The 115343-nt window shown below is 41.3% G+C and carries 103 protein-coding genes, 3 tRNA genes and 1 pseudogene (1 of these 107 only partly in view); 73 read left to right on the forward strand and 34 right to left on the reverse strand.

Translation table 11 applies throughout. The annotated features are described in order from the left end of the window. On the reverse strand, positions 1-121 hold the 5' portion of the coding sequence (locus tag R2S08_RS09835; RefSeq protein WP_316835013.1) for a hypothetical protein. The gene continues 218 nt to the left of window position 1, outside the view; 121 of the gene's 339 nt are visible here — the first part of the coding sequence; its start codon is at positions 119-121; its stop codon lies off the left edge, out of view. Positions 122-890: 769 nt separating this feature from the next. On the opposite strand from R2S08_RS09835, the gene R2S08_RS09840 reads away from it, so the two are divergent. Next, positions 891-1940: a histidine kinase gene (locus tag R2S08_RS09840; protein ID WP_316835014.1), complete on the forward strand. Its 1050-nt coding sequence runs from the start codon at positions 891-893 to the stop codon at positions 1938-1940. Beyond that, the gene (locus tag R2S08_RS09845) at positions 1937-2641 is read left to right on the forward strand and encodes a LytTR family DNA-binding domain-containing protein (protein ID WP_316835015.1); all 705 of its coding nucleotides are present in this window, start codon (positions 1937-1939) and stop codon (positions 2639-2641) included. Before R2S08_RS09840 ends, R2S08_RS09845 begins: the two co-directional genes overlap by 4 nt. A gap of 9 nt (positions 2642-2650) precedes the next feature. On the opposite strand, the gene R2S08_RS09850 is transcribed toward R2S08_RS09845, so the two are convergent. Beyond that, entirely contained in the window at positions 2651-5467 is a 2817-nt protein-coding gene (locus R2S08_RS09850) for a lantibiotic dehydratase (RefSeq protein WP_316835016.1), read from the reverse strand. Between the two features lie 431 nt (positions 5468-5898). Here R2S08_RS09850 and R2S08_RS09855 point away from each other — a divergent pair, with 431 nt between their 5' ends. Then, positions 5899-6726, forward strand: a complete 828-nt coding sequence (locus R2S08_RS09855) for an RteC domain-containing protein (protein ID WP_316835017.1) — start codon at positions 5899-5901, stop codon at positions 6724-6726. 26 nt (positions 6727-6752) lie between these two features. Here the strand turns inward: R2S08_RS09855 and R2S08_RS09860 are convergent, their stop codons facing one another. Then, on the reverse strand, positions 6753-8294 hold the full coding sequence (locus R2S08_RS09860; RefSeq protein WP_316835018.1) for a hypothetical protein: 1542 nt from the start codon (positions 8292-8294) through the stop codon (positions 6753-6755). Positions 8295-8489: 195 nt separating this feature from the next. Here R2S08_RS09860 and R2S08_RS09865 point away from each other — a divergent pair, with 195 nt between their 5' ends. Next, positions 8490-10775 carry a gliding motility-associated C-terminal domain-containing protein gene (locus tag R2S08_RS09865; protein WP_316835019.1) on the forward strand — a complete coding sequence of 762 codons (2286 nt, stop codon included), beginning with the start codon at positions 8490-8492 and terminating at the stop codon, positions 10773-10775. Positions 10776-10846: 71 nt separating this feature from the next. Here R2S08_RS09865 and R2S08_RS09870 read toward each other — a convergent pair whose 3' ends face one another. Then, entirely contained in the window at positions 10847-12304 is a 1458-nt protein-coding gene (locus R2S08_RS09870) for a hypothetical protein (RefSeq protein ID WP_316835020.1), read from the reverse strand. 276 nt (positions 12305-12580) lie between these two features. On the opposite strand from R2S08_RS09870, the gene R2S08_RS09875 reads away from it, so the two are divergent. After that, complete coding sequence (locus R2S08_RS09875) at positions 12581-14152, forward strand: hypothetical protein (RefSeq protein ID WP_316835021.1); 1572 nt, start codon at positions 12581-12583, stop codon at positions 14150-14152. A gap of 1 nt (position 14153) precedes the next feature. On the opposite strand, the pseudogene R2S08_RS28885 reads toward R2S08_RS09875, so the two are convergent. The 3 genes and pseudogenes from R2S08_RS28885 to R2S08_RS09885 form a co-directional block, all read right to left on the reverse strand. After that, positions 14154-14636, reverse strand: a pseudogene (locus tag R2S08_RS28885) (SMEK domain-containing protein); the annotation flags it as partial. A 61-nt stretch (positions 14637-14697) separates the two neighbouring features. Then, entirely contained in the window at positions 14698-17034 is a 2337-nt protein-coding gene (locus R2S08_RS09880) for a P-loop NTPase fold protein (protein ID WP_316835022.1), read from the reverse strand. Positions 17035-17371: 337 nt separating this feature from the next. Then, positions 17372-18181 (reverse strand): XRE family transcriptional regulator, encoded by an 810-nt coding sequence (locus R2S08_RS09885; protein ID WP_316835023.1) that lies wholly within the window; start codon positions 18179-18181, stop codon positions 17372-17374. A gap of 73 nt (positions 18182-18254) precedes the next feature. Here R2S08_RS09885 and R2S08_RS09890 point away from each other — a divergent pair, with 73 nt between their 5' ends. From R2S08_RS09890 to R2S08_RS09900, 3 genes are read left to right on the forward strand one after another with little or no spacing between them, the layout of a single operon-like run. Continuing rightward, positions 18255-18989, forward strand: coding sequence for an Error-prone repair protein ImuA (locus tag R2S08_RS09890; protein ID WP_316835024.1), 735 nt, complete (start codon positions 18255-18257; stop codon positions 18987-18989). A 1-nt stretch (position 18990) separates the two neighbouring features. Then, complete coding sequence (locus R2S08_RS09895) at positions 18991-20490, forward strand: DNA polymerase Y family protein (protein WP_316835025.1); 1500 nt, start codon at positions 18991-18993, stop codon at positions 20488-20490. 16 nt (positions 20491-20506) lie between these two features. Next, complete coding sequence (locus R2S08_RS09900) at positions 20507-23737, forward strand: error-prone DNA polymerase (RefSeq protein ID WP_316835026.1); 3231 nt, start codon at positions 20507-20509, stop codon at positions 23735-23737. Positions 23738-23763: 26 nt separating this feature from the next. Here R2S08_RS09900 and R2S08_RS09905 read toward each other — a convergent pair whose 3' ends face one another. From R2S08_RS09905 to R2S08_RS09915, 3 genes are all read right to left on the reverse strand, one after another. Further along, positions 23764-25920, reverse strand: coding sequence for an ATP-binding protein (locus R2S08_RS09905; RefSeq protein ID WP_316835027.1), 2157 nt, complete (start codon positions 25918-25920; stop codon positions 23764-23766). Next, positions 25920-27386 (reverse strand): SIR2 family protein, encoded by a 1467-nt coding sequence (locus R2S08_RS09910; RefSeq protein ID WP_316835028.1) that lies wholly within the window; start codon positions 27384-27386, stop codon positions 25920-25922. The genes R2S08_RS09905 and R2S08_RS09910 overlap by 1 nt, the downstream gene beginning before the upstream one ends. 222 nt (positions 27387-27608) lie before the next feature. Next, on the reverse strand, positions 27609-28823 hold the full coding sequence (locus R2S08_RS09915; RefSeq protein ID WP_316835029.1) for a hypothetical protein: 1215 nt from the start codon (positions 28821-28823) through the stop codon (positions 27609-27611). 935 nt (positions 28824-29758) lie between these two features. Between R2S08_RS09915 and R2S08_RS09920 the strand changes: the two genes are divergently transcribed. The 23 genes from R2S08_RS09920 (at position 29759) to R2S08_RS10030 (ending at position 43617) form a co-directional block, all read left to right on the forward strand. Continuing rightward, on the forward strand, positions 29759-30100 hold the full coding sequence (locus R2S08_RS09920) for a hypothetical protein (RefSeq protein WP_316835030.1): 342 nt from the start codon (positions 29759-29761) through the stop codon (positions 30098-30100). A gap of 6 nt (positions 30101-30106) precedes the next feature. Further along, a complete protein-coding gene (locus R2S08_RS09925) occupies positions 30107-30502 on the forward strand; it encodes a DUF6915 family protein (protein WP_410479522.1) in 396 nt (131 codons plus the stop codon). Positions 30503-30505: 3 nt separating this feature from the next. Beyond that, a complete protein-coding gene (locus tag R2S08_RS09930; RefSeq protein ID WP_316835032.1) occupies positions 30506-31165 on the forward strand; it encodes a hypothetical protein in 660 nt (219 codons plus the stop codon). 75 nt (positions 31166-31240) lie between these two features. After that, a complete protein-coding gene (locus R2S08_RS09935) occupies positions 31241-31969 on the forward strand; it encodes a hypothetical protein (RefSeq protein ID WP_316835033.1) in 729 nt (242 codons plus the stop codon). 12 nt (positions 31970-31981) lie between these two features. Next, positions 31982-32233: a hypothetical protein gene (locus R2S08_RS09940; protein WP_316835034.1), complete on the forward strand. Its 252-nt coding sequence runs from the start codon at positions 31982-31984 to the stop codon at positions 32231-32233. Positions 32234-32303: 70 nt separating this feature from the next. After that, complete coding sequence (locus tag R2S08_RS09945; protein ID WP_316835035.1) at positions 32304-33152, forward strand: hypothetical protein; 849 nt, start codon at positions 32304-32306, stop codon at positions 33150-33152. Between the two features lie 205 nt (positions 33153-33357). After that, complete coding sequence (locus R2S08_RS09950) at positions 33358-34470, forward strand: hypothetical protein (RefSeq protein ID WP_316835036.1); 1113 nt, start codon at positions 33358-33360, stop codon at positions 34468-34470. A gap of 403 nt (positions 34471-34873) precedes the next feature. Continuing rightward, positions 34874-35272 (forward strand): single-stranded DNA-binding protein, encoded by a 399-nt coding sequence (locus R2S08_RS09955; RefSeq protein ID WP_316835037.1) that lies wholly within the window; start codon positions 34874-34876, stop codon positions 35270-35272. Positions 35273-35321: 49 nt separating this feature from the next. Further along, the gene (locus R2S08_RS09960; protein WP_316835038.1) at positions 35322-36386 is read left to right on the forward strand and encodes a DUF932 domain-containing protein; all 1065 of its coding nucleotides are present in this window, start codon (positions 35322-35324) and stop codon (positions 36384-36386) included. Between the two features lie 52 nt (positions 36387-36438). Then, positions 36439-37068 (forward strand): hypothetical protein, encoded by a 630-nt coding sequence (locus R2S08_RS09965; protein WP_316835039.1) that lies wholly within the window; start codon positions 36439-36441, stop codon positions 37066-37068. A 90-nt stretch (positions 37069-37158) separates the two neighbouring features. Further along, a complete protein-coding gene (locus R2S08_RS09970; protein ID WP_316835040.1) occupies positions 37159-37410 on the forward strand; it encodes a hypothetical protein in 252 nt (83 codons plus the stop codon). 10 nt (positions 37411-37420) lie between these two features. Then, a complete protein-coding gene (locus R2S08_RS09975) occupies positions 37421-37831 on the forward strand; it encodes a hypothetical protein (protein WP_316835041.1) in 411 nt (136 codons plus the stop codon). Further along, a complete protein-coding gene (locus R2S08_RS09980; protein WP_316835042.1) occupies positions 37818-38039 on the forward strand; it encodes a hypothetical protein in 222 nt (73 codons plus the stop codon). The genes R2S08_RS09975 and R2S08_RS09980 overlap by 14 nt, the downstream gene beginning before the upstream one ends. A 10-nt stretch (positions 38040-38049) precedes the next feature. Beyond that, a complete protein-coding gene (locus R2S08_RS09985) occupies positions 38050-38259 on the forward strand; it encodes a hypothetical protein (protein ID WP_316835043.1) in 210 nt (69 codons plus the stop codon). Positions 38260-38261: 2 nt separating this feature from the next. Next, positions 38262-38726 (forward strand): hypothetical protein, encoded by a 465-nt coding sequence (locus tag R2S08_RS09990; RefSeq protein ID WP_316835044.1) that lies wholly within the window; start codon positions 38262-38264, stop codon positions 38724-38726. A gap of 42 nt (positions 38727-38768) precedes the next feature. Continuing rightward, on the forward strand, positions 38769-39440 hold the full coding sequence (locus R2S08_RS09995) for a hypothetical protein (RefSeq protein ID WP_316835045.1): 672 nt from the start codon (positions 38769-38771) through the stop codon (positions 39438-39440). A 3-nt stretch (positions 39441-39443) separates the two neighbouring features. Continuing rightward, positions 39444-39689 (forward strand): hypothetical protein, encoded by a 246-nt coding sequence (locus R2S08_RS10000; RefSeq protein ID WP_316835046.1) that lies wholly within the window; start codon positions 39444-39446, stop codon positions 39687-39689. Between the two features lie 22 nt (positions 39690-39711). Continuing rightward, positions 39712-40167: a hypothetical protein gene (locus R2S08_RS10005; protein WP_316835047.1), complete on the forward strand. Its 456-nt coding sequence runs from the start codon at positions 39712-39714 to the stop codon at positions 40165-40167. 35 nt (positions 40168-40202) lie between these two features. Then, a complete protein-coding gene (locus R2S08_RS10010) occupies positions 40203-40721 on the forward strand; it encodes a prtrc system protein e (RefSeq protein ID WP_316835048.1) in 519 nt (172 codons plus the stop codon). A gap of 19 nt (positions 40722-40740) precedes the next feature. After that, positions 40741-40959, forward strand: a complete 219-nt coding sequence (locus tag R2S08_RS10015; RefSeq protein ID WP_316835049.1) for a PRTRC system protein C — start codon at positions 40741-40743, stop codon at positions 40957-40959. Positions 40960-41015: 56 nt separating this feature from the next. Continuing rightward, on the forward strand, positions 41016-42101 hold the full coding sequence (locus R2S08_RS10020) for a hypothetical protein (RefSeq protein ID WP_316835050.1): 1086 nt from the start codon (positions 41016-41018) through the stop codon (positions 42099-42101). After that, on the forward strand, positions 42098-42817 hold the full coding sequence (locus R2S08_RS10025; RefSeq protein WP_316835051.1) for a PRTRC system protein B: 720 nt from the start codon (positions 42098-42100) through the stop codon (positions 42815-42817). The genes R2S08_RS10020 and R2S08_RS10025 overlap by 4 nt, the downstream gene beginning before the upstream one ends. Beyond that, entirely contained in the window at positions 42814-43617 is an 804-nt protein-coding gene (locus R2S08_RS10030) for a PRTRC system ThiF family protein (protein WP_316835052.1), read from the forward strand. Before R2S08_RS10025 ends, R2S08_RS10030 begins: the two co-directional genes overlap by 4 nt. 146 nt (positions 43618-43763) lie before the next feature. On the opposite strand, the gene R2S08_RS10035 is transcribed toward R2S08_RS10030, so the two are convergent. Beyond that, entirely contained in the window at positions 43764-44330 is a 567-nt protein-coding gene (locus R2S08_RS10035) for a GNAT family N-acetyltransferase (protein ID WP_316835053.1), read from the reverse strand. A 153-nt stretch (positions 44331-44483) separates the two neighbouring features. Here R2S08_RS10035 and R2S08_RS10040 point away from each other — a divergent pair, with 153 nt between their 5' ends. Then, complete coding sequence (locus R2S08_RS10040) at positions 44484-44675, forward strand: hypothetical protein (protein WP_316835054.1); 192 nt, start codon at positions 44484-44486, stop codon at positions 44673-44675. A 119-nt stretch (positions 44676-44794) separates the two neighbouring features. Here the strand turns inward: R2S08_RS10040 and R2S08_RS10045 are convergent, their stop codons facing one another. Continuing rightward, a complete protein-coding gene (locus R2S08_RS10045) occupies positions 44795-45079 on the reverse strand; it encodes a hypothetical protein (RefSeq protein ID WP_316835055.1) in 285 nt (94 codons plus the stop codon). Between the two features lie 155 nt (positions 45080-45234). Here R2S08_RS10045 and R2S08_RS10050 point away from each other — a divergent pair, with 155 nt between their 5' ends. From R2S08_RS10050 to mobC, 4 genes are all read left to right on the forward strand, one after another. After that, positions 45235-46143 carry a CHC2 zinc finger domain-containing protein gene (locus R2S08_RS10050; RefSeq protein WP_316835056.1) on the forward strand — a complete coding sequence of 303 codons (909 nt, stop codon included), beginning with the start codon at positions 45235-45237 and terminating at the stop codon, positions 46141-46143. 189 nt (positions 46144-46332) lie between these two features. Next, the gene (locus tag R2S08_RS10055) at positions 46333-46722 is read left to right on the forward strand and encodes a plasmid mobilization protein (RefSeq protein WP_316835057.1); all 390 of its coding nucleotides are present in this window, start codon (positions 46333-46335) and stop codon (positions 46720-46722) included. Further along, complete coding sequence (locus R2S08_RS10060; RefSeq protein ID WP_316835058.1) at positions 46707-48020, forward strand: relaxase/mobilization nuclease domain-containing protein; 1314 nt, start codon at positions 46707-46709, stop codon at positions 48018-48020. Before R2S08_RS10055 ends, R2S08_RS10060 begins: the two co-directional genes overlap by 16 nt. An 18-nt stretch (positions 48021-48038) precedes the next feature. Continuing rightward, a complete protein-coding gene (gene mobC / locus R2S08_RS10065) occupies positions 48039-50021 on the forward strand; it encodes a conjugal transfer protein MobC (protein WP_316835059.1) in 1983 nt (660 codons plus the stop codon). A gap of 258 nt (positions 50022-50279) precedes the next feature. Here mobC and R2S08_RS10070 read toward each other — a convergent pair whose 3' ends face one another. The 4 genes from R2S08_RS10070 to R2S08_RS10085 all read right to left on the reverse strand — a co-directional run bounded on the left by R2S08_RS10070 (position 50280) and on the right by R2S08_RS10085 (position 52718). Then, on the reverse strand, positions 50280-50459 hold the full coding sequence (locus R2S08_RS10070) for a helix-turn-helix transcriptional regulator (RefSeq protein ID WP_316835323.1): 180 nt from the start codon (positions 50457-50459) through the stop codon (positions 50280-50282). Positions 50460-50746: 287 nt separating this feature from the next. Beyond that, positions 50747-51442: a LytTR family DNA-binding domain-containing protein gene (locus tag R2S08_RS10075; RefSeq protein ID WP_316835060.1), complete on the reverse strand. Its 696-nt coding sequence runs from the start codon at positions 51440-51442 to the stop codon at positions 50747-50749. Next, positions 51414-52475, reverse strand: a complete 1062-nt coding sequence (locus R2S08_RS10080) for a sensor histidine kinase (RefSeq protein WP_316835061.1) — start codon at positions 52473-52475, stop codon at positions 51414-51416. The genes R2S08_RS10075 and R2S08_RS10080 overlap by 29 nt, the downstream gene beginning before the upstream one ends. 90 nt (positions 52476-52565) lie before the next feature. Beyond that, positions 52566-52718 (reverse strand): hypothetical protein, encoded by a 153-nt coding sequence (locus tag R2S08_RS10085; protein ID WP_316835062.1) that lies wholly within the window; start codon positions 52716-52718, stop codon positions 52566-52568. A gap of 735 nt (positions 52719-53453) precedes the next feature. On the opposite strand from R2S08_RS10085, the gene R2S08_RS10090 reads away from it, so the two are divergent. From R2S08_RS10090 to R2S08_RS10165, 16 genes are all read left to right on the forward strand, one after another. Next, entirely contained in the window at positions 53454-54998 is a 1545-nt protein-coding gene (locus R2S08_RS10090) for a hypothetical protein (RefSeq protein WP_316835063.1), read from the forward strand. A 37-nt stretch (positions 54999-55035) separates the two neighbouring features. Then, positions 55036-58614, forward strand: a complete 3579-nt coding sequence (locus tag R2S08_RS10095; protein WP_316835064.1) for a hypothetical protein — start codon at positions 55036-55038, stop codon at positions 58612-58614. A 7-nt stretch (positions 58615-58621) separates the two neighbouring features. Then, on the forward strand, positions 58622-62986 hold the full coding sequence (locus tag R2S08_RS10100; RefSeq protein WP_316835065.1) for a DUF6443 domain-containing protein: 4365 nt from the start codon (positions 58622-58624) through the stop codon (positions 62984-62986). A 97-nt stretch (positions 62987-63083) separates the two neighbouring features. Beyond that, positions 63084-63635 carry a hypothetical protein gene (locus R2S08_RS10105; RefSeq protein ID WP_316835066.1) on the forward strand — a complete coding sequence of 184 codons (552 nt, stop codon included), beginning with the start codon at positions 63084-63086 and terminating at the stop codon, positions 63633-63635. A gap of 57 nt (positions 63636-63692) precedes the next feature. After that, complete coding sequence (locus R2S08_RS10110; RefSeq protein ID WP_316835067.1) at positions 63693-64334, forward strand: hypothetical protein; 642 nt, start codon at positions 63693-63695, stop codon at positions 64332-64334. A 128-nt stretch (positions 64335-64462) separates the two neighbouring features. Next, positions 64463-65866: a T9SS type A sorting domain-containing protein gene (locus R2S08_RS10115; protein ID WP_316835068.1), complete on the forward strand. Its 1404-nt coding sequence runs from the start codon at positions 64463-64465 to the stop codon at positions 65864-65866. Between the two features lie 41 nt (positions 65867-65907). Continuing rightward, complete coding sequence (locus R2S08_RS10120) at positions 65908-66360, forward strand: DUF4265 domain-containing protein (RefSeq protein ID WP_316835069.1); 453 nt, start codon at positions 65908-65910, stop codon at positions 66358-66360. Between the two features lie 205 nt (positions 66361-66565). Further along, positions 66566-67315, forward strand: a complete 750-nt coding sequence (locus tag R2S08_RS10125; protein WP_316835070.1) for a hypothetical protein — start codon at positions 66566-66568, stop codon at positions 67313-67315. 212 nt (positions 67316-67527) lie between these two features. Then, complete coding sequence (locus R2S08_RS10130; protein ID WP_316835071.1) at positions 67528-68298, forward strand: DUF2625 family protein; 771 nt, start codon at positions 67528-67530, stop codon at positions 68296-68298. Between the two features lie 70 nt (positions 68299-68368). Beyond that, positions 68369-68824: an Imm26 family immunity protein gene (locus R2S08_RS10135; protein ID WP_316835072.1), complete on the forward strand. Its 456-nt coding sequence runs from the start codon at positions 68369-68371 to the stop codon at positions 68822-68824. Positions 68825-68892: 68 nt separating this feature from the next. Further along, positions 68893-69510 (forward strand): hypothetical protein, encoded by a 618-nt coding sequence (locus tag R2S08_RS10140; protein WP_316835073.1) that lies wholly within the window; start codon positions 68893-68895, stop codon positions 69508-69510. 10 nt (positions 69511-69520) lie between these two features. Then, positions 69521-69874: an Imm51 family immunity protein gene (locus tag R2S08_RS10145; RefSeq protein ID WP_316835074.1), complete on the forward strand. Its 354-nt coding sequence runs from the start codon at positions 69521-69523 to the stop codon at positions 69872-69874. Positions 69875-70058: 184 nt separating this feature from the next. After that, positions 70059-70613, forward strand: coding sequence for a hypothetical protein (locus R2S08_RS10150; protein ID WP_316835075.1), 555 nt, complete (start codon positions 70059-70061; stop codon positions 70611-70613). Between the two features lie 105 nt (positions 70614-70718). After that, a complete protein-coding gene (locus tag R2S08_RS10155; RefSeq protein WP_316835076.1) occupies positions 70719-71162 on the forward strand; it encodes a hypothetical protein in 444 nt (147 codons plus the stop codon). A 65-nt stretch (positions 71163-71227) separates the two neighbouring features. Further along, positions 71228-71773, forward strand: a complete 546-nt coding sequence (locus R2S08_RS10160; RefSeq protein ID WP_316835077.1) for a DUF4240 domain-containing protein — start codon at positions 71228-71230, stop codon at positions 71771-71773. A gap of 174 nt (positions 71774-71947) precedes the next feature. Continuing rightward, positions 71948-72337, forward strand: a complete 390-nt coding sequence (locus R2S08_RS10165) for a DUF4240 domain-containing protein (protein ID WP_316835078.1) — start codon at positions 71948-71950, stop codon at positions 72335-72337. Between the two features lie 24 nt (positions 72338-72361). Here the strand turns inward: R2S08_RS10165 and R2S08_RS10170 are convergent, their stop codons facing one another. From R2S08_RS10170 to R2S08_RS10195, 6 genes are all read right to left on the reverse strand, one after another. Beyond that, positions 72362-73084 carry a YARHG domain-containing protein gene (locus R2S08_RS10170; protein ID WP_316835079.1) on the reverse strand — a complete coding sequence of 241 codons (723 nt, stop codon included), beginning with the start codon at positions 73082-73084 and terminating at the stop codon, positions 72362-72364. Between the two features lie 325 nt (positions 73085-73409). Then, positions 73410-74645 carry a hypothetical protein gene (locus R2S08_RS10175; protein ID WP_316835080.1) on the reverse strand — a complete coding sequence of 412 codons (1236 nt, stop codon included), beginning with the start codon at positions 74643-74645 and terminating at the stop codon, positions 73410-73412. Between the two features lie 44 nt (positions 74646-74689). Next, complete coding sequence (locus R2S08_RS10180; RefSeq protein ID WP_316835081.1) at positions 74690-75124, reverse strand: hypothetical protein; 435 nt, start codon at positions 75122-75124, stop codon at positions 74690-74692. Between the two features lie 4 nt (positions 75125-75128). After that, positions 75129-75872, reverse strand: a complete 744-nt coding sequence (locus R2S08_RS10185) for a PoNe immunity protein domain-containing protein (RefSeq protein WP_316835082.1) — start codon at positions 75870-75872, stop codon at positions 75129-75131. Between the two features lie 485 nt (positions 75873-76357). After that, positions 76358-77053 carry a response regulator transcription factor gene (locus tag R2S08_RS10190; protein ID WP_316835083.1) on the reverse strand — a complete coding sequence of 232 codons (696 nt, stop codon included), beginning with the start codon at positions 77051-77053 and terminating at the stop codon, positions 76358-76360. Next, positions 77046-78419, reverse strand: a complete 1374-nt coding sequence (locus tag R2S08_RS10195) for a HAMP domain-containing sensor histidine kinase (RefSeq protein ID WP_316835084.1) — start codon at positions 78417-78419, stop codon at positions 77046-77048. The genes R2S08_RS10190 and R2S08_RS10195 overlap by 8 nt, the downstream gene beginning before the upstream one ends. A gap of 164 nt (positions 78420-78583) precedes the next feature. On the opposite strand from R2S08_RS10195, the gene R2S08_RS10200 reads away from it, so the two are divergent. The 4 genes from R2S08_RS10200 (at position 78584) to R2S08_RS10215 (ending at position 81052) form a co-directional block, all read left to right on the forward strand. Next, entirely contained in the window at positions 78584-79276 is a 693-nt protein-coding gene (locus R2S08_RS10200; RefSeq protein ID WP_316835085.1) for a TlpA disulfide reductase family protein, read from the forward strand. Between the two features lie 218 nt (positions 79277-79494). Next, positions 79495-79567, forward strand: a tRNA-Gly gene (locus R2S08_RS10205). A 49-nt stretch (positions 79568-79616) separates the two neighbouring features. Continuing rightward, a tRNA-Leu gene (locus R2S08_RS10210) sits at positions 79617-79701 on the forward strand. Between the two features lie 253 nt (positions 79702-79954). Then, entirely contained in the window at positions 79955-81052 is a 1098-nt protein-coding gene (locus R2S08_RS10215; RefSeq protein WP_316835086.1) for an exo-alpha-sialidase, read from the forward strand. A 71-nt stretch (positions 81053-81123) separates the two neighbouring features. On the opposite strand, the gene R2S08_RS10220 is transcribed toward R2S08_RS10215, so the two are convergent. After that, positions 81124-81495, reverse strand: a complete 372-nt coding sequence (locus R2S08_RS10220) for a DoxX family protein (RefSeq protein WP_133780425.1) — start codon at positions 81493-81495, stop codon at positions 81124-81126. Positions 81496-81704: 209 nt separating this feature from the next. Here R2S08_RS10220 and R2S08_RS10225 point away from each other — a divergent pair, with 209 nt between their 5' ends. The 3 genes from R2S08_RS10225 to R2S08_RS10235 all read left to right on the forward strand — a co-directional run bounded on the left by R2S08_RS10225 (position 81705) and on the right by R2S08_RS10235 (position 85332). Continuing rightward, positions 81705-83687, forward strand: a complete 1983-nt coding sequence (locus tag R2S08_RS10225) for a KUP/HAK/KT family potassium transporter (protein WP_316835087.1) — start codon at positions 81705-81707, stop codon at positions 83685-83687. Between the two features lie 20 nt (positions 83688-83707). After that, entirely contained in the window at positions 83708-84325 is a 618-nt protein-coding gene (locus tag R2S08_RS10230) for a Crp/Fnr family transcriptional regulator (protein WP_316835088.1), read from the forward strand. A gap of 77 nt (positions 84326-84402) precedes the next feature. Beyond that, positions 84403-85332, forward strand: coding sequence for an NAD-dependent epimerase/dehydratase family protein (locus R2S08_RS10235; RefSeq protein WP_316835089.1), 930 nt, complete (start codon positions 84403-84405; stop codon positions 85330-85332). A gap of 49 nt (positions 85333-85381) precedes the next feature. On the opposite strand, the gene R2S08_RS10240 is transcribed toward R2S08_RS10235, so the two are convergent. Together R2S08_RS10240 and R2S08_RS10245 are read right to left on the reverse strand one after the other, a co-directional pair. Continuing rightward, on the reverse strand, positions 85382-86383 hold the full coding sequence (locus R2S08_RS10240; protein WP_316835090.1) for an aldo/keto reductase: 1002 nt from the start codon (positions 86381-86383) through the stop codon (positions 85382-85384). 87 nt (positions 86384-86470) lie between these two features. Continuing rightward, the gene (locus R2S08_RS10245; RefSeq protein WP_316835091.1) at positions 86471-87379 is read right to left on the reverse strand and encodes a helix-turn-helix domain-containing protein; all 909 of its coding nucleotides are present in this window, start codon (positions 87377-87379) and stop codon (positions 86471-86473) included. A gap of 152 nt (positions 87380-87531) precedes the next feature. Here R2S08_RS10245 and sufB point away from each other — a divergent pair, with 152 nt between their 5' ends. From sufB to pncB, 8 genes are read left to right on the forward strand one after another with little or no spacing between them, the layout of a single operon-like run. Continuing rightward, positions 87532-88977: a Fe-S cluster assembly protein SufB gene (gene sufB, locus R2S08_RS10250; protein ID WP_316835092.1), complete on the forward strand. Its 1446-nt coding sequence runs from the start codon at positions 87532-87534 to the stop codon at positions 88975-88977. A gap of 33 nt (positions 88978-89010) precedes the next feature. Beyond that, positions 89011-89775, forward strand: a complete 765-nt coding sequence (sufC, locus tag R2S08_RS10255; RefSeq protein ID WP_316835093.1) for a Fe-S cluster assembly ATPase SufC — start codon at positions 89011-89013, stop codon at positions 89773-89775. Positions 89776-89801: 26 nt separating this feature from the next. Further along, complete coding sequence (sufD, locus tag R2S08_RS10260) at positions 89802-91112, forward strand: Fe-S cluster assembly protein SufD (protein WP_316835094.1); 1311 nt, start codon at positions 89802-89804, stop codon at positions 91110-91112. Continuing rightward, on the forward strand, positions 91112-92356 hold the full coding sequence (locus R2S08_RS10265) for a cysteine desulfurase (RefSeq protein WP_316835095.1): 1245 nt from the start codon (positions 91112-91114) through the stop codon (positions 92354-92356). The genes sufD and R2S08_RS10265 overlap by 1 nt, the downstream gene beginning before the upstream one ends. Next, on the forward strand, positions 92356-92802 hold the full coding sequence (locus R2S08_RS10270) for a SufE family protein (protein ID WP_316835096.1): 447 nt from the start codon (positions 92356-92358) through the stop codon (positions 92800-92802). Before R2S08_RS10265 ends, R2S08_RS10270 begins: the two co-directional genes overlap by 1 nt. A gap of 3 nt (positions 92803-92805) precedes the next feature. After that, entirely contained in the window at positions 92806-93120 is a 315-nt protein-coding gene (locus tag R2S08_RS10275; protein ID WP_133780436.1) for an iron-sulfur cluster assembly protein, read from the forward strand. Between the two features lie 17 nt (positions 93121-93137). Beyond that, positions 93138-93602 (forward strand): Rrf2 family transcriptional regulator, encoded by a 465-nt coding sequence (locus R2S08_RS10280; RefSeq protein WP_316835097.1) that lies wholly within the window; start codon positions 93138-93140, stop codon positions 93600-93602. Between the two features lie 8 nt (positions 93603-93610). Then, positions 93611-94798, forward strand: coding sequence for a nicotinate phosphoribosyltransferase (pncB, locus tag R2S08_RS10285; protein ID WP_316835098.1), 1188 nt, complete (start codon positions 93611-93613; stop codon positions 94796-94798). 77 nt (positions 94799-94875) lie between these two features. Here the strand turns inward: pncB and R2S08_RS10290 are convergent, their stop codons facing one another. From R2S08_RS10290 to R2S08_RS10310, 5 genes are all read right to left on the reverse strand, one after another. After that, positions 94876-96426 carry a glycoside hydrolase family 28 protein gene (locus R2S08_RS10290; RefSeq protein WP_316835099.1) on the reverse strand — a complete coding sequence of 517 codons (1551 nt, stop codon included), beginning with the start codon at positions 96424-96426 and terminating at the stop codon, positions 94876-94878. 46 nt (positions 96427-96472) lie between these two features. Continuing rightward, positions 96473-96919 carry a cytochrome c gene (locus R2S08_RS10295; protein WP_316835100.1) on the reverse strand — a complete coding sequence of 149 codons (447 nt, stop codon included), beginning with the start codon at positions 96917-96919 and terminating at the stop codon, positions 96473-96475. Positions 96920-96928: 9 nt separating this feature from the next. Continuing rightward, entirely contained in the window at positions 96929-98209 is a 1281-nt protein-coding gene (locus R2S08_RS10300) for a PQQ-dependent sugar dehydrogenase (protein WP_316835101.1), read from the reverse strand. A 125-nt stretch (positions 98210-98334) separates the two neighbouring features. After that, a complete protein-coding gene (locus R2S08_RS10305) occupies positions 98335-99357 on the reverse strand; it encodes a WD40/YVTN/BNR-like repeat-containing protein (protein WP_316835102.1) in 1023 nt (340 codons plus the stop codon). Next, the gene (locus R2S08_RS10310; protein WP_316835103.1) at positions 99358-99789 is read right to left on the reverse strand and encodes a DUF2147 domain-containing protein; all 432 of its coding nucleotides are present in this window, start codon (positions 99787-99789) and stop codon (positions 99358-99360) included. A gap of 114 nt (positions 99790-99903) precedes the next feature. Here R2S08_RS10310 and R2S08_RS10315 point away from each other — a divergent pair, with 114 nt between their 5' ends. The 4 genes from R2S08_RS10315 to R2S08_RS10330 all read left to right on the forward strand — a co-directional run bounded on the left by R2S08_RS10315 (position 99904) and on the right by R2S08_RS10330 (position 105067). Then, complete coding sequence (locus tag R2S08_RS10315) at positions 99904-100482, forward strand: NAD(P)H-dependent oxidoreductase (RefSeq protein ID WP_316835104.1); 579 nt, start codon at positions 99904-99906, stop codon at positions 100480-100482. A 295-nt stretch (positions 100483-100777) separates the two neighbouring features. Next, positions 100778-102067: an NUMOD1 domain-containing DNA-binding protein gene (locus tag R2S08_RS10320; protein WP_316835105.1), complete on the forward strand. Its 1290-nt coding sequence runs from the start codon at positions 100778-100780 to the stop codon at positions 102065-102067. A gap of 98 nt (positions 102068-102165) precedes the next feature. Beyond that, positions 102166-102238 (forward strand) — tRNA-Thr (locus R2S08_RS10325). A 774-nt stretch (positions 102239-103012) separates the two neighbouring features. Next, entirely contained in the window at positions 103013-105067 is a 2055-nt protein-coding gene (locus R2S08_RS10330) for a beta-L-arabinofuranosidase domain-containing protein (RefSeq protein WP_316835106.1), read from the forward strand. Between the two features lie 50 nt (positions 105068-105117). Here R2S08_RS10330 and R2S08_RS10335 read toward each other — a convergent pair whose 3' ends face one another. From R2S08_RS10335 to R2S08_RS10345, 3 genes are read right to left on the reverse strand one after another with little or no spacing between them, the layout of a single operon-like run. Beyond that, positions 105118-106287 carry an aldose epimerase family protein gene (locus R2S08_RS10335; RefSeq protein WP_316835107.1) on the reverse strand — a complete coding sequence of 390 codons (1170 nt, stop codon included), beginning with the start codon at positions 106285-106287 and terminating at the stop codon, positions 105118-105120. A 22-nt stretch (positions 106288-106309) separates the two neighbouring features. Then, positions 106310-108757 carry a glutaminase family protein gene (locus R2S08_RS10340; RefSeq protein WP_316835108.1) on the reverse strand — a complete coding sequence of 816 codons (2448 nt, stop codon included), beginning with the start codon at positions 108755-108757 and terminating at the stop codon, positions 106310-106312. 42 nt (positions 108758-108799) lie between these two features. After that, positions 108800-110638 carry a glycoside hydrolase family 2 protein gene (locus tag R2S08_RS10345; protein ID WP_316835109.1) on the reverse strand — a complete coding sequence of 613 codons (1839 nt, stop codon included), beginning with the start codon at positions 110636-110638 and terminating at the stop codon, positions 108800-108802. Positions 110639-110946: 308 nt separating this feature from the next. On the opposite strand from R2S08_RS10345, the gene R2S08_RS10350 reads away from it, so the two are divergent. Beyond that, positions 110947-114123: a two-component regulator propeller domain-containing protein gene (locus tag R2S08_RS10350; RefSeq protein ID WP_316835110.1), complete on the forward strand. Its 3177-nt coding sequence runs from the start codon at positions 110947-110949 to the stop codon at positions 114121-114123. Next, the gene (locus R2S08_RS10355; protein WP_316835111.1) at positions 114108-114923 is read left to right on the forward strand and encodes a response regulator; all 816 of its coding nucleotides are present in this window, start codon (positions 114108-114110) and stop codon (positions 114921-114923) included. The genes R2S08_RS10350 and R2S08_RS10355 overlap by 16 nt, the downstream gene beginning before the upstream one ends. Positions 114924-115029: 106 nt before the next feature. On the opposite strand, the gene R2S08_RS10360 is transcribed toward R2S08_RS10355, so the two are convergent. Beyond that, positions 115030-115212: a hypothetical protein gene (locus R2S08_RS10360; RefSeq protein ID WP_316835112.1), complete on the reverse strand. Its 183-nt coding sequence runs from the start codon at positions 115210-115212 to the stop codon at positions 115030-115032. Positions 115213-115343: the final 131 nt, after the last annotated feature.

The raw sequence follows: 115343 nt of genomic DNA on the forward strand, positions 1-115343 counted from the left end.
CCTCTTTGGTTTCAGATTTTGTAGCTGTAGAAGGAGTTGACTCTTTGGTTTCTTTGGGATTATTGGCAAAAGAAATGGCTGCAGCCAGCATGAGGGCGGAAGAAAAAATAATCTTTTTCATAATTAATTTTGTTTTGAAAATATAGCAGGTGTTTGGAAATAAGGTGAATCCATAGCGTACCCTCCCGGTACCGGTATTTTCAGACAAGATGCAAGCTAAATCCACGTTGCGCCGTCCCAGCGCTGGTATGAACAGTGTAGATCATTTATTCATTCAACCAAACTTTAAAGGTTATATAAGGGCTATTTATAGTGCTATTGCAAATATTATGTTAGCAAAAAAGAAATATCCGTGGACAGTTTATGTATATTTAAGTGACTCAGGCGTATACTACAAACGTAGTGCGCAATCGAACTCCTACACTAAAGAATTGCTATCACTTGGCAGCCGTAGTCCTCCCCTTCGTTGCCTGCAGGATCAAGGCTACCAGGTCAAGGTTGAATTTTATTATTTTGAGAACAATCAATTAGGAAGCGCGGACACATCTTGATAACTTGATGAAGATTGAAATCAAGTTCTTCTTAGAACCGGTGCGGATATCCCGCACCGAGTCTGATTAGCAGCAAGTACTGGCTTTGGATGCCCACGTTGCAACTGTTTCGGTTGATGGTCTTCCATTATTTTCAGCGCTTTTTTTGAAAACATACAAGCTTCGGGAAACTGTTACCCTGTTCGTTTTTTTTTGCTTTACCATGTAGTTTTTTATCTAAAACCTTCTGCTGAATTGCTTCGGTGACATAAAGGTACCACCGACATACACCCATAAACAAATTTAGTTCGTGTACTACCACTTTTTTGGCGTAAGCTCTAATTATACAGTCGTAAACTTATGAATGATATAAACCCACTACAACCTAAAGAATATAAATGGCATATCATCGGCCTGCATTTCCTGGCAATAACCTGGATAATTGGCATCCAGGCGCTAATGATTTTAAGTATTCAGTCGACGGTTTCATGGAAAGGCTGCCTGATCTTTACTGTACAGGCAGTCATTTATTTGGCCTCTTATTATTGGGTTTTCCCTAAGTTATTTGGCAGAAAGACAATTGGGGTGTTTTTTCTAAGGCTTTCTATTATCGTATCAATATACCTTCTGGTAAGAGGGTTTGTAATTTATCGAGGGAAGAATATAATCGAGTTCTTTTATTTCATTCTGTCGCTCAATCAGTTTATTTTTTCGTTCTTACATTTAACCCTTATCATCGGCCTGAATTTTTTTATTGGTTTTTACAGGCGCAGTGTACAGCTAAACCAGAAATACATCAAAGCACTTCGAGGTATTCTTGAAGCAGAAATGGAGAAAGCCAGGATAGAAAGCATGGTCACGCAAATGAGGCTGAGTCCGCACCTGATGTTCAATACTCTTAATTTTATCAAGCAGAAAGCCGATGAAATCATTCCTGAGATAGGTAAGGCTGTAGATTTGTTTTCCGGAATTGTTCACCATTCGATGATTGATATCCTGAATGAGAAAACTGTACTGCTCTCTAAAGAAATTGCCAAAGTAAAAGACCAGATCGAACTTCATAAACAGCTTGCCGATGGTCTTGTCCACATTGACTTTGAAGAAGAGTACATAGAGCCAATGGAAGATGCGATGATACCTCCGTCAACTTTGCTCACGTTTATAGAAAATGTATTCCGATATGGCCTTGTCAAAGATCCAGACTATCCACCATCCATCAGGGTTGCGATTATAGGGAGGCAGTTTACATTCACTACTTGGAACTACAAAAGAAACGATCCTCATCATGGTAGCGGGATGGGTATAAAAAGCGTTGCCACAACGTTGGGCTATTATTATCCCGGATTGCATACCCTTAGCATCGAAAATCTGGAAGAAACATTCCGCTTAACACTAACCATCCAATTATGATAAGAGTTTTAGTAGTAGATGACGAGAAGCATGGGATAGATGCTGTTGTAAAAATGGTGAAAAGAATACCTGACCTTAAACTGGTCGGTAAGGAAACTGATCCGATTGCAGCACTCAATAAAATTGTATCGGGAGCTTTACAAGTGGATATCGTCTTCCTTGATATCGGCATGGAAGAAATGTCAGGTGAAGAGTTTTGTAAACGCCAGGGAAACCGGGCAGTCGTAATTTTTGTAACGGGTCATACGGATTATGCATTGACCGCTTTCAGATTAGGGGCAGTTGACTATCTAACCAAGCCCATACAGGTTGGCGACTTTATTGATGCTGTAAATAAAGCAAAAGAAAAGCTTATCGCCCGCGAAAAAATGTCTGTATTTGGTCATCAGCAAAGATGTACTTTCATAAAGCTTAGCCCGAAAAATATCTTAGGTGTTGAGTTAAATGAACTTATCTATGTTAAGTCAGATGATAAATATATTTATTTGCAAATAGGTAAAGCCAAACCACTAATGATAAAAAAAGCCATTAGTTATATGGAGGCAATTCTGCCACCGGATATGTTTCTCAGGATACATCAATCCTGTCTGGTCAATATGACTTATGTTAAAGACATAGTCGCTAACAGACTTATATTGAAAGACGGCCAGGTCCTTGAAATCGGCTCTACTTATATCAATGATGTTTACTCCAGGTTTTGATTGTCAATATCACACTGCGTTAGCAAACTGTTTTGGCGAGTACTTTTTCCGTTTTCTGATACCATTATAAAAGTCATAGATCACCAATTCATGCAATCTTTGATTTGTTACAAACAACCTGTTGATATGCATATGCATTAAGTCGGCAAATAGCTTTGGACGGAAAGGTTCCGGAGATTGTTCCAGAACGCGTATCATCGAATGCTTTAAATTGTGGAATAGTTTTAAAGCGCCTTTAGCGATAGCAGGCATTTTCTGTTTTTCAAATTCCTTAAACATTTTATTGATTCTTTTAAGCCCTTCCTTGTCCAGATGGTATTCGGCTTTTAAACTGTCTGCTATCATCGATAAAATAGATTCAAACTCGTTTCCTTCAAGGACTTTGCTTTCATAAACCTGATCAAGTATATCAATACACAAGCGGTACTTGGCGAAATCGGGAAGCATGGCGCCGAGCATGCTGAACACGAACCTGCTGTCCTGATGAAAATGTGCTTCTACCAGCTCCATCATTATTGCAGAATAGCGATGTACTTCCTTCTTATAGGTGCATAACTTGATGTCAGCTACCGTTCCAATATCAATATCTTCCTTTAATAATTCCGTAAGGCCGCCGATAATGGAATATCCCTGATCGGTGTTTTTTAATTTAAGCCGGAGCCTGATATGGTCGCCGTTCTCATTGTACCGGATAAAGAACCAGGAAAGGATTAACTGTTTTTGCGCCTGCAAAAATGGTTTAATCCTGCGCAGTAACAAATCATCCAAACAAAAAGGATTACCATAAATTTCAAAATAGAGCCATTCCCTCCCCGGGCCAATCCAGTTTTTTTTTGCCAGTGTAGGAGATTGTTTTGAAGGAAATTTCAAGCCATCCCATACCTTCTTTGTGTGGGTAAGGGTCACTACCACTTGTGGCAGGAATTGTTGCCCATTAATATTTGTGAAAACAGGACTGTGTGGCAGGTAAGCTTCTTCAACATAGACTTGATCGTCATGCTCCCAAAAAGACAAGATCATTGCCAGATCATTTTTGTTGTTAATATCCAATAAAAGCGTTTGGTCGCCTAGCCCCATTCTCACGTGTGTGCAAGGCAATTTTAACCGGAGATGCTCAGATAGAATACTGCTCTTTTGCTCCCATGATACGATGTCCTTCAAGAGTGACCGATCCAAAAGCCAGGCAGCCGGTGCGACAATAATGTTCCGAAACTGGATCCTGGGATAATAAGGAAGGCCAGGGATCAGGACGGATGGCCTCAAGGTGAGGTTGGGTTGCAAGCCTTGCGACTGTATATCCATTAGCAAGCGAAAAAGCGGAAGGTCTGCACGTTTATAATTATAAGCTGAGGCAAAACGCGGAACCAATCGCTTATCCAATGATAAGGACCTTAAAATAACTTCGCCTCTGTGAACACTGATCAGGATGTCATTTACACAAAGCGGGGATTCTGATGTATCAAAATTGAGGATGTTTAACTGAAGTCCATAAGTGGCGGGTCGCCTGTTGATATTGTCAACCCCGTCTTCTTTGGTGTATCCGATATCGAATAAAAGAACATCAGGGTTACTTGTTTCTTCTACTGCAGCGATCTCTTTGCAATAGTCATGAATCTCTGGGATTGCCAAAGCAAAACGCCCTGACAAGGCCGTTGCACTGCTACCCCCCAGCGCATCGATGTAAATATGTTCGTCAACTAAAGTACACAGCGCGTAAAGGCTATTGGGTATCTGATGGCCTTCCTCGTCAAAATCGATTAAATCATTCAAGTCTATCACCTGTGCATTTAAACCACTCTTGTATATAGCCTGGTATAGTTTTTTACGTAGTTTGTCAGAACTTGAAAGACCTGTTTGTTTATTTATGTTTTCTAACAGATCAGTCACATTACTCCCGTCTAAATGGGTTTCCAAACCGCCATAACCAACTCCTGCTTCAGGATCGATGGCAATCATTAAGGGTATTTCCGCCTGATCAAATTTTTGGACAAACCGTTCCTTAAATTCTTTGAGATTGTCGCCCTCCGTTACTTCCAGTATTTTCTGCATCTGCAATACCAGTTCAGGCAGATGCTTAAACATCTTTTGATCAAGGTTCCCTGCTATTGCCCTGCGTTCTGTAATGATATATTTTTTATCCTGATCTTCCTGGCTATGACCGATTCTCGAGAAGTAATCCTTACCAATAATGTTAGGATGTAAGGATGTAAAAAGCAATTGAACATCCATGAGGTCTTGTAAATATTCCTCCAAAACCGCTTTATCCGCTGCAAGCTGTTCCTTGATCTGCGTGAAAGTTTTTGGAGTACTACATACTTCTAAGATGGACAAAATGGCCTCATCGTAATCCACTGCTGCAATTTGGTGATGGCTTCCCGACTTTTGAATATAACGGATTTCTTTTCCTATGCGGTAAAAGGTGGTATTTGTAAAAAAGGAACTTCCTGTCGCAATCAATTCTTTGACAGTAGAAGGCATAACAGGTTTGTCCCGCCAATCTGCAAAAGAATGAACTGTATGATGTGCCGCCAATGTTACCTCTCCTTTGTTCCATTTCGTGCTGGTCACGCCTATTGCGGAAAACAAACCATAGGGCGTGCTTCGGAAGGCAGCCCTGTTGTAGTATTTTCTCACTGTGAGTTGGATTTTAAAATTTGCTGAAAGCAATTCTTCATAGCTCATTTCCGCAATAATATTGTAAAACTCAGGAGATGAAACTTTGATGCATTCTTTTAGTTCATCCCAATTGTATTCTATCGGTTCGTTAAATGGAAATCTGGGTACCCGGAAAATTATGGTCGGGTATAATTCTGGTTTTGTCATCATTGATTTACTCCTATGGGCCTAACATCGGCAATAACAGTATACAAAGAAAATAAAGTTCGTAAGCTGCTACTTTTTTGGCGCGAACACTGCTTTTTTAGGCGTAAATATGAAAAGTCATATTGAATGGTATCCAAATTCTGGCACAGATTAAATATTATGTAGCATGAACTTCTAAATTCTGCACACGAATTTTTCTAATTATTTAACGTTTTCATTTAGTAATCCATCGAATCTAAACTTAGGGTTATTCAGACCTTAGATCCTTATGAAATTTATAAGTAAAAAGAATCAATAAAGTAGTTGACCTGACTTAATTTTTAACTGCATTACCAAAGTATCCGAATGGTACTCATTTGCCTGGCTCTGCTCAAAAAATAATTCAACGGGGTTCCAGGACTGTAATTCCAAACCAACCAACAAAACCTCAGCATATGAAGCACTACACAAATAACCTGATGACTGAAATGCACCAGGGAATTCAGATCGTTGAAAAAAACACTTTATGCCCTTTAAAAAGATCGGAGCAATCTTATGGCATAATTGAGGCATCCATCAAAAAGTTGAAAGAATTTATAACACAGTATCAGTTTAAAGACGACAGGGAAGAAATCGAATTTTTTAAGGAGATTCAACCTAAGTTCTTTAGGGAGCTGTTCTATTTTCAAGAGTTAATACATATTGAGGCAAATAGGCCCCATGGCACAAAAAAAAGTTATCGAAATTACTACAATCAACAACTAACAAGGCTCGAAGATGTTTTCAATAAAAATCGCCATTTATATAATTACTACCTCTGTGGTAAAAGTCACCATGACGAATACTATTTCCTTAGGAAAAGTAGGGGCCTGCCTTGGCAGTACGTCTGTTCTCTAAGTATAGACACCGGATTTTCCACAGTCTATAGCCTTAAACTGGCGAAGCTGCAAGCCTATGAGCAATTGGGCGACCATTTGCAGAAAGCATTGTCAAATGAAACGGTTCTTCCACTAGAGTTTAAAAAAATGATTGCTGATTTGGAATGGACGGACAAAAAGGTAGAACTGGCAGAACTGGTGTACTCTTTATTCAAAAAGGGCGCCTTTAATAATGGAAAGGCTACCCTCAAGCAAATATGCAATACCTTCGAGATGATGTGCAACGTAAGAATCGGCAATCTCTACCGGATATTACAGGACATGATTATTCGCAAAGAGCTTAGTCCGTATATGGATGATTTAAAACTCGCCTTCGTCACCTTTATCAAAGATGCTGTAAAATAAACCGCAACTGCCCTTCGGGGCAGTTCTCATTTAGTGCGAATCTTATATTGCTTGTACCATTTCGCAGCCAGTTCCTGAAATGGCCTTTCGCTGATCAGGCTTTCAATCCATATAAAATAGAGCGTATAATGCTCCTGGAAATTATCCAGGCCCTTTAAGCCGTTCAGGTATTGTTGCAGGATCAGTTTGATTTCTTCAAACACTTCCATCCTGATCTCTGATCTATCGAAGTGATGTTCCTTTTGCAATAAGGTAGCGATCTTTAATTCCGGCTCAAAAAGATGCTCATGATCTTTGATTCTTTTATAATAACGGTAAGCCGAAGAAGCCATCGCCGGTATAAGCACATAGGTTTTACTTTGCAGCAAGTTAAAAAGCCGGAAAAAATACAGATCGTCATAGATGTCCCTCCTTACAGATTTGGATTTCCTGCGGAACAACTGGTTCCATAGCTCATCTACCTTTTTAATATTGCCCACGCCTAAGTAGGCATTCATCAGATTTGCGTGGATAACCTGTCGGGATTCAAATGAAAGTTGCGTACCATATTGCGTTAGCTTCATTTCGGCATCCTTAATCGTCTGAAGTAACCTTGATCTGTTACCGGTATAATTGAAAATAATGATCTGATAGGACACCTGGTAATAGAAAAATTTAACCTTAAAAGAATTGGACTGGTTAAGCCCATGTTCTTCAGCATAAGCAGAAGCCATCTCCAATCCTTGAAGTGCATCTTCAAACTTCCCAAGGCATACACAGGAAGTGACATGTTCCAGTATACCATCAATATACTCACTGGGTAAAACCACTTGATTTTCCACAGCCAGGAGTTCTTTACTGTATAGGAACGCATTACTGTGATCAAAAATCATCCAGTAATAAAGGGCATGGATAAAGTGGAAATAATAAAGGGCCTTTTGCGAAAGGCATTCCGATTTCGCCGGCATGCCTTTCGCACGTATCGTTTCTTTGATCAAGTTTTTTTTCATCAGCCCCTTCACATAGCCATATTGCTTTTTAAGCTCTTTGGCCTGAATATAGATACTTTCAAGCTCCTTGATCTGTGTCAGTTTGGACAACACCAAATGCTCCTCCTTTTTCACTTCGGCATTACTTCGCCCGCCAGTGCTGGAAACTAGATTAAGTCTTCGCTCCCATTCCAGGATTTGCAGCACCAGTCCAAATTTCTCTTTTTCATCAGCCAGCTTCAGCGCTTTCCTTAATATGCCCATACTTTGATCCGGCAGGTTCAAATGACACAGGATTTCTATTTCAGAAATAGAATTCTGTATGATGATTTCCGGTGATTTTTTCTGGTGAAAATCCCTCAAACTTTTAAGGATATTAAGGAATAACTGCCGCTTGGCTGTCGTCTGAACGTTTCCCCTAAGCGTTAAATCCATTTCACGATACTGGGTTTGGCCTGACGCCATGTGATCATACAACTGAAGGTATTTGGGATATTCTCCTTCCGCTGAAAACGCCTTAGAAGAGGTCTTAAAATACCTCTTTTCCGCACCCGATAAAGAATCTATCAGCTTCTGAAGATCTTCAATGGTATAATACATATCGGTTCCAATTTAATCGAAGTTAGGGTAAAAATCGATGTCAAAAATCATTTTACGATACTAAGTTCGACTTAAATCAGGTTTTTGCAGGGGAATAGATTTGATTTTTATTTGTACTCACCAAGAAAGTGTTCTTTCTTATCGCTGCTTTGGAATTGCTTTACTGGTACTGCCAGGCGCTAAAAACCATAACCTATGAAATATCAATTACTAGCCCTCATCTGTCTTATTACTTGCCCATTTCATTTAAAAGCCCAGGGGGAAAACAATATGTGGACCTTCGGATTTGAGGATAATACGGTCATTAACTTTAATGGCTCGGCTCCCATAGTGAGTGTGCTGCCTTCAGTGGCGGGTGGCAATACGAGTCATTGGGCCGGTGCGGTATGTTATCCGAATGGGCAGCTTCGTTTCTTTGTACGACTGAAATACAATTTCGGTACAACACCGGAATATTACGTCTTTGACGCATTGGGAAATCCAATTGAAGGGAGTGACCTGAATACAGATGCCGGTATGTTGGACTTTTCTATGCCAGTTATTATACCCAGGCCCGGTAATGCCGATCAGTATTATATTTTTCACTGTAAGGACGATGGCCTCAATTACTCGCTTCTGGATATGAGCCTGAACGGTGGCTCTGGTGCTATGGTCAGCTCGGAAAGGAATGTTGCCTTAACGCCACCAGGATCAGTATTTACCCGTTTGATCACTGGCATTAAAAGTTGCGATGGCTCCTGGCTTGTTATTCGCTCTCAAACAACAAATGAATTTTATAGTTACCATATCAAGGCCTCGGGAATCGATACACAAAAGATAACTTCCATTGTGGGAAATTTTCCATTGTTAGACTATACTTTTGGCGGTTTTTTTAAAGCCTCACCTGATGGTTCGATGCTGGCGACAACGAATTGGGCGGGCGTGGAGTGGTACGATTTTGAGCAGTGTAGTGGGGTTGTGAAAAATGCCAGAGTATTAGATACCACTGGAAATCCTCCACTCTATCCTGGCGCAGCCTTCTTCCTACCAACCTTTGGACACTTTACCGGGGTATGCTTTTCTCCAGATAACAGTAAACTCTATGTAACGAAAAATCAGTTTATCAACTATGAGGTAGCTCCTGGTGAACTGTACCAGTTCGACCTAAGTCAACCTGGTTTAACAAACATCATCAATTCAAAGGCCTTGATTATGACGAATCTTCCTGCTTACGGTGCAGATATCTCAGGTTCCTGTTACCAAGTTACCCCAAATCCCTTAGGCGAAATTAAAGCCGGGCCGGACGGGCATCTATACATAGATAACGGTAGTTTCAATTGCCGTGATACAGCAAATGTACCTCCCGGTTTCAATCCCGCCCCTGGATTTCATGCTATTGATGCCCCTAACAATCCGGGGTTAAGTTGCTTGCCGGTATTTAATAGAATTGTAATTCCTAATGGACGGGAGTTCTACTCTTCAGGTTATGCCGTTTCGTATTTATCCAATCAGATAGTCATTGCTCATCCGAACATCGATACGATCCAGGGAACAACCTATTATCGGACAGCCTGTTTCACCGACAGCCTCTTATTGCTTGCTGACACAAGCGGTCATTGCCTGAAATGGGATAATTCCGGTACTGAAGGCAGAAGAATGGTATATACTCCCGGTCGGTATTACGTGCACTACTTTAAGAATTGTAAATACATAACAGATACATTTAAGGTAACTTTTGAAAAGGCACCAACATTAACCATAAACAGCCATAGCTGCCCTGAAAGACCTAGTGGAAATATACTTCTGAGTAATGGCTCGGATACGGGGACTTTTAGGGCCATTTGGAAAGACGGTGCCGGTAGTGTTATTAAAGATCATTTCAGTTCTGTAACGGATATGCTTAACGGCCTCCCGGCAGGTAATTATTCGGTGGAAATAAAAACCGCATCAGGATGCGATACTGTTCTACACACCCAACTGATCGAATACCCCTCAGTGCAACTAACGATATCCCCGAGAGACACCATAATTCGATATGGAGATAGCATTATACTGCATGCTTCAGGTGCTTTTCTGTACACATGGTCACCAACAAGCCCGCTGGATACCGCAACCAAGTCAAATCCCACAGCCAGGCCCTTGTATCCAACATTATTTACAGTTTTAGGGATAGACCAGAATGGGTGTACAGGTAATGGAATGATCAACATAGATATTGATTACAGCATGCCCGATATGGCACCAAATGCCTTCTCTCCCAACGGAGACGGTTTAAACGATATTTTTAGAATAGAAGGTATAAGGTTCCAGAAATTAAACCGCTTTTCTGTTTACAATCGTTATGGACAGCAGATATTTTCAACAATGGACCCGGCAAAGGGTTGGGACGGGAACCATAATGGGAAACCATGTGATCCGGGAATTTATTACTACTTAATCGAACTGGCTTACCCCAATAGTAAAACGAAAGTCCTTAAAGGTGATGTAACCCTGATTAGATAGTTAGTCCGCTTAATTGTGCGTTGCTTGGTTAAAAGGCGTCCGGTGTCTACCGGATGCCTTTTAGATTTTAATTATTGACAGTACACGGTATTTTGTGGACACCAGCCAGTCCATCCCTGGCTAAAATCGGTTGATCCGAATGCCCCTCTATAGTTTACTTGACTGAATGCACTACTGGTATCCCAGGAATAATTCGGCGCACTAAGAGATGTTGTACCTAAGATGAAATTCTGGCTAAATCCTGCTGCACAATAGTTACTGCAAAATGACCCATCATAACCTAACGTTGCAACGCTAAATTCGTTACCGGTTTCGCTACAGGAAGGTGTAGGTCCGGTGATCCAGTTGGCGATACTTGTTCCGCAACCGCCAGAAGCAGACCAGGACAGTGGCGAGGTAAAGGCATATGGCGTAGTAGTAGCATTATGGAGCGAATTATAAGAGAATTCCAAATTATTGGACGAAGTTTGTGCGACCGACGTAGGGCCTTCCAATATGATTCCTCTTCCGTTCCAGGATGAAATGACTGAGTTGTAAATCTTTGCCGCGCCATTATTGAAAAACCGCACAGCGTATTGGAAATTGGCGTTTACAGTCGTTGATCCGCAATATTTGGGTCCCATTACAGTCAGGTTGCTGATCACAGGCATGGTTAAAGGCGTATTGGTAGAAACCCCGGTAAGCTGATTAGTGATGTTTAACCCATAGGCAGCAGTTGGCGGCGCTGCAGCGGCATCCAGCCGCATTGCTCCGATGAACTGCATATTTCCCTGGTACCCGTAAGACAATTGGTAATCCATCCGCTGCGCATTATAACTGAGTATATTGGTCAGTTTTACTTTCCCGCCAAAAACGGCCAGTCCGTCGTTTAAAGGATTGGTAACCTGAATATGATCCACGGTTGTTCCGGTTCCTACAGAATTGAGCAATAACGCAGCCCTGGAAATATCATTGGTATTTGCAACTGCCCCCGCGTAATGGAGTTGTACATATTGAATGCTACCAGAATTATCCGTGTTATTCGTTCCCCCTCCCGCATAAGTAGCACATCCCAGGTCTACATTCAAGGAATTGGAATTATTGTTATTGGCTTGTCCAAAAACGCGAAGCCCACCCCAGTCGCCTGGCTGTCGGCTACCCGGAGCTTGGTCCGAAGTGAAAATGACAGGATTGCTTACTGTTCCTATTGCATTTAATTTCCCACCTCTTTCTACAATAAGAAAGCTTTTACCACCTGCTGTCGGCGCCTTCATTCCCTGAAGGACAGTGCCTGCCGGGATCGTCAGGGTAACACCAGACTTCACCGTAACGCAGCCATCCAGCTTATAAATAATAGTATTAGACAGTGTCCTGTTAGCCGTTATATTTCCGGAAAGAGTTTCATAGGTACAGGCCAGTAAGGCATTTGGCCCGGAAGAACGGCCACCAGGACCATTAAAAGAACCATTACTTTCATTAGCCTTTTTGCAGGCGTAAAAAGCAGCTCCAATCCATAGGATTGCGAGTGCTGCCAGGTATATTTTTTTCATGATGTTTGGATTTTCGTGGATTCATAATACTGTTTAAGTTTTGAGTTGGATAAAAGGTTGAAGAGCATCATTACTGCTTTTTATACATTAAGGAGGATGCCGAAGCAGGTCAACAGCAGGTAAATAAAGAAGAAGAATTTTTGTTCCGAGGCGTTTCATAGGTAGGGTAATTAGCAGAGAAAACTCTCTGTAAATGTGTACCCTAAAATTAGACAGCAGATGCCCTTGATATAGAACAAACCGCCTTGGAATAAACTGAATCCACTGAAATGATAAATGAATACACCTTTATTCAACATGAATCCCCATCTAGAAAAAACGAATGACAATGCCGAGTTAAAAGCTATAATATTCTATATTAGTACTCGAATTAACCTCAACCCCATACCTCTTATGCCTAATACCTTGCTAAATCAGTACTTCAAATTGCACCCAGTCGGACAAGGCTTTTTTTATACCTGTACTATTAAGTCACCAAATGCTGTGAAACCATTTAGGTTCGTTTTTGATTGTGGCAGTTTAAACAAGAAGAACGCTGAAGTTGAAGTTGATCAATATTTAAGACATAATTTTCCCAGCGTGGAAAAGACTTTGGATTTGCTCATCATCTCTCATTTTGACGAAGATCATATCAATTTTCTACCACGTCTCCTAAAGGAAGTTCAAGTAAAGAAGATCATAGCGCCTTTTATTTCCTTAGAAGAACGATTAGTGCTTGCATTAAGAGCGAAAGCATACCAAAAACGGGGCAAGGCCAACGAAATGGATGATCAGACCTTAACTGATATTTTAGATCCTAATAGTTTGCTTAGATATTTGGGGAACGAAGGAGAATTGATCCTTGTTGAGAGCGACCCTGATCCTACTCCTTTTGGTATAGAGGAAGAAACGGACTTTAAGCCGGGTAGAGACATAAATCAATCTGAAATTACTTTTGGTTTCCCTTTAAACCAGGTGATTTCTCAAAAAAAACATAAAGACGCAAGAGGTACAAAGGAACAAAAAAGAGTTAAGGACTCCCATAAAGGGTCGGTAGCCATTAATGATATTTCAATTATGGACTTCCTGTTTTATCGGAAGCAAATTGGTACTGCTGATACCGCGTTCTTCAAAAAAGTTTATGAACTATTTATACAGCATCACGCCATGGAATTTAAAGAACCTGAAAAGCCAACAATCGATGAAATCATTAGTGCGGTAAAAAAGGTCAGTTCAGCGAAAGAAGTAAAGGATCTTTTTAAGAAAGCAGCCAAGACAATAAAAGGGATTTCAATAAATGTATCTGATCTTACCGACATGAACACAACAGCACTTTGTCTCCTGCACCATAATCCCAAAGCACTATATAGGAATCTTCGTAATGCAGCCCGTCCTAAAAAAATACTTGCACACTTTCAATTTGCTGGGATTGCGAAAAATAATTCCGTTGGATCAAATGTAGAAGAAAATACGCTGAACAAGACCTGGCATGAAAATTTTGAAATAGAATCACCATACAATTCCTTACAAGTTCCTAATACATTGCTCACGTCTGATTCATTTCTATTGAAAGAAAAAGACGTAGATGCATTCAAAAAAAGGTATGAGTATTATTGGAACCAGTTCTGGTTGTTTCAAATACCGCATCATGGAGCAGAAAGAAATGCAGACCAAACACTTTTGAAACTCATTCCGGCTCACGCTTTTGGATTCATCAACTATGGCATACAAAAAACATGGGGTGGGATTTGGAGGCATCCATCTCCTAAACTACTTGAAAATCTCATGAGGACAGATATACAATTGGCATTTCTTAGAATTAACGAAAATGCCGGACTTGAATTTGATTATAGTATTTTTCAAGACTAGATCAGGCTCCAAGCGTTTTAATAGCTCTGACAGCACTCTCCCCTAAAACGGAGTCATTGGATAGTTTTCGTAAAAGAGGGAGATCAGAGAAATCCCTATATCTTTCCAATAACGCTAGGGAGTGTAATGCAATTTCATCCTCCTTTTTATTGCCAACGACGTTTTTTTTATAGCCAGGCTTTTGCAAAGATATTCTACATAACTGCGCTATTTCATTTGAAAAAACTTTAGACATGGTAACAGTTTTCACGTCGGCTATCTTGTTCCCGTAATTTGACTCCCTTAATGAACGTTCTGATTGCCAAACACAATCAATAACAAATTCCTGTCGCAACTTATTTAAATCTTTGAGCTGATAACCATATAGCAGATTAAGCAAATGCTGAGCTGTACCTTCAGATATTCTATTGATATCAAAGTAATCGACTGAATTTGATAGCTTTACTCTTGTAGTCCATGTGGTAATCAGGTATATGATCTCGTTTTTATATTGTTTCTCTTTTGGCTTATTATATCGTTTAAACGAAGTATTCTAAGCTATATAATTATGATTCATCTTCTGACTCGCCAGACCTTTTGGGCTTCAGTATAGTTTTGAAATCGTAGACTATATATTCATCAAAATCTTCTAACCTGCACCGGTCAAAAAAATCGAGATATTCTAAACGAACATCCTCAGCGATAAAGCTATTGGTTTCTGCGACTTTTCTTAAATCATCTTCATTTTCAAAGATCGCAAGTATTTCCGGATGGATGCACGCAATGCCCTTTTCCCTCATCTCGGTTTTGATACTATCCGACAAAAATTGGGTAGGGTCCTTTTCCTGAAGTGCTTTACGCAAATATTCTACTATGGAAAGCTCAAAGCGCCAATGCTTATAAATCTTTCCAGGTTCTGGTCCTGGTGTATTGTAATGCTCCCGAATACCCCACATCAACCATAATCCGTCCTTGGTAAATCCATACCTATCTATGTAATCGATGAGATAGCGCAATTGAAAAGAGACGAGTTCATCATTTTCTAACCCTATCTTTTGATTGCCCATTTTTACATCATAGATTAATTGGTTATGAAAGTTATATGGACTGGGTGCATTCTCAAATAATCCCTTTAAAAATTGCTGGTATGCGGTGGGGATATCTTTATAAAATTTCTTAGTTACCAAGCCTTCATAATCCCATATCATATCTATCAAAGACTGGTTATCGAAAGACCTATATCCTTTGTACTCAAGGTATTTAGGACCTAGGTAAAAAATACCGCTAATAATTAGCTCAAATTCATCCCTGGCAGTTGACTTCTCCTGAAATAATCTAGTCAATATCTGAACATGCAGCTTTTTCTCTAAACAGTTATCTATATATTCCTTTACTTTCTCTAATCCTGTTTTAATTGCTATCTGAAACTCCCTCTCAGATATTTCGTTGCCAAGCCTAAATCGGAAATACCTTTCAAAAAACAGGGGATTTATAATAGAGTTTTTTGTGTCATTCTCAGTGAAGCTACTGAAAAGGTTACTTAATAATCCGCCAATAAGAACTTTATCTTCATTAGAATAATCTCCATCCAGGAAATCCAAAGCTGCCGGCCTTTCCCTGTCACCGTCTTTTACCAGAAGAAGCTCAAACTTTTCCCTATGACTTGCTCTAACAGGGACTATTCTTATAAATTTCTCCGAATTATTGTATAACAGATCATAGACTATGGGAAATCTGAATTTAAGTAATTCCAGTACGAAGAGGTTTTCAAAAAGAACCTCTTCACCTAATAAACGATAAGGGATAACAAATGAGTTGATAAATTTTATTACATCCCTGGAATGACGAAAGACAGTTTTGTAACTTAGGTCGAACAAATTCTTGAATCCATATCGAATAACCCTTTTTTCGAGAGTGGTCAGGTCTGCTGGAATTAAGATTTTTTCCAGATACTTCCTTAAAAGATTAAGCAGATCATCTTCTTCGCGTTTAGGTAATGGGATTTCCAATTGCATTATTTTATCAAGATAACTTGTTGTTGCTTTGATATTTAAGCTTTTAATGGCCTCCTGGACGTACCCCTTTTCATAGGCTACAATAAAAACTACGTTCGAAAAACTTGCAGTATTTCTGATTAGCTTAAGTACTTCAATAATTTCAGTACTGTATAAGCGATCAAGGTCATCAATAGCAATTACAATTTTTTTTGATGATTTTTTTAATATCTCGTCGATCGTCTTGTGGTCGTCATTGTAACCATCGGTATAAAATAAATTACTTAGAAAACCGATTCTTTTGTAAATTTTCTCAGCCCAGGTATCCACCTCTCGAAGCTTGCGGGAATAACTAAGAATAAGATGAGAAAGCTTAGGGTCAGTTTTACTTAGATGGTTGGCCATAAGATCAAAAAAATCTTTTTGAATGTTTGGCGTATTTTCAGCACTCCAAGGATTGAAATCGATCATTTGCGCCGATCCTTCTAAATTGAGTTTAATAAGATTAATAAAGGAAGTTTTGCCACTTCCATATTCACCTAGAATACCAATCGCAAAAGATTTTCTATTTTTCGTTTCAGATATTAAAGATGCAATTTGCTTGGCAACCACATTTCGTTGAAAACTGTCTTCAATTATTTCTCCTATCGGCCTTTCTTCAACAAATCCAGCATTACTTTCTGGAATACTTTCTCTATCACCTTTTTTTAACGAGAATAATACCTTTATTCTGGGCAACACGATAGAGGCAACAATGAAATCCCATAGATAAACCTGATCATAAAACATTGCCGGAGTAAACCGCCAATAAGGATTGAACCGTTGAATCAGATAAAATAATAAGATTAGCTCAGCAAAGCCTACTCTATATTCAAGGTCGCTTACGATCCAAAACCAAGTGAAAATCATTATGCTGGAAATAATGATCAACGTGTTGGTAAGGACGTTGCTTTCAATTTTCGAGAATAAGTGTTCAACTAGCACATTATTCAATGTTACATTGAGTGATGCATTAAAAACGATTAGGGCGCTGCAGCCCAGAATTACGATTAATAGAATTCTGTAGGAAGCTTTATTGAACACTGAAATGAGATAAGAGGTTAAGTTAAATTATTGCAGTAGGATTATTGCCCTGATCTGGTTTTACAATTTTATAAAATTCTGGTCATAAATGATCTAATAATGTACCAAATTATTATAACATATCTTTTCTATTGTACACACTGAATGTTTGGTTGGCAACAGCCTAATTACTTTTTTCTTTAATAAAGGTAACATCACCTTGTATTTCCCTTAAAGCCTTTGCTATAGTTTGCAGGTCGGGTGATATGTCAGGTATAGTTTCAGAAACGAAACGCTGAAATTCCCAGAGTTCCAGGACGTCAGAGACTGACACGATATAAGGCTGATATTGGGTATTTAGAGATTCAAGGAGCAAACCATTATTCTGCAAGGTCACCTGCTTAAATACAAAGTCCTGTTCTGCTTTTAAAATAACAATACATACTGTTTGCGGCTTGATGCTGCCCCAGTCCTGGATATAGCGACAGATTACATCGCTACCTTCCGGTATGGGCAGCATAGAATCGCCAGTGGTCGGGAACATCCTGTAGGTCCATCCTATGGGCAGGTTTGGTAACGTGAATTTGGGTAAAGTGCCAACGTATTCAGGATCATTAAGCCCGGCCCTATAACCTGCCTTTGCCTTAATCGGTACATACTCCGCGTTCTCTTTGTTGTCCTTATCCACCGTTATCGCCAGTACCCGAAGGTTGCCTCCCATCATGTAGACATCGTTTCCGGCCTCCAGTTCCCGGAGTTTCAATTCGCCTAGCCTGGAAAGGTCTATTCTCAGTAAACTGTCAATGCTGATCTTAAAATATTCCGAAAGGTTAATAACATCTTCAAACGGGGGAGATTTTGTTTGCCCGTTTTCTATTGCGCTCAGTTTGGAGCGTTTGATTTCCAATGCAAAAGATAGCTCTTCCTGGCTCATTTTTTTGCGTTCTCGCAAAAATTTCAGGTTGCTTCCGAAAAATATTTTTGGAGTGTTCATTTCCTATTGCTATTATTGATGTCAACACTTTGACATTAATAGTGTCAAATGTAGGCATTTAATTTTAATTATCATGGAACGTGCAGCGACAAAAAGTGAGATCGTAGAAAAACTACAACAGCAGATCCTTTCCATGCAAGGCTTCCGGCAACCTACAGCACAACAGGTAAGTACCGGCCTTGGCCCTTTAGAGGCCGCTTTTCCCAACAAGGTATTTCCTACCGGTGTCATTCATGAATTTTTAAGTCCTATAGCTGAAGATGCAGCGGCCACCACCGGGTTTATGGCCGGACTCTTAAGCAGGCTGATGGCGCAGGGCGGCCCCTGCTTATGGATTGGCACCAAGCGGACGCTCTTCCCTCCTGCTTTAAAGCTATTTGGTGTCGATCCTGACCGGATCATTTTCATAGACCTGGTAAAAGAAAAGGATGTGTTATGGACCATCGAAGAAGCATTAAAATGTGATGCGCTCTCCGCAGTGGTAGGCGAAGTAAGCGAGATCAGCTTTATGGAATCCCGCCGCCTCCAGCTTGCCGTGGAACAAAGCCGGGTAACGGGAATGCTGCGCTGCTATCATCCGGATAAGATCGGTAATACGACCAGCGTTGCCCGTTGGAAGATAAGCTCGCTTACCAGTGCGCTCGAAGAGGATATGCCTGGTGTTGGGTACCCCCGCTGGAATGTGGAGCTTTTAAAGGTCCGCAATGGTAAACCCGGTACCTGGCAGTTTCAATGGGCGAATAATTACTTCCAGCATTTAAGCCAGCCTGCGCCGGTATCAAAAATAGTAATGCAACAAACCGGGTAGTATGGAAAAGCGATTTATCAGCATATGGTTCCGCCATTTAACGACCGACTGGCTTAGCCTCCTGAAACCGGAACTGCAGGACATCCCTTTTGTTTTGGCAGCCCCTGAGCGTGGCCGTAAGATCATCAAAGCGGCGAGTGCTTCTGCCCAGGCTTTAGGTATTGAACCGGGTACAGTGGTCGCCGATGCAAGGGCCATCCTTCCCTCCTTGCAGGTATTTGAAGATGAACCGGAAAGGGCGGGCAAGCTGTTGAATGCCCTAGCAGAATCGTGTATCCGGTACACGCCCATTGTAGCCATTGACCTGCCTGATGGGCTGATACTTGATATCAGCGGCTGCGCACATCTTTGGGGCGGGGAACGCGCTTACCTCAAAGAGATCATTACCAAATTTAAAAGCTCCGGTTACCAGGTACGTGCTGCAATAGCCGATACTGTTGGTACTGCCTGGGCCATTTCCCGCTATGGGCAGATCAAGGCCATTATCGAACAAGGGGCGCAAGCAGAGGCCCTCGCTCCCTTGCCCCCGGTTGCCTTGCGACTGGAACCGGCTATACTGGATAGGATGCACAAATTGGGACTTTACCAGATACGGAGTTTTATGACCATGCCCCGCAGCACCTTGCGCAGGCGCTTTGGTCAATTGCTATTAGACAGGCTGGCCCAGGCCTTGGGCGAAGTAAAGGAACCTATTGTTTCCATACAACCCGTAGAACCTTATCAGGAACGTTTGCCTTGCCTGGAGCCGATCCGCACTGCTACAGGCATTGAAATTGCCCTGAAAAGGCTCCTGGAAACCTTATGCCTGCGCTTGTTACAGGAAGGCAAAGGTCTTCGCAAGGCCATTCTAAAAGGCTACCGGATAGATGGCAAGATGCAACAGATAGAAATAGGCACTAATTATCCCGCACGAAGTGTAGCCCATTTGTTTAAGCTCTTTGAGTTAAAGATCAGTACCATAAAACCAGGGTTAGGCATTGAACTGTTCTTGTTGGAAGCGCCGGTTGTGGAAGCGCTCACCCAGGAGCAAGAAACCTTATGGAACATTACCCAGGGTTCGGAGTATAAAGTGGTCATGAATTTACTTGACCGCATCGGGGTACGGGTAGGCATGGATACCATTCATCGTTACCTGCCCGATGAACACCATTGGCCGGAGCGGTCCGTAAAACTGGCTGCGTCTTTGCAAGAAAAAAATCCCCTGGCCTGGCGAAGCGATCTGCCGCGCCCTATCAATCTTTTGCCGCGACCAGAACACATTGAGGTAACCGCTCCCATACCGGATTATCCGCCAATGCTCTTTCGCTACAAAGGGAAGATACATAAGATCAGTAAGGCAGACGGGCCGGAACGCATAGAGCAGGAATGGTGGCTCCAGCAGGGTGAGCACAGGGATTACTACACCGTCGAAGATGAAAGCGGGTCGCGTTACTGGTTGTTTCGCCTGGGGCATTATGGGGCCGATAACCCCGAATGGTTTTTACATGGATTTTTTGCCTGAATAAAAAGAAGGAAAGATGAGTTATACAGAGTTACAGGTAACGACCAATTTTACTTTTCTTCGGGGTGGTTCCCATCCCGAAGAAGTGGTGCAGCAAGCGGCTGCCCTGGGTTATACCGCAATTGCGGTTACCGATCATAATACAATGGCCGGCATTGTCAGAGCACATGTTGAGGCGAAGGCAAAAGGTATCCGGTTAATACCAGCCTGCCGTCTCAATTTACTTGATGGCCCAAGCCTCCTTGCTTACCCTACTGACAGGGATGCTTATGCCAGGCTATCGGGACTCCTTACAGAAGGCAATCTTCGTACGGAAAAAGGAGCATGCCATTTATACAAGGCAGATGTGTACCAGTATGCCGAAGGGATTAAGTTTATTGTTACTCCCCCCTATAACTTAAATGCCCGCTTTGATTTCGATGAGGATTTTAAAGCATCGCTTATAGAGTATAAGAAAGCGTTGGGTTCAGCGCTTTATATTGCTGCGATCCGCTCGTACCAGGCTGACGATATAAAACGCCTTTTTCGTATTAGCCAGCTATCGGAGCAAACAGGTATCCCAATGGTGGCGACAAACGATATCCATTATCATGACCGTGACCGTCGCGAGTTACAGGATATTGTAACCTGCACCCGTGAGAAATGTACGATCTATAATGCCGGTTTTAAGCTGTTCCAGAATGCGGAGCGGTATATGAAGCCGATCCCGGAAATGATCCGTTTGTTCCGGCAGTATCCGGATGCCATTGCACGGACACAAGAGATCGTGTCTGCCTGTACCTTTTCATTGGACAGCCTGAAATATATCGAACCGGAAGAGAAGATCATTGACGGGCTTACGCCGCAGCAACGTTTAGTTCAATTTACCTGGGAAGGCGCACATAAGCGATATGGTGCTGTCATTCCGGATAAGGTCAAAAAACAGCTTGCGTTTGAACTTGCTTTTCTGGAAAGGCGTAAGCTGGCCCCTTATTTCTTGCGGGTGTACAAATATACCCAGGAGGCACAGGCACGTAGGATTCTCTACCAGGGCCGTGGCTCTGCTGCCAATTCAACGGTCTGCTATTGTTTAGCCATTACGGCTGTAGACCCTATGAAATCCAGATTGCTCTTCTCCCGGTTCATGTCGGACGCCCGCGAGGAATGGCCGGATATCGACGTGGACTTCGAGCATGAACGCCGGGAAGAAATTATCCAGTACATCTATGAAGACTATGGACGGGAACACGCGGCGATTGTGGCAACGGTAACACAGCTACATTGGAAGGGCGCGGTGCGTGATGTGGGCAAGGCAATGGGCTTATCTGTTGATGCGGTTGACCGCTTGTCTAAATCAGGATATGAGCTTACACAAGAATGGCTGGAGGGAAAATCCGGTTCAAGTGAAGGCTTTGATCCTAATGACGGGCATCTGATAAAGGTATTGGAACTAACGCAGCAATATAAAGGGTTTCCCCGCCAATTAGGTCAGCATACCGGTGGCTTTGTGATCACTGATAACCTGCTTTCTGATATATGCCCGATACTCAACGCCCGAATGGAAAACCGGACACAGTTGGAATGGAACAAGGACGACCTGGAGGCATTGGGCATTCTGAAGGTAGACATATTGGCCCTCGGCATGCTCACCATGATCCGTAAAGCATTCGATCTGGCTAAAGATCATTATGGCCTTGACCTTACCCTTGCCAATATCCCGCAGGATGATCCGAAGGTTTATGAGATGATCAGCCATGCCGATACGATCGGTGTTTTCCAGATCGAAAGCCGGGCGCAGATGTCGATGCTCCCGCGTTTACGCCCCAAATGCTTTTATGACCTGGTGATCGAAGTGGCTATTGTGCGGCCTGGGCCGATCCAGGGCGATATGGTGCACCCTTACCTGCGCCGCAGGAACGGGGAAGAACCTGTAGTATTTCCCTCTAAAGAACTCGAAGAAATACTCGGCAGAACGTTAGGGGTACCGCTTTTTCAGGAGCAGGCTATGGAGATAGCTATTGTTGCAGCAGGCTTTACGCCTGCCGAAGCGGATCAATTGCGGCGTAGCATGGCATCCTTTAAAGCCAATGGTAAGCTGCACCTATATGAAAAGAAACTGGTAGATGGCATGGTGGCCCGTGGCTATGAGGAAGATTTTTCAAGACGGGTCTTTAAGCAGCTTCAGGGCTTTGAAGGCTATGGTTTCCCCGAAAGCCATTCCGCTTCCTTTGCCTTGTTGGTCTACATATCTTCCTGGCTGAAGTACTATTATCCGGAAATTTTTGCTACCGCATTACTTAATAGCATGCCGATGGGCTTCTACCAACCGGCCCAGATTGTTATTGATGCGAAGAAACATGGCGTGGAGGTGCTGCCGGTCGATATTAATTACTCCCACTGGGACAATATCCTTGAAGCGCGTACCGGCAAATATTACAAGGTAAGGCTTGGTTTTCGCCAGGTAAAAGGATTACGGGAGGATGATATGCAGGTATTGGTATCGGCAAGGCATAAAGCCTATACCAGTATTCACGTATTATTGGACGTTGGTGTCTCTATAGCCACATTGGAGCGGTTGGCTGATGCCGATGCCTTCCGGTCTATTGGCCTTGACCGCCGTCAAGCCTTATGGGAAGTTTCTGCGTTAAATGACCGTCCTGTTGGTTTGTTTGACGGGCAGCCATCGGAAAGTGATCACGAAAAGCCAGTGTCTTTACCTGTAATGACAGCTTCGGAACATGTGTTGCAGGATTATAGCACCACCTCACTTTCCTTGAAGGCGCATCCGGTCAGCTTTGTTCGAAAACAACTCTTTGCCGGAGGTATCCTGACCACCAAAGAGCTAGACCTTTGGCCAGACGGTACACCGGTACGGGTAGCCGGTCTTATCCTGGTAAGGCAAAGGCCAGGAACGGCGACCGGGGTTTGTTTTATCACCATTGAGGATGAAACAAGCATTGCCAACCTGGTTGTTTTCCCAAAGCTGTTTGATAAGTACCGCAAAGAGATTATACAATCCAAATTACTTATGGTAGAAGGCAAATTGCAACGAGAGGGTGAGGTAACCCATGTTATTGTAAGGCATGTTTACAATATGTCCGGGCTACTGCGGCAACTTAATGTGCCGGGGGGTGGTGATCCCGATGTGCTTACCCCTTCCAGGGCAGACGAGCATCCGGCAGAGGATTATAAAACCAAGGATAAACGGGTGCAGGTTACAAAAGCAATACAGGGCGAGATTTTTCCGGCAGCGAGGAATTTCAAGTGATTATATAATATCACCTTGTTATTGCCCTATTTTTCTAACTTATCACTAGATTCTGCTTTTTTTGACGGGTCATATTTTTCTCCCTTTTCCCACGCCTTTGCAATTGCTACATAATTTGGAAAATCCTTAGATAAATCAATTGTCCAGTTTTCAATGAATTTTGGATTATTGCTATTAGGCCTTGGATTAGCTGTATTCATTTTAGCCTGGACAGGTGTTCTTACGGCATCACCCATAATTACAACATGTTGCTGGGGTAAAATTGGTAATTGTTGAAGTATATCTTCATTAGCGGCAGAAACTAATTGCCTAACATATTTTTGGTCTTCGGGATTTTGAAGCCTATGAATAATAAAAGAGTTACATTGAGATAATACAGTCTTTGATAATTCGGAGGGTCGTTGACTTGAAACCAATAATGATATTCCATATTTTCGGCCTTCCCTTGCAATACGTTCAAAGACTTTTTTGGCTATTGATTCTCTATCGCCACGGTTTTTCTCAGGAATGTAATTTTGTGCCTCTTCAAGGGCAATAACCATTGGAAATTTACCCCGATCATTTTCAGGAAAACGTGATACAAATTCCAAAATCAGCCTTCCAATTAACCCTGTCACTGTTTCTAAAACTTCATACGGCAGTAGGGACATATCAATTATTGTGACCTGACTAGGCTTGCCTTCAACTAACTTTTCATAATCTGTTTTGGCTAATTGTGCATTATAAAAATCAGTAAACAAATCTGTATCTCCAGTTTGATATACTTTACAAAAGTCACCTAAAATAAAAGAAATAAATTTCGCTAAAGCATTTGTAATTTCTTCAGTTTGGTTAAGCAGCAAAGGTTGCGAAATTCTCTCATCACTTAGATAGGATTGCAATCTTAGCCTTAATGTTGAAACAAACTCCCTTAATCTGTTTCCAGAATTTTCTTGTTCACTAATCGCTTCATCAAAAAATCTTTCTACTAAATCATTAAAATTAAAATAAATTGGTAGATCAATATTTCTTTCTTCCGCTACTTCAATATTTCTAATTGAAATATTATAAAGCGATATCTCAACCTTAATACTTGCACTGCTATCAGTAAGGACTTGAGTACTAACATTCCCATTAACGTATTGACCAGGTTTGGTTAGATTGGCTTTCTGCGCAAAAATATTGTTCAAAGCTGTCAAAATTGGACTCTTATCAAAATCTGTTGCTAAAGCGGTCAATTCAGTTATAAAAGATTCTAGTTCGGAAAATATTGTATTCTTAATTTTGAAATTATTCTCCTCACACTCATTTATTATTGTTTCTAGTCTCGAAATATAAGCTTGAGGTATTAGCCTCTTGACTGTTGCAATAGTTTGGTTTTTTGCTAATCCTAATGCTCTTTTGAAAACAGGCGCCTGTGTACCTGATGTTGGTTCAAACAGAAAATCAAAATCTGAAAAATTCATAAACCAAAATGGCACTTTCATACCACTTTTGTCTATGTGAAATGGATTTACTAGTTCAAGGTTTTTATATGGGTTTTCTTTCGTGCCTTGAAAAGCTTGTTTATACTCCCCGTTTGTGTCAAATATTAAGATATGAGCATTTTGAAGTTTTTTCCCATTAAATTCGAAATCAAACAAGCTTTGAATAATCGAAGCAAATGTGCACGATTTACCAGAACCTGTATTTCCTAAAATTGCAGCATGTTTACCAAAAAGTCTATCGGGGTTAATTTTGATTTTATAATCAGAAAAAGCAGGTGAGGTACCAATGGGCAGGTAATAGTCTTCTTCAAAATTGATCTCTTCTTTTTCATTTTGATCAAAAATATTATTCAAATCCTGTCGAGTGACATACCATACCGGGTTATCTAGTATAGGGTAATTGTAAACACCTTGAACATATTTTCCACTATTTTCAATTGTTCCAATCATTGTAGCTACCAAATACCTCGCAGATTTAGTTAGGAAAATAGCTTCTTTGCTTTTTCCCAAATCTGTCTCATCGATAGCTCTTACACTTGTAACCATTCCCACTATCTTATCAGCCCCGATTGGTATGATAACGTAAGAATTAATTCTGGCTACTTCATAAATATCCTCAAAGCCACTTTTATACAAGCTTTTCAATTCATCATCTAGCCTTATTGATACGCGAAAGCTATCCACCAGAATAACCTTACCTATATTTCTTTCGCTCATTATTTTGCGGTATTTGACGATGGAAGATCAGTAGTTGTTATATCATTTTCATTTGCCTTAAACAAACTATTAAGTGTATCAGCAACTCTGTCGTTATTGTTATCATTATTGAAATTTGGCATCAGGGTATCAGCGAAAGTCAAAAAATCACCGAAAAAATTACCTTCTAAAATGATTACCCTTGGATCATTAAGATCCTTAATTTCTTTTATGTAACTATTTTTTGTACCTGCAAAATCTACAATAATTAGAGTAAAGGTCGGATTTGAGAGAGCCTGATAAATAATGTCATTAAAATGATCGTCTCCAAAAGAATAACCGATCGTAATTAGTACAGACTGAGATTGAGTTATGGTCGAAGCAAATTGTCGAAATAGTTCAGAATATGGTAAATCAAGCGTGTATGATTTCTTAACTGCAGATGGATAAATAATAATCTCCCCTTTCTTATCCAGTTTCTCAATTAATTCTAAGGGCTTTTCTTCGATCCCGTAAAGATTGTTAGCATCTCTTGCTGAAGAATTTACCCAAGACATTGATCCATGCAATTTGATATAACGTACAACTTTTTCTATTCTTTGAACTTTACCTGAGGTGGTTGACCCAGGATAAAAAATGTCATATTCAAATGTTTCAGGTTTAAAAAAACGTTTGTGAAAGCCAGCAAAACCGTCTATGTAATGAACACCGAGTTTATCAAAAGTATATTCAAATGCTAAATCATAGTTTGCTGTAAATATATTAGCGCGCCTCAGATTTAATGGCCTTTGTAAAAGTGCCTTGACAAATTTTTCATGGAAAATATATTTACTTTGGGTTGCTAAAAGCTCTCCTTGTTCCCGTTCCTTATCAAATTCACTTGCCTTCTTTCGGTCAATCACTGTTTGAGAAACATCCCTGTTTTCGAGATCACATACATTGAATAAACCCTCTTTAATGGCTGTAATTAATTCAGCAATTTTATCGGTTCTGGAAATACTCTTATCCTCAGTTAGGATGTAGTCTTTCGCTATTAAAAAATTAAGTATTGTTTCATATTCTGTTGCTATCTCCTTTGTATCGCCATCACGTATAACATCTTTATCAATAATAAACTTCCACCCTCGCTGATCAATAAATTCGTATTCCAAAATACTATCTGTCAAATTTGCCATGCCGTAAGTCAACCGTTCTGCTTGCAGAGATTTAACAGTAGAAATGAGTTCTTCAAAGATACCTTGTTCAGTTTGATTCTTTTCAGCTATATATTGTTCTACCTCATTCGGGAAATTTCTAACAGCTACTGCCCCAAGATGTATCGAAGTACCGGAACCAAACAAAAAACTCACGTTGTCCAGTTCAAGATAATTCTTCAACATAAGCTTTATTTTTTCAATAGCCCTGTCTTGGCTTTCGCTTATCCAATCAGGTAACTTATCAGTATTGCCAAAAAAAAGTTTGTTTTTTTCTGGATCGAAATGCGTCATGAAGTCTGGTTTTATTGGTTAGTTTGGTTTTTTAGTGCTAAAACACATCTATCAAATATACATAACTACTTCATTAATTACTTCTTTATACTTAAAGTATCTTTTCCTTTTGCCGCTCCCCTTTGGGTCGGGCTAATCGCTCCAATTCCTCACTATGCTGCGGAATTACCACTGTTATCCCTAACAGTCTCTCAAATGATGGCAAAGCGAATCCTTAAGATACTAATCCGCAACAGGCGTTGGATAGTAATAATCCCAATCATCAAAATCATTAATGTTAACTTTCAAATGAGACGGTTTAAATGCGTCTTCGAGAATACTGCTATATATAAATTTTGTGAAGGCCGGGTAGTTCTTTATTTTGTCCAGGTCGATCAAATGAATCGCCCCTTTAGTCGTTGAGGCAATAAATGGTAAAACAGCATTTAGCGAATCTAACTTTTCGTAATCAAGCGGTCCTGGCTCAACATTTCGAAGATTATAAAATCTAGTTTGGCCATCAATTTCAAACTCATACGAAATTAGACCTTCAGTTGGTATTAGCTCCATTCGAAAATTGATTTTATTATAGGCCGAATCTTCCTGAAACTGTTCGAAGAGATGCCAGAATTTTTCCCCATTATTCTGCAACATTTTTACCAACCGAGTACAATTACCCAAAAAAATAACCTCCCCCGATATTATTGAAAATCCAGGCCCCGAATTCCCATCACTGAATTGTGTGAATGAGTGACTAAAGTTTAGAAGGCATATAAACTTTCTGTATTGGACATCTGCAAAAGATTGATAAGCTGCGGTTTTTAAAATAAATACCATGAGAAGTTTTTGTGCTTCAAGATCAACTGGAGGAAGAAGTATTTCGCAGGATGGTATATTGCGGTACTCCTTCTTTTTACTTAGTACGGTTGCATTTTGAGCTAGTAGTAATTTCTCCAGATGTGCTAATCTATCTTTAATTTCACTGCTGATGTTATCATCAATCAGGTTGTTCTCCTTTAAGGCGGGAAAATATTTATTTCGTACAGATGGAAATTTTGATATTTCTTCCTGAATATCTGGCCAACTGAAAAATTTTATTTTACGCCCCTTAGAAAGACTGTATGAAATACAAGCATCCTGGATTTCAATGAACTTACTTGTTGTAGTAGCAAAGTACACGCAATTGATATCGTGAGGGAATTTTTCAATCAATTTGGTGGTAGAGGTTAGGTCGGAAGTCAATTCTCTAAGCAATATCTTTTTCGCGCGGTTAATGTCTTTCTTTTTTGCCTGTACGGCGATTTTAAGTTCTGGACTATAAATATCGACCCCAAATTGAGTGTGACCTCTAGAGCCGTACTCCTCAAAGGAGTTGGTTTTGTATATTGAATTAAAGAGATCTTTCAAAAAGGTTTGAAATTGATATTCATCTCCCAATGGTTCATATTGATACTTCATAACACAGATTTACACAAGCAATTTATACAATTTGATGATTTGCACACTATATATTACTACAATATGTATCCGAATGGAAAACGGGAAAGGTTTTCCGCGATAATCCTGAGCACGATTTAGTCTCTACTAATAAATTATTTTTCCGATATCACTGATGTCGGATTTTTTTTACCCAAAAATTTGGAAAGTAACGGTATAACTAACGATTATCTGGCAGGAAATAATAATAATCATAGCTTAAGATACCAATTTTATGGTCCTGGGTTCCAGAAAGCGATGAATAGCTATTGCTTATACTGAACCGAACAGGAAGCACTTCAGACCCACTTTAACATCATTCCCAACGCTTGGAACACACCACCAGCTTCCATTGACGTTACATACCTGCTTCGCTCCTTCAGTCCTCGTACAACCAGTTTTCACCACTATGAACTTCGGTTCTGTCCACAGTCCAGTTAGTTGTGTTCGTCCTGACCTGCCCTTTCAAACGCTCCGCAAACATACTATCGGGCAGGAAACTCCCGAAAGTCTGCGCCGCCTGAAATGGGCGTCTTGCCTACTGTTTTTTAAAAAAAATCTCCGGCCATCCCGATTCCGCCTAACGTAAAATATAGGCGGCGGACGGCCGTATTTTTTTTAAAAAAACTTTCTACTGTTCCCTGCCAGATCGTGTCACCGCTTTAGTTTGAAAGGACAGCCCAGGCCGCTTTCAAACCCCACAAGGACCGGGGGCCTAGTAGTCGAGTTCCCGCAGTGGCAAAAACCAGGCACATTGGCTACCTGAACAGCAAATAGCTCAGTAAGCGCCTGACATCGGAGACAGCGGGTTGGCCAGTTTATCCCAATCGTTCGCTACCTGAGTAAAAAAAGCGTCTGCCGGTATGCTTCCGGCACCGATGAGACCAGGCAGGTCGAAACGCTTAATTCTAGCAGATATGTTTAAAGTACGCATTCACCGAAAAACGCCTACAAAGAAAAATCCACAGATTCTTGTAGCTGTAATGTGTGGCAACGTGGAGGACCAGGGAACTTTCCAAAGGGTTTTCAAGTACCGGGGGATCGATCCATTTTTTATCGCCGAACGCAATATGACTGCATCCGAAAAACTTAGAACGGAGTTCAGTTGGCGATTACAGTGGTACTCCTATAAAAACTGGAAGGAACTGATCCTGGATGAATGGGAAGTTACAGAAGACCATGATTGGGTCAAAAAATTATTCGTGCTATCCGGGTTGAAAGGCGCTGCTCAGGATATTATTAATGACATTAAAAGCTAAAGCATTATGCATTATTATGACCATGCGCTTCTTAGTGCAAAAAAATTCGGTTGCGTTGTCGACGATACTTTACGGCTTCACAAACTAATGGACAGCTCAAAGTTTTTCTTTCCCGCAAGCCAGCACCGGATGTTTTCACACAATACCTGGTTTATCCAGGTCCTAACTGAATTGGTTGGCGACACAGTGATTAATTCCCAAAACGGGCAACTGCTTTCTACACGGGATATCCTCTACGAGCATTGCCGAGAAGATCATGACGGGAAAGTCCCATCCTTGCAGGACTGGTTACAATGCGTCCGGTTCGAGGTGCCCGAACAACACCGCAATTGGTTTAACAATCCCCGTGGTAGCGACAAACAACTTCTTAAACAGATTAAGTCTGACCTTTTAAATCTATAAACAATGGAAACAACTAAAATCCATGCAATACAAGCCTATTGCGATGAATTGACCCGCGATGGCCAAGAACTTTCTGTAACCTGGGAAGGTGGCAATGACTCCGGATGGCTAACACTAAAGCTTGACGGCATCGAAAAAGAAAATCTAACTGAAATTGAACATGATTTACTTCATTTTGTGGGAGAAGAATTGGGTTACGGCTCTTTCGCGGGAGATTTTTCGACAGATGGCGAAGCTGTATACAATAGAGATACTAAGTGTTTTATCGGCGAAGATACCTACTCAGAAAGCGAGCAGGGGTTACAGGAGTGTGCAATAGAATTAAGCCTTCCCGAACAGGTCTGGTTTGACACGCTTATGATCCAGGTGGAAGTACAAGACGGCTACGATGTTCCTGAAGCCAACCTAACATTACAAATTCTAAACGGCCCCTATCCTGAACATTTTGATAAGATAAAATCGAAAATCGAAAATTATCTTCAGGAGATGTTCGCCTTGGCTACAAATCATATTGAGGCGTTTGGCGGTTTATGGGAAACCTTTTTGATCAGTCGACAAGACTTTCAAACCCATGATGGGTCGCTTAAGGGTTACATCAACCAATTTAACTACAGTTATAACACAACAGACGTAAAGGATATATACATTCCATTTAGTGAATAGCCTCTCTCCCTCTGGTTCTTTCATTTCTTGTAAGAACTCTAATAACCCATCACTATTTATTAATACTTCTATTTTATGAACAAGACCAATCTGCATGACGCTACCTATTATGTTAGCGGCCTTCAGGGTTTTACCCTGTCTGAAGCCTTACGATTCTGGAAGGCAAAATTTGAAACCATCAAACATTTTAAACGGGATGTCATTACGCATCCATTACTAGAAGAACTGGGCACCTTTGTAGAGGAAATATGGGACAGTATTATCCCCATCTCCGTACGGGAAGCTTTAAAGGAAAAAAACACCGAAAAAAGAAGGACTATGTTTGATTGCATCGGCGTAGCCAAACTTTTTAGACAATTAAACCCTGAATTGTTGGACCAACAAGTCATTAATAAGAAAAGAACAAGGTGGGATCAAAACAACAAAGCATGGGATCATCAGTTTGAAGATGTATATGAGTTGTACCGGATTGATGGTCATAAACTATTCGAGCCTTTAAGCGATTGGCAACGACCAAACCCCGTATTTGCAGTAAGGTGCTGGTGCACGACAACGAACCGGGAATACTGGATTTATGTACCCGAAGAGATTGCAATCGGTATCCGAAGGTGGTCAAATGGAAATAGCAATCCCGATGCTATCAGAGCTATTGCATGGACGATCCGTATAGACATTTCCAATCCCAAGCGAATATTCAGGCAAGGTGACATCATCGTTGTGGAGGAATCAGAAGATTCCAGGCAGGTGACACCTTACCATCTTACCAAAGAACAATATCTCGATCTATTTTTTTCAGAAACCTAAAATCGGTTTATTATGTACAACAACAAATCAAAAAGGCTCGTCTTAGGAGAAGGCGAGACCATTGGGCACAAACATGTGTTGGAGAGTAGCCAAGAAATCAGCTACGAGAAGTCGGATGATAACATCCGGCTTTTTTTATCGGGTATGGGTATCCTTACCCATGATGAACACGACCGGATCGTACTCGAATCGGGGAAGTACCGGAGCTATAACCAGGTGGAGTTTAATCCTATGGATGGAACAGTAAACCGTGTATTCGATTAGCGAACGTTCTGCTCACAGTATCAGGGGAAGCAAAATGCTTCCCCTTTTTCATTTCTAATTCATAAAAATCATGAAAACAGTAAACAGCCTATCGGCAGGGAAAACCAGCAGTTATCTGGCCGCCCATTACCCAGCCGATCTTGAAGTTTTTGCGCTGGTTTGCATTGATTGCCACAATGCCGGAAGAAACATTGACCGCAAATTGATTCAGATGGCCAATGACAAACTGCAAAAGTATTGTAGCCACCATAAACCTTTTGTAGCGACCTCTGAAGACCCTATGATCCTGAAAACGATGTTTGACCTGGAGCAGTTTTTAGGCCGTGAAATTATCTGGTTGCGCGGGGTAAGCTGGGAGCAGATGCTCCGTGCAAAAAAAGCCATACCTAATATTGACAAACGTTTCTGCACCACGATTCTCAAAATAAGCCCCATTTTTGAATTTCTCTACTTCTATCATGAGCTACCTGTTCAGATGCGCATTGGTTACCGTTATGACGAGATGGAACGTGAAACACAATTCTCCGATACCATTCATTATCCTACGCGGTGTGATTACAGGCCTAAATCCAATACCTGGATTCACCGCTGGCAGGACATCCTGTGGAGGATAGGGGACTTTCCATTGATCCGCGATAAGGTGTTGCACCACCATGTTCAGCAGTACTGGCAGGACAAGTCCATCATATTTCCACAGGATTCCAATTGTCAGAACTGTTTTTGGAAAGCCCCACAACAACTCCGCAAGAATTATGAAACCAATCCCTCCATCATGATGTGGGCAGCAATTATGGAGGTACTTTATGATCATACCTTTAAAGAAGATTACTCCCTGCTTGAAATTCAGCGAATGGGCCTGCAATTGGATTTTTTCTTTGGTAGTGGAAGTGGTTGTCAGGCGGGTTTTTGTACCGACTAATTTTAACACTTAACTGGAATTTGGATGTAAATAGAATTGCTCACAAATTTCGGCCCTGGCCTTCGGAAGCGGCCAAAAAATTCCACCATAAACACCAAGCCCTCCCTTCATTGCCTTCATTTATTGCGTTGCTTTTTGGCCTTGCTTGTCCAGGACCGGAGGATGCTTCATCATTTCATTTTTCATCCTAACATTTTGAAGCATTATGAAAACCTTACAGACGAACTTATTTCGGAGCATCAAAGAACTTACCCATCAACCACTTATTGTTGCCTACGGATTGGGCGTTGACAGTACTGCAGTACTTGTGAAATTACATCAGCAGGGTATACGTCCAGATGCCATACTCTTTGCTGACACGGGAAATGAGAAAAAAGAAACTTATGCTTACCTGCCAGTAATCAATGCATGGTTGCAAGAAGTCGGTTTTCCACCTGTCACCGTTGTACGATATGAGCCAAAAGATTTCAAAAATTATCCACCGTATGCTACCCTTGGTGAAAACTGCCTCACTAACGGAACGCTTCCCTCTCTAGCTTTTGGCTTCAAGAGCTGTTCACTGAAATGGAAAGTAGCCCCTCAGAACGCCTGGACCAATAAATGGCTTATGGCAGTAGATTACTGGAAAGTAGGAGGAAAAGTACTGAAGATTATTGGCTACGACGCCAGCCCCAAAGATTTAAAGCGATATGCTCACGCAAAAGACCTTGAAGATCCGCTATATCAATACTGGTATCCCCTTATAGAATGGAACATGGATCGCCAGGCATGCAAGGCAGCCATCCAATCTGCGGGCCTTCCTGTACCACCCAAATCAGCCTGTGTCTTTTGCCCGGCAACGCAACCACATGAATTGCTCGAATTCCGTAAAGAGTACCTACGTCTTATCGTTATCATGGAAGCAAGAGCGAAGCCCCGCTTGCAGGGCTGTATGTCCGCCGAACAATTGCAAGCCGATTTCCAAAACCGGCACCGTCTCTGGCAACAGAAAATTGAATCCGTTACCGGACCTGTTTCCCAAAAGTTAATTGATCAGCAGCCACAGCTTAAATCCGTTGGTTCTGGCTGCGCAGGCCTATGGCGAAAAGCAACTGCTTCAAGGCCGGCTATGATGACGGATTACATTCGGACAAATGGATTACTTCCTTTAACTGAAATTGATAGCCTCCAGCAAAATGCTCCCATCGTGATCATGAAAAACCAAACTGCCTATGCCGCGGCAATGGATTTTGTCAATTGGCATGACTTCCTGGAAATGTTCTCTGACGAAGATGCCCTTGATGAGTTGGGCTGCTGCGCCAATTGCGCGAAAAAATAAGGTGCTACTTCCCGATAGCATTACTTCTAAAGACCCTCCCCTGGTCATAATCATGACTCCTCTAACCTTACTCAGCCTTTATGCTTTTCGTGTAATCCTTCTGGATTCAGTAAAGATGGGAAGACCTGCACCAATGACCCTTTTTCAAATAAAACGTCGAAAAGGCAGCTAAGGTAGTGGGCCCAAGCCATCCCACACACCTGCCAAAAAAATTTGGAATGAACGGTTTCCCCCCAGAGGGGCCCCCCATTAAATCCAATTTTTTTTGGCTTTCGCTTTTGTGCCCACTGGTTTCCTTGCTTTCTTTTTTTCCGTTTTTTCTTTTGAAAAAGGCTCTCCGGGGCAGGCGGCTGAAAAGAAAAAAAGCGAGTAGAAAAAAAATGTTCACAAAAAAACAAAAGTTATGGAAATCATCATTGGCAGAATTACAGCGGACGCCAAAGTAGCCACCGCACAAAACGAAAAACAAGTAGTAGAATTTTCTATTGCAATTGAAAACGGCTACAAGCCTAAAAACGGAGAGTATCAAAAAAAGCCAACCTTTTTTAGTTGCTCTTACTGGCTGAACGCAGGAGCAGCCAAAAGACTAAAAAAAGGTGTACTGGTTCAGTTGTACGGCCACATCGGAATGAACGTGTACAATAACGCTGAAAACAAGGCAGTAGGCATACTCACTTTTCATGTTACTGATTTTAGAACCCTGACAGCAGTACCAAAGGAAGAAAGCAACCCACAGAGCCAAATCATCCACCCGGCAACAGTAGCGGTGCAACAGTCACAAACAGAAGACCTCCCCTTTTAATCCTTTCACCAATCAATTCATTTTTCAACCCATTCAATTTTTAAATATCATGTCACATAATCTCAATTTAAACGAACAGACAGGAAACTGGAGCTTTTTTAGTGTTCAACAAAAAGCATGGACAGGCTTAGGCAAAATCATACAGGACTATCCCACAAGTGCAGAGGCCATCATACATGCCGGACTGAATTACCCGGTAGAAAAACGTAAACTTTTTACCCCAACAGCCGGAGCCGTCAGTATTGAAGGAGACATTATCTATAACCAGATCGAAGTTCCCAATTTTTTCGCCACCGTTAGAAATGACAACAATGCCGTATTAGGCGTAGTGGGTAAAGACTACCAGGTAATACAGAATTCAGAAGCCTTTAGCTTTTTCGATGCTATTGTAGGCGGCGGTGACGGTATCCTGTATGAAACCGCAGGGGCGTTAGGCATGGGAGAACGCATTTTTATTACAGCAAAATTACCCGACTATATCCGCGTCGGCAATGATGATGTTATAGAAAAGTACCTTTTTCTAACCACTTCACACGATGGTAGCGGAAGCATTACCGCAGCCTTTACACCCATCCGAATCGTTTGTCAAAATACCCTTAATGCAGCCCTTCGCAATAGTACAAATACTATCCGGATCAAGCATACCGCAAACGCCAAACAACGCCTGGTCGAAGCACACAAGGTGATGGGTATGAGCAATAAATTGACAGAACAGTTAGAGGGCATATTTAACCAGTGGGCAGCAGTACGTATTACAGACAAAGAAGTAAAGAAGCTGATCCAAATGGCAATGGCTCCTAACAAGGAAACTCTGAGCAACCTCATTTCCGGTAAAACTGATGAACTGTCCACGTTGTATAAAAATACAGTAGATGATGTCTTTACCTACGCTATGACCTCAGATACACAACAAATGACAACCACCAAAGGCACAGTGTTCGGAGCCTACAATGCTGTTACAGGTTACTTTCAGAATGTCCGCAATTACAAAGACGATGAAGCAAAAGTAAAATCCCTGCTCATGGGCGGTACGGCGCAATTACGCAACCAGTCCGCTTTTGACCTATGCAATGCATTTGCAAAAGACGGAGCAGATATTTTTCAATTCAATTAATTAAACCCTGTGCAGACGGGCAAGCCCGTCTGCACTCTTAAAAAAAAACGTCATGAAATACGAAAATCAATTAACCCCGCAAGGCAATGCCCTTATACTACACCAGATGTTTCCTTCTGAAATCCCAAAGTTGCTCGGATACATAGAAGACGTTTGTATCACCATTCAGGAAGATGCAGAACGAAATCGAAAAGTATGGAATAATGAACGCTTGACATTTGAACAGTGGCTAAAAGGTGTACAGCGCGTGCAATCAAAGATCACTTATTATAGAACAGCCCTATGCAAAAGCGCCCATTTCTTTTCAAGTTCCCTCTTTAACGATAATACTGCCATAGTTAGCCACTATTGCCTCAATCTGTATGTCACTACCATGATCCAACCGAACCCGCAGTTCACACAATTGGTTCAAATGCTGCACAATAAATGGATCGGGCAGATAGAGCAAGCACCCGAATACATTACCCACGCAGAAAACTATCCAGACCAATGGGTTTGTTTGTGTGGCAACCAGGCCGAAAGTGATGGATTTTATTCCTGCAATGAAAAGGGCGATCAGATAGAACCCATCGAGGGTGAATGGGATGAACTCTACATCTGTATGAGATGCGGAAGGATCATCGACCAAAGAAATTTACAGGTAACGGGGTACAACCCGCACCCAAAGCCTTTAGAAGACTGATAAACCGATCCAAACTACCGCATCAATTTCAATTTAAAAACCAAGCCTGAATGGGATCATTCCTTGCAGGCTACAAGAGAAAATAAAACCATGTATTACGAGATAAATATAGCCCTTAACGGGAGGCATTTTTTCGCCACCGCCCCACGCAGCATTACTTCTATTCCTGAATTAATGGCAGTCTTCACTGCACTCGATAAAAAATTTACGGAGCAGGAAGGTTACAGTATGATGGTTAGTTACTATCCTGGAATCGGTTATGGCTGCTGCGGGGATGAAATGAGAAAGGCTTGTCAGAGCAATGACCGCTACGAGGTAGCAAAATTATTCACAAAACAGTAAACGCATTTTTATGAAACCGCTACACGAATTAAGCAACACAGAAAAAGGCAAATTATTGGCTGACCTTTTCCCCGATGAACTGGAAGGTATGGTGGAGATGATTTCGGGCTTTAGCCACTATACTATAAATCACAAGCAGGAAATAACAACAAACTGGAGTAATGGATTCATAACACCGGACTTTTGGTGCGGGCTTGCTGCGGAAGTAGTACAGCTTATCAACAGACATCGGTACAGCATGATAAGAAGCAGCAAGGTGTTTAGCGACCAATTGTTTTATGGCAACACAGCAGTTTTCACCATCGACTGTATTAGAAAATGCGCACAATCAGAAGGTGCGCCCGAAAAATTCAAAATAGCCGTAGACCTGCTTTTTGATTCCCATCCACTCCCTAATAACAACAACAATGAACAAGAATAAAAATCATTTCACTTATGAAACGTCCGCAGGAAGCAAAAGCGGTTTTTTCGACATCTATCAGTCCCGCAACGGAAGCATTATGTTACAGCTAGGCTATGCATTTACAAGGCTTAGTTACAAGCAAATTGAAAGGCTGCGCCTGGATGTATATATCCTCAAAGACTTCGATCACGATGCTTATGTTCAATGCTATCAGAATGAGATTTAAAAATCAAGCTATGCAAAATACCGGCCATTGCAACCCGGCAGCGATCCAGGAAGAACTAAAAGTAGCTATTGAAGTGTTTAACGATTTTCTTTTCTACGGTCAGCAGGAAGATGAACCTTTTTTAAAACGCATCTACAAACAACGGTTTGCGGAATGGAAACAAATACACGGAAAACTATCGCAGCTACAATCAGAATTAAATAACCCTAAATCAACATAAAAATGGAAGATCAACAAATAGAAGAAATGGTGATTGTAAAACTGCCATTTGAAGGTTATGCACATACCTTTTGCATAGGACAAAAGGTCAACTATAGCACTCTTTCACTGGATGAATACCTGAAACTGGACAAAAGCCTTATCCTGGTTACCTGGGCGCAGTTTAATGAAATGCACCGATCATTTTATAAGACCCCGTTCTCTGAAATTTCAGAGCAAACTTGGCAAAGGGCATTAGAGGAATTACCCCCATTAAAATGGCATTGGGTGTCCACACGCTTTAATCTCTTTTATTGTTTGGAGGCTTTGAGTGGGACGTTTCACGCCCTTTATGTATTCGATAAGCAAACAGAAAAGTACTATACTGGAACAAAGAGCCTTTTCATGAAAAGCGAAGAAATCCTGCAGGAAATCAGCAAGGAGATTTTGAATGAAGACAAGCATACCAACAACCCTGAATCACAATAAAGTGAAAAGAATAAATCTTAGCAAAACCTTAAATAAAAAGCCATGAAAACCATAAAAATAAAACTGTACGAGTTCTCCGAACTGGATAAAGCAGCACAGCAGAAGGCATTAGAAGAATGGCGTTACATCAACGTAGACAGTGATAATTGGTTCGATTTCAGTTTAGAACATTTCCATACGCTATGTAAGGCCTTAGGTATCGCCACGGACAGTGATAAAATCTCCTTTAGCGGGTTTTATTCCCAGGGTGATGGCAGTTCCTTTGATTCCGAAATTGATCCGGTAGTACTGGCAAAATCCATTGCCCAAGGGACATGGGAGGAGGTTGCCTCTATAGGGAGGCTTAAATTATCCCCTTGTCCCTGCCGTCAGGCCGTTTTGAATTTAATAAAGGCGCAATTTATAGACTATACAGCAGTGACCAAACGCCCTTCAAACGGGAATTGGGTTAACCTGGAAGTAGATTTTTGGTATGACCATAATCAATGTTCAAATTATCAGCATATTGAAAATCAGTTGAACCTGCTAAAGCAATGGCTCACAACAGTAATTGCCGCACTCAATCAATACCTCTACCGATGCCTGGAGGATGAATACGAATACCTATGCAGCAACCAGGAGGTTCAGAACACCATTGAAGCCAATAATTATTTTTTCACCGGGGAAGGAAAGCCAGCCGACTATATACTTTCCCTTTCCATGCCAAACCCTTAAACCATGAAAACATTATTTGATTCCACAGACCCGCAGTTTTGGGGATATGTATTTTTTATCTCTGGTATTCTGATCCGCTTTATTATTGGCGCAAACAGGTACAGGCGCAGAGGTGCGGGAGGTCTGCAACATTTTAATCACCCCTATGCTGTTGCTTTACTCATCACATTCTTAGAATGGGTATTTAAATGGGCTGCATACGCCTTGATCCTGTTGGGCATTTTTATGCTCCTGAATGCAAAACCTTGACCTACCATTTAATAAAATTGTTATGGGACTTTATATGACCGTTGTTTTAAAAGAGCAACATAAAAACGATTTTTTTATTGACCTGCTCAATCAGGAGTTAACCGACAATTATGGTGCAAATACTTGTAGCAAATTCGCCTCATGGCAGGATTTAAAGGAAGATGTAGATTATATCAACTTCCACCCTGAAGGCTTAAAGCAGTTGACCGACTGCAAAAGGCCGCTTACGATGAAGCAGCTTCAGGAAAATTTCTATTGGTTCAGGGTGGGGGAATTTTCATTTAAACTTTCAGGCGATTGCACCTGCGATGATTCCAGGGACGCAGTAGCAGTTTGTAAATGGTTATCGCAAACCAAATGTAAGTACATAGACAAAAGGCAATCCAGTACTTACAGCAAAAAAATAGTATCGCAGTACTTCAATCCTCTATTTGAGGAAGAGGGATACGACCTGCAATTATTATGGAAACAGCGTTGAATAAAAAGCACAATTAAAAATTAAAACTAAAAGACATGGAAACCAGATTTTTTCAGCACCTTTTTGACCTACAGCCCACAGGGGAATGGATCATTGCCATAAAGCCTTCTTCAAACGGACGCATAGTTGTATCCGCATTGTATAAAGATGCAGCTTGCACCGACCCGGCAAGTCATAGGATACCACCCCTTCATTTTAATGAGGTTCCGGCAAAAATTGACGCCGCTTTTTTCAGCGACCTTAAATCGGCTGTTACCGATACCGTTCAACTTTTCAATAATATGGAGCATTACCGTAAACAATTAGAAGCGGCCAATAAAAATTCCCAAATGCAAAAGGAAAAAACGGTCAAAGCTGACAAGGAGAAAACAGAAAGTGAAAAGAAGTACGATGCCGGATTAAAAAAGGCTAAGGAATTAGAAGCAGAGGGCAAGTACCGGGATGCCTGGATGAAAGTACCTGAACCCGGTGATTATCCCGACCAGGCAGACTTCTTACGAAAAAGACGGGAAGAACTTTCAGCCCACTTTGCCCCTGACCTTTTTAATGCTTAATCCCTAAAACAAAAATATTATGCTACTGGCAACCACACTCCCAAGAGTATTTCTCTTTGAACATAAAGGGGAACAACTCAACTTGTCCGATCCTTCACCGGACTTCGATAAAGATAGCGTCCGGGATTTTTACGCCATGACCTATCCGATCCTTACCACTGCATTTGTTGAAGGGCCGGAAATAATGGATGATAGTATACAGTACAAATTTGTCAGCACAATCGGCACAAAAGGATAGAATATGAAAAAGAAGAAACTAACAGGAATAATTGTAAAACCCAAAAGTAAGGAACTATGCAAACTGTATCACAATTTGGCTCGTCTCGGCGGGGAACTGGACAAGTTGCCCGACGCAGCATGGGCAATAGAAAACAAAAACCGATCCTGTCCCCTAAGCCGCTTGCCAATGGTTTTTTAAAACACAGGTTTTTACCATTATTTGAACCTTGCAACGAATTGCCGAAGAAAAAAGATACGGAAAGGGATTTTTTTATATCCCTTTCCTATATCGCCGCAGCCTACGGCCTTAACCCGATGGACACTTCGGCCTATAGCTACCCGTACAATGTACAACTAGCCCGGTACGACCTGCAACAGCAACTCGGCAGTATAATGGATTGCCAGGTACAGATTATGAAGCAGGAGCAACAAACATTTATCGTATTGGAGTTAAACTACAATACCGCAAATGTACTCTATCATATTCCTATACTGCCCCTTTACAGATTGATCCAGGATAAGACCAACATAGCATTATCTCAAATGCTGCTGTCTGTATTTGCTTACTTATACCATGTTGCAGATATTCCGTACTACAGGTGTCCGACTTGTGATGTTTATTATCAATACGAAATGTTGGAGGAATATTTGGAACATTCATGGGAACAGGAAAGGGAACAAGACGAAGACTATGCAAGTAACCGTCAGGAACTGGACGCAACTATTTATGTGGGTGACCAGATGGAAAATATTTTGTCCGATCCCTCCCACCTGAATGATTTTGAGCGAAGGGTAACATCTTTCTGTCCTGCTAACCCAATGGAACGGAGATTTCACCGCCTAAGCATTAAGGTATGGCAGCTATACCGCGACTTCCCCGGTAAGACCGCTTTTGGTAACATTGAGCCAGATGAAAATTACGAAGAAACGGTAAGGGTCGATCAATATATTTCCTTTGTTTATGACACCAAAGGATGGACAAGCGCCATGTTGGTACAATCCATAAATGACTATTACGGTGAGTGCGGTACAACGAAAGAACCCAAACAAACGCTCTTTTTTGATAAACCGTACAATGCCCGTCCTATAGGACTGGATTTTGAAGGGAAGTTGTTCCCGTTACTATATGAATTAAAAACCTACTTATACGAATTGCCATGAAAGAAATTACAGAAGAATTTGGCAGGTGTTATTATCCTCAATCCGCTTTTTTAGTGGTTTACGAAAACGGCAGCTACCAAAAGGACATCTATATAGAATCCTACAACTTTGATGCCAATGGATGCCCTATCAATGCGCACCCTCTTAGCCTGAAAGAAAGGAGAATGTTTGCCAAAGCATTAGATCAATCCGGAGACTTTAAGCGGGGCTATCTGAAACCCAAAGGTCTGCTGCCTGAAAATGTACTATACCTTAACCCAGAATCCAATGGCTTTGCTGTTTGGTATACCGGGAAACAACAAGCCCATCTTTTTTTTAAAGAGGATTTGGGTATTGCTAATGGTCAGGCATGGATATCGCCCTTACTCTGGAAAGCGACAAAAGAAAGTTTGTCGGTGTATGCCCTCATAGACACAGGCAAACCTAATGTGGATAGTATTCTGTACCACGCCCCTTTTTTTAATATTTATGAGGATGGCAAGGTTTGCATGGGAACAGTAAAAATCGACATAGCCGATGATTGCACCCTGGATGATTTTATAGCGCGATGGGAGCAGTATTTCTTTAACAGCTATTTCTCCCATCTGCTCAGACAACGCAGCCCGGTAAAAGGCAATATCATTTCCCTTTGGCAAAGTCTTATAGGCAGTCACAAGAAATTTCCATTAAAAGAATTAACCCCTAATAAATTGACCCTTAAAAACATCCTCTCATGAATACCTTAATCCCAATGCACTTTACCGCAAACTACCTGCTCAATCCCACCAACCCGGTTACAGTGAACCTGATCGGGGCGGGCGGAACAGGATCGGCCATGCTGACCAATCTTTTAAAGATACACCATAGCCTGAAAGCATTCGATCACCCTGGCTTGCATGTTACTGGTTTTGATGATGATATAATTACCCAGGCCAACCAGGGCAGGCAGCTTTTTGCTGATTGTGAAGTCGGATTGCATAAATGCGTTGCGCTGATCAACCGGATCAACTGCTTTGAAGGAACAAACTGGAAAGCAATGCCCTTAAAATATGGCAAAGACCGGAACGGTTGGGCAGTCGGGCAAGCCTATGCCAACATAACCATATCCTGCGTAGATACCATCAGTGCCCGCTTTGACATTGCCGATGTCCTTTGGGAAGCGGAAGGTAATAACTGCCACCGAAGGGATCAATGTTATTACTGGCTGGATTGTGGAAATGCAAAATTTACAGGGCAGGTGGTACTCTCTACTGTTGGTGAAATTAAACAACCGGAATCCAAACAGTACAAGCCTGTAGGACTATTGCCGATGGTGACCGATGAATTCTATGACCTGTTGCTCAGTCAGGACGAAACGAGCGTTCCCTCCTGTTCTACTGCCGAAGCATTGGAAAAACAAGACCTTTTTATTAACCCTTCCATTGCGGAAATCGGAGCAACACTACTCTGGCATCTGTTTCGCAAGGGAATGACCCAAAACAGAGTGATCTTCCACAACCTGGAGTCAATGCATACAACGGCCATCAAAGTCGCTTAAAACGGCGGGAAACCGCCGCGAAAACTATCCACCTCGTATCCTCGGTGACATAGTTTTCGCGCTACAATGGTGCAGCGTTTCCGCTGCAGTTATCCAATGGTATTTCCTGCTTCTACGCGGACTGTATTTATTCCGATACTGACATTTCAATCAAAACTGATTTTGTAGAAATCCTGAATAGAATCAAATCCCGCTTCTAATTTAAATCCAGACCTCTTCAGCACTTTAATGCTGCTTACATTATGTCGGTGAACCACTGCGCCCAACTGTTTCAGGTTCTGACCCCTTATCACTTCAATAAAAACAGGTAAAAGTTTTGACATAATCAGTTTACCGGCATTCGCTCCTGCCAGATAGAACTCAATAAAATGCGGGTATTGCGAAAAGTCATAATGTTCTTTTGCTGTATCGGGGGAAATAATATCAATTAGTCCAATAACCCTCCCTGTTAGTTCGTCTGTAATGAAATGTAAGTAATTCTTTCCTGCATGGAAATTGAGCAGATTTGTTTTCAGAAGCTTTTCGGCCTGTTGAACAGATTGCAATCTCTTTTGGGGAAGGAATTTCAAGGTCATTTCATCGGAAAATATCGCATAAACATCTTGGGCAATACTGCTGATCCTTTGTATTTCTTCAGGTCCGAAAGTGTGGATAAGAAAGTTCCCGTTTTTAATAAAAATTGGATCAAGCATAGCGGCTGCAAAAATAGTCAATGGAAATTTCTAAAAAAAATGGAAAGGCACAGATTACGTCGCAAAGGACACGTGGTCATTGTCGTTTGAATCAAACGGATTATTAAATTCTTAAATAGAAAACACATCATTTACTGTATATCTATTACCGAATATTTTTAACAAAAACGGCAAATGCTAATAAAATTCAATAAAGAGGAAGAGCCTAAAGAAGTAGATCGCCTAAGAATAATTATCAATGGTGTTGAATTTATACTTCATCTTGACCAGGATGAAAAAAAATTGGTTATTCATAAAGATTCCTGGGCCAAGAGTGGAGCCTTATTGGTTGAGCCTCACGTTTCAAACGAAATATTTGTTTCGTAAAAAATCGACCTTATCTGCGCAGGTGCCCTTTGTGCATATCTAAATTACTCTTGCCTGTAAAATCAAAAGAGAGCTTCCGGCTCTCTTTTGATTTTACTGAGTTTGAAACGATGTTGATCCTACTGCTTCAGTGCCAGATTGCTTAACTTCTTATCCAACTCGATTAGACCCGCCTTATCAAGGCATTCTTCCTTCAGCATTTTTATCTCCGCTGCCGCTTCCTTTGGCAGGCTTGCAATAAGCTGCACCAGGCTTCCATCCTTGGCCTTCAGGCCGGCCTCAATAACCTGACTTAGCAATAACACTTTTTTCCTGCTGATGGATAGATTGATCTTTACTGTATCCTCCATGCCAGGAACACTTAACACGGCGTCATAAATGACGCTCACCTCATCTGCTGTCATACACTCATTTTTAATGGTTCAACTTCACCTTCCAAAAGTACATATAGTGCGCTTTGCTATCCTGTGTAAAATTTACATAGGATGTGTTCCTGCCAAACCCTCGCTTTACATTCGTATCCTTTAACAGTAACAGTGCAGAAGGAAAACGGTGAGGTATGGGAATCTGGAAAAAAAGGCTTTCCTGCAAGGAAGTTCGCGAAATAGATATGGTGGCCTATCTGTCCTCGATAGGCTTTGAACCTGCAAAAATTAGAGGCGAAGATTATTGGTATCTTTCTCCATTCAGGGAGGAGAAAACACCTTCGTTTAAAATCAGCGGGAAACGCAACCGCTTCTATGATTTTGGCGAAGGGTATGGCGGTAATCTCATAGATTTCGGTACCCGTTTTCATAAGTGTACCGTTGCAGAATTCCTGGCTCATTTTACTACTGGTTTTTCTTTTCAAAAGCCTATTGCTCTTGCAAACAAAGAAAGGATAGCCGAAGCACCAAAGATTATCATTTCCCTTACCCAGGAAATCTCCGCTCCCGCCCTGATCCGTTACCTTCAACTAAGATGCATTCCATTAACAATTGCCCAGAGCTATTGCTCCGAAATACGATATCACCTTTATGGGAGGAGGTTCTTTGGTCTGGGCTTTAAAAATTACAAAGGTGGTTTTGAAATCCGTAATCCTTATTTTAAAGCCAGTTCCTCTCCTAAAGGCATCACCACTATCCGAAACGGTTTCACTCAGATCGCCATTTTTGAAGGATTTTTTGATTTCCTTTCCTTCCTCGTATTGTTCCCGGATCTGGCTCAAGGCAATACTGATTTTCTGATCCTCAACAGCCTTTCCTTTTTTGATGCTGCCAGGCCCGTAATGGAATCCTACGCAAAGATTAACCTCTACCTCGATCATAATACCACCGGACAAAATTGCAGTCGCCTTGCCTGTTCTCAAAACGGTAAATACAATGACCAAAGTCATTTCTATCAGGGGTACGAAGACCTGAACGATTTTCTATGCCATAGCAATGTGCCTCTTCCAAAATCACCCGGTACAGAAAGCAGGCCCCCCTGACCGTACCATTATTCCCTTTAAGTAAAAAAAAGACTTCCAATTACAGGAAAAATAAGGGGATTACCTGTGAACCCTGTAATCGGCAAGATGAACGGTTGTGCGACAACCGGAATTTTTCTGCCCTTACTCCGGAGTCGTGGTCAGTACCTTTTAAACAACAAATGATTTTTTAAGTGAAAAAGAACAGTGATGAAAGAGAAAAACAATCGCACCAAACGAGTGCATCTGCGTCTTACCGAAGCTGAGTTCCTACAGCTCGATAAGTACTTTAAATCCACAACTGAACGCCGGATCAGTAATTATATCCGCAGTGTCCTGCTACAAAAACCGTTATACAAGGGGGTCGTAAACGAATCTTTAAAAGACATAATGGCAACGCTCTTTGAACTCCGCAAAGACTTCAATGGGATTGCCAATAACCTCAACCAGGTCGTCCATAAGCTGCACACCCTTGATCGGTATCCCGATATAAAAGCATGGACCCTGCTCTTTGAAATGGACAGGAAGGCCCTTCAGAAAAGCATGGAGGAAATGAGATTGTACATCAACAAGACCGCCGAGAAATGGTTGCAATCCTAAGCCCCGGCGAGTCGATCCGCAACAGTTTTTACTACAATGAGAACAAGGTAAAAGAAGGTGTGGCCTCCCTGTTGCATGCGCAAAATTATCCCCTGAAACTCGATGAACTGACCGAGAAAATGCGGCTGGGAATGTTGCAGAAACTGGCCGGACTCAACACCAGGGCAAAGGTAAATAGCCTGCACATTACCCTGAATTTTGATCCTTCGGAAAGCCTTTCCAAAGAGCGTCTCATAGAGATTGCGGATACCTATATGGATAAGATTGGCTTTGGGAACCAGCCCTATCTTATCTACCAGCACTTCGATGCCGGTCACCCGCATGTGCATTTGCTGACCACTAATATCGAAGCCTCCGGTGATCCGATCAGCCTGCATCACCTGGGCATCCGTAAGTCTGAACCGGCGAGGAAAGAGATCGAAATCAGCTACAACCTGGTACGGGCCGAATCCCATCCAAAGGCGGAAAATGTATTAAAACCTGCATACAATTCAAAGGTTATCTATGGGCGTTCGGATTCCAGAAGAGCTATAGCCAATGTACTTAACGCCCTACTGAAAACTTATCATTACAGCTCCCTTCCCGAACTGAATGCATTACTTGGACAGTATAATGTAAGGGCGGACAGAGGCACTAAAGATTCTCGTGTATATCAAAATAATGGACTGCTGTACCGCATCCTGGATGATCAGGGTAAAGCGGTCGGTGTGCCTTTGAAGGCTAGTGCATTCTATAATAAACCAACCTTAAACGCCCTGAATGAGCAGTTTGCCTTGGGAGATAAAGCAAAGGTACCTTTTAAAAAGCGCGTTAAAAACACGATTGACCTCGCCTTACGTACACCCGGCCTAGATAGCCTGGCCCGCCTCGCAGAAGTCCTTAAGCCGGAAGGTATCCATACGGTAATACGGCGCAGCGAAGCAGGGATCGTTTATGGAATTACCTATGTAGACCATAAGAATAAATGTGTCTTTAATGGCCGCGATCTGGGAACAGCATATAGTGCCAAAGGCATTGCGGATAGGATATGTCCCCTGCCAGAACTAGCCCCGTTTGCAGTGCAACAATACCGTAGTTTTCCACTCAATCAGGTTCCTGTTCCCTTTCTGCCACCCCGTTGGCATGGCCCTCCCTCGGTATTAACCACTACAAAAGACTTCCACGGGAACACTCAGGTTTATAACGGCCAGAGCCTATTCTGGCAAATGATGGAGCCTGAATACACTACAGATTATGTGCCCTACGAATTCAGCGGCAAGAAGAAAAAAAAGAAAAAGAAAAAATCCAATAACACTTAACAGACAAAAAGCATGGGTATGCAGACAGGTGAAAACGAACAGGCATTGAGGAAGATTCTGGATATGACCAGGCTGATCAGCATTGTATTACTCCTTATTCATTGTTACTATTATTTATATGCTGCCTTCCACAGTTGGCAGTTCACTTCTGAATTTTCAGACCGCTTGCTCGGCAATATCCGTAGTACCGGACTCTTCAGCAATTTCCATAAATCAAAATTAATTGCCCTGGTATTTCTGATCATATCCTTGCTCGGAGCAAAGGGAAAGAAAGATGAAAAGATGAATTACAAGACCGCAATGGCTTATATCATTACCGGTTTATTGCTCTATTTTTTCAGCTTTCTTGCCCTGTTACCCAAGATGGATATCATGGTCCAGGCCATGACCTATATGGGCATCCTGGCAATCGGTTTCTTATTGATGCTCTCCGGTGGTACGCTTCTTTCCAGGATTATAAAGGATAATTTAAAGGACGATATTTTCAATTCAGAGAATGAAACCTTCCCTCAAGAGGAGCGGCTATTGGAAAATGAGTATTCGGTAAACCTCCCTGCCCGGTACAAATTGAAGGGCAAGTGGCGGCGATCATTTATTAACTATATCAATATTTTTCGCGCGGTTTTAGTACTTGGAACCCCAGGGAGTGGGAAAAGTTTTTTCGTTATACGACACTTTATAACACAAACAAGTGCCAAACAGTACACTCAATTCATCTTTGACTTCAAGTATCCGGACCTTTCGGTAATCGCTTATAATTCCTGGCTAAAGAACAAGCACCTTTATAAAGTAACGCCGGCATTTTACGCCATTAATTTTGATGATCTATCCCGTAGCAACCGTTGTAATCCCCTTGATCCAACGCAGATGCTGGACATCACCGATGCTACAGAATCGGCGCGTACCATCCTTTTAGGTCTTAACAAATCGTGGATAGTGAAGGTTGGGGATTTCTTCGTGGAGAGCCCAATCAACTTGGTTACAGCGGTCATTTGGTATCTAAAAAAGTATCAAGGTGGCACCTTCTGTACCTTACCTCATGTCATAGAATTTCTCCAGTTAGAATACGATTTCCTATTCACCTTGCTTCGCTCAGAAAAGGAAATTGAGATCCTAGTAAATCCCTTCATCAATGCTTACATCAATGATGTGATGGAGCAACTTGAAGGTCAGATTGCCTCCGCTAAGATCGCTTTGGGCCGACTGGCATCTCCTTCTTTATATTATATTTTAAGTGGGAATGACCTCAGCTTAGACATTAACAACCCTACGGCACCTAAGATTCTTTGTATCGGCAGCAATCCCCAGAAGTCACAAATCTATGGCGCTGTGATCAGTTTGTTTGTCAACAGGCTTTTGAAAATCGTTAATCAGAAGGATAAACTAAAGAACTGTTTAATCTTCGACGAGTTCCCGACGCTGTTCTTAAATGGCATCTCCAATCATATTGCCGTTGCCAGATCAGCAAAATCGGCTACCGTATTAGGCCTTCAGGATATGGCGCAACTCCGTAAAGATTACGGTAAGGACGAAGCCGATGTGATTATGAATATCGTGGGCAATGTGATATCCGGCCAGGTGATGGGCGATACCGCAAAGCAGCTCAGTGAAAGGATCGGCAAGATCATGCAGGACCGTCAAAGTCTATCCATTAATTCCGGTGACACTTCTATAAGTAAATCAAAACAACTGGAATCTGCCGTACCTGCAAGCAAAATTGCAGGACTAAGTAGTGGTGAATTTGTAGGCATGGTGGCCGATGATCCGGATAACAAGATCCCGCTAAAAGCCTTTCATTGTGAAATCCTCAATGATATACCAGCCATTCAAAAGGAAGAAAAGGCTTACAAAGAGATACCTGTAATCCGGAAAATAGACCGGGCAATGGTGGAAAGAAATTTCCTGCAAATAAAGCAGGACATTCAGGAAATTGCCCATTCTGAAATGAACAGGATGATGAATGATCCGGCAACGCAGCATCTTGTCATCAGGAAAAATTAAATCCAAAATCCAGCCAGCGGTATTGCATTACATCTGCTGCTGGCTGGATCAATTTACGTTCAATTATGTAGCCTTGAATTATTACATTGTTAAGTGTCTATTTATTTTGCTTGTTCAATTGCTCCAACAGGATGTCATTTTTTTGCGCTCAAGTTGGGCTATGCTTTCGTACAGCTCTACTATTTTGTCAATTGGATTAAAGGTCCAATTAAAGTTGAATCCTGAACATTGCTCATTGAAAATATTCTGTATCGTACTCTATTCATTGAAGGTCTCTATAGCCTCAACAGAAACGCCGAGCGCTTCTGCTATCTTGATAAGTTTGTCTTCTTCTTTAGTATCTGACTTCTCGATTTTTGAAATGGCCTGGCGTGTCTTTTTAAGATAGTCTGCCAATTCTGCCTGGCTAAACCCTCTCAACGTTCTGATTTTTTCAATCTTTTACCGATCGGGGTAAAGAATTGCTTATCCATATTTAAGAAATACTTGTTAATAGTGTTAAAAATAAAGGCTGACCAGAAACGCGATATAATAACATTATGTTACCGATGCGTGACACATTGTTATGCTTGGAAACGAAAATAAAACAATAGAACTGTTTTACAGATTCCAAGAATTTTTTACAAGTAATAAAAGGTTATATTAATCGTTTTTTGATCCTTCGCATGGACCATGATATTACTACTTTATTTCAGTTCTAATCAACATGCCATAGTACTGCAGAATTATTTTGACCTGAATTTTTTCAAATTGTCTTTGAAGGCTGCACCTAATTTAATTACATCGCCATTATCCATAATAACATCCCCATGTATTGTTTTGGTTATCCTCTTCCGGTTTACGATGCAGGATCTGTGAACTCTTACAAAGAGTGATTTTGGAAACAATATTTCCACATTAATGAGCGGTAGTGCAACCTTTGCCTTCATATCGTTTAAATGTGCAGTAGAAAAGTATCCACTTGCCTCGATGTAAACTATCTCCTTGAACGGAATTTCTTGCACACCTGAGACTGTTTTCATGGGATAGGTTTGCGCCCCCTCATCTTCAACGAAATCTCTGGCAGCCGGAAAAATGGCCTCTATTTTTTGAATTGTTATTGCGATACGGTCAAAACGAAAAGGCTTAACAATAAAATCAATGACATTTGCGAAGGCAAGAGCATCAATAGCATTCTTTTCGTTTGCAGTAATAAACACTACCTTATTGCTAATTAACCGAACCAATTCAAGCCCGGTTATTTTTTTCATACTGATGTCGAGAAATACCACATCCACTTTGGTAACTTTTAAGAACTCAAGTCCCTCGAAGGGATCAGTGGTAAACCCGACAATATCAATCACTGGAATTTTTTCCAGCTCTCTTTTCAATTGCACAATTGCAGCAGCCTCATCATCTATGATATAGCATTTGATACTCATTGGATTCGTGCATTAGATTTTTGATGAACAACTTGATTTCGTAGTCTAAATGGGATTCATTGGTTTCGAGTGTATACTCATCTTTGTAGTATCGGTCTAGCTGGCTGCGAATGTACCGAATGCCGATACCCGTAGAATCATCCTTTCTGTTCCCTTTCTTATTGTAAACATACATGCTGAAATCATCATCATCCTGCTTCAAACTGATAATGAGCCTGTCTTCCGGATTCATAAAGGTCCCATGCTTAAAAGCGTTTTCTACAAAGGCAACCAATACATGTGGTGTAATATTGACGTTATCGCAAATAGCGATATCATATTCTACCTGAGCACCCGGATATCTCCAAACAAAAATATTGACCAGGCTATCAATTGCCCTAAGCTCATCAAAGAGCGGTATTTTTCCATTTTCATCAGCTTCAGTAATACACGTACTAAAATAGTTGGATAAATCTGCGAGCACGTCGGCTACTTCAGGCGAATTTTCCTGTGCCTTCGATCGGATATATTCCATTGTATTTATAAAAAAATGAGGGTTGATCTGAGCGCGTAATGCAGCATTCTCCAGAAGGAGTTTTTCTTTTTCAGCTTCTTGCTTGTCTAAGGCGCGTCCATCTTTTTCTTTTGCTAGAAGCTTTTGGCCAAACCAGTATCCTGCAGAAAATATTAGAAAGTTCAATGCTTGGAAACTAAATATTGTAACTAGCGGTTTTAATGATAGCCCTTGAGCGGAAGATTGTCGATTGAACAAGGCTGGAAAAACATGCAGGAATGCGAAGTATTTTAGTCCAAAATTCATTACAAGTATCAATAGTAATGCGATCACATAGGGCAAATATCCTTGCCTGCTCAAGAAGCGTCTTAGAACAATGATATGCGAGTAAAATACCAGGGCAGCAACGATGTAAGATGTTACCGTTTCAGGGATTGCGGCGATGAATCCTTCGTTATCTGAATATACGCTTAACGTTAAAATGGTATAGCATATCCATGCAACGATATGCCACAGAATGGTTTTAGGTAGCCTTGGCATTTGGTGGTGGGTGTTGGTGTTATGAAAAATCAGACGGTAATAATACCGTCTGATGTAATAGTAACAACTTTAGTTTAAATAACAAAAAAATTAACATCGGGGAGCGATCGTGCATAGTGCTGTTCCCGCCGGAGAACAGCCAACACCTGTATCGCCTCCTTTGATTTTCAATGATTGACCTTGTCCCATACTCAGGATCTTGATCTTTTTCAGTTCTACCTTTTTGGATTGTTTCTTTTGCATTTTTAGTTGGTTTAAGTTATTGCATATAGCAAAATAAATATTTAATCAATTAAAAAAGACGGGTATTTTAAGCTTAATGTTTAGTGTTCGGCCAAAAAAAAGCCTATTCAGCTCAAAACTTATCATTCGGCTTAAAAAAGTGCTATTCCACACAATAATTTTTCTGTTCTGATTTCTGCAAATATTATTGCTATGCAAATAAGGTTAGTTGTTTGGTTTGAAGAGTCCTTCTATTGTAGTTTGAAGGGCTCTTCTTTTAACCTAAGTGAGGTGTTATAAAATGATGTTCTGAAATATTGCCAATCTAATATCTAATAAAGCAGTATGAAAATGGAAAACATACCTGAAACAAGATTTGAAGTCATTGCAATGGTCATAGCATTTGCAAGCTTGGTGTTTGGATAGTACGGGAAATTCCTCCACCCTAAAAAGTGGAGGGTTTCCTTTTCTTAAACCAGAAATTAAGTTATGATAAAAAAAACAGGTTTTTACCTGTAGGAGAATTCGGAAAGGAGTATAATATTTGCATCCGCATTGATACGAGCTACCCAAATATCATATCTGTATAGTTATCTAATATTTTAAGTGCAGTGTTTTTTTGAACATTGAAAGGAGCATAACTTTCAATTATACCATTAACGACCATCCATTTTAATGATTTCCTGACGAGCTATGACTCTGAAGGTTATCGGTATGCCCGTTTTCATTTTGTTAAAGCTTATATAATCACTAACAATGCAGCAATTGTTCTGGTTTTGCTTGGCTTACTTATTTGCCTTCCTGCTATGCAATCAGGGGCAAAAATGTTATGCACAAGAAATACCGGAAAGCATTAGCTATGCCCAAAAGTATTTGGATAACCGCAGTGCTGATCTAACTACATACCTCAGCCGTTCGGGAAAAATACAACAGCGCTTACTCAAAAAACTGAAGCACAAGGAAGGTAAAATAGCCCGAAAACTGGCAGCAAAGGATTCTACTTTGTACTGGCAGTACATGCAGCAAAGACTAAGCTACGACTCCATAGCTAGGTTATCGCAGGATACCAGCGCCTTGAACCACCTGGCTGCAAAGAAAAGAGGCCTGGTAGACAGCCTTAAAGGTGTACAAAATTTCATCCAAAAACAAAGCGGCAAATTGGGCGGTGCTACCGCATTAGTGGATAAGGCAGGGATCAATACGCCTTATACCGCCGAGTTGAACAAGCTGCAACAGCAGCTAAGCGGACAACAGCATATAGACGATCTGATCAAACAGCGTACCGGTAACCTCGAACAACTGGCCGTTGGCCAAAACATAAGCGGCCTGCAAAGCATACAAAAGAATGTGTATTATGCCCAGGAAAAAATGAAGGCTTTCAAAAAGCTGGCCGATGATCCGGATGAGGCTGAAGAAGAAGCCCTGGAATACCTGCAGGGCACCGAGGGCTTTAGCCAATACCTCAATGGCAATCAGGATGCCTTTGGCGGACTGAGCAATAATGCAACTGCCGAAGACCTGCAAAGAATGGGCTACCAGACCAAGAGCCAGGTAAACGCCATGCTGCAACAAAAGTTAGGTAATAATCTCAGTGCTGTGCAGCAACAAATGGCCCAGCAGGTACAGGATTACAGCGAAAAACTAAACGAGATTACGGGTAAAGTGAGCGAAGCTAAGAAAGGGATCGCTGAGGCCAAACAAACTATAAATGAAGCCAAGCAAACAAAAGATAAACTAAAACACATAGAGAAACCCGCTTTCCAAAAGAACCCCGAACGCGGAAAGCCCGTCTCGCAAAGGCTGGAAACACAATACAACTTCCAGACTAGTCGAGCCGGTACCGATGAGCTGCGCCCGGCCATGCTGGAACTGGGCGCTTCCGTTGCTTTTAAGCACACACCCAGGTTAAGCTATGGCATCGGTATAAGTTTGAGCACCGGCCTGGGCAGGAACTGGCAAAACATCAGGCTTACTTACGAAGGGGTAAGTGCCCGAGCCTTTGCCGACTGGAAAGCACTGTATGGCTTCAGCCTGCAGGCAGGTTATGAAAGAACCTTTCGCCCCGCAGACAGGCCTTACCTGCCCGAACATCAAAATAACCCCACACCCACACAGCCCCCAGCCAATAATGCCTTAAAAGATGCCTTCGGCGGTCAGCAGCAAGCCGCCTATGTCGGCATCATGAAACGTTACCGTATAAATAGTAAAGTAAGCGGCACTTTCCTCATAGGCTACAATTGTCTGTGGCAGCAGGAAGCGCTGAGATCACCATTCCTAATACGATTTGGAGCCATTAAATAATAAACTAAAAAACACTATAAAAAGCAAATACAACCCTATGATCAGAAAACTTTTGGCATTAGCCTCTTTGCTCCTACTTTCCGGGAGAATGTGGAGTAGCCCCCCTCCTGGTCCCGATATAGAACAGCAACTTGGTAAAATCACAACCCCATCAGCCACAGTTGCCAGTTTGCTGAAGTTTACGGATATTCCTATTAGCTACTACACAGGAACTCCTAATATTTCAGTGCCGATCTACACCATCAATACAGGCAAGCTTAATTTACCAATTACGCTCAAATATGGAGCTTCCGGTATCCGTGTTTCAGAGAACGCTAGTAATGTGGGGCTTGGATGGTCGCTCTCAGCCGAAGGCGTCCTGCAGGAGTCGGTAATGGGTATACCCGACAATAACAGCTATCATCAGAATGGCCTGGGTTGGGACAATGCCGCCCTACTCAATACCAATCCCACGGACCAGGCCCTACTTGAATCCCTTTCTACCGGTGGGCTTGACGGTGCACCGGACATTTATACCTTTAATTTTGCTGGTTACAGTGGTAAGTTCATTTATGCCGATGTTATCCGCACACTACCACAGCAAAACCTGGCCATTACCACCTATTTGAATGGAAGTGGCAAGCCGGAGTGGAAAGTCGTACTCCAGGACGGTACCCAGTATTTCTTTGGGATCATTGAAAACATCGCCAACCGGACTTCGCAATCCATCACCCGCTCCAGGACCTGGTACCTTACCAAAATCGTAGATGCTAACAATACGGATTCTATAGCCTTTGCCTATGAGCCCACTGTAACAACAGAAGTAATTGGCCGAAGCTATTATTTCTACGCTTGGAGGCCAACTTCACAGATGGTGCTGCCTTTCGACGATGACATGCAGCCCAATGACCCACCTAAGCCGGGGAATTACAACCAGATCGAGCAGATCAGCCAGGGCTGGCAACTTAAGACCATTACCTGGAACCAGGGCAGCATTGAATACGATATTGCCTATGATCGACAAGATATGGCTGCTGGCAGCCCTAGAGTAAAGAACCTTTTTCTGAAGAATAAGGATGGCGAAACGATTCGCGTAATCCACCTGGAACATTCTTATTTTCAAACGCCTAATGTTAACGATGAAATGGGAAAAAGACTAAGATTGGAATCGGTGACCTTTGCTCCCGACCTCAATAGTTTAAGCGCTTCGACTGCTTACAAATACGCCTTTGAATATGATCCACTTCCTTTACCAAGTAAGCTCTCCAACCGGATTGACCATTGGGGTTTCTACAATGGTGCATCAATAAATGATTCAAGGGGACTCATTCCCAGTTTCACATATCCAGGCATGAACTATTATGGCGCTAATCGCAATGCCAACCCGAATTTCACCAAAGCCGCCATGCTGACTAAGATGTATTATCCCACCGGAGGTTATGCTGCATATACCTGGGATGTACATGCTAAAAACTATCCCACTCAATTGTTGGATAGCGTCATTGTATATACCGATACGATCATTCAAATGGAATTTGCCTGCGATAGTACGGAAGAATTACAGGGAGAGTGGGAAGATCATATTTCCATACCGACAACACCTACAGACCTCTTTGGTAGTGGTGTTGCGGCAAATTGGTATATTTCCATGTCAACAGTTGGCAATATCCCACTGACTGTAAATCATGCTGCAGGTGGCGGGTGGCTTCTGGAAAGGCCCAATGGCAGTAGTCTAAGTACTACACCAGTGATTCCGGCATCCAAAACGTTTACCCATCAGACAATTCAAATGTACCAATATGATAAAGATGTCACCTTGCTTCCTGGAAAATATTATGGTATAAAAGGGCATATTAACGCACCTGGTTTTGGAATACAGGTAGGCCTAAAAGCAAAATGGCCAAAAAAAGTAGCTAACACCTATACTCCCCCCAGCGATTACCTTGGAGGTTGCCGTATCCGCAAGATTGTGCTCTTCGATACATTTACCCGAAAAACCGTAGTCAAAAACTATGAATATTCCCTTCCTTCTTTTGTCCCTGTACCTGAATACCACCAACCGCTTTTAAAATATTTTTTCTATAATAATGGCAATCCGCCGCAAGGAAATGCCACCGACTGCTCGTTTTACCTGCCCATTGAAGGAATGTCTGTAAGTTCCAATAGCGTCCATAATATAAACGCCGGTGTACAGTCAGGTTATAGTTGGGTAAAGGAGACCATTGGCAACGGAGCGGATGGTTCCACCGTATATAATTTTACTAACTTCAATGAACTGGATATGCATGGCGAATTTCCCGCCAGTTGGCGTTATGGAAGGCTTACGCAAAAAAGTGAATACACCAACTTGAATGCAGAAACCAGGAGGACGACTTATAGTAACGTAACATCGCTCAACCCCGCCGAAAATTTCGCCGGACATACAGCCTCCCGTATCGCAGCCCACCCTTGTTATAGTCCCGGGGGCATGTATCTGACTAATTACGACCAAAAGGTATATAGCTTCCCCTGTGACTGGATCTATACCGACACTGTAAAAGTTGAAGATTATATGACCGGAGTAACGACGGTAACCGTGAACAGTTATGATAACCCACAACACCGTGAAATAACCCGCTCGACTACCTTTTTATCAGACGGCAGCAAACAGACCAATTTTATTAAATATCCTACCGATTACACATTCGGGAGCGCACCCTCTGGAGACGCTGCCGCCATAGCCCAATTGCAACAGCGGCATATGCATAATACACCTGTAGAACAATACACGCAGAAATGGTTACCAGGCAGCAGCCAGGCCTTAACCTTGGGCGGCAACTATACCCAGTTCGGAATTGTTAATTTGACAGCTACTGGCGTAGTACAGACCGGGATGCAAACATTGGATATTAATGCAGAGATCAACAATTTTCAACCATCGGCCGCAAATACCAATACGCTTACCAAGGACAGCAGGTACACAATCAAAGGAACCATTGAAGAATATGATGGTCGTTTTAATCCGTTGAGCATACTCGGAGAAGGAAATGCCAAGGTCGGTTATATCTGGGGCTATGATAACACCATCCCAATTGCCATAGTACGAAATGGCTACTACAGCAATAAAAGAGCTTTCACCAGCTTTGAAAAAAATGCTGCCGGGGGCTGGTCATTTAATCCAACCGCTGTAATAACGACAGATCATTTCACCGGCAAAAGCGCTTATAACCTGAACCTACCTGGAGCCGATATAACCTCTACTCCCAACGACAATAAGCCTTATATACCTGGTAACTACATCATTTCCTATTGGAAGAAGGGCGGTTCGGTAAATGTGGCGGGTACCATTACGATGACCACAGGCATAACTACACCCGAGGGCTGGACCTATTGTGAACACCTGGTCAATGAAGGTACACCACCCATAGCGCTCCAAATCACCGGTACGGCGTTAATCGATGAATTACGGTATTATCCAAAAGATGCCCAGATGGAAAGCTTTAATTACGAACCCCTGATCGGTATTACCAGTCGGGACGATGCCGGAAGTCATGTTGTCCGGTACGAGTATGATGCGATGGGCAGACTGAGCGTGGAGAAAGATGTAAACGGCAACATTCTTAAAAAATACACCTATCAATACCTGGGAGATCAATAATAAAGCCATGAAAAAAACAATTCAATATATAGTATTCGTTACCCTTGTTACGGCTAGTAGCGCAAGTCCAGTTCAAGCGCAGCAAGTCTCCAATCCTGCAACCAACCTGCCCGTTGATCCTGGCCCACTGACACCCAGCGGACCCTATCCGGGTTTATCAAGCTTGTTTGGCCCCAACAAATACAATTATGTACGCACTCAGGTGCCAGATGTACCTTCAGCTACATGGCCTCCACCATCAGATCGTTACCGGCAGACCACGGAATATCTCGATGGTTTGGGAAGGTCGATGCAGACGGTAGCCAAAAATGAACATGCCGATAACTTCGATATCGTGAGCCAGAAGGTGTATGATGCCGGAAGTGGAAAGGAAACATATACGTACTTGCCTTTCGCAGCCCCTGTCTCCACATCTAATGGGAATCTTCATATCCCCGTGGCATCCAGAATAAAGCACTTCTACGATGCCAACGGGCCGGATGAGGAACCTTACAGCAAAACGGAGACAGATAATTCGCCGGTGAACCGTATTACCAAACAACTCTTACCCGGCAGAAATTGGGTAGGTAGCAACCGGGGAAAAGTTAACGACTATTGGTGCAATACCGCACCCGAAGGGGTACGGATTTTTACCATCGGCAACAATCTAGCCGATGTACCCATTACAAATGCAGCCTATGCACCATTTGTCCTATATGTTGATCAGGTTACGGACGAGGATGGCAAATATAGCCTGGAGTATAAAGATAAAAGGGGCTTGCTTATCTTGAAAAAAACAAGGATTTCGGGAACCGGTCCAGCCCATGATGGATTTGCCTGTACCTACTATGTCTATGACAACCTCAACAGGTTGCGTTATGTGATCCCGCCAAAAGCAGTGGCGGCTATCACCACCTCCTGGAATGTTTCGTCAGTCACTAATCTATGCTACAGCTATTTTTATGACAGTAAAAACCGGGTGATTGAAAAGAAGATCGCAGACAAGGGTACTGAATACTATGTTTACGATAAGCGGAACCGGCAAGTACTATATCGGGATGGTAATTTAGAACTTGCAGGTCAATGGATGTTAACCATCTACGATCCGCATGACAGGCCAATTAGTACTAGTATATATGCTTCCAGCGACAATAGAACAACCTTGCAGGGGTATATGGATGACAACTCGGCCTTCACCGCCCCCAATTTGTTCTATTACCTTAAAAATTATGGGCCACAACAAGAATACCCTGGCAGCACAACGGCACATATGCTGAGCTATATCTACTATGATAATTACGATCAAATCGCACTCCTCGATTTTGATCAATCCCAGTTTAGCAATATTACCATACCACCAGATAACTCTATCAGTCCTCCAACGTTATCGAATCAAGTTCGCGGATTAGTAACCGGCACCAAAGTTCGGGTTGAAGATCCGGAAAGCCCGAACGATGAAGTCTGGTTAACAAGCGCCAATTATTATGACGATAAAGGCAGGGTAATCCAGGTGAAATCCCAAAATCTTAAGGGCGGGATTGAGATCAGTAGTAATCTTTATTACTTTCAGGGTAAGCTGTGGAAAAATATCCTAAGACATCAAAATCCTGACGCTCGTCCTATTGCCGGAACAAATGATGGCGCACATGCGGCTTACACAATTTATACCACTAATGCCCTCAACCTGCATCAGGGAGGTGGCAACGACCAGATAAGAAGTATGACGCAAAAGATAGACGGTGGAATTGAATATCAGTTTGGCAATTACTTTTATGATCATTTGGGGCAGGTAGTTGTAAAGCAGACTCCGGCAGCCAATTTTCTGCAAGAATACAATATCCGGGGCTTGCTTAATCATATCCAAGTCGCCAATTTCAATAATGAAGCAGATAGTATCCGACTGTTTGAAGAGAACCTCTACTATGACAAGGGCTTTGCTAGCAAACTGTACAACGGCAATATTGCAGGCATCACCTGGCGCAAAGCGGGTACCCTGGCACCCGTAGAAGCTTATGGCTATAGCTACGATGCTCTAGACCGGTTGACTCATGCCGAGTATGCCCGCAAAAACACGCAAAATAATTGGGTAAAGACAGCTTACGATTATACGGCTTCCAACATCACCTACGATATTAACGGCAACATTTTATCGATGAACCAACGTGGCATTAATCCGCCGGCGATCAATACACCCATCAATATGGACCAGTTGACCTACAATTATGCAGCAGGCAGCAACCAATTGATTAAAGTGATCGACGCAGTAAATCCGGCCAGCACAATATCTCTTCCCGATTTTAAGGACAATCCCAATGTAAACCATCCTCAGGAATACTACTATGATGCTAATGGGAACCTTGTAAAAGATGAGAATAAGGGAATTGGCGCAATCAAATACGGCCATCTCAACAAACCCGAAACCATTAGTATAGACTTTAAGGGAAAGATTACCAACGTATATGATGCATCAGGAAATAAGCTGCAAAAAAGAGTGTATGACAAAAACACGGACAAGACGGATACCTTTGATTATATCGGTAACTTCGTTTATAAGAATGATACTTTGCAATACATTACAAACGGGGAAGGCAGGGCAAGACCGGTTGCTAATCCGCTACAGGTCACAAAGTTCATTTATGATTACTTTGTTAAGGATCATCTGGGCAATGTACGCAGTACGGTGACGGCCAAACCTATAGATGCACAGTATTTAGCCAGCTACGAAATTGCCATGGCCAATGTAGAACAACTGGTCTTTGACAATATTGCAAATGTGAGGAACGCCAAACCCGTTGATGGAAAGCCCGGCGACAACATGGCGGCCCGGTTAGATGGCGGTGATCCGGCAAGGCGAGTAGGCACGGCTATTATGTTGCAGGTAATGCCGGGCGACCGCTTTACGATCAGCACAGATGCCTATTACGAGGGCGATTACCAGCAAAGCGACGTAGAAGGAAGCCAGGCGATAATAGAATCACTAATGGGCGCTTTACTCAATGGCAATACCTATGCGGGTGTACCGATTGCTGAACTACCTGATAATGTAAAGACGATCACAAGGGCTTTAAATAATCCTGCACTGGCAGGACAATTGGAAAACCTGATCCAATCCGATAACAATAGCAATGCACCGCGGGCACATCTGAATGTACTATTCTTCAATGATAAATTGGAACTGGTTCCAGGAGGCAGCAGTATTACCCAGGTACCAGTGGTTCCACAAGGTGGCTCTTTGAGCGGATTTATGACCCTTGTTCCTAATGCGCAAAGCCAATATGGTGTAGGAACGCAGCAGGTATGTTGCACTTCCCCCGGACCTGGATATGTAATTATCTATGTAGACAACCAAAGTATAGGAAAGGATGTGTGGTTTGACAATATTATGATCGAGCATTACACGGGCAAGGTACAGGAAGAGAATCACTATTATCCGTTTGGGTTAACAGTACAGACTGCACTGGAACCTAACCATGTGAATCAGCCTTACAAGTTTAACGGCAAAGAGCTGGAAAAATCTTTTGGAATGGAAACGTACGATTTCGGAGCAAGGATACAAGATCCCCAAATTGGAAGGTGGTTCGGTGTAGACCCCTTGGCCGATGCGGTTAGGCATGAATCCCAATACGCCTACGCCAGCAATAATCCTGTTAAAAACATTGATAAAGATGGGATGTTAACATTGGCTTATAACAGACAAGATGCACTAGATGCAGGTGTCACTAACGAGGCATTAAGAACTTTTGAAACCGTTGTCCGCAACGTAGGGAATCTATTAAATGGAAATCCCCAGTTGATGGAAGCCATGAAAAATACTACAGGATGGAGCGAAGATCAGATCAAACAACAACTCACATTTGGGGAAGGTGCAACAATCAATCTTACTAGAACTGGCCAATCCCAATCGGATGCTACTGGAATGACCATGGACATAAATATGATTAAACAACTGTCAGCTATTGATCCATCTGATCAAGCTGCCTATGGCAAACAACTCTTTACACTTGCCTTATTCATGCTTCACGAGTTAGGTCATATAGGCGATAAACAAAACAACGGTGGCTTAAACACAGGGCAATATGATGTACATGACCAGCCAGAAGGCGAAGGTAGGCGCTCAATGAAGGACGTCAAATTTGATTCACAAACCAGAAGTGATGCGAGAAGATCAGGCACTCAAAAATGGCATATATCGCTTACTGGCCATAGAGGAACAGACATCGAGGTTGTAGGATTTGGGGTTAAAATGGGGATTAAAGATGATGGAACCGCCGATTTTGACAAAGGCAAATTTCCTTACTATACAAAATTCTCAACAGCAACTTTACCTGCTATTCCTGCGCAACTCCCAGATAATGCGAAGGCTGAAAATATTCAATCAACATTAGGTCTTTAATATGAAAAAACGCACGCTTATTTCCGCTATATTTTTCCTAGCGCTAACCATATCAAGTAATCTTTCTTACGCGCAGGAAGAATGCCAGATCTACGAAATGGTGATCGGTGAAATCTACAACCAAACGAAGGAGAGCATTATTTCTTATGATCGAAAAGTTCCGGTAGACCCGGTAAATTATGATACTATTGGATTAGTGCTTAAAAAAGAGAAAACGCCCTATTATGTTTACCTGGAAAAAGAAATAAAGACTGAAAAAACCTCTTTTGAGGGGTTTGACTCTTTCTTTCCTTTGCTTGTAAAATCGCTTAGGTTGGACAAAACAGATTATGAGAAATCCAATCTCAAAAGCGTGGAAAATTGCAAAATAACAGGAAAAGATTATTGTCTAAAACTAATCAATAGGGATGATAGAATTGAAAGGGATAGTCTTGAGCATTGCCCCAAAATCAAAGAGCGTAATAGAATTACAATTTACCGATTTGGCTTGTATGGCGTTTTATACTCAAGTAATAGGAAAACAGCTATTGTTATGGTGAAAATTCAGGATGAGTCGAATAGAAACTATCCGGATATCTGGGGGGCAGTTCTAAGCAAGAAAGGCAAAAAGTGGACTATAGTAAAGGTAAAGGAATCAGATAGAGAATAGATACGGCAGTATGCTAAGATTTCGGGTTGAATTAAGCCGAAATCTTAGCATCATAATATGAGTAAATACACTTTACATATTTCGACCCTTACAGGCGCCTTATTGATAGTAATAAGCCTCAGCACTAGCTATGGTCAAACGGACTGCCGTATTTACAGAACAATAATAGATAGCATCTACAACCAAACAAAAAAAGCGACTATTGCAGTAAATCAAAAATATCCGATAGATCCTGAGAAATATGACACCACTGGCCTAATCTATGAAAAACAGCCATTTTCTTATTTTATATACTTAGACGACGAAATTTCACAAGTTTTAACGCCAAATGGCTTTGCAAACCGATTCTCCGAATTAGACAAAGAATATCGTCTGAAAAGTCGACAATACGTAAGTTCGACTTTAAGAAATATTGCCAGTTCCAAGTTTCAAGGAAGTGATTACTGTATTAAAATCATTAAAAAGGAAGATAGTATTGACTATGAAAAATGGGAGTACTGTGAACTTACTGGTAAGGTGCCAATTAAGCGATACAGCCTCAGCAACATTTTGTATGCTTCTGACAAAAAAATAGCACTTGTGCGATTAAGACTATCTATGAATCCTAAAAATGGGATGGTACAATTGTGGGGCATTGTTTTAAAGCAGACTGGTGATACTTGGAAAATTGTCAAAATCTTACGTGATTATAATCACTAGCAAGTGGTACTATAGAAATCACTCCTTGAAAATATCCATTAAACTCCAGGCCTCATTTTTGTCAGAATACAAATCTCCTTCTTAGCAAAGTTTATCCTACTAAAACAATCATCTACCAAACCAGTTCTATGAGAAAAGTTTTACTTTTTGTATTAAACATTGCCTTTATCAGCAATATGCACGCGCAGCAGTCAGGTAGGCCGGAGACAGAGCCGGGAGACAATTATCATCGTAATTATATTTTGGAAGTATTACAGCAACAATGGGCAACATCCAACACCATGCAAAAACCCACTGGGACAAAACAACGTGTAATTGCCCAAACTTCAAAGGGAACAACATTTAAGGATTCGTGTACCTACTCCTACTCCAACAACAGAGGTTCTGCCTTTAATTACAACATGTTTTCCTATAATACCATCCTTAACAATGTCTATGCGCCTAATTTCGTTTATCTCAAGACGATGAACCCGCTGGATGTATTGGCCGATACCATTACCAATTACGATAGGGATACCATTAGATATAAAGACTATGGCGTTTACAGGCCCGACAACAAATTAAGCCTTATCTTGACTGATTATGCCGACGATTATCCGTTCAATCGCAACAAGTCGGTCATGACTTATAATAATGACAACCTACCCGATGTCTACTACTATTCCATGTATAATATACCTGGACCTGCTGATACTAATAGCAAGGTCAAATACTCCTATAGTGCCGGAAAAGTAATGGTAGATAGCTTTTGGGCTAAGGAAGGTGGTGCTTGGAATTTCGCAGGCTATCAGGAACACTATTACAATCCGGGAAATAAATTAATAGCCGATTCGAATTTTTTCGTAAATGCTTCAACCGTTCAGGTTGCATATGTTACGTTGTTTACGTATTATCCTGATGGAAAGCTTTCGACAATGAATACAACCTATTTTAATAACGATACAATTTGGTACACCGACCGGGACTCACTTGGTTACACTGCCGGGGCCGACTATGCTACCTATTGGGAAAACAGGAGAACAGCGCCCACAACCGGAACTTTGACCATAAGCCGGGAGATAAAATACCCTGGAGCTGCAGGCGTTCCAGATTCAGCTAAAGTTTGGCGCATAACAAACTCTGGGCAGCAATTGAGAACTTTCCGATATCAGTACAATAGTTATGGTAATCCGGAACGCATCTCAGTATTCAATGATGGCAATAACACACCAACCCCCAATCAAACCTATACCTTTTACTACGAGCTTTATGATAACGGCCTTGCAATAAATGAGACAGACCCTATTAACGATTTCAAAATTTACCCCAATCCTTTCGACAACTATTTGTCCATTAATTTTAAAACACAGCAGACTGGCTATTATTCGCTTAAGATAATAAGCTTAGCAGGCCGTGAGGTATGTTCCCAAACATCAAAAGTCCAATCGGAAGCAATCAAAATATCCCTGCCAGATCTAAGTGATGGCATTTACCTGATCGAGGTACAGGCGCCAAATGGTAACTTTATTAGAAAGAAAATAGTGAGAAAATAAAGCCCTCAATACGCCCGAGTTTAGTACAAAAACAAACATTTATGTCAACAATTGATGGGTTTGTCAAAATAAAATTTACATACACTTTTGATGAAGGATATGAAGATCAGATTGAGAGTATGTGGGCCACTCCATGTGGGTTAAATTACAAATTAGAGAACATTCCTTTTTATGTCAAAGAATTTGCTTTGGGAGATGTCATCTGTACGAAAACATGCGACGGTGAATTGTACGTCGATGACCTGGTGGAAGAATCAGGCAGTAGTACGATCCAAATCGTTTTCTTCGAAAAGACAATAGTCCAAAAAACCAGACAAGAGTTGAAGGTGCTTGGATGCGATTCAGAAATCAGTGACAAGCCTCATTTGATTGCTGTTGATGTTCCTAAGTCTGTGAATTACAAAAATAGTATTGTACCCTATTTGGAAAATGGATTTAGACAAGACTTGTGGGATTACCAGGAGGCCTGCTTATCAAGCGTTCATAGTGGTTAGCAAAATATGACCTGGAATTAGTTTATCATATTTGCCGAAGATAGGTATAGTATTCTTTGAACCTAACAAAGCGAAACCCGAATTCAGGTTTCGCTTTGTTAAATTATAATCTGTTAAGCTAAAATGTATCTTCATTTTCGGTTTTAGGACCGAATAACTACATAACCACATCTGTGCGATTAAGATAACTTACAAAATCGATAAAATGAAACTTAAAATATTTCTAATATCATTATTTTTATTCAAAATTATGAATAATAGTAGCGCGCAAAATGAAGCGGGATTTCAGGCAATGGATCTTGGTCCTCTAAACCAGATTATGGAGGAAAAATCTCCAATTCGTCTTAAAAGTTATCAGATTAAATATAATAAGGCTTACGTCACCATTTACAAAGACGGGACAGTTATTTTATTTCCAGGGGCAGCAGGTCTGGGACAAGGTATATTTTTTGAAGACATTAAATATTTGGAACCGATGATAAAGACAGGCATTTATCCGGTAAAGGGGGATGGCTCATTTTGGGAAAAAGAAAAAGATCGCGCTTTGGATTTTCAGAAATCAATGCCTTATTACTGTACCAAACTCTCTGAATTACTCAGCTATAAGGTCGAGCTTAATGATAACCCGGAATATCTAAAAGAGCTGTCGGGGATAGTCAACAAAAAATTTAAGGAAGGTAATGTTCCCGACAATCTATATAACTACCTAGCTATTTTCGTTGGGGAATTATTGCGTGGTAGGGAAAAAGCGGAATGGAAATTACTATGTCAAAATAGTCTAAATGTTTATTACTGTCCCGAGTTAGTAAAAGATAGAAAGTATTGCGACCCTTTCAGCTATATAATTGGAGAACTTGAAATGGCAGATTTCCGGCCTATTGATATCAATACCATGATAGAAGGAGCAAACAATTTTTACCGCTATCACAAAAGAAACTATCTCGATAGCAAATAGTTTGGTCATTTAGCAAATTTTGTTTTCGTTATTTCCCAACAAGCATTTTAAAAATGGATAACATCATTAGGTTCAAATTATTGTTGGTTATTTTTTCATCATTCATACATTCAAATGTGTTCAGCCAAAATGAAAACAGACTTGTCATACTTGATCAAGTCTCCGCAATAATCCCAATTCAGAATATTGGAAAATTAAAATTGAAAATTCTCATGAATAGAATAAATAATCCAATTATTTATACAATTGTGGTACTTTGTCTAATTCTTGTTACTCGTACGAATGCGCAACAGCCTAGACCATCCATGCTACCAATTGCAGATCTTATCAAAGACAACTCTGAGGGTTGGAGTAGGGTAAAATCATGGATCGATACTGCAAGAAATAAAATAGAGATACTACCAGGTGAGAATCAGGTATCAGCGAACGTGCTCTATAAATCGCAGGTGACAACGAGATCACCAATGGGTGCCATAATTTACAACACTGGCGGCATTTTGGTAGACTACGGCTGGATTAGAATTTTAGGCTCGGGTTCTAACAAAATGAAAAGAACAATAGCTTCATGGAATAAAGGCCGCATTGATACTGGTAGTAATGGGAAACCCCTATACTACTTGATTGCAGATGACGCTATAGGAGGTTTATTTGCGCTCAACGGTGGTGGTTTAGGAACAGACTTTGGTAGTGTTTATTATTTTGCTCCTGATAACCTAACTTGGCAATCGTTGAATACATCCTATACTGGATTTCTCGAGTTTTGCTTTTCAGGTGACATAGGAAAATTTTACCAAGGATCAAGATGGAATTCATGGAAAGCGGACATTAACAAGCTTTCGGCGGATGAAGTAATTGTTTTTTTTCCTCCGCTATGGTCGAAAGAAGGTTCACTTGAAATAAGCGCGCGAGATAATCAGTCAATTAATACTTACTTCATGAACATTCAAACTTTATTGACTTCTCATAACAAGGAAAAAAGATAGGCATCTAAAAAGATAAAAACTTACCACGCCATATGCCGACTGTTCCGAAATAAATTAATGTACCCATCTCATGAAGAATAGAAGGAAAATTCCGCCCGGAAGTATTATTCGCATAAGCTTAAGTATCCATTGCTACGCATACGGACGGATACTTAACTTTAGGGATATGGCTATTTATGATCTTCAGAGTTCTGAAGGCATCTCAGAATTAAGCGAGATAGTAAAAATGCCGATTATTTTCAAAGGCTTTGTTGGCACGGAACACATAGAGGATGGAACTTGGCCAATTCTGGGTTGCTTACCGTTGAATGACTCTCTCCAAAGTTCAAAATATTGGCTGCCAGAAGTTGGTCACAAAGACAAATGCAAAATTTTTGATAATGGAAATTGGTTTTGGCTTCAGCCTTTGTCGGCGGGTACTGGGTTATTTTCCGGAAGTATATGGAGACCTGAACATATTGATGAATGGCTCATAAATCATTTCAGTGGATTTTCTAACGATAAATTTAATCTAGATTGGGTATAATTAGTAAGATAATATCTGAAGAAGGCCAATTAAAGCTTTTAAAACTTTAGACCTATTTTTTCAATTGTATGAAATATATAGAAAACGGAAGCATATACATAGATCGTGATAATGACTTTTCCAGAGTAATCGTAGCTGATGAATTTGAGGTATTCTATGAGGTACCAGTTTCGCCGAAAGAGTGGAGTTTCTCTAGCAGCCCAAAGAAGTTATGTTATTACTATAGGACTTCACCGTCTGCATTCTTATCAGTCAGAACATTCTCGGCTCAAGGACAGTTTACAGAAGAGGAAAAATCTCTCCTTAGGCCAGATATACCCTTAAGATTGGCTAGGTTTAAAGACGTTCAATGGTCAATGCAGCAATTTGCAACCCTTGATCTATTTGCCAAAAACAATGCAAAATTTGAAAATTCATCCAAAATTGCACTTGCTGCCGATAAAGCTTATTTGTCGGGCTTTCTTCCATCAAATAGGGTGAGCTCACCAATACTTGTAAATTCATCAAGCAAGAATGGGTTTACTGAATTAGAATTACGTTGGCATGCAAATAATATACAAGCACCACAATTAAAAAAGGAAAGTATAGAAGGCATAGGTATTTATCGACTCGGCCATTTCAAAGGAATACCCATGTATTATATTGGTGGATTTATTGATGCCGCAGGATTGCTTAACAAGGAATAACAGACTTATTATGAATTCCGATTACCCCTTTACAATACAATCGATAGGCATAAATGACTTTATCATAATGGTTCCGCTAAATGATGAAGATAATTACTCTAAATATTATGATTTGTTTTCGCAATATGGTTACGAAAGCAATGGTCCTTGCTGGGAGGGACATATTGAGCAAATATTGGAAAGTATCGACCCTCAACTCCTGAAACAAATCGACTTTGATTCGGAGGCGAGTACCTTTTACATTAAGATCAATTCACCGAGGGCAAAAGATCGCTTTATTCAAAAACTTGTTCCTATTTTTAACAATCTTGTGGAATTGGAAAACTGGATAAAAAATGCGGATCGAGATCGTATCGACGATTAACGTAACAAGTTTTTCAGCTATAACCAGGAACCCATTTATTTTCATGTTTCCGGCAAGCACGTAGTAGGATTGTCAAATCAAGCATTTTAATTAACGACAAATGACAAGGTCTCTTTTTAATCTTCTATTTCTAGCCTTTTTTGCTAGTTGCGTATCTCCCTCTAAACCCGAAAATCTATCAAAAATGGCTACTAGTAAAAAAGATAAGGATTCAGCCAATGATACTGGCATTTCGGAAACTAAAATTGATACTTGGAAGCAGATGGATTTAAGCAAAATCTGCAAAGTCAAAGAAATTTGCAATGGTAGGGCAACTTTTCCAATTCCCGTCGAGTTTACAAAAATGTCGGAGAAGATGATTAGTATGAAGTATCGAAGCAGCAATGTTCGTCCTACAGAAGCATTTACCGATTCAAAAGGCGCAGTAAATCTCGGATTTCGCATTACTTCCCAAGTTGCTAGTCAAGTTGATCTGGCACAGATTGCGGATGAGATGTTAGGACAATTTCACGCGTTAAACTTCAAAAATATCAACGGCGAGATTAAAAGAGTAAATGGTCGTGACGTTATAGTATTTCAGTTCATCAGCCCAGCAATCGACACCGAAATATATAACCTCATTTTCGCAACAGACATAGATGGGAAACTAATGGTGGGGACATTCAATTGTGTAATTCGGCTAAAAAATCAATGGGAATCAAAGGCAAAAACCATGCTATCGTCACTTCGCGTAGAATGAATGTTGGAACTAAACAATTTATCAACTGTTGAAATGTAAATTCTTCTATTCATTAAGATAGCGACAGATCAATATAGTAATTGAAACATCAACAACAACCGGTTTATGGATATTTTCTTTGGGGTAACTGTTTCGGACAAAACATCACACCTAGATAATTTTTTTAGAGAAGTCGAGGGTGAAATTAAAGCACTAATTAATCAGAATTCAGCTTATGGAAACTCCCTTAAATTTATATATATCGGCATATTCTATGTTTCGCCAGAATATAGCCAATTCTTTAAAGTCCGAAAACCTAAATATTGCTATGAAAATATAGATACTGGAGATGGTCAAGTTGAAAAGACTGCAGTAAGATTTGAATATGAGATGTTATTGGATTTTGAAAAATACAAGGACCTTTCTTATGATGAAGCAAAACTGAGTTTCTTAGAAGATCTTTTCAATTCTATGGACGTTCTTGGGACTGATGCGGTTAGAAAAAAATTCAAAGATTTTCCAGCAGATCAATTTATAGCAGATTCAAAAAACCTCTTTCAACTTCAATAGCCATTATCATTACATAAACGGCTTAATCTATTGAGTAATAGTATAGAAAAAAATACAGCAGATTTATGAACGAAAGCAATTTTTGGGAAATTATTGAAAAATCAAAAAGAGTGTCAAAAAATGATCTTGATGCCCAGGAGGAATTCATAGTTCAGGAGTTGGAAAATCTAACTCCTGAAGAGGTAGTTCAATTTGAAATTACCCTCCGTAAAATGATTATGAAAGCCAACGATTATAAAGCTCTTGCTTTTGCTAAAATAGTGGATGGGTATGTTTCTGACGATACATTTCTGTATTTCCGCTGTTGGGTGATTGCTCAAGGTTTGGATTTCTATACTCTTACTTTGAAAAACCCTGATTTAACGGCTGACATGATTGACAGTGATACCGAACCTGACTTTGAAGGTCTACTTTATGTTGCTGATGCGGCATATCAAAATCTTCACAAAGATTCCGATGAGGATGAACTTCCAAGAGATGTAGCGCGTACACAAGGCTTCGACTATGATGATCTCGCTCAGGAAATCACAGGCGAAGATTGGGTCGAAGAAGATTTACCAAAACTTTACCCCAGGCTATGGGCTAAATTCGGAGCAGGACAAAATGACTAGCAAAGCGGGTAAGTTTAAAAATATGTTGATGCGCTAAGAAATACGAGTAAGCTCAATAAATGGATTCCTTAAGAAGCAAAAAAGGCGGACGTAATTAATATCGTCCGCCTTCTCTCTTTGTATAAAATTAAGCCTCATTCTATAACAGACACATATGAGATCATCATCTGAAAAATGATTATTAGAGCCAACGATTATAAAGCTCTTGCTTTTGCTAAAATAGTCGATGGGTATGTTTCTGACGATTCATTTCTATATTTCCGCTGTTGGGTGATTGCTCAAGGTTTGGATTTCTATACTCTTACTTTGAAAAACCCTGATTTAACGGCTGACATGATTGACAGTGATACCGAACCTGACTTTGAAGGTCTACTTTATGTTGCTGATGCGGCATATCAAAATCTTCACAAAGATTCCGATGAAGATGAACTTCCAAGAGATGTAGCTCGTACACAAGGCTTCGACTATGATGATCTCGCTCAGGAAATCACAGGTGAAGATTGGGAGGAGGACGATTTGCCGAAGCTTTATCCTAAGCTTTGGGCAAAATTTGGAGATAGATGAAAAGTGGTGAGTAGCTTAATGGGTCTAACCAGCCACATCAAACTTTATGTACTTCAATGCCACACCGTCAAACTCAAAACCCCAGGAGTAGGCAAACTCATTATTGTAGTCTGTTGGGTAAAGTGTGTTGTATTTGTCGATTTTTGACCCTCCCTGGTGGTTGTACTGTATCTGGACCTTGTTACCATCGATATTAATCGAGTAAACGCATATATAGTTGCCATCGTCAATTGTCAATTCATACTTTGCTCTGTGTTTAAACCAATGAATGTCACCCACACTAATCTTTTCTAATGCTTTTTGTAAGTACTGGAAATCATTTTTGGTCTTAACAAACTTGAATCTCCGGGAAAGTTCCAGGGCATTGTTGGCCAATACGTATTGCTTTAGGCTCTTGATTTCAGACATCTGCTTTTCCCTCCTCTCTTTTAAGAAAATGGTACGGTCCTGGAACAATTTAATATTTTGCTTTTCAATGTTACTGTAAATGATTTCACTATTTGTCTTTTTGGGCTTGTACCACTCTTGCTGCGTATAGTAGGTATCAACCTCCTCTCCTTTTTTGAACTTATAGCCTTTTCTGGCGAGCAGGTCGTTAGTTAAGAAACGTATTTCATCAATACTCAGATTTTCAATTTGCGCTGGTTTTAGTTCTAGTGAAGAACATGAAGCGCAATCCTTCAGGGACTGGGCATTCACCGTTTTTAAGCAGAATAAAGTAAATAGTGTGATATAGAATGTTTTCATTTTTGTATGACTTAAAGGAATAAAATACACCATCCTAAGAACAGGATGGCAATAACAATTATGAATAATAAAGCGATACCTGCAACCTTCATTTTACTGCTAAGCTTATGGAACCGGTAGGTTTCAAAGCCGAAGCCTATCAGGCAGAGTATTAAAAAAATTGCGGTTAACCTAAAAAATGCATCCAGTTCACCAATAAAACTGAATTGATCGTCTTGATACCTTTGGGGCAAAAGAAAATAGGCACCATAATACAACAACAGTATAACTGAAGCAATAATGGTTATCCTAATGACTAGGTATTTTATCATATTCAAGGCCGTAATTAATGGTATAAAAAATCGTCGCTAAAATTCTCTTTACTAAACTTAATTAACTCCGCTAGTTGAGAAAGGCCATAATACTTTTGTTGTATGATTGTTTGTTCTGCTCCAGGGTCCCGTCTAAAAAGTAATGCCAGCAGCGGAACTTTGGGCCAGTTGGCATTGTTGGTTTCCCTATAGGTTTTAAAAGCGGGATCATAAATGGCTGCGATGTAGGCGACCATTTCCCTCTTATCCTCTTTTGAATAAAGACGATTTAAGGTCTCATCTTCCGATCTGATTATTTTAGAGGCGAAAGCACCCAAAGAAAGTATCAGGCGAACATCGCTTTTTGAAGTGTTCTTTGAGATGTAGTTTAACATATCTTTTCTTACTTCGAGCTTTCTATTGCAATCTTTTGGAAAAATAATACGCCCCAGTTTATCAGGACTGGTTTCAAAATCATCCGATGATTCTCTATACTTCTGAAGTACAGACCTTAAAAGTTGTTCATCCTTGGTATAGCCAAAGATTTCCACCAGGGCATTCATGAAAACGCTATCGTTATGCAATAGAAACTGCAACTGGCTTTTATCATTATTGAACAAGTATTTGTTGCGGGCTATTATCGTCTGCACGATAATGTTTCGCTGCTGGTCAAGATCGGTTACGTCCCTCCACTTAAGTGTTGTTCTTGATGGCACTTTAGTTAAGGTACTTTCCTGCTCCATTTTTTTAACCTGGGGATACTCTTTTTGATAGTCCACCAACTGGGGAACAAGGAAAAGATTACCTACAAGCTGATGTTGTGCTGAGATGAAAACATGGGTCTTTTGCTGGTTCAGGACGAGCCTAAGACCGTCTGTAGGTTCAAAGCACTGTGTTGAATTTATACGCTCATCGAAACCAATTTCCAATTGCACAGGATCGTTTTGCCACCTGTTTTTTTTCAAATTAAAAATGGCCTGGGCCTTATGAAAAAAATCATTGGATTTTTGGTAGCCACTTTTCCGGAGAATACTATCCTGTAGGGCCAAACTTACCTCCAGGTCTTCCTTATTCGCAGCATTAAAACCCCAACCGGAAGGATCACTGCCCAATCCAATTTGCCTTTGCAACAGTTGAGGAGTTACTTTGTGGTCCTTTCTCCCCGAATGGTTCGCAGGTATGGCTTGAGCACAAACCTTCATAGTATCCATAATAAGGAATAAACCAATAGAAACAGACAGGCCATATGTTATACTTTTATACAGATTCATATTAAGTTATCGTTTGCCGCTAAAATGACTATTGTACTGCAATCTTAGTTATATCTATAGGTCCCATTTTGCATCGCATGAATTGTGTTCTTGAAAAATGATTTTTTACTGTCCACCAAAAACTTATTGATTTCCAGCATGGGGCAATACTGATCATTAAACTTGGAAAAGCCCTGTACAACGGGTAGCATATAATGATGCCTGTAATGGCTCACATCATTGGATACTTTCCATTTTGCAGCTAAGGATTTACAAAGGCATTGCCCAATATAGAGCCAGGCATCAGATTTTAGCTCCTCAAAGTTTGTTCGGGATTTAAAAGTAACCAGCAGCTTTTCCACTTCATCCAGGCTATCCAACGAATAATCCAGTATCAGGCCAAAACTTTGTCCCAATTCAATAAACCCTATTAACGTATTGTCTGCCGCCGCAACAATGCTTTTTAGTTCTTTTCCTGCTGTAGCTTTATCCTGTTCCATGTTGCTAAATATTTGTCTTTGCAAAAGCTGCGATATCCTTCGGATAGAAATCCATATCCCTGAAACTGCTATCATCAATATTGTATAGCGCAACAACAGCAGCCACTTCAAAGCTCCAATATCCCTCAAAATCACCTTCACCCTTGGCTTTATGGGCATCGTAGTTAATGAAATCTTTCATGTTCTTGTACCAGTTGCCTAAGTACTCTTTTATTAAAGCTGCCTGTTCTGTTCCTTTGGTTTGTGTAGTTTTATACAATAACTCAAAGGATTTTGGATAGATCAACTTATCCGTTGTGGTCCTGTCTTTCAGTTTCATAGCCAGCAGTGTTTCGATCAATGCATCTTCTCCATTGCTGTGCATATGATCGGCCATTTTTTGAAATAATTCGGACGGCGCATTAAAAATTATTCCCCAACTGATCAGGGTCAATACGCGGTAATAATCATGTGTCAAAAGCAAATGCTTTTTATTGTCTCCCGTCGAAATATTCTGGTTATAGGCCACCCAGGCATCGATAAGCTGAGGATAATCATTAGCGATCTCTTCTACAGGAGTTTCTCCTGAGTACTTTAAAGTGATCAACCTTTTACAGTCGTAATACAGACTTTGGGTGATGCTGTTCTTCTTCCACTTTTCCGGGAAAGGTGTGACTTTTAGTTTATCCTGCCGCTCCTTAACATCCTCAATACATTCTTTAATCCATTCCTGCCAATAGGCGCTGTCTCTTAAAGGTTCTCTGTGCATAATTTTTTTCAGTAGGTGTCAATACAAATATTAACAAAAAGCAATAAAAATGAAAGTGCGAAAAAACGCAGTTTTCATGATCACATTTTGTGGATTTATTTGAGGTCTGAACTCCAAGTGTAACTGCTATTTGTCTAATTTTATTCAGCAAAATATTTTACAAAACACCATAAAAGTTCTTATCTTTGCAGGGATAAGGATTGTAGTACTTTAATCAATTGTTATAAGTATTGCAGGTCTCAAAAGTTTTAATATTTGACATCCTATTTTAAGCATTTTCAACAAGAGCGTCATTCGTGCGTCTTTGGAAATATAAAAAATTAAATACCAGAACATCAGCGGGTTAAGAAAAAAGTTCGATTCCCGCTCTGAGTACAAAGCCATGATTAGGACGTATTTTAGTTCTAACATGGCTTTTTTTTATGAAGCACTGTTAATCTAATCAGCTAGATAAGCTACACTACTTCGTTCAACTTTCCGGGTTACTAGTCCATTATTTTATACCCTTGGTTCCTGATATTCAATATTTTCACATTATCATCTCTAACGAAGTGTTTGCGCAATCGGGAAATATATACATCCATGCTTCGGGCGTTAAATACATTGTCATCGCCCCAAAGCTTTAATAATGCAGTGCTTCTGTCCAAGATGCTGTTTTTATGCTGTAGCAGCAGAGCCAGGAGATCCCCTTCCCTTTGTGATAATGCTATCGTTGAATTCTCAAACGTTAATTCTAATTTTTTATGGTTAAACTGATAAGGCCCAATCTGACAAGAGTTCCCTACTGGAGAGGGTGTGGTTATCGCTGCAGATATCTTTCTACGTAAAATGCTCCTTAATCGCAATATCAGCTCCTCCATGCTAAATGGCTTTTTCATATAGTCATCTGCTCCGGCTTCAAATCCCTTTAATACATCCTCTGTTTGAGACTTTGCTGTAAGAAAGATAACGGGGATAAATTCGTCTACTTTTCGGATATCCTGAAGTAAGGAGATACCGTCCTTTCGGGGCATCATAACATCAATGATACAAATGTCGGGTTTTAACTGGTTGAACTTGCTCCATCCCTCAACACCGTTTCTGGCGATCTTAATTTCGAACCCTCTTTTGCCGAGCGTTTCAGCAATGATCATAGCCAGTACGTCCTCGTCCTCAACTAATAGTACGCTGATCTTATCCATATAGTGGCAATTTTACCGTAAAAGTTGTCCCGATACCTTTACTACTCTTTACACTGATCCGTCCATTCAGGATAGCGACAAGCCCCTTAACATAGTTTAAGCCTAATCCATATCCTTTTACTTCGTGAATGTCGCCCGATGGTACCCTGTAGAACTTATCAAAGATATAGGGTTGGTATTGTTCATCGATCCCTTGTCCGTCATCTTTTACCTCTAATTTCCAGTCACGATCTTCAAACCACGCCATTATCCTGATGTTTACCGGCCGGCCGGCATACTTAATGGCATTGTCTACAAGGCTTGTTAGCACAGTGACGATAATATACCTGTCCGTATCAACATAAGGCCTGGCTGGCAGATCATATTGAATCGAGGCCTGTTTATAGATCATAAACTCCGTTGTGATCTCCTTAAAAAGTGTTACGAGATCCACCCGCTCTATCTTTGATGGCTTAGCACCATGCTCATACCCGGCAATATCCAATATCCGGTCAACATTACCATCCAATTTATCCAGAATAGTTGTATTGATCTGGAGGTAACGGGAAGTTATTTCGGGGTTTGAGGATTCACCAAACTTATATAGTGCCTCGTGAGTCGACTTCAGAATAGAGATTGGTGTACGCAGTTCATGGGCGATATTGCTAAAAAAATCGTTTTTCATAGAGTCCAGCCTCATCTGTTTTCGAATGATGATTCCCATATAAAAAAGACTGGCAGCAGAAAAGAAGATCAATAACAGGGAGATCAAAGCCGGTATAAAAATCCGCGGCAATAGATACTGGTTCACATTGATGATATCGGCAACGACAGCATCATTATCTCTTGAAGAGATTACAAATGCGGCGGCCTGGTTCGCAGGCAGCATTTTTTGTTTTTTAAGCAGGTGAAGTTTAAATGAAACAGGAAGGTTGTTTTTTTGTAGCTCGTTCTTTAAAATTGAGCTTAATGCGTCCATTTTTAAAGGTTCATTCGAGTTTCGGGCTACTAACGTGGCCGCTACAAGGTTAGCCATTACCAACTTCAGCTGCGAAGCACTAGGGGAAGGTGCCTGGGATGTAGTAAACTTGATCACGATTCCTTGCCCTACAGTGCCTGTTCCCGGCACGCTATTATTTGGCCTGGGGATTTTCACGCTACCATTTATCATTGAAATGGAAGATGAATTTGGATTGAAAGCCGCATAAGGATTGATCTCCCCTAATAAGTATGCATTAATGCTGCGCTCCAATGAGAAAGTTACCGACCTGTAAAAATTACGTTCCTCAGTTTTGTAGGAATTGTACACCCAGTATACCTGGAACAGGATGATTCCCGTAATTGTCAGAATAGCCATCAGCCATACAAAACGAACCCTTTTCTTCATATAAATGGTATCTCTTTTTACAATATCTGATATATAACAACAAAGATATTCATTATAAGCAGCCAGACAGAATGATTAACACTAGTTAACATTAGTTAAGAAATGATTAACAGAAACCAGCGGTCTGTCTGGTTAGTTTTGCCTTATCAGAAAAATAAAAAAATATGAAAACTTATTTATTGACAATAACCATATGCTTATCTGTCGGCCTTGCTAATGCCCAACAGAAGATGGCCAGGGAAGATATGTTCCCTAAAAGTGCGAAGTACTATATCAAAGGAGGGGCTGCAATACCCTATGCAAAGATTGACAGTGTTATCCAATCGTGGGGTGGGAAATTTATGATAGGTCGTGCGACCGAAGGTAGCGAAGAAAAAATTTACCTGGAAAAACCTGATTCTTTGATGATGAAACACCACCAAGAGAAAATGGAAAGAACAAGTGAAATGATCGGAAAGGTTGCACCATCATTTGAGCTGTTTGATATTTATGGGACAAAATATACATTGCAAAATTTAAAAGGAAAAGTAATTGTGCTGAATTTTTGGTTTGCTGGCTGCGAACCATGTAAAGAAGAAATGCCAGAGCTAAACAGGTTAAAAGAAAAATATAAGGACAAGGGTGTGGTTTTTCTTGCAATAGGGCGAGATAATGCCGACCGGATTAAGGACTTCTTAAAAACAAACAACTTCAATTACACATTATTGTGCGATGGAAAAAAAACTATAGATGCTTATCAGGTTTTCGGGTTCCCAACGTCAATGGTAATTGACAAAAGTGGTTTGGTTAGTTACTCACAGCTTGGTGGAGCAGGTATTGCTGAATCCCTGTCGAGGGAGATTGACAAGCAACTTTAGTTTATTGATTGAATTTGATGCCCAATGCATTGTGAGCTTTATTTCAAAAAAACAGCCTTTAAAAGTCAAAGAATAGAATAATGTACTTCCATCGCCCCCAATTCAAGAAAAATAAATTTATTGATTTTTTTTCTTGCTGAACCTCAGCGGATTTAAGGATATCTTCAAAATATAGTTAGTAAAAATAAAAACAATGTCTATCTTCGCAGAACATAACAGCGAAAGTAGCTCAGTTGGTAGAGCACGACCTTGCCAAGGTCGGGGTCGCGAGTTCGAATCTCGTCTTTCGCTCAAAAGCCTTCTCATTGGAAGGCTTTTGTTTTTAAAAGGTTTAACACCTGCTCAGATGGTGGAACTGGTAGACACGCAGGACTTAAAATCCTGTGACCTTAAAAGTCGTGCGGGTTCGATTCCCGCTCTGAGTACTTGTAAAAGAATCGAACAAAAAAGCCTGACACTTCCGTATCAGGCTTTTTTGTTGTTTTGGGTTTGAGCCCAGCATTTATCCACCAATCCCCTCCTTCAAAAGATATTCCCGGCGACCACGGGCAACAACTTGTTTTATATGTTGATTTATTTACACAGTTTACATTTTTATTTACAATCCAAATTCCCTGCCCTGAAAGGAATCAAAGTAATTTTGCTGCATCAACTTTATAGGATATGGAAAATAAAAAAATGAAAAAAGCACTTGTGTTTGTTCCGGCCACCTTCCTGGTATTATTTCTATTAAATTCCTTTATACTAAAAGAAAAGGAAAATGGAAAAAAAACAGTAGAAGATACTAAATCACGGCCTGCAAATATCGTTTTCAGATCTTCTGACGGCGGACAAACATGGCAGGACATTAGCGAAGGGCTGCCTGAAAATTTGCAGAGAGAAGGTGTGTGGAGTCATGGTTTACTTGCAAATGACCGTGGGCTTTATGTACGTGCTGGCAATGGGGTTTATCACAGTGAACCAAATTCCACCAATCGTTTTTGGACAAAAGAGATTTTTCCCGGTAAACAGCGTGAGATTGCCCCTGGCAAGAATGGGATATTTGCATATGATTTCAGGGGACAATTTTTACAAAAAATAAACGGAACGAATGACTGGTCGCCCATGTACACGAATTTCCAAGAGCAAGCTGTACGCATGAACAGAACGACAGATTGGATGTACAAGAATTATAAAGAGAAGCAAGTATGCAGCGTTTTTGAAACTACGGGAGGCACAATTTTCATCGGCTCTAACAACGCCCTTTTTAAATCCACTAACAGTGGAAAAACTTGGAAATATGTGCATGTTGGAGGCTGGGTAATGAAAATGGTAGAGTCAAACGGTGTACTACTGGCGGCCAGCACACAGGGAATATTAAGATCGACCGATGACGGTGAAAACTGGGATCGTATGATTAATGAAGGGGGCATTGGCACCGCTGTGGAACGTATCGATAGAGGATTTGCTGCTATAGCCTACAACACAATCACCCAAACAAACAGAATACACATTTCACTGGATAGAGGAAAAACCTGGAATACCATAGGTGAACCACTTCAGCCTTCCTGGAATAGTTCATTAACCAACAAAATATTCGGACTTCAATCTTCATTGTATATTTCATCAATTAAACAAGTGGGCAAATATTTAATATGTGGCCGCTCAGATGGTATATTCCGGTCATCTGACATGGGCAAAACATGGAAACTGTTACTTCCTTCTATAGAAAACAGGGGCTTCAATTTATCTGTATCAGGCAACGTGATTTATGCCATGCCAAATAAAGGGTGTTGAAAAATTGAGTACAGGCTAAACAGGATGATCCTAAATAGAATCATCCTGTTTTTTACTGGTGATTTCCGCTGTTAACTTGATGGATAAAGCTTGTGGTAATAAATATACGAGATCAACAACAACGCAAAAGGGACCAACGGTACGAAAGACTCCCCGATCATCCCGTCTACAGACAAATGTGCAATCAAGGCAGAAAGATAAATAATACCCAGAGCCACGTAGTTCCACTCCTTAAGACGGGAGGGCAAACCAGGAATAATCAGGATAAGTCCACCGATAAAACTACCGATACCAACTTCCATACTAAACCAATGTGGAAAGCCAAGATGTTTGGTTCCTTCCTGAGCCATTGGGCTGTTTAGAAAAAAGATACCTGGTAAAATGAACAGTGCCAGTAATCCGGTAGTTACCCAGTAGATAATTTTAATGCTTTTCGGTTTCATAATAGTTCTTTTTATTTAACAGGATAAAATTGCGTAATTAATCAATTCATGAAGGTGTCGGTTGACGACAATCTGAGGGCTGATTACGACATTTACACAACAGAAAAAAAGATACTAATAAATCGGCCCACATGTCATTAAGATTTCTACTTTTGTTTTTTTATAAAAGTATCAAAGCTTAACTCACCCAGAACCATAATCTTAGGATAATGAACCCACATCTAAAAAAGCTATCCGCAGCCGGATTGCTTATCACTCTTGGTATCATCTTCGGCGATATCGGCACTTCACCTCTTTATGTTTTTCAAACGCTGCTTATAGAAGGCGGGAAAGTAAATGAAAGTCTGGTGCTGGGGTCCATTTCCTGTATCTTCTGGACGCTTACCCTTCAAACGACCTTCAAGTACATTTTTATCACTTTACAAGCAGACAACCGTGGGGAAGGCGGTATATTTTCTTTATATGCATTGGTTAGACGATACGGAAAATGGCTGGCCATACCTGCCATCATAGGTGCAGGAACCTTGCTCGCTGACGGGATCATCACCCCCCCTATTTCTGTCACTTCAGCAATTGAAGGGCTAAACCTGGTTCCTTATTTTTCAAAGGCAATTGTACCGGGCAATGACCTGGTCTTGCTGATCGTCATTACCATTATGCTTTTATTGTTCTTTTTCCAGCAATTTGGAACAAAGATCGTCGGTTCTGCTTTTGGACCAGTGATGTTAATTTGGTTTTTAATGCTGGCTGTTGTAGGGAGTTTACAACTGGCCCACTATCCTCAGATCGTAAAAGCATTAAACCCCTATTATGGTGCCGCACTTTTAATAGAACATCCAAAAGGATTCTGGCTTCTGGGGGCTGTATTTTTATGTACAACCGGAGCAGAGGCGCTGTATTCAGACCTGGGACATTGTGGAAGGAAAAATATCCAGGTCAGCTGGATATTTGTAAAAACCTCTCTCCTATTAAATTATCTTGGTCAGGGTGCCTGGGTACTGACCCAACCTTCTACAAAAAATTTCACTGGTATAAATCCATTTTTTGAGATCATTCCACATTTCTTTCTGCTGCCCGGTATTGCCTTGGCCACTATGGCAACCATTATTGCCAGCCAGGCTCTGATCAGTGGTTCATTTACCCTGATCAGCGAAGCAATCAGCATGAATTTCTGGCCAAAGGTCACCATTAAATATCCTTCAAATATCCGCGGACAAGTGTATATTCCAAGCATCAACTGGATCCTTTGTATGGGTTGTATTGCGGTTTCTTTATATTTCCGTACCTCCGCAGCAATGACTGCCGCTTATGGTTTCTCTATTACTATAGCCATGCTGATGACGACCATACTCATGTATTATTTCATGAGGTATGTAAAACACTGGCCACTATGGATTGTAACGATTATACTGTGTGTGTTCCTTTGTGTGGAATTCTCCTTCTTCGTTGCCAATGCCGTTAAGATTCTAAAAAGATTGTTCTTCCTTGTATTTGAATTTGGACTGATCTTTACCATGTATATTTGGTTCAAGGCTCGTAAAATCAACAACAGGTTTTTGAACTTTATCGACTTAAAGGATCAGCTACCTCTGTTAAGAGCGCTAAGTGAAGACCCTAGCATATCCAAATACTCTACACACCTGATCTATTTAACCAAAGCCAACAACAGCAAGCAAATCGAGCAAAAGATCATGTATTCGATTTTGAGCCGAAAACCCAAACGCGCAGATGTGTACTGGTTTGTACATATTGAACGGACAGATGAGCCATATACAATGGAATACAGCGTAGAAGAATTAGACGATGACAAAGTAATCCGGGTTGAATTCCGTTTAGGTTTCAGAATACAACCAAGAGTAAATGTCTTGTTCAGAAAAGTTGTGGAGGATATGGTGAGCCGTAAAGAACTGGACATCACCAGTAAATATGATTCCCTGAACAGATATAATCTCGCTGCAGATTTTCAATTTGTCATTATGGAAAAGTTTCTGTCTTACAACAATGAATTCAGTGTGAGTGAAGGTTTCATATTAAACAGTTATTTTGCTATTAAAAAACTGGCTCAGTCTGAAGCTAAAGCCTTTGGTTTGGATACCAGTGAAACCCGGATTGAGAAAATACCTCTGGTGGTTAAACCATTAACGGCAATAGTTTTAAAAAGGGTTGATCCTTATTCACATAGTCCTCTTTAAAATGATTGTAAATTCGTGTTATGATAAAATTACCTCCTGATCCAGCTACACTTTTAGTTTTCCGTAAAGCTTTAGAAAAATTTGTCACTTTCAGTGAAGAAGAATGGAGGTTGTTCGTACAGCATGTCAGTACTTCATCTCTTAAAAAAAAGGAACATTTTGCGAGGGAAGGGGAAATAGCCAGCTATATCGGTTTTATTTTGACAGGCTCTGTGCGTTATTATCATATTAAAGATGGCGAAGAGATTACCGGTTATTTCAGTTTTGACGGGGAGTTGGTCAGTTCTTACAAAAGCTTTCTGACCAGGCAGCCCGGAACAGGCTATATCCAGGCATTGGAACCGGCCACCTTGCTGCTGATCTCCTATCATGACCTGCAAAACATGCTTAACCATCCCCTGCTTGCCTATAAAATGGAGCGTTTTGGACGTCTTACTGCCGAATACTATTTATGCTGTTACGAAGAAAGGATCAGTTCCTTTATCACTCAGACGCCTGAAGAGCGTTACCAGGATCTGGTTAGCAAGGAACGAGAGATCCTACAGCGCGTACCACAGCATTATATTGCGAATTTTTTAGGCATTACCCCCGTTTCTTTATCAAGAATCCGCAAAAGATTATTGTTCCAGCCATCTTAATAAAAATCCTTATCTTTTGTTAACGTTTTGATCTCCAGCACAAGGCTAACTTTGATCAGATAAAAAACTAAAAAGATATGCACACGATATTAGGCGCTGGAGGACCAACAGCAAATGCACTGGCCCGCGAATTATCCCTGAATAAAGAAATGATCCGCCTGGTCAGCCGCAGACCGGTTAAGATCAGCAGTGAAAACACCACCTGGAAAAAAGCCGACCTGCTCCAGTATAATGAAATTCTGGACGCCACCAAGGGATCATCAGTGATCTACCTTTGTGCCGGTCTGGTCTACGACAAAGAGGTCTGGAAACAGCAATGGCCCGTGATCATCCAAAATGTAATCAATGCAGCCAAACAGACCGGTGCCAGATTGATCTTTTTTGACAATGTGTATATGTATGGTCTGGTGAATGGCCCTATGACAGAGCATACGCCTTATAACCCTTGTAGTGTTAAAGGAGAGGTGAGGGCAAAGATTGCCACTCAACTTATGGATGAAGTAAAGGCAGGAAATATACAGGCTTCTATTGCACGGGCAGCTGACTTTTATGGAACAGATTCCATGAACAGCTTCCTGGATATGATGGTATTTGACAAATATGCGAAAAAACAAAGTGCTCAATGGATTGGAAAATCAGAAAAGCTGCACAATTTCACCTATATTCCTGATGCAGGAAAAGCACTCTTCCTATTAGGACAGCACCCGGAAAGCGACAATCAGATCTGGCATATGCCTACTGCCCCTGCCATTACCGGAAAAGCAATGATTGAGCTTGCTGCCGCTATTTACGAAGTCAAACCAGCTTACACCAGTATCAACAAATTCATGCTTCAACTGGTTGGCTTATTCAAAAAAGTAGTGGCAGGTACAGTGGAAATGTATTATCAATATGACCATAACTATAATTTTGACTCCTCGAAATTCGAGCAGGCCTTTCAATTTACGCCCACAAGTTACAAGGATGGCATACACTATCTTTCAGAAACACTGTACAAGAAACAATAATCATTAAAGATCCTGGCCGTATACGCTGCTGAATACGGCCAGGATTCAATTAGTGGTTGACCAGTTTCATGGCGCCTTCACTATACCTTTCGCCAGTATGCGGGTATAATTCCAGCAAATGCTGAATGCCCTTAAGGTCATCTGCTGAAAGGGTCAAATCTACTGCCCCTGCATTTTCCTCCAGGTATTTCCTCTTCTTTGTTCCAGGAATAGGAATGATGTCTTCTCCCTGAGCCAACACCCAAGCCAGCGCCAATTGTGCCGGAGTAGCTTGTTTCGCCGCGGCCAGTTTTGCAAATTCTGCCGCCAGCAGCTGATTGTTCTTTAAATTGTCGCCACTGTAACGCGGCAGTGTTTTACGAAAATCGGTATCGGCCAGCTGGGTAACATCTAATGTATTTGTAACCAATCCTCTCGCCAATGGAGAATAAGGAACCAGACTGATGCCCAGCTCTCTTACGGTATGGAGAATATCTCCTTCCACATCCCTGGTCAGCAAGGAATACTCGCTTTGCAGCGCTGCAATTGGGTGCACCGCATTTGCTTTTCGTATAGAGGCAGGAGAAGCTTCGCTTAGGCCCAGATAGCGGACTTTACCTTCTTTGACCAGTTCCGCCATAGCACCTACCATTTCTTCAACGGGCACATTTGGATCTATACGGTGTGCATAGTACAGGTCGATAACCTCTATATTTAATCTTTTCAGACTATTTTCCGCCGCCTGCTTTAACCATTTCGGAGAACCATCAAAATAAGTTCCCGATGCGCTGCTTGGACCAGCGACATCATCTTTAAAGCGAAAGCCGAACTTAGTCGCAATAAATACTTTGTCCCGGTTAGGCACCAGTACTTTTGAAATTAACTCTTCGTTTTTCCCGTTCGCATACATATCTGCAGTATCCCAGAAATTGATTCCAAGATCCAGCGCCTTATGTAGGGTAGCGATACTTTCTGCATCATCTGTAGGGCCATAAGCGAAACTCATGCCCATGCAACCTAAACCTACAGCTGATAATTTTTCATTTGTCTTACCTAGATTTCTGTATTTCATCTTTTTAGTATTTCTTTTCTAACAGATCAAATTTAAGCCTTTATCCAGGCAATGTATTTAACAAATTCAAACCAATACTTACAGAATTCAAACAGGGATTACCCGTGCTTCCCCAGGGGTAAGTCCGGTTTGTTTTTTGAAAAAATTATTAAAATAGGCCGGGTATTCAAAACCTATACTATAGGCAATCTGCGAAATATTCCAGTCTGTGTGACGCAGCAAAGCGATTGCCTCTTTAACAATCCTTGCTGAAATATGTTCGGTGGTAGTTTTACCTGTAATTTCTTTGACAGAACGGTTGAGGTGGTTGACATGAACGGAAAGATTCTCTGCAAAATGATTGGCCGTTTTCAGTTGAAGTGCGGCTTCAGGTGTGTCAATTGGAAACTGCCGTTCCAGGAGTTCCAGGAACAAACTGGTGATCCTGGAAGAGGCATTAACAGGCTTTTCGAAATTTTCTGCCGGTTGCATCTTCATGGCTTCATGGATGATTGCATGCATATAATTCCGGAGCAGGTCAAATTTATGCACATAGTCTGAATTCATTTCCCGCATCATTTTTTTAAACAAAAAAGAAATTTCTTCCAGTTGTTGCTCATCTATAAAAAAAATAGGTGTCCCCCCTACCCTAAACAGCGGTGAGTCCTGCAAGGTCTCCTTCCGTTCCTGAGAATGAACAAAAGCTTCTGTAAACAAACAAAACCAACCCTCCTGTTCATCGGATCCCGCTTCCCAGGAATAAGGGATCATTGGATTGGAAAACAGCAAGGCCGGCCGGTCAATCTCTATCCACTTATCTGCATAATGCAACCGTCCCGTCCCGATCACCAGAGAAACTTTATAAAAGTCCCTCCTGGAGTAAAAAGTGGTATGCTGACAGGAACTCCGGGTAAAGACATTAAAGTGCCCTGGTCCGGCATTGTTTATAGACAAGCCGGAAGGATTAATATGAGGAAGCCTGGCGTAAAAATCTTGTACTGTTTCCGTTGTATTCATCTAACAAAATTATAAAATTCAAACCATTAATGTAACGCAAAAAGTAGATCAAATCTTACATTCCTCTGTTTATACTATTTTGTACAAATAAGAGATAAGCTTATCTTTGTATATCTTATTACTGCTATTGTATTAGTCTAGAAACAGACATCATGAAAGAAGACTTAAATCTATTGGAACAAGCCGCACACAATGACTATAAATATGGCTTTGTAACAAATATTGATACAGATACTATTCCAAAGGGGCTTAGCGAGGCTGTGATCGAGCTGATCTCCAAAAAAAAGAATGAGCCTGAATGGATGCTAAAATGGCGTCTCAAAGCTTATGCATACTGGCTAAAAATGGTGGAACCCACATGGCCAAACGTGAAGTACCCACCTATCAACTATCAGGACATTATCTATTATGCTGCTCCAAAGAAGAAAGAACAACTCAATAGTCTGGATGAGGTAGATCCGGAGTTACTGCGCACTTTCGAAAAGCTGGGCATTTCTCTGGATGAACAAAAACGACTGAGCGGCGTGGCTGTGGATGTAGTAATGGACAGTGTTTCTATTGCGACGTCTTTTAAAGAGCAACTATCAGAGATTGGCATTATCTTTTGCTCCATTAGTGAAGCCATACAGCAACACCCTGAACTGGTCAAAAAATACCTGGGTTCTGTGGTGCCGATGACCGATAATTATTTTTCAGCATTAAATTCGGCGGTATTTACAGACGGGTCATTCTGTTATATCCCGAAAGGTGTCCGCTGCCCAATGGAATTGTCTACCTATTTCAGGATCAATGCGGAAAATTCTGGTCAGTTTGAACGTACGCTGATCATCGCAGAAGACGAAAGCTATGTAAGCTATCTGGAAGGTTGCACCGCACCTATGCGCGACGAAAACCAGCTTCATGCTGCCGTAGTTGAACTGGTGGCTATGGAAAAAGCAGAAATTAAATACTCTACTGTTCAGAACTGGTATCCGGGCGACAAAAACGGCCAGGGCGGGATTTATAACTTTGTGACCAAAAGAGGAATATGTGCAGGTAATCACTCGAAAATTTCCTGGACACAGGTGGAAACAGGTTCTGCCATTACCTGGAAATACCCAAGTGTGATATTGAAAGGCGATTATTCTATAGGTGAATTCTACTCTGTTGCTTTCACCAACCACCACCAACAGGCAGATACCGGTACGAAGATGATCCATCTTGGAAAAAATACCAGGAGCAGAATTGTTGCCAAAGGCATTTCTGCCGGACAAAGCAATAACAGTTACCGGGGGCTGGTACGCGCCAGCAAACAAGCCACCAATGCCCGTAACTATTCTCAGTGCGATTCACTGCTGTTAGGAGATCAATGCGGAGCACATACTTTCCCTTATATAGAAGTGAAGAATAAAACTGCCATTGTAGAGCATGAAGCTACAACTTCAAAAATCGGGGAAGATCAATTGTTTTACTGCAGACAGCGCGGTATTGATGCCGAAGCAGCTGTAGCACTGATTGTAAACGGCTTCGCTAAAGAGGTAATGAACCAGCTTCCTATGGAATTTGCCATTGAAGCACAAAAACTACTGGCCATCAGTATGGAAGGTAGTGTTGGTTAATTAAAATATATCCATTTATAGAATTAGAAGATCATGTTATCCATTAAAAATATACACGCAAACGTAGAAGGTAAAGAAATATTAAAAGGCATCAATCTGGAGATCAAACCAGGAGAAGTACATGCCATTATGGGGCCAAACGGTTCGGGCAAGAGCACACTGGCTTCTGTACTGGCTGGAAGAGAAGAATATGAAGTTACTGAAGGCGAAGTGCTTTTTTCAGGAAAAGACTTGCTGGAACTTTCTATTGAAGACCGCGCACGTGAAGGTTTGTTCCTTGCTTTTCAATATCCAGTTGAAATTCCTGGCGTAAGTACCACCAATTTTATCAAAGCTGCTGTGAATGAAAAGCGCAAATACCAAGGCCTGGAGCCTTTGGATGCGGTCTCATTTCTTAAAATGATGAAAGAAAAGATGGCCATGGTAGAAATTGGCCAGTCTCTGCTCAGCCGATCCATTAATGAAGGATTCTCAGGTGGGGAGAAAAAAAGAAATGAAATTTTCCAGATGGCTATGCTGGAACCTAAACTTGCCATCCTGGATGAAACTGACTCAGGCCTGGATATTGACGCTTTACGTATTGTAGCTAATGGCATTAATAAACTGAGAACACCAGAGCGCTCCATTTTATTGATCACCCACTACCAGCGCTTACTCGATTATATCCAGCCAGATTTTGTACACGTATTGTATAAAGGCCGTATCGTTAAATCAGGAACAAAAGAACTTGCTTTGGAACTGGAAGAAAAAGGATATGATTTCATTACAGAAAGCATTGATCAGTCTGCAAATGTCTAAGCTAAAAACCATTTAAGATCAAGACGATGACGAATGTAAATTATTTCAAAGATCAGTTTAGTGCACTCCAGGCCTCGGATCCAAATGACCTGCTATCGGAAATTCGCAAAGAAAACTTCGATACTTTTAACCGGTCCGGCCTGCCTACATTGCGACAAGAAGAATGGAAATACACCAATATCAGCAGCTTATTCGACAAAGACTATGAATTTGCAGCGGATCAGGAAATTTCTCCTTTCCTTCTTTCATCGCTGGAAGAAATGCGGATAAAGGGCCACCAGGATGCTAATGAACTGGTTTTCCTGAATGGTCGTTATGTCCCTTCTTTATCTGAGGTCCGTTCTCCGGAGTCTCAGCTGGTGGTATTGCCATTAGAAGAGGCTATAAAAAGCAAATACAAAACGCTGGTTGCCCTGCACCTTGGACAAAGCAGCGGTTATATAAAGGATGGTATCCATGCCCTGAATACTTCATTTATTCAGGGAGGGCTCTTCTTATATATCCCTAAAGGGCAGCAATCGCAACACCCGGTCTATATTTATCACCTTTCAGACGCAGGACAACAGCATACTTTGTCGCAGCCAAGAAGTCTGGTCTATGTAGAAGCGCAGGCTAAATTTCAACTGGCAGAGACCTACAAAACACTAGGTACTTGTGAGAGCTTCATTAATGAAGTTATGGAAATTGTGGTGGAAGCAGATGCTTTTGTAGAATACTACAAGATCCAGAATGATGGATCTAATGCCCACCAGACCAATACCACTCACATCAGACAAATGGAAAAAAGTCATGTACATACGGTGGTACTTTCTCTAAACGGCGGAATGGTGCGGAATAACCTGAACCTGGTTATGGATGCCCGGGGAAATGAGACACATCTGTATGGCCTCTCTTTACTTAGAGGCAAAACTCATGTAGACAACCACACCATGATTGACAATAAAATGCCGGATTGTTACAGCAATCAACTCTACAAAAGTGTTGCTGATGATGCCTCCACCAGTATTTTCAGCGGAAGGATCATTGTTCAGCCAGACGCACAGAAAACCAATGCTTATCAGTCCAGCAAAAACATCCTGTTATCTGAGCAAGCCAGTATCAATGCCAAACCGCAGCTGGAAATCTTTGCAGACGACGTGAAATGCTCACATGGCTGCACAGTTGGACAGCTGGATGAAGAAGCACTTTATTATTTAAGGGCCAGAGGGATTCCAAAAGAAAATGCAGAGGTTCTTTTACTGCATGCTTTTGCGGCTGATATTATTGACCAGATCAAACTGGAACCTTTACAGAAACATACAGAAAAACTGATCAACGAACATTTATCCCTTTCCTAATGAAAGCACCAAATTCTATACCTGAGGTTCTGGATGTGGCTTCCATCCGAAATCAGTTTCCCATCCTGAACAGGCGGGTCAAAGAAAAGCCATTGGTTTACCTGGATAATGCAGCAACCTCGCAAAAGCCCCAGTCTGTAATTGATGCCATCAGCGATTATTACACCAATTATAATGCGAACATTCACCGGGGTATCCATACCCTGGCTGAAGAGGCAACCTTGGCTTACGAAGCGACGCGACATGCAGCACAGGAATTTATTGGAGCTGCTTCTCCAGAGGAAATCATTTTCACAAGGGGAACCACAGAAGGGATTAACCTTGTAGCTTACACCTGGGGACGTCAGCATATTATTCCTGGCGATGAAATCCTTATTTCCGCAATGGAACACCATTCTAATATTGTTCCCTGGCAAATCCTCTGTGAAGAGAAAGATGCCGTTTTAAAAATCATTCCTGTAAATGACCATGGAGAGTTGTCTATGGAAGCTTATATGGAATTGCTTAATGAAAGAACCAAGCTGGTTTCCATTGTACAGGTATCTAACGCCCTTGGAACGGTCAACCCTGTTAAAGAGATGATCAATGCAGCCCACAAGGCTGGCGCCAGGGTATTGGTTGACGGTGCACAGTCGGCGGTACATCTGGATATAGATGTACAGGATCTGGATTGTGATTTCTTTGCCTTTTCAGCTCATAAGGTGTATGGCCCAACAGGTATAGGTGTGCTGTATGGCAAAAAGGAATTGCTGGACAGCATGCCCGTTTTTCAGGGTGGCGGGGAGATGATCAAAGAAGTGACTTTTGAAAAAACAACCTATAATGATCTTCCTTATAAATATGAGGCCGGCACACCAAATATAGCAGATACCATCGCCTTCAAAACCGCTTTGGATTTTGTAAAAGAAACAGGCAAAGCAGCCATTAGAGAACATGAAAACAATTTGCTGGATTATGCCACGGCACAGCTACAACAAATCCCCGGACTTCGGATCATTGGCGAAGCCAAAGAAAAAGTAAGTTTAGTCTCTTTTGTTATAAAAGACATTCACCCTCAGGATATTGGCATCATTCTGGACAATATGGGCATTGCTGTACGAACCGGCCATCATTGCACTCAACCCTTGATGAAGCGTTTTGGAATTCCGGGTACGGTAAGGGCCTCTTTTGCCCTATACAACACCAGGGAGGAAATAGACATACTGATCAATGGTTTGCAGAAGGCCATAAAAATGTTATCGTAATGAACGAAAAATCCATCATAGAAACTGAGCAGGAGATCATAGATGATTTCTCTTTATTTGATTCCTGGGAAGATAAATATGAATATATTATTGACCTGGGGAAAAAACTGCCGCTCCTGGAAGAACAGTATAAAACAGAAGAAAACAAGATTAAAGGTTGCCAATCTACAGTTTGGCTGGTGGCCAACTATCGGCAGGGGAAGGTCTTCTTTAAAGCCGACAGTGATGCAGTTATTGTTAAAGGCTTGGTCAGTATGCTGATCACCGTTCTTTCCGGACATCAGCCAGAGGAGATTATTGCTGCCAGATTGGATTTCATCAGGGAAATCGGAATGTTTACCCATCTGGCGCAAACCCGCTCTAATGGTTTACTTGCGATGATAAAACAAATGAAAAATTATGCGATTGCTTATAAAACGATCCAGGGAATAGAACAAAAGCCATAGATCATGGATAAAGAAGAATTAAAACAAAAAGTAATTGATTGTCTGCAGACCATATATGATCCGGAAATACCCGTGAGCATCTATGAACTGGGGCTCATTTACGAAACCGATATCCTTCCGCCATTAAACAATGTGCAGATTGTGATGACACTGACAGCTCCCGGATGCCCGGCGGCACAGTCTATTCCACTGGAAGTGGAACAAAAGATTAAACAGATTGAAGGTGTGAATGAGGTCTCTGTAGTGGTGACCTGGGATCCACCTTGGACCAGAGATATGATGTCTGAAGCTGCACAGCTCGAATTAGGAATGTTATAGCACATAAATAAATTACCATGAAGATCACAGCCCAGGAAGAATATGGCCTGCGGATATTACTCCGCATTGCCAGATCGGACAGAGAGGAGGGACTAAGTATTCCTGCCATCAGCGAAGCAGAAGGCTTGTCTTCAGCCTATGTAGGCAAATTGACACGTATTTTGCGTTTATCAGGTTACATTAATAGTACGCCGGGTTATAAGGGTGGTTATGTACTGGCCCGCGATCCGGAACAAATCAACATCAATCAGGCTTTAAAAGCACTTGGCGGCTCTTTATTTGACAAAAGTTTTTGTGAAGAATATCCAGGTGCAGTTAAACTGTGTACCAATTCTATAGATTGTTCTGTACGTTCCCTTTGGCAAATGATACAACTTACAGTTGACCAGTTGCTGGATAAGGTTTCTTTACAGGATCTGATCAGTCCGGAACAGGAGTCTGGGTTCCTGCTCAAATCTATTCTGGAACAGAATTTGAAATAGATTTATCTATGCATACACCTCCGTCTCCCGCTTTCACGTCTATTTTAGACAATGATTTTTACAAATTCACCATGCAACAGGGCGTTATTCGACTGTTTCCTGGTGCTAAAGCCCGATATCAGTTCATCAACAGAGGAAAGCACCTCTTCCCAGTAGGCTTCTCCCAGGCTCTGAGAGCGGCTGTTGATGCTATGGCGCAACTGAAGCTAAGTAAAGAGGAAAAGCATTTTCTGCAGATAACCTGTCCCTATCTTGATCCCGTTTATCTGGATTTTTTAGAAGGATACCGCTACAATCCTGAGGAAGTGCGCATTGAGCAGCATGGAGAGCAGCTGGAGGTACATATTGAAGGTCTTTGGTACAGATCCATCTTATGGGAAGTACCGATCATGTCTTTAATATGTGAACTTTACTACACCATGACCGGTGCTGTCCGCATCAGCAACGAAGAAGTCATGGAGGTGACCAGAAAGAAAATTGAAAAATATAAAGCTTTAGGGGTGACGGTTGCAGAATTTGGCACCCGCCGGCGCTACTCTTACCAGGTACATCGCCTGGTGCTACAGGCTTTAAAAGAACATGGGGAAGGCTCTTTTATCGGAACCAGCAATGTGCATATGGCCATGTTGTATCAAACTAAACCTATTGGAACACATGCTCATGAATGGTTCATGTTTCATGCGGCCCGTTACGGCTTTAAAATGGCCAATGCCACCGGGTTGGAAAATTGGGTCCGCGTGTACCGTGGCGATTTGGGTATTGCCCTCTCAGACACCTATACTACAGAGGTCTTCTTTAAGCAGTTTGACAAGATGTTTTCAAAGCTCTTTGATGGCGTAAGGCACGACAGTGGAGATCCGCTTCAGTTTGCAGACCAGGTTATCGAGCATTATAATAAACTGGGTATTGATCCTAAAACAAAGGTTATTATTTTCTCTGACGGGTTAAATTACGATAAGGCGGCACGCATTGCCCGTTATTGCCAGGGGAAAATCGGCCTGTCTTTTGGCATAGGAACGAACTTTACTAATGATGTGGGACCTGAGGCGATGAATATTGTGATCAAAATGACACAAGCCCAGCCACAAGATGGAGAATGGACAGATGTGGTGAAACTTTCCGATGAGCATGGCAAATATACGGGAAGCGAAAAAATGATTGGCCTGGCCAAAACCATACTTGAAATCAAGGAATAAATATTCTAAATTTATAGGCCCTGTTCTCAGGGAACAGGGCGAAAAACATGAAGATCTACCAGCAGAGTTTAAGATGATTACTGCTTTTGGGGAATAACCAAGGTACTTTTGACCAACTCAATATTTTTGCTTTTATGATCGGCCTGTACAAAGCTGGAAGCAATTCCTTGTGCATTTACCCTGGAGATAACCGCGCTGTTTACGTCTTCCAGCCTGATTATGGCTGCTGCACCGCTTGTATAGGGAATATTCCAGTCTTTCAATAAAATATCTTTGCCATCTTCGCAAACAAAGGCGGGCCTTAATTCATTACTGTCCAGCTTAAAAGAGATATTTATCAGTTTTAAACCTTCTACATGCCTGGTCCAAATTCCATAGGCCGGAATTGTTGGCCCAAAGGTTTTTACTTCGGGATACTGATCGACCGCTTCAGGAACCTTCCACTTCGCATGTTCTGCCGTACCCCCACCTGCAAGGGCAATATCAATATTTTCCAGGGTTATATTTTTCACCGGGTGTCCGGGAATCCCTGTAATCAGTATACCAGAAGCTGGCGTGAGTTGCGCTACGGCCGAGGCTTTGGCTTTCACGTTTCTAATGGTTACATTTTCTAAAGTACCTGTTTGTTGCTGTACATCTGTTTTTTTTCTGAATACACTCAACCTGGAGCCCAATCGGATCAATATGGGTGTTTTCACCTCCACCATAGTCATATTAGAAATCTCCACGTTGCGCAGATGTGCACCGTCTACTGTAAGTAATTTAATCCCACCATTACTGGTATTATAAATATAACAATCAGAAATTCTGATGTTTTCAAAGGCCGCCATAGATTCTGTTCCCATCTTAATGGCCGCCTGATTACTTTTCAGACGCAGACCAGAAACCTGTATATTGCTGCAGGCCATTTTACTGGAGGTTGTTTTGAAGCATAGCGCATCATCTCCGCTTTCGATATCACAGTTCTGAATTTTAACATTCTGACAGCCATCAATATCAATCCCATCATTATGGGCCACTCCATAACTTACAATCTTTACCTTATTGATGCTAATGTTCTTACTTTGAAAATAATGAGAGGTCCAGGCGCCCGCATATTGCAGGGTAATGTCCTTGAGCTGGACATCTGTACAACGTACAACCCTCAGCAAGAATGGCCTTCTTCCCCATCGTTGTCCTTCAGGGCGGGTATCTTTTAAGATATGACGTGCTTTAAGTGCGGTGCCCTGGCCGTCAATAACCCCTTCACCTGCTATTCCTATATGTTGCACATCAATTGCGGCAACCAGGGCCCAGCCTACATCTATGCCCAATCCTTCGGTAAAAGGATCCAGGTTCTTATAATCTTCTATTGCTGTACTCCCCAGAAGCACAGCCCCCTTTTGCAGATACAGGGTAACATTATCTTTTAAGGCAATCGTACCTGAAAGAAATTGACCTGCTGAAAAAATCACCTTACCGCCGCCAGTCTGATTACACTGATCGATGGCTTTTTGTATGGCATCTGTATTCAAAGTGGTTCCATCCCCCACCGCACCGCACTTCGTCACATACACATCTGCAGCAAAAACAGCACTGCAACTTAAAAGAATCGCTGCACAGGTTACAGTTCTCACTAGCTGATGCATAATTCGCGTTGGTTTGCGGACGTAGGGCATTAACATACTTTTGAGTCTATTTTTTATTTTTGGCCCGGACTGCTTTTACTTCGAGTGCAGAAATTCCACTGGCTTTATTGCCAAAACTGTTCCTGATGTAAGACAAAACATCTGCAATTTCCTGATCTTTTAAAAAATTGTGCGGCGCCATGACATTCGTATAGCTCTCTCCATCAATATCCACATTCTGCGAAAAACCGTTCAGGATGACTTTAATCAACCTGGTTTTATCGCCCAGTACATAACTTGTACCATTTAGCGGCGGGTTCATATTCTGTACGCCTCCTCCGTCGGCCATGTGGCAGCTTAGACAATACTGGCCATATATTTTATTCCCGCTGGCCATCACTGCAGCAGAAACCTTGGTAACTTTAGCTGCTCGTTTGGCTTTACTTTTAGTTTGGGCAGACAATTGAAGTCCTCCCATAGTGAGGAGCACTATGATCGTTAAAATTCTCTTCATTTATTATGACTATTTCTTTGTATAGATAATTCGGTAAATGGTACCCTTGCTGTCATCGGTTACATATAAAGAGCCGTCAGCCCCTTGTGCAAGCCCGCACGGACGGTGGTCTGCTCTTCCGGCAGCAGCCTTTTCTGGTGTTCCGGAAAAATTATCAGCAAAGATTTCCCAATCTCCGGATGGTTTCCCGTCTTTGAAAGGTTGAAACACTACAAAATAACCTTTTTGCGGCTCTGGCGCCCGGTTCCAGGAACCATGGAAAGCAATGAATGCACCATTTTTATATTTTTCAGGGAACATTTTACCTGTATAAAACAACAATCCATTTGGTGCCATATGACCTGGATAGGCTACCGCAGGATCCAGATATTTAGCATCTGCTTCTTTTTTCTTATCGCCTCCGTACTCGGGAGCTACAATTTTTTTATGCTGGATCTGATCGTAATATAGATATGGCCATCCGGCATTGTCTCCCTTTTTCAGTGCATACAGGCATTCGGCAGGAAGTTCTGCAGATTCTTTGACATCATACAAAGCTGGCCAGGAACTGTTGAGGTTATCTCTGCCGTGCTGCATCACAAACAGCTGGTTATTTTGCTGGTTCCAGTCTAAGCCGACAACATTTCGCAAACCTGTCGCGTACCTGATCCCATCTCCATAGCTCTGGCTTAGCTTATTGGCCTTAAATTGCCAGATACCACCTGCTGAGTCGAGTATGGGACAGCCGGGCATTCCTGGAGATTGATATCCCCTGTCCTGTACCTGGCAGGAATTAGAATAGGCACCTATATTTACATAGAGATTTCCATCATTGTCCAGCACAAGTGACTTGGTCTCATGCTGACGTCCCATCTTTAATCCGGTTACAATTTTTTCCGGCTGATCTGGGTTAAGCACCACATTTTGATCATTTAATTTATACCTGAATACTTCCTGGTTGGAGGAGGCGTATAAATAACCATCCTTCAGATAGATCCCTGTACCTCCATAATTACCAAAACCACCCGTGAGCTGGGCTTTTCCATCGCTGTTCTCATGCAGTTGCAAAATGCCTTTTCCATCCTTTGGCTTCGCCAGTTTTACATAGATATCCCCTTGTGGGGTAACCACCAGGTGCCGGGCTTTTGCGCTCGTTTCTGCTACCTTTAACGCTCCAAAGCCCTCCGGTAGTTTCAAGCCTGCATTATCGGGATCAGCTTTCACACCCTTGTCAGATTTCAGGGCATAAAACGAAGCCACTGAAGTGATCAAAGTGGCTGCCAGCATATACTTTAACAAGTTACGGTTCATAATTATTTTTTAAAAAAACCTGGTTGTCCGCTGAAACGGACCCTCAGGTAATTGAACATCTAATTGATTAATTAATTGAGATATATTATTGAATCAAATTGGCTAACTATTCAATGATATTGTTATTATTTACCAGTTGATTTCAGGCGATAAATAAGCCCATTATTGCCTGCTAGTAAAATAAGGCTGCCTTTTTTTGCTTTACCAACTGCATTGAAGTTAAGATCTGACAAATGAAGCCAGTTCTTTCCGCCATCTTTGGAGAAGTCTACGCCTGAAGTACCAACAGCCACAGCCTGTACAGCGTCAATATAAGCCACTCCGGAGCGGAAACCGGAAACCGGCGTAACAGGTTTATTCCAGGTTTTACCCCAGTCTTTGGTGAGCAGTACATTATTGGGGTTCTCTTTGTCCTTTTGGTAATCTCCACCAACAACCACTCCTGTTCCGTTTTCGTTAAAATCCACAGAAAATGAGCCGGTACTGGTTCCCCCTTGTAAAATCGGGCATGGGTATCTTTTCCAGGTATACCCTCTATTATCTGAATAATAAATATTTGCACTTGTTCCACCTGTGGCAATCCATACTTTCTCTTTGCCCAATGTACGGATAGAAGTGCCACTGGCTGCAAAGCCAGCTTCCCCCGGCGCCATATCCATATTCAGATGATCCGAGACGTCTTGCCAGTTGAGCCCTCCGTCCCTGGTCTTAAGCAATTGCAAACGGTTGTGGATCGGATCGCCAAATGCAATTCCATTTTTTTCATCCCAGAAACCCATACCGTCCAGAAAGATGGCACTGTCTATATTTTTATAGTTCTCTTTCCATGTCTTTCCACCATCCACTGTTTGTAGAACAAATGCTGGAGAACCGGCATTCATCACAATGGCTTTGAATTCATCAAAAGCTTCAATATCCCTGAAATCGAGTTTTTCATAACCGGCAGGTTTGATCCATTGCCAGGTCTTGCCACCATCAATTGTTTTCCCTATGGAGCCATTACTCCCACTTACCCAGGCTACCCGGTCAGAAACCACAGACAATCCTCTTATGCTGGTGTTTGTGCCCGAATTTAAAGGCAGAAAATCATACTTCTGCGCGAGCAGGGAAAAAGGAAGACAAAAAAAGAGAAATACGAATGCCCTCATCTATTTAAACCTTTTCCAGACTTCGGTCCTGCCAATCAGCGAAATACCAATATATCCACGGATATTCAGCTGCCCGTTGCTTTTCTCGGTGATATTACAACTATAGGTCTTTCCCGATTTTGGGTCATAAATTTTACCATCTGTCCATTTACCATCTTCGTAAACAAAATCTCTTAACAATTCCAGGCCCATAACAGGCTTCGATTTTAAATCAGGATCCGGATTTTTGATATCGGTTTTATTCGCTCCTTTTTCATCTTTAGGATCTTTCAGCCAAACAATCTTTCCAAAATATTTTTCATTCTTTTTGAAGATCTCTATATGAGCCTCACCCGACGCATTTACCCATTGTCCAAGAATAGCGTCTTTATTTTGCGAAAACCCTGAAAAAGAAATCGCAGTAAATAGCAGCAAAATTGATAGATATTTCATACAAGTATAGATTATAAGTTTACCTAAAGTAATAAAATCACCCCAGATAAAAGAAAGTTTTATCCTATTTCAAAATGACTGCTGATTTCTTTATCATTGCGCAACACGAAATCAATGAACAGCAAGAAGAACATTCTGGCCATCTGTGGAAGCACCAGAAAAAACTCGTCCAACCTTAATCTGATCAGGTTTATTGCACGGCAATATGCAGAAATTTTCAATTTTTTAATTTTTGAAGATTTGGCTGATCTTCCGCATTTTAACCCGGAACTGGACACGGAGCCCGGTCCTAAAGCCGTAAATGATTTCAGAAATCTGATCAAAGCAGCCGATGCGGTTGTGATCTGTACGCCAGAATACGCTGTTGGCGTTCCCGGATCTCTTAAGAATGCCATTGACTGGACAGTTTCCTCTATGGAGTTTTCTAAAAAACCAGTATTACTCATTACAGCTTCAACTTCGGGACACTATGCACATCAGTCTCTCTTAGGTACTTTGTTGATTATTGAATCCCGTATCACGGAAGAGAGCCAACTCCTGATCTCTTCTATCCGTACAAAGGTTAATGCCGGGGCGGAAATTACCGATCAGCTGACTTTAGAAAAGATCAGTAAGGCCATCAGCGCACTTGAAGACATGATCAAAGACCACACGTATGCAATGATCTACCTTCCTCCTCCTCTATTAAATTAATGCATTCCGTAGAATGTAAACATATTTTTACAAAAAAATAATGACTAAACATACGGTGTATACATAGGTAAAAACAAGTACAAAATTTTCCTAATTCTATAAAAACAGCTTTTAAGTACAAAAAAAGGTGTCGTTTAGTAATTATATTTCAAATAGAACAACCTTATTACTTCTTGAGTTTAATATTTTTTTCAATTAAAAAAAGTAACATTTATACAATAAGTTCATCTAATTCGTTATTAACAGGAAAAACTTTCTGATATTTAAATCACTAACGCTTAAGACTGTTTGAAAAATGACGCATCAACATGACTACCATTACCAAAACTTTTCCCTAGATCATTTACCAGGAGAACTCTGGAAAGACGTTCCCGGATTAGAAGGCTATTATCGAATTTCCAATCTCGGCCGTATCTGCAGATTGGAATGGGAAGGTAAAAACAAAAGAGGTTATTATCATTTTAAACCTGCAATGATGATTAAACCTATTGAACGAAGAAACTGGAACGCTTTTGTAAAGGATTATCGTAAATCCCTGAGTGTTGTCCTGGTTAAAGAGAAAAAACTACATAACTTTAGCCTGGCCAGACTGGTTTATTTCTGTTTTAATGAAGAATTCGACCTGAGTAACAAAAATCTGTACATTTTGGCTAAAGATGGAGACCCGCTCAATGTGAGTTCGGAAAATCTGATTCTTGGCACTTCAAAAGATAAAAATGCAAAGATGGAAGCGGCAGGACGAAGGGCTGCTCCGTTTAAAAAGCTAACATCGGAAAACAGAAAACAGATACAGGAAAAAATAAATGCGATTAAAGAGGAGAAAGGTGTTTACCGCATCAGCCGATATTCTTTAAGCGGAAAATTATTGGAAACTTATCCAAATGCAAAAGTGGCCGCTGCTGCCATGAAAACCAGTCAGGGTCATTTATCTGCGGCTGCACGTGGAAAGAGTAAAGATTCCGGTAGCCTGGTAACGGCATGTGGTTATCTTTGGAGGCGCGGCGCTCCGGCCGAAATCGATGTTCAGGCGCTGATTGAAAACAAATCTTTAGGTGCTTCTCCCCTGATCAGCCAGCAAAAACGGATGGGACAGTATGACTTTACGGGTAAACTGATCAATACCTTCAGTACGATCAAGGAAGCTGCAAGGATAGTAAAGGTACATCCGGGTAGTATCCAAAGGGCCATTACCGGAAAAAGAATGAGTTGTGGTGGCTTTCTATGGAGAAGGGGTATCAAACCGAAAATCCAGGTAAAACACCTGACACAATCGGCTTCTTTCAATTCAAGGTTATCTCCGGAACTTACACAGGTTTCGCAGTATGATCTGGATGGAAAGTGGATAAAAACCTATGCGACTGCGGCTATTGCTGCCAGGACAACAAAGGTGGACGAAAGCGATATTTACAGAGTAGTTAAAGACAAAGCTGTTTCGGCTGGTGGTTTTTTATGGCGTTCCGGAAGTAACCTCAGAATAGACATTAATGCCCTTCGTAAGCATCCGCACTTCAAAAGATCTGGCCTAGAGAAACACATGAAGAAAAAGAGAGAACGAAGCTTACTTGAAATGGCACAAAAAGATTAAATATTTTTTGGAATAAAAAAAGAAAATTTTACATTTGCGCTCCTGTTGGTAAAACAGGAGCATTTTTTTTTTAAATGCATTCATTGATTTAATTAAAAGCCTTCTTAGCTCAGCTGGTAGAGCAACTGACTTGTAATCAGTAGGTCATTGGTTCGATCCCGATAGAAGGCTCTTTAATTTCCTCCCCAAATCCCCTTATTATTTATATTTTCTGTAAACTATTTACCAAACAAAGGTTTAAGATGGGGTGAATTTCTCAAAAAATTCTGTACAGCTGCTTCAAGGCTAACGATATCAGGTCCGCTGAAGAAGCGGACAGATCTCTGAGGCCTTTCCGCAGCGTACGAGAATTTTTTGTAGCAAATTGCAGAGGAGGGAGGTGATCCGGACTGGATGCAAAATGTAGCAAATTGCAGACGAAGGAGGTGATCCGGACTGGATGCAAAGATAGAAACCTTCTACCGGGCTGGATCTTGTCTGGCGCATATCTGGCTGGGGTTTTGTTGGGCTAGGGTACCTTTTATCCCAACAAAACCCCAGCCAGACCTCAATCTGAGAGCACCTTTCTCCCCTACTACCGCCCAACAACACAACCCTACACCTTGTTTAACAACAATATAGATCAATATCACTATATCAAGCCTTTCTGCACCATACATGGTCACCACCCTCCTCTGCAATTTGCTAAGGAAAATTCTCGTACGCTGCGGAAAGACCTCAGAGATCTGTCCGCTTCTTCAGCGGACCTGATATCGTTAGTCTTGAAGCAGCTGTACAGAATTTTCCACGAAATTCACCCCCCAAAATTCACCCCCCAAATTCTCTTCTTAACGTTTTAAACATTGATACGATTTGATGATTTTTTGATAAAATACAACGAATCTCCTGTACGAAAACTAAAGTAGCTTAGCCTGACACAAAGAAAACTTAACCAATTATAAGATTATGAGAAAAGGTTTATTGATGATGGCGCTACCATTGCTTCCTTTATCTGTTTTTGCCCAGGTAAAAAAACAAGCACAGGCACTTCAGGTCAGCGTCGTCAAAGCGGACAATCAGCAACACAATTCATTTTATGTAAATAACAAACTACCCCTTCAAAACCAGTACTTCACTAAACTTCCGGTTGGAAGTATCCAGGCAGGAGGGTGGTTAAAAAAAGCACTGGAATTACAACGTGATGGCCTGACCGGCAATCTCGGGGAAATCAGTATCTGGCTCTCTAAAGAAGACAATGCCTGGTTAAATAAAGAAGGCAAAGGAAAGTACGGCTGGGAAGAACTCCCCTACTGGCTGAAGGGTTATGCCAACATTGGCTATATGCTCCAGGATGAAAAAATGATAAAAGAAGCCAAATTCTGGATAGATGCTGTGCTCAACAACCAACGGGATAACGGAGACTTTGGCCCGGCAGTAGAACGCAATGGAAACCGGGATCTGTGGACCAATATGTCTATGCTTTGGTGTCTGCAATCCTATTATGAGTACTCCAAAGATCCAAGAGTCATTCCTTTTATGACCAGATACTTCAAATATGAACTTTCAGTTCCCGACAACAAATTCCTCGAAGATTACTGGGAAAACTCAAGAGGTGGAGACAACATAGCCAGTGTATACTGGCTGTACAACCGCACCGGAGATCAATGGCTTTTGGATCTGGCAACCAAAATTGACAAAAATACCGCAAACTGGCGCCAAGCTCATCAGTTACCAAATCTTCACAACGTAAACATTGCTCAAGGCTTCAGAGAGCCTGCAACATTTGCGCTGCAAAGCCACGACCAGAAGGATATAGAAGCAACTTACCGAAATTTCAAGCTGATCAGAGAAGAATATGGACAAGTTCCCGGAGGCATGTTTGGTGCCGATGAAAATGCACGCAAAGGTTATAATGATCCCCGTCAGGCTGTTGAAACCTGCGGACTGGTAGAACAAATGACCTCAGATCAAATGCTCCTGGGTTCTACAGGAGATACCTTTTGGGCAGAAAACTGCGAAGACGTCGCTTTTAATACCTTTTCAGCTGCCTTTATGCCGGATTACAGATCTCTGCGTTACCTTACCGCACCCAATATGGTAGCCAGCGACAGCAAGAACCATAAACCCGGTATAGATAATGAAGGTCCTTTTCTGATGATGAATCCCTTTAGCAGCCGCTGCTGCCAACATAATCATACAGCAGGATGGGTTTATTATGCAGAAAACACCTGGATGGTCACACCAGATAATGGTTTGGTGGCACAACTCTATACAGAAGGAGCAGTTACGGCTAGCGTTGGGAAAGGAACTACTGTTCAGCTTCTGGAAACAACAAAATATCCTTTTGAAGACCAGATCAGTTTTACCGTAAAAACACCTGCAGAAGTCCACTTCCCATTATACCTCAGGATACCTTACTGGTGTAAGAACCCCTCTGTAAAAGTGAATGGACGCAACATTCCGGCCGACCTCAGCCATGGAAATTATATCCGTTTGGAAAATACCTGGAAAGAAGGAGACCAGATCGCTTTACAATTACCAATGCAGTTGACGACCAGAGAATGGAAAGAAAACAAAAACAGCATCAGTATCAATTACGGACCACTCACCTATTCCTTAAAAATTGAAGAAAATTATGTACCGCGAGACAGTAAAGCCACTGCCCTGAATGATTCTGGTTGGCAGGCTGGTGCAGATCCTGGCAAATGGCCATCTTATGAGATATTTCCAAAATCGGCCTGGAATTACGGTCTGCAAATTGATAAAGAACATCCGGAGCGCTCTATAAAAGTGATTCGCAAAAGCTGGCCAAAAGACAACAATCCTTTTACCAATTCAAATGCACCAATTGAATTAAGAATAAAAGGCAAACAAATTAAAGGCTGGACAATGGATCAGTACGGTTTATGTGGTCTGCTTCCCTTAAGCCCTGTTAAAACAAATGAACCAGTATCAGACCTGACACTGGTTCCTATGGGAGGCGCAAGATTAAGAATATCTGCTTTTCCTGTCGTGGAGTAAGAAGGTCATTTCTTCATTCCGGGCCGGGCCGGAATGAAGAAATATTTGTTCTATTGTGCCACAGTAAACTTATAGGTAGAAACAGAATTGTACTTTTCCCCTGGCTTTAGTACCGTTGAAGGAAAAGATTTTTGGTTCGGACTGTCTGGAAAATGCTGGGTTTCCAGGGCAAAAGCGGTCCTGAAGTTGTCTTTATGATTTCCTTTCATGGTATTTTTACCCTGCATGAAATTACCGCTATAAAATTGCAGACCGGGCTGATCCGTATAAACACTCATTACTATGCCGCTCTGATCTCCGGTAACTACAGCAACAGGCTGATCAGGAGTATGAGAATTCAATACAAAATTATGGTCATAACCTTTACCATTTTTCAATTGATCATTTAAAGCGTCTACACGATCCCCTATAGTTTTGGCCACGGTAAAATCAAATGGCGTTCCTTTAACCATGGCAAGTGTACCTAGCGGGATCAGTGTAGAATCTACTGGTGTATATTTATCCGCATTAATTTTAACCAGGTGCTTTAATATCGTACCGCTTTGTTCTCCGTTCAGGTTAAAGAAGGCGTGATTGGTTAAGTTCACGATGGTGTTTTTATCTGTAACTGCCTCATAACTTATTTTGAGGGCATTATCATCAGTCAGGGTATAAATTACTTTCAGATTTAAGTTACCTGGAAAACCTTCTTCCATATCTTTAGAGAGATAAGTGAGTTCCAGACTTTGTTTATCCTGGACTTCTGCCTCCCAAACGACATCCTGATAGCCTTTCTTACCTCCATGTAAAGTATTTGGTCCATTATTGGTAAATAAGGTATATACTTTTCCATCCAGGGTAAATCTGCCTTTAGCAATCCGGTTGCCATACCGTCCAATGGTTGCCCCGAAATAAGGTTCTGTCGATTGTTGATATCCATCCACGCTATCAAATCCTGCAACAACATCTACCAGATGTTGATTTTTGTCGGGCACGAGCAAACTCACGAGTCTTCCTCCATAATTGGTGATCAACGCTTTGCAGCCACTGTTGTTTTCCAGCGTATACAGATGAACCTCTTTGCCATCTATTTTCTTTTCAAAAGCTTTTGTGGAAATGATGCCCGAATCCAGATCTGTTGCCGTATGCCCTCCATGATTTGAGGAAGATTTGCAAGATGCTGTAAAGATCAGCGCTGCAAGGAGCAATGGAGAGGCATTGTATTTTAAATAAGTTTTCATCAACAATCTTGTTTTTAATTAATTACCTGTTATTCAGCTTGTAATCCAGGAGCTTAATGGAATACCCACCTACTACGCTACGCGCCTGGAAGCCCACTTGTTTACCATCTGTTGTTTCATGCCAATCACTCAGGGGTACCCGGGTTGGGGTTTCTGAAGCATATTTAAATACCGGATTGACCAGTTTATTAAAATCTTCAGGGCTATCCGCAAGGGTTGCTGTCCAAAGAATCCAGTCTGATTTGGTATAGGTACGCCGGCTGTCTAAAGGCAAACCGAATTCCCGTTGTTTGGTTAAATAATAATTGATCTCTTTTTTATAAACTTCTTTTGGAAAAATATCCAGGTTCAATACTTTATCCCATACCAGGTTATATTTCTGGCTCCAGGTGTCCTTTCCATCGAAAGTTAAGGCATAATGATCTCCGGCATCGGCCATTTGCATCCATTTCTGCGCCATTTCTTTTGCCATATGGGCGAATTTAGAGGCCTCTTCAGATTTACCCAGTTTTTCCGCAAGCATACCATAGCCACCAATGGCCACAATTGCTTTAACGGACAAATTTGCATTACGTGCCATGTGGCCGGCAAAATCATCTGTACACAACTGGTTAGCTGGATCCAGACCTGCTTTGCTCAGGTAATTTGCCCAGATGGATAAGGTTTCCCAATGTTTTCTGGCATATTCCGCATTTCCTTCGGCTTTAGCAATTGCTGCTGTTAAAATCACCATATTACCAGCTTCTTCAACAGGCATATCTTCTCCATAAGTTTGACCATTAGCCAGAGGATAAGTGCCTAAATCATGGGAAGGGAAAGGCTTTTTCCATTTTCCGCTTTCGCTATAATAGAATATACCGTTCAACATGCCTTTAAGGAGCTCTGGATTATAGGCCAGAAATAAAGGTGCAGAAGGATAGGTCACATCTACAGTATTAATGGAACCGTTACTGAAGTTTTCTTTAGAAAGGAACAGGATTTCGCCTTGAGGGCTTTGGACTAATTTATGAGCTGAAATGGCCTGCCGGTAAGCCAGATCTGATAGTTCAGCATATTTTTCTCCGCCCGCCTGCAGGTTTTCTGCGTGGAATTTTTGATTAAAAACTTCACATTTCTTTAAAACTGAAGAATACTCCGTATTGGCCAGTGTTAATTGCTTGTCAATAGTTTGGTTGTTGTTCCGATTCCACCATGGCCTGAGGTTTTCTCCAAAATATTGCACAGCGTAAATGTCATCATAACCCACCAAAATACGTTTTTCAATTACCGAAACGCCTATTTCAGTAAAGGGCAGTACCGTTGAAAGACTTAATTTCCTGCCTTCTGCAGCTGCAGTACCTGTTTTTTTACCTGCAACAAAATCAGCAACGGCATCGGCAGAGGGGCTGATATACTGACGTGCATTTGCATTTTGAGGAACTGCAACGTACATATATCCCCAGTCAATACGTACATCATCTCCAGACTTTTTCAAGATGGCTTGTTCCTTTGTGCCCGCTTTCAAAATGGATAATGCACCAGTGTTGTATTGTTTAGCCGTCACTTCTTCATATTCTGTATGGGTAGATAAGGCCGTTGACGCACCTAAATAAACCTCGGCAGTATGTTTTTTTCCATCCTTTGCCTTTACTTTAAAAGACACATAGGATACCGGACGAGACATTAAATCCAAATCATCCATTAACAAGGGGGAAGTAAAAGCAACATCCAGATTCACCGTACCACAATCAAAAGTATAGCTGGTTTGCGTTGCATTCAATTTTATGCTGGTTTGTTTGGCTGCCAGTACATTTTGCTCAGCTGCAACTGGTTTGTCATACACCAATCCCGCGTCCAGCCACTGTCCGCCAACATTATTTCTTACATGAATGGCCAGTACGTTTTTCCCTTTCTTTAATAATCTTTGATCTGTGGGGATATAAATGAATTTACCATTAAAACACTTACAATCAAAGATCTGTGTTCCGTTCAAATAGACTTCAACGTCATCGTCGTTCATTAATTTTAGCTGCAAACCTTTAAAATCTGTTCTGTCCAGGTTAAATGTCCGACGCGCCCAAAGGTCTTTACTCCTCCATTGTGTCGTCGCCGAACCATCGCCAAATGGTGCTGTGCCTGTTTTCCAGCTGCTATCGCTAAAGCCGACCTGCTCCCAACCTTTCGTGGGTTCATTCTCCGTATATTGCACCTGATAGGCCTTTTCGTCTGATGTAGGCAATGCGGTAATAAAATTTCGTTCCTGGTTGCCCAAAAAACGGTATACCTTTCCATCTACCTTAATTAAACCGGTCAAAGATTGTGGTGTACCTGTCCAATGCTTGGTTGGAGAAGCATTTAATTTGTCGGTAAAAGACCAGACACTAAAATAAGGATCGTGCGTAATTAGCGGATAAGCCGGGGCAATCCGCTCTTGTGCAGATGCCCTTAGCAATAGTGCCGCTAAGCTTGCTGTGAGAATAAATCGTTTCATTTGTGTGTATCTATAAATAAATCAGGTGTGTGTTTCATTAATTTATGGTACAAGCGGCAAATACAATTTATCGTGTACACTTTTTAGTTTTTCAACAGGCATTTTAATCACTTTTCTATCGTAGGTCATCAAACCGTTCGTTTCCTGTTCCACATCGGTTGTCTGCGTATAGACCGCAGCGGACAATCCCTTTTGGATGAGTTCCTGCATTTTTGTGATAAATGAACTATACTTACCCAGCATTTCATCGGCAGTTTTAAAAGTCTGATAACCCCAGTTGTCTTTTGCTTTCCAGGTATGTCCTGATACTGGCAGTCCTAAGCCACCAAATTCACCCAGTACAATAGCGTGTGTAGAACCGAATAAGTCTGGTCTTGGCATTGCGGGGTCAGGATAATGGTGCAGATCCACCAAATCGCCTGCAATTACAAAATTACCGCCACTTGCACTGTTCACTAAACGGGAAGGATCTCTCTGTTTGGTCCAATCAGCAATTTCTTTGGTTTTAAACTGCCCCCATGCTTCATTAAAAGGGGTCCATACCACAATAGAAGGGAAATTATGCAGTTGATCCAGGATTACTTCCCATTCTTTACGATACATGGCCTCAGATGCTGGTGTTCTGTTTTTATCGGTTCCACCCAAAAGACCTGGATTTGGCTGCCATTGATTGCCTAAATCCCCACTTGGCATATCCTGCCATACCAGCATACCTAATTTATCACATTCATAATACCATCTTGCGGGTTCAATCTTAATGTGCTTCCTGATCATGTTAAACCCCATTGCTTTGGTTTTAATAACATCAAAATTCAGAGCTTCATCTGTTGGAGCAGTATATAGCCCATCAGGCCACCAGCCCTGATCTAAAGGGCCGTACTGAAAAACAAATTCATTATTGAGCAGCATTCGCTGGATACCATTTTTATCTGCACCAATAGAAGATTTACGCATAGCAAAATAGCTTCCTGCTTCGTCAATCACTTTTCCTTTACGCAACAATGATACATTCAGATTATACAGGAATGGGGAAGATGGTGACCAGAGTTTTGGATTGGTTATGGTCAGTGAAGCCATTGTTCCTGGTTCGATCTCCTGCTCAGCAACTTTGTTTTTCCCATCAAATGCTGTAAGCCTTAACCGATCACCAGGTTGTATGCCTTCTATCTTTGCGGAGACTTCCAGTGTTTTCGCATCGATATCTGGTGTTTGTTTCGTAGATATAATATGAGTTTTAGGAAGTGCTTCAATCCATACGGTTTGCCAGATGCCGGTTACAGGAGTATACCATATTCCTTCGGGTTTTCTCTGTTGTTTTCCTCGTGGCTGGGGCCCTTCGTCTGTAGGGTCCCAAATTCTGACTTTAATTTCCTGTTTGGAGCCTTTTTTTAACAGGCTTGTAATGTTAAAGGTAAATGCATCAAAACCTCCTTCATGCAATCCGGCACTTTTTCCATTTACAAAAACTTCCGTTTGCCAGTCTGCAGCACCAAAATGGAGCATTACTTCTTTATTGTTCATAAAAGAAGGTATATCAATGATATGACTGTACCACAGTACACTATCCTTGCCTACTGTCCGGCCTACACCTGAAAGTGCAGATTCCACAGCAAAGGGAACTAAAATCTTTCCTTCATAGACAGCTGGTGCAGACTGACTTTTAGGTACAATGGCGTAATCCCACAAACCATTCAGATTTTTCCAGTTGCCATTACGTACCAGTTGAGGACGTGGATATTCAGGCAATACATTTTTTGGATCTACTTTTTCCGCCCATGGCGAAACAATTCTGTCCTTAATCAATGCCCAAGGTTTTTGTTGTGCCCGAACGACAGTACAAGTAAATATAAAAAGCAAAGCGCCAGAAAGAATTTTGTTCATGTAGTTTAAAATTTGGTTTCTCAAATATTGGATTTTTGGGCTTGGACTGCTCTACGCATTTGTATCAAGTTTTCTTCAATTTGTCTCTATTTCAGCGAATTTTCTTTTCTTAATTTTAATTCCTGTACACTGGATAGATTTCAGTTACAAGATATCTTCATTGATCCTTACGGTACATTTGATTAATTCGTAACGACGATGTAAAGTATTGCTGTCTCAATATTTCAACATTTAGTCTCAATCTTCATTCGGAATTAAAACAACGTATTTGTTTGATATATTTGAAACATAGAGCCATTTATAAACTATTGAAACTATTAATCCTTGCTTTTTTTCTGCTGACAGCAAAGATGCTGTATGCCCAGCCCTACTATTTTAAGCACTATCAGGTGGAGAATGGGCTGTCTAATAACACTGTATTTTGCAGTGTACAGGATCATAATGGTTTTATGTGGTTTGGCACAAAAGATGGCTTGAACAGGTTTGACGGCTATTCCTTTAAGACTTACAGACATGATGTAAGCAACCCACAAAGCTTGGGAAGCGACAAGATACATTCTTTACTGAGCGACAGCAAAATTGGCATATGGGTAGGCACCGACCGGGGTCTTTATAGGTATGACCCTATAAAAGAGGCATTCAACAGTATAACGTTGACCAGAGGAATGACGATGAGTGTGCTCCAAATGGACCATACAGGCCTGATCTGGATACTTTCCGGAGGTAAAATATATCAGTACAATCCAATTAAAAACAGTCTCACAACTGTACAAATGGAGGCCTCCTTTTCTCCAACTCATCTCTTTTGCCGCCCTAATGGCGAAATGATCATTACAAGCCCGGAAGCCCAGATTGCGTTTTACAATCCAACAGCCCGGGCATTTGAAACCCGGTATTTGCTAGACAAGACACACCCATCCAGCATCGGATGGATCTCTGCAATCAGTGAGACCGGGGATGGCCAGTTACTAATTGGCACGACTAATCAGGGCTTAAAGTTGTTTAACCTGAAAACACATACTTTAAAAGACCTTGCTACGCTGAATACAGACAAGACACATATCTATGTAAGGGACATCAAAGCCTCGGCAAATGAGGAATTCTGGATCGGAACAGAGTCTGGCCTTTATATTTATCGTCACAAGGACAATAGCATCACTCACTTGCATAAACAAGTTGGAACCCCCTATGCTTTGTCAGACAATGCCATTTATACGCTTTGCGCAGATCGTGAGGGTGGCATATGGACAGGAACCTATTTTGGTGGTGTAAATTACTATTCTCCTTTCGCGTCTGTATTCACCAAATACTTCCCGGGCCTTCAGAAAAATGCGATCAGCGGGAGCGCTATCCGGGAAATTTGCAAGGATAAGAATGGAAATTTCTGGATTGGCACTGAAGATGCCGGATTGAACAAACTAGACCCCAGAACAGGTCTTTTTACTTCCTATTTTCCAAATGGCCAAAAGTACAGCATTGCACATTCCAACGTCCATGCTTTACTACCCAATGGCAATCAGCTCTGGATCGGTACTTTTGAACACGGTCTGGATATTATGAATATCAACACCGGTCTTATCACCAAACACTATCATGCTGGAAGGGGTAATTCTTTAAGGTCTAATTTTATATTGTGCCTTTATAAAACCAGGCAAGGCATTATCTTGGTGGCCACGACTTCAGGATTATACAGCTATAATGCTAAGAATGATGATTTTGACCTGGTACCGGGTGTGCCTGTATCTTTCTATAACAATATTATTCAAGACAGTGAGGGGAGCATCTGGGCAGGTACTTATAATAGTGGTCTGTTTAATTTCAAACTTGGAGATCCAACCTTCAGGAATTTCATATCAAAAGACAATGATAAAACCTCCTTGCGCAACAATACCGTAAATGGGATTTTTGAAGACAGCCACAAAAATATCTGGGTAGCTACGGATGGTGGTGGACTGGCCCTGTTTAATAAAAAGACGTCCACCTTTAAATCGTTTACTGTAAGAGATGGTTTTCCAAGCAACTTTCCTTTCCGGATCCAGGAAGATAACAGACGTAATTTATGGATCAGCAGTACAGCAGGCATTTTGCGTTTTAACCCACAAACGAGGGTTGTAAAAGCCTATACCCGGGAAGACGGACTTCTGACTGATCAGTTCAATTATAACTCCTCTTTTAAAGATACCGACGGACGGCTTTATTTTGGTAGTGTAAAGGGTATGATCAGTTTCCTTCCCGAACAGTTGAATACCACAACTGCGACTGCCCAGGTTTTTCTAACCGGATTCCAGATCGATAATACGGAAAACCAGCGTCAGCTGACGAAGTCAATATCGGGCAAATCCATGCTCTACACTAAGGAGATCATCTTGCAGCATAATCAGTCTTCCTTTAGTATTGATTTTGCTGCCCTCAGTTATATTGCTCCGGAAATGACTGAATACGCCTATAAGATGAAGGGTCTGTATAACAACTGGGAATACTTAAAAACAAACAGAAAGGTATATTTTACTAAACTTGCCCCGGGGAAATATGTATTTGAGGCCAAATCGATGATTAGTGGCAGTAAACTTTGGAGCACGAACAATGTACAACTCCACATTACCATACTCCCTCCTTTCTGGAAGACACCTCAGGCTTACTTGCTCTATGCTATTGTAATTATCGGACTGGTTTCGGTTCTGGTTTGGGAATATCATAAAAGAACAGAAAGCAGGAACAAAAGACGAATGGAAATCTTTGGGCACAAAAAGGAAAAGGAGATCTATCAGGCCAAAATAGAATTTTTTACAAATGTAGCCCATGAGGTCCGTACGCCACTTACGCTCATTAAAGGCCCCATGGAAAAACTGCTCAAATTGTCTAAAGAAATACACTCTGATCCAATAGAAAAAAACCTGAGGATCATGGATCGAAATACAGAACGTTTACTTAACCTGACCAATCAATTGCTGGATTTCAGGAAAACAGAAATTTCAGGCTTTTCTCTTAATTTTGTGAAAGCCAATATCTCAGATTTGCTTCGAGATGTCAACTTGCAGTTCCAGTTTGCTGCAGAACAGAAACGGCTCCATTATGAGATGATCCTTCCGGAAAAGGATTTGTTTGCCTATATAGATCTGGAAGCTTTCTATAAGATTATGAGTAACCTGATAGACAATGCCATTAAATACGGTAAATCTATTGTAGAGGTTAAACTCATTGTCCAGGAACATAACGATGAGTTTACCATTCTGGTTAAGAGCGATGGAAGTAAAATCGCTGCTGATTTGAAAGACAAGATCTTTGAGCCTTTTTTCAGGGCAAGAGAAACCGAAATGAAACAGGGTACTGGTATTGGATTATCCATTTCCAAATCCCTCACAGAACTACACAAAGGACAGCTGAACTTGACTGAAAATGAGGGTGATTATAATATATTTGTTGCACGCTTCCCTATTCATCAAACTATGGAATTTAATTTAGAAGGAAAATGGAAAAAGAAATAAGTTTTGTAAATGAAGCAGTGGTTGAGGAAAAACCCGTTGTACTTCTTGTAGACGACAATGAAGATATTCTGGATTTTATTTCTGATGATCTGAGTGAAAAATTCCAGGTATTGGTGGCCGAGAATGGCAAAGAGGGCCTGTTGCGGCTGGAGCAGGAAATTGTACATCTGGTGATCAGCGACGTAATGATGCCTGAAATGGATGGTTTTGAATTTTGCAAAAGAATTAAATCCAGTATTGAATTTAGCCATATTCCAGTGATCCTTCTTACTGCAAAAAATACAATGCAGTCTAAAATTGAAGGTCTGGAACTGGGTGCAGATGTGTATATGGAAAAACCGTTTTCTCCGGAGTTTTTACAAGTTCAGGCATCGAGCCTTATTGCTAACCGCAACAAGATCAAAGCTTATTTCTCGAGCTCCCCTCTTCTCCATATCAAAAGCATTGCTTACTCCAAAGCCGATGAACAATTCCTTGAAAAAATCCAGAGCATTATTGTTCAGAATATTCAAAATCAACAGCTGGACGTAGAACACCTTGCCGAAAACATGAACATGAGCCGCCCAACCTTGTACAGGAAAATTAAATCAATCTCTAACCTTTCTCCTAATGAATTGATTAATCTGGCCCGTTTAAAAAGGGCCGCTGAACTACTCAGTGAAGGGACCTTAAAGATTTATGAAATCTCAGAGATGGTGGGTTACAGTTCCCAAACTCATTTTGGAAGGGTATTTCTAAAACAGTTTGGCATGTCGCCAACAGATTATCTGAACAACAGACCGGTTGAAAAAAGGAAATAATTCCAATAAGCATAGACCAGCCATCCTGAAACCAATAGCCTCATGGTGAGCAGCCATTCTATGTTAACACCCCGGTGCAAGGAAAGCCAGCAAACAGCCTATTAATTTATTGTTTTCCATTTTTGTTGATGATCTCTGCTAAGGCTATATAATAGTTCTGAAAGGCTTCCGGATCCGTATTCAGGAACAGATAAGGTTCAATGAGTTCCAGTTCCATCAAATACAATTCGCCATCGCGATAGACACCATCTACTCTCGCATACAAGGTGTCTGTTGCGAATTTTTCCACATAAAGACCCGCAGATTTAATTTGCTCCGGAGAGGCGGCGACTTTACTGATGATCACGGCCAGGGATACCTCCCTTTAAAGACAGCCATTTCTCAAACAATAGCGTTGATTTTCTGTTCTAATAGTAGTTT

Source organism: Pedobacter nutrimenti, from assembly GCF_032678445.1.
In the GTDB taxonomy this organism is placed as follows: Bacteria; Bacteroidota; Bacteroidia; order Sphingobacteriales; family Sphingobacteriaceae; genus Pedobacter; species Pedobacter nutrimenti_A.

Excerpts from the sequence above, each read along its gene's own strand:
- R2S08_RS09925 (WP_410479522.1), top strand. The coding sequence starts at position 30,107 with ATGCATTATTATGACCATGCGCTTCTTAGTGCAAAAAAATTCGGTTGC.
- R2S08_RS10015 (WP_316835049.1), top strand. The coding sequence starts at position 40,741 with ATGCTACTGGCAACCACACTCCCAAGAGTATTTCTCTTTGAACATAAA.
- R2S08_RS10225 (WP_316835087.1), top strand. The coding sequence starts at position 81,705 with ATGAACCCACATCTAAAAAAGCTATCCGCAGCCGGATTGCTTATCACT.
- R2S08_RS10090 (WP_316835063.1), top strand. The coding sequence starts at position 53,454 with ATGCAGCAATTGTTCTGGTTTTGCTTGGCTTACTTATTTGCCTTCCTG.
- R2S08_RS10125 (WP_316835070.1), top strand. The coding sequence starts at position 66,566 with ATGAAACTTAAAATATTTCTAATATCATTATTTTTATTCAAAATTATG.
- R2S08_RS10105 (WP_316835066.1), top strand. The coding sequence starts at position 63,084 with ATGGTGATCGGTGAAATCTACAACCAAACGAAGGAGAGCATTATTTCT.
- R2S08_RS10355 (WP_316835111.1), top strand. The coding sequence starts at position 114,108 with ATGGAAAAAGAAATAAGTTTTGTAAATGAAGCAGTGGTTGAGGAAAAA.
- sufB (WP_316835092.1), top strand. The coding sequence starts at position 87,532 with ATGAAAGAAGACTTAAATCTATTGGAACAAGCCGCACACAATGACTAT.
- R2S08_RS09885 (WP_316835023.1), bottom strand. The coding sequence starts at position 18,181 with ATGAACACTCCAAAAATATTTTTCGGAAGCAACCTGAAATTTTTGCGA.
- R2S08_RS09880 (WP_316835022.1), bottom strand. The coding sequence starts at position 17,034 with ATGATTTTCACTTGGTTTTGGATCGTAAGCGACCTTGAATATAGAGTA.
- R2S08_RS10180 (WP_316835081.1), bottom strand. The coding sequence starts at position 75,124 with ATGGAACAGGATAAAGCTACAGCAGGAAAAGAACTAAAAAGCATTGTT.
- R2S08_RS10265 (WP_316835095.1), top strand. The coding sequence starts at position 91,112 with ATGAAAGCACCAAATTCTATACCTGAGGTTCTGGATGTGGCTTCCATC.
- R2S08_RS09890 (WP_316835024.1), top strand. The coding sequence starts at position 18,255 with ATGGAACGTGCAGCGACAAAAAGTGAGATCGTAGAAAAACTACAACAG.
- R2S08_RS10290 (WP_316835099.1), bottom strand. The coding sequence starts at position 96,426 with ATGCATCAGCTAGTGAGAACTGTAACCTGTGCAGCGATTCTTTTAAGT.
- R2S08_RS10160 (WP_316835077.1), top strand. The coding sequence starts at position 71,228 with ATGAACGAAAGCAATTTTTGGGAAATTATTGAAAAATCAAAAAGAGTG.
- R2S08_RS10135 (WP_316835072.1), top strand. The coding sequence starts at position 68,369 with ATGAAGAATAGAAGGAAAATTCCGCCCGGAAGTATTATTCGCATAAGC.
- R2S08_RS09875 (WP_316835021.1), top strand. The coding sequence starts at position 12,581 with ATGAATACACCTTTATTCAACATGAATCCCCATCTAGAAAAAACGAAT.
- R2S08_RS10000 (WP_316835046.1), top strand. The coding sequence starts at position 39,444 with ATGAAAACATTATTTGATTCCACAGACCCGCAGTTTTGGGGATATGTA.
- R2S08_RS10045 (WP_316835055.1), bottom strand. The coding sequence starts at position 45,079 with ATGACAGCAGATGAGGTGAGCGTCATTTATGACGCCGTGTTAAGTGTT.
- R2S08_RS10100 (WP_316835065.1), top strand. The coding sequence starts at position 58,622 with ATGAAAAAAACAATTCAATATATAGTATTCGTTACCCTTGTTACGGCT.
- R2S08_RS10095 (WP_316835064.1), top strand. The coding sequence starts at position 55,036 with ATGATCAGAAAACTTTTGGCATTAGCCTCTTTGCTCCTACTTTCCGGG.
- R2S08_RS10340 (WP_316835108.1), bottom strand. The coding sequence starts at position 108,757 with ATGAAACGATTTATTCTCACAGCAAGCTTAGCGGCACTATTGCTAAGG.
- sufD (WP_316835094.1), top strand. The coding sequence starts at position 89,802 with ATGACGAATGTAAATTATTTCAAAGATCAGTTTAGTGCACTCCAGGCC.
- R2S08_RS10215 (WP_316835086.1), top strand. The coding sequence starts at position 79,955 with ATGAAAAAAGCACTTGTGTTTGTTCCGGCCACCTTCCTGGTATTATTT.
- R2S08_RS09960 (WP_316835038.1), top strand. The coding sequence starts at position 35,322 with ATGTCACATAATCTCAATTTAAACGAACAGACAGGAAACTGGAGCTTT.
- R2S08_RS10190 (WP_316835083.1), bottom strand. The coding sequence starts at position 77,053 with ATGGATAAGATCAGCGTACTATTAGTTGAGGACGAGGACGTACTGGCT.
- R2S08_RS09980 (WP_316835042.1), top strand. The coding sequence starts at position 37,818 with ATGAACAAGAATAAAAATCATTTCACTTATGAAACGTCCGCAGGAAGC.
- R2S08_RS10110 (WP_316835067.1), top strand. The coding sequence starts at position 63,693 with ATGAGTAAATACACTTTACATATTTCGACCCTTACAGGCGCCTTATTG.
- R2S08_RS09910 (WP_316835028.1), bottom strand. The coding sequence starts at position 27,386 with ATGACGCATTTCGATCCAGAAAAAAACAAACTTTTTTTTGGCAATACT.
- R2S08_RS09850 (WP_316835016.1), bottom strand. The coding sequence starts at position 5,467 with ATGATGACAAAACCAGAATTATACCCGACCATAATTTTCCGGGTACCC.
- R2S08_RS10330 (WP_316835106.1), top strand. The coding sequence starts at position 103,013 with ATGAGAAAAGGTTTATTGATGATGGCGCTACCATTGCTTCCTTTATCT.
- R2S08_RS10175 (WP_316835080.1), bottom strand. The coding sequence starts at position 74,645 with ATGAATCTGTATAAAAGTATAACATATGGCCTGTCTGTTTCTATTGGT.
- R2S08_RS10245 (WP_316835091.1), bottom strand. The coding sequence starts at position 87,379 with ATGAATACAACGGAAACAGTACAAGATTTTTACGCCAGGCTTCCTCAT.
- R2S08_RS10200 (WP_316835085.1), top strand. The coding sequence starts at position 78,584 with ATGAAAACTTATTTATTGACAATAACCATATGCTTATCTGTCGGCCTT.
- R2S08_RS09900 (WP_316835026.1), top strand. The coding sequence starts at position 20,507 with ATGAGTTATACAGAGTTACAGGTAACGACCAATTTTACTTTTCTTCGG.
- R2S08_RS10240 (WP_316835090.1), bottom strand. The coding sequence starts at position 86,383 with ATGAAATACAGAAATCTAGGTAAGACAAATGAAAAATTATCAGCTGTA.
- R2S08_RS10185 (WP_316835082.1), bottom strand. The coding sequence starts at position 75,872 with ATGCACAGAGAACCTTTAAGAGACAGCGCCTATTGGCAGGAATGGATT.
- R2S08_RS10270 (WP_316835096.1), top strand. The coding sequence starts at position 92,356 with ATGAACGAAAAATCCATCATAGAAACTGAGCAGGAGATCATAGATGAT.
- R2S08_RS10155 (WP_316835076.1), top strand. The coding sequence starts at position 70,719 with ATGGATATTTTCTTTGGGGTAACTGTTTCGGACAAAACATCACACCTA.
- R2S08_RS10010 (WP_316835048.1), top strand. The coding sequence starts at position 40,203 with ATGGAAACCAGATTTTTTCAGCACCTTTTTGACCTACAGCCCACAGGG.
- R2S08_RS09895 (WP_316835025.1), top strand. The coding sequence starts at position 18,991 with ATGGAAAAGCGATTTATCAGCATATGGTTCCGCCATTTAACGACCGAC.
- R2S08_RS10305 (WP_316835102.1), bottom strand. The coding sequence starts at position 99,357 with ATGAGGGCATTCGTATTTCTCTTTTTTTGTCTTCCTTTTTCCCTGCTC.
- R2S08_RS09950 (WP_316835036.1), top strand. The coding sequence starts at position 33,358 with ATGAAAACCTTACAGACGAACTTATTTCGGAGCATCAAAGAACTTACC.
- R2S08_RS09995 (WP_316835045.1), top strand. The coding sequence starts at position 38,769 with ATGAAAACCATAAAAATAAAACTGTACGAGTTCTCCGAACTGGATAAA.
- R2S08_RS09930 (WP_316835032.1), top strand. The coding sequence starts at position 30,506 with ATGGAAACAACTAAAATCCATGCAATACAAGCCTATTGCGATGAATTG.
- R2S08_RS09955 (WP_316835037.1), top strand. The coding sequence starts at position 34,874 with ATGGAAATCATCATTGGCAGAATTACAGCGGACGCCAAAGTAGCCACC.
- R2S08_RS10140 (WP_316835073.1), top strand. The coding sequence starts at position 68,893 with ATGAAATATATAGAAAACGGAAGCATATACATAGATCGTGATAATGAC.
- R2S08_RS09965 (WP_316835039.1), top strand. The coding sequence starts at position 36,439 with ATGAAATACGAAAATCAATTAACCCCGCAAGGCAATGCCCTTATACTA.
- R2S08_RS10170 (WP_316835079.1), bottom strand. The coding sequence starts at position 73,084 with ATGAAAACATTCTATATCACACTATTTACTTTATTCTGCTTAAAAACG.
- R2S08_RS09985 (WP_316835043.1), top strand. The coding sequence starts at position 38,050 with ATGCAAAATACCGGCCATTGCAACCCGGCAGCGATCCAGGAAGAACTA.
- R2S08_RS09990 (WP_316835044.1), top strand. The coding sequence starts at position 38,262 with ATGGAAGATCAACAAATAGAAGAAATGGTGATTGTAAAACTGCCATTT.
- R2S08_RS10195 (WP_316835084.1), bottom strand. The coding sequence starts at position 78,419 with ATGAAGAAAAGGGTTCGTTTTGTATGGCTGATGGCTATTCTGACAATT.
- R2S08_RS09970 (WP_316835040.1), top strand. The coding sequence starts at position 37,159 with ATGTATTACGAGATAAATATAGCCCTTAACGGGAGGCATTTTTTCGCC.
- R2S08_RS09940 (WP_316835034.1), top strand. The coding sequence starts at position 31,982 with ATGTACAACAACAAATCAAAAAGGCTCGTCTTAGGAGAAGGCGAGACC.
- R2S08_RS10025 (WP_316835051.1), top strand. The coding sequence starts at position 42,098 with ATGAAAGAAATTACAGAAGAATTTGGCAGGTGTTATTATCCTCAATCC.
- R2S08_RS10310 (WP_316835103.1), bottom strand. The coding sequence starts at position 99,789 with ATGAAATATCTATCAATTTTGCTGCTATTTACTGCGATTTCTTTTTCA.
- R2S08_RS09935 (WP_316835033.1), top strand. The coding sequence starts at position 31,241 with ATGAACAAGACCAATCTGCATGACGCTACCTATTATGTTAGCGGCCTT.
- R2S08_RS10335 (WP_316835107.1), bottom strand. The coding sequence starts at position 106,287 with ATGAAAACTTATTTAAAATACAATGCCTCTCCATTGCTCCTTGCAGCG.
- R2S08_RS10050 (WP_316835056.1), top strand. The coding sequence starts at position 45,235 with ATGGGAATCTGGAAAAAAAGGCTTTCCTGCAAGGAAGTTCGCGAAATA.
- R2S08_RS10060 (WP_316835058.1), top strand. The coding sequence starts at position 46,707 with ATGGTTGCAATCCTAAGCCCCGGCGAGTCGATCCGCAACAGTTTTTAC.
- R2S08_RS09905 (WP_316835027.1), bottom strand. The coding sequence starts at position 25,920 with ATGAGCGAAAGAAATATAGGTAAGGTTATTCTGGTGGATAGCTTTCGC.
- R2S08_RS10080 (WP_316835061.1), bottom strand. The coding sequence starts at position 52,475 with ATGCCAAGGCTACCTAAAACCATTCTGTGGCATATCGTTGCATGGATA.
- R2S08_RS10345 (WP_316835109.1), bottom strand. The coding sequence starts at position 110,638 with ATGAACAAAATTCTTTCTGGCGCTTTGCTTTTTATATTTACTTGTACT.
- R2S08_RS10300 (WP_316835101.1), bottom strand. The coding sequence starts at position 98,209 with ATGAACCGTAACTTGTTAAAGTATATGCTGGCAGCCACTTTGATCACT.
- R2S08_RS10230 (WP_316835088.1), top strand. The coding sequence starts at position 83,708 with ATGATAAAATTACCTCCTGATCCAGCTACACTTTTAGTTTTCCGTAAA.
- R2S08_RS10150 (WP_316835075.1), top strand. The coding sequence starts at position 70,059 with ATGGCTACTAGTAAAAAAGATAAGGATTCAGCCAATGATACTGGCATT.
- R2S08_RS10055 (WP_316835057.1), top strand. The coding sequence starts at position 46,333 with ATGAAAGAGAAAAACAATCGCACCAAACGAGTGCATCTGCGTCTTACC.
- R2S08_RS09870 (WP_316835020.1), bottom strand. The coding sequence starts at position 12,304 with ATGAAAAAAATATACCTGGCAGCACTCGCAATCCTATGGATTGGAGCT.
- R2S08_RS10315 (WP_316835104.1), top strand. The coding sequence starts at position 99,904 with ATGAACAGCAAGAAGAACATTCTGGCCATCTGTGGAAGCACCAGAAAA.
- R2S08_RS10130 (WP_316835071.1), top strand. The coding sequence starts at position 67,528 with ATGAATAGAATAAATAATCCAATTATTTATACAATTGTGGTACTTTGT.
- sufC (WP_316835093.1), top strand. The coding sequence starts at position 89,011 with ATGTTATCCATTAAAAATATACACGCAAACGTAGAAGGTAAAGAAATA.
- R2S08_RS10145 (WP_316835074.1), top strand. The coding sequence starts at position 69,521 with ATGAATTCCGATTACCCCTTTACAATACAATCGATAGGCATAAATGAC.
- R2S08_RS10115 (WP_316835068.1), top strand. The coding sequence starts at position 64,463 with ATGAGAAAAGTTTTACTTTTTGTATTAAACATTGCCTTTATCAGCAAT.
- R2S08_RS10280 (WP_316835097.1), top strand. The coding sequence starts at position 93,138 with ATGAAGATCACAGCCCAGGAAGAATATGGCCTGCGGATATTACTCCGC.
- pncB (WP_316835098.1), top strand. The coding sequence starts at position 93,611 with ATGCATACACCTCCGTCTCCCGCTTTCACGTCTATTTTAGACAATGAT.
- R2S08_RS10030 (WP_316835052.1), top strand. The coding sequence starts at position 42,814 with ATGAATACCTTAATCCCAATGCACTTTACCGCAAACTACCTGCTCAAT.
- R2S08_RS10220 (WP_133780425.1), bottom strand. The coding sequence starts at position 81,495 with ATGAAACCGAAAAGCATTAAAATTATCTACTGGGTAACTACCGGATTA.
- R2S08_RS09865 (WP_316835019.1), top strand. The coding sequence starts at position 8,490 with ATGAAATATCAATTACTAGCCCTCATCTGTCTTATTACTTGCCCATTT.
- R2S08_RS10020 (WP_316835050.1), top strand. The coding sequence starts at position 41,016 with ATGCAAACTGTATCACAATTTGGCTCGTCTCGGCGGGGAACTGGACAA.
- R2S08_RS10040 (WP_316835054.1), top strand. The coding sequence starts at position 44,484 with ATGCTAATAAAATTCAATAAAGAGGAAGAGCCTAAAGAAGTAGATCGC.
- R2S08_RS09915 (WP_316835029.1), bottom strand. The coding sequence starts at position 28,823 with ATGAAGTATCAATATGAACCATTGGGAGATGAATATCAATTTCAAACC.
- R2S08_RS10120 (WP_316835069.1), top strand. The coding sequence starts at position 65,908 with ATGTCAACAATTGATGGGTTTGTCAAAATAAAATTTACATACACTTTT.
- R2S08_RS10005 (WP_316835047.1), top strand. The coding sequence starts at position 39,712 with ATGGGACTTTATATGACCGTTGTTTTAAAAGAGCAACATAAAAACGAT.
- R2S08_RS10295 (WP_316835100.1), bottom strand. The coding sequence starts at position 96,919 with ATGAAGAGAATTTTAACGATCATAGTGCTCCTCACTATGGGAGGACTT.
- R2S08_RS10320 (WP_316835105.1), top strand. The coding sequence starts at position 100,778 with ATGACGCATCAACATGACTACCATTACCAAAACTTTTCCCTAGATCAT.
- R2S08_RS10085 (WP_316835062.1), bottom strand. The coding sequence starts at position 52,718 with ATGCAAAAGAAACAATCCAAAAAGGTAGAACTGAAAAAGATCAAGATC.
- R2S08_RS10075 (WP_316835060.1), bottom strand. The coding sequence starts at position 51,442 with ATGAGTATCAAATGCTATATCATAGATGATGAGGCTGCTGCAATTGTG.
- R2S08_RS09845 (WP_316835015.1), top strand. The coding sequence starts at position 1,937 with ATGATAAGAGTTTTAGTAGTAGATGACGAGAAGCATGGGATAGATGCT.
- R2S08_RS10235 (WP_316835089.1), top strand. The coding sequence starts at position 84,403 with ATGCACACGATATTAGGCGCTGGAGGACCAACAGCAAATGCACTGGCC.
- R2S08_RS10165 (WP_316835078.1), top strand. The coding sequence starts at position 71,948 with ATGATTATTAGAGCCAACGATTATAAAGCTCTTGCTTTTGCTAAAATA.
- R2S08_RS09855 (WP_316835017.1), top strand. The coding sequence starts at position 5,899 with ATGAAGCACTACACAAATAACCTGATGACTGAAATGCACCAGGGAATT.
- R2S08_RS10275 (WP_133780436.1), top strand. The coding sequence starts at position 92,806 with ATGGATAAAGAAGAATTAAAACAAAAAGTAATTGATTGTCTGCAGACC.
- R2S08_RS09975 (WP_316835041.1), top strand. The coding sequence starts at position 37,421 with ATGAAACCGCTACACGAATTAAGCAACACAGAAAAAGGCAAATTATTG.
- R2S08_RS09840 (WP_316835014.1), top strand. The coding sequence starts at position 891 with ATGAATGATATAAACCCACTACAACCTAAAGAATATAAATGGCATATC.
- R2S08_RS09945 (WP_316835035.1), top strand. The coding sequence starts at position 32,304 with ATGAAAACAGTAAACAGCCTATCGGCAGGGAAAACCAGCAGTTATCTG.
- R2S08_RS09860 (WP_316835018.1), bottom strand. The coding sequence starts at position 8,294 with ATGTATTATACCATTGAAGATCTTCAGAAGCTGATAGATTCTTTATCG.
- mobC (WP_316835059.1), top strand. The coding sequence starts at position 48,039 with ATGCAGACAGGTGAAAACGAACAGGCATTGAGGAAGATTCTGGATATG.
- R2S08_RS09920 (WP_316835030.1), top strand. The coding sequence starts at position 29,759 with ATGTTTAAAGTACGCATTCACCGAAAAACGCCTACAAAGAAAAATCCA.